The sequence below is a fragment of the Variovorax boronicumulans genome (assembly GCF_029892485.1).
GTDB lineage: Bacteria > Pseudomonadota > Gammaproteobacteria > Burkholderiales > Burkholderiaceae_C > Variovorax > Variovorax boronicumulans_B.
In genome coordinates this window covers 114,866-228,825 of sequence record NZ_JARXVG010000005.1, presented here as the reverse complement: position 1 = coordinate 228,825, position 113,960 = coordinate 114,866, and the positions used below count along the sequence as shown (strand labels likewise).

The 113,960-nt window shown below is 66.5% G+C and carries 102 protein-coding genes, 1 other RNA gene and 2 pseudogenes (2 of these 105 running past the window's edge); 55 read left to right on the top strand and 50 right to left on the bottom strand.

The window, feature by feature from the left end; all coding sequences use genetic code 11:
- Both M2282_RS13995 and M2282_RS13990 read left to right on the top strand, forming a co-directional pair.
- A protein-coding gene (locus M2282_RS13995) for an RNA pseudouridine synthase (RefSeq protein WP_280809376.1) crosses the window boundary here: on the top strand, positions 1 to 412 show its 3' portion. The gene continues 311 nt to the left of window position 1, outside the view; the window shows 412 of its 723 coding nt (coding positions 312-723); its start codon lies off the left edge, out of view; its stop codon occupies positions 410 to 412.
- A 111-nt stretch (positions 413 to 523) separates the two neighbouring features.
- Positions 524 to 1,084, top strand: a complete 561-nt coding sequence (locus tag M2282_RS13990; RefSeq protein ID WP_280809375.1) for a hypothetical protein — start codon at positions 524 to 526, stop codon at positions 1,082 to 1,084.
- Between the two features lie 21 nt (positions 1,085 to 1,105).
- On the opposite strand, the gene M2282_RS13985 is transcribed toward M2282_RS13990, so the two are convergent.
- From M2282_RS13985 to rnpB, 6 genes are all read right to left on the bottom strand, one after another.
- Positions 1,106 to 2,551, bottom strand: a complete 1,446-nt coding sequence (locus M2282_RS13985) for a TolC family protein (protein ID WP_280809374.1) — start codon at positions 2,549 to 2,551, stop codon at positions 1,106 to 1,108.
- Between the two features lie 4 nt (positions 2,552 to 2,555).
- Positions 2,556 to 3,467 carry an efflux RND transporter periplasmic adaptor subunit gene (locus M2282_RS13980; RefSeq protein WP_280809373.1) on the bottom strand — a complete coding sequence of 304 codons (912 nt, stop codon included), beginning with the start codon at positions 3,465 to 3,467 and terminating at the stop codon, positions 2,556 to 2,558.
- A gap of 13 nt (positions 3,468 to 3,480) precedes the next feature.
- Positions 3,481 to 3,687, bottom strand: a complete 207-nt coding sequence (locus tag M2282_RS13975) for a DUF1656 domain-containing protein (protein ID WP_280809372.1) — start codon at positions 3,685 to 3,687, stop codon at positions 3,481 to 3,483.
- The gene (locus M2282_RS13970) at positions 3,684 to 5,798 is read right to left on the bottom strand and encodes an FUSC family protein (RefSeq protein ID WP_280809371.1); all 2,115 of its coding nucleotides are present in this window, start codon (positions 5,796 to 5,798) and stop codon (positions 3,684 to 3,686) included. The genes M2282_RS13975 and M2282_RS13970 overlap by 4 nt, the downstream gene beginning before the upstream one ends.
- Positions 5,799 to 6,242 carry a MarR family winged helix-turn-helix transcriptional regulator gene (locus M2282_RS13965; RefSeq protein ID WP_280809608.1) on the bottom strand — a complete coding sequence of 148 codons (444 nt, stop codon included), beginning with the start codon at positions 6,240 to 6,242 and terminating at the stop codon, positions 5,799 to 5,801.
- Positions 6,243 to 6,410: 168 nt separating this feature from the next.
- An RNA gene (gene rnpB / locus M2282_RS13960) (RNase P RNA component class A) lies at positions 6,411 to 6,768 on the bottom strand.
- An 85-nt stretch (positions 6,769 to 6,853) separates the two neighbouring features.
- On the opposite strand from rnpB, the gene cysK reads away from it, so the two are divergent.
- From cysK to M2282_RS13935, 5 genes are all read left to right on the top strand, one after another.
- Positions 6,854 to 7,774: a cysteine synthase A gene (gene cysK, locus M2282_RS13955; protein ID WP_280809370.1), complete on the top strand. Its 921-nt coding sequence runs from the start codon at positions 6,854 to 6,856 to the stop codon at positions 7,772 to 7,774.
- A gap of 71 nt (positions 7,775 to 7,845) precedes the next feature.
- Positions 7,846 to 9,492 carry an NAD(P)/FAD-dependent oxidoreductase gene (locus M2282_RS13950; protein ID WP_280809369.1) on the top strand — a complete coding sequence of 549 codons (1,647 nt, stop codon included), beginning with the start codon at positions 7,846 to 7,848 and terminating at the stop codon, positions 9,490 to 9,492.
- On the top strand, positions 9,492 to 10,049 hold the full coding sequence (locus M2282_RS13945) for a VUT family protein (protein ID WP_432422901.1): 558 nt from the start codon (positions 9,492 to 9,494) through the stop codon (positions 10,047 to 10,049). The genes M2282_RS13950 and M2282_RS13945 overlap by 1 nt, the downstream gene beginning before the upstream one ends.
- A 9-nt stretch (positions 10,050 to 10,058) precedes the next feature.
- Entirely contained in the window at positions 10,059 to 10,682 is a 624-nt protein-coding gene (locus M2282_RS13940) for a flavin reductase family protein (protein WP_280809368.1), read from the top strand.
- Between the two features lie 63 nt (positions 10,683 to 10,745).
- Positions 10,746 to 11,666, top strand: coding sequence for a ProQ/FinO family protein (locus tag M2282_RS13935; protein WP_280809367.1), 921 nt, complete (start codon positions 10,746 to 10,748; stop codon positions 11,664 to 11,666).
- Between the two features lie 95 nt (positions 11,667 to 11,761).
- On the opposite strand, the gene htpX is transcribed toward M2282_RS13935, so the two are convergent.
- The 6 genes from htpX to M2282_RS13905 all read right to left on the bottom strand — a co-directional run bounded on the left by htpX (position 11,762) and on the right by M2282_RS13905 (position 18,571).
- Positions 11,762 to 12,634 carry a protease HtpX gene (htpX, locus tag M2282_RS13930; protein WP_013539363.1) on the bottom strand — a complete coding sequence of 291 codons (873 nt, stop codon included), beginning with the start codon at positions 12,632 to 12,634 and terminating at the stop codon, positions 11,762 to 11,764.
- Between the two features lie 154 nt (positions 12,635 to 12,788).
- Complete coding sequence (locus tag M2282_RS13925; protein ID WP_280809366.1) at positions 12,789 to 15,110, bottom strand: IgaA/UmoB family intracellular growth attenuator; 2,322 nt, start codon at positions 15,108 to 15,110, stop codon at positions 12,789 to 12,791.
- Positions 15,111 to 15,203: 93 nt separating this feature from the next.
- Positions 15,204 to 15,959: a DUF3025 domain-containing protein gene (locus M2282_RS13920; RefSeq protein WP_280809365.1), complete on the bottom strand. Its 756-nt coding sequence runs from the start codon at positions 15,957 to 15,959 to the stop codon at positions 15,204 to 15,206.
- Positions 15,960 to 15,963: 4 nt separating this feature from the next.
- Complete coding sequence (locus tag M2282_RS13915) at positions 15,964 to 16,770, bottom strand: NYN domain-containing protein (RefSeq protein WP_280809364.1); 807 nt, start codon at positions 16,768 to 16,770, stop codon at positions 15,964 to 15,966.
- Positions 16,767 to 17,798: a dihydroorotase gene (pyrC, locus tag M2282_RS13910; protein ID WP_280809363.1), complete on the bottom strand. Its 1,032-nt coding sequence runs from the start codon at positions 17,796 to 17,798 to the stop codon at positions 16,767 to 16,769. Before pyrC ends, M2282_RS13915 begins: the two co-directional genes overlap by 4 nt.
- A 53-nt stretch (positions 17,799 to 17,851) precedes the next feature.
- The gene (locus M2282_RS13905; protein ID WP_280809362.1) at positions 17,852 to 18,571 is read right to left on the bottom strand and encodes a peptidoglycan-binding protein; all 720 of its coding nucleotides are present in this window, start codon (positions 18,569 to 18,571) and stop codon (positions 17,852 to 17,854) included.
- Between the two features lie 205 nt (positions 18,572 to 18,776).
- Between M2282_RS13905 and M2282_RS13900 the strand changes: the two genes are divergently transcribed.
- The 7 genes from M2282_RS13900 (at position 18,777) to M2282_RS13870 (ending at position 26,381) form a co-directional block, all read left to right on the top strand.
- Positions 18,777 to 20,438, top strand: a complete 1,662-nt coding sequence (locus tag M2282_RS13900; protein ID WP_280809361.1) for an ABC transporter substrate-binding protein — start codon at positions 18,777 to 18,779, stop codon at positions 20,436 to 20,438.
- 31 nt (positions 20,439 to 20,469) lie between these two features.
- On the top strand, positions 20,470 to 21,423 hold the full coding sequence (locus tag M2282_RS13895; protein ID WP_280809360.1) for an ABC transporter permease: 954 nt from the start codon (positions 20,470 to 20,472) through the stop codon (positions 21,421 to 21,423).
- A gap of 19 nt (positions 21,424 to 21,442) precedes the next feature.
- Positions 21,443 to 22,345 carry an ABC transporter permease gene (locus M2282_RS13890; protein WP_280809359.1) on the top strand — a complete coding sequence of 301 codons (903 nt, stop codon included), beginning with the start codon at positions 21,443 to 21,445 and terminating at the stop codon, positions 22,343 to 22,345.
- Positions 22,346 to 22,680: 335 nt separating this feature from the next.
- Complete coding sequence (locus tag M2282_RS13885) at positions 22,681 to 23,727, top strand: ABC transporter ATP-binding protein (RefSeq protein WP_280809358.1); 1,047 nt, start codon at positions 22,681 to 22,683, stop codon at positions 23,725 to 23,727.
- Positions 23,728 to 23,759: 32 nt separating this feature from the next.
- On the top strand, positions 23,760 to 24,749 hold the full coding sequence (locus M2282_RS13880; protein ID WP_280809606.1) for an ABC transporter ATP-binding protein: 990 nt from the start codon (positions 23,760 to 23,762) through the stop codon (positions 24,747 to 24,749).
- A gap of 25 nt (positions 24,750 to 24,774) precedes the next feature.
- Positions 24,775 to 25,953, top strand: coding sequence for an amidase (locus tag M2282_RS13875; RefSeq protein ID WP_280809357.1), 1,179 nt, complete (start codon positions 24,775 to 24,777; stop codon positions 25,951 to 25,953).
- 47 nt (positions 25,954 to 26,000) lie between these two features.
- On the top strand, positions 26,001 to 26,381 hold the full coding sequence (locus M2282_RS13870; RefSeq protein WP_280809356.1) for a cupin domain-containing protein: 381 nt from the start codon (positions 26,001 to 26,003) through the stop codon (positions 26,379 to 26,381).
- Here M2282_RS13870 and M2282_RS13865 read toward each other — a convergent pair.
- From M2282_RS13865 to M2282_RS13855, 3 genes are read right to left on the bottom strand one after another with little or no spacing between them, the layout of a single operon-like run.
- Positions 26,378 to 26,893, bottom strand: a complete 516-nt coding sequence (locus M2282_RS13865) for an ureidoglycolate lyase (RefSeq protein WP_280809355.1) — start codon at positions 26,891 to 26,893, stop codon at positions 26,378 to 26,380. The genes M2282_RS13870 and M2282_RS13865 overlap by 4 nt on opposite strands.
- The gene (locus M2282_RS13860) at positions 26,890 to 28,350 is read right to left on the bottom strand and encodes a UdgX family uracil-DNA binding protein (protein ID WP_280809354.1); all 1,461 of its coding nucleotides are present in this window, start codon (positions 28,348 to 28,350) and stop codon (positions 26,890 to 26,892) included. Before M2282_RS13860 ends, M2282_RS13865 begins: the two co-directional genes overlap by 4 nt.
- 11 nt (positions 28,351 to 28,361) lie before the next feature.
- Positions 28,362 to 29,615: a putative DNA modification/repair radical SAM protein gene (locus tag M2282_RS13855; RefSeq protein WP_280809353.1), complete on the bottom strand. Its 1,254-nt coding sequence runs from the start codon at positions 29,613 to 29,615 to the stop codon at positions 28,362 to 28,364.
- A gap of 125 nt (positions 29,616 to 29,740) precedes the next feature.
- Between M2282_RS13855 and M2282_RS13850 the strand changes: the two genes are divergently transcribed.
- Genes M2282_RS13850 through M2282_RS13840 form a run of 3 tightly spaced genes read left to right on the top strand, consistent with a single transcriptional unit; the run spans position 29,741 to position 30,979 of the window.
- A complete protein-coding gene (locus M2282_RS13850; RefSeq protein WP_280809352.1) occupies positions 29,741 to 30,094 on the top strand; it encodes a Rieske (2Fe-2S) protein in 354 nt (117 codons plus the stop codon).
- A gap of 25 nt (positions 30,095 to 30,119) precedes the next feature.
- Positions 30,120 to 30,689, top strand: a complete 570-nt coding sequence (locus M2282_RS13845) for a YbhB/YbcL family Raf kinase inhibitor-like protein (RefSeq protein WP_280809351.1) — start codon at positions 30,120 to 30,122, stop codon at positions 30,687 to 30,689.
- A gap of 50 nt (positions 30,690 to 30,739) precedes the next feature.
- A complete protein-coding gene (locus tag M2282_RS13840) occupies positions 30,740 to 30,979 on the top strand; it encodes a hypothetical protein (RefSeq protein ID WP_280809350.1) in 240 nt (79 codons plus the stop codon).
- Here the strand turns inward: M2282_RS13840 and M2282_RS13835 are convergent.
- A complete protein-coding gene (locus tag M2282_RS13835; protein ID WP_280809349.1) occupies positions 30,964 to 31,884 on the bottom strand; it encodes a LysR family transcriptional regulator in 921 nt (306 codons plus the stop codon). The two genes, M2282_RS13840 and M2282_RS13835, sit on opposite strands and share 16 nt — an antisense overlap.
- Before the next feature lie 166 nt (positions 31,885 to 32,050).
- Between M2282_RS13835 and M2282_RS13830 the strand changes: the two genes are divergently transcribed.
- The 12 genes and pseudogenes from M2282_RS13830 (at position 32,051) to M2282_RS13775 (ending at position 46,651) form a co-directional block, all read left to right on the top strand.
- Positions 32,051 to 34,195 carry a 3-hydroxyacyl-CoA dehydrogenase NAD-binding domain-containing protein gene (locus M2282_RS13830; protein WP_280809348.1) on the top strand — a complete coding sequence of 715 codons (2,145 nt, stop codon included), beginning with the start codon at positions 32,051 to 32,053 and terminating at the stop codon, positions 34,193 to 34,195.
- 14 nt (positions 34,196 to 34,209) lie between these two features.
- Positions 34,210 to 35,400 carry an acetyl-CoA C-acyltransferase gene (locus M2282_RS13825; protein WP_280809347.1) on the top strand — a complete coding sequence of 397 codons (1,191 nt, stop codon included), beginning with the start codon at positions 34,210 to 34,212 and terminating at the stop codon, positions 35,398 to 35,400.
- A gap of 10 nt (positions 35,401 to 35,410) precedes the next feature.
- Positions 35,411 to 36,619: an acyl-CoA dehydrogenase family protein gene (locus M2282_RS13820; protein ID WP_280809346.1), complete on the top strand. Its 1,209-nt coding sequence runs from the start codon at positions 35,411 to 35,413 to the stop codon at positions 36,617 to 36,619.
- A 10-nt stretch (positions 36,620 to 36,629) separates the two neighbouring features.
- Positions 36,630 to 37,772, top strand: coding sequence for an acyl-CoA dehydrogenase family protein (locus M2282_RS13815; RefSeq protein WP_280809345.1), 1,143 nt, complete (start codon positions 36,630 to 36,632; stop codon positions 37,770 to 37,772).
- Positions 37,769 to 38,584, top strand: coding sequence for an oxepin-CoA hydrolase, alternative type (locus M2282_RS13810; protein ID WP_280809344.1), 816 nt, complete (start codon positions 37,769 to 37,771; stop codon positions 38,582 to 38,584). The genes M2282_RS13815 and M2282_RS13810 overlap by 4 nt, the downstream gene beginning before the upstream one ends.
- A gap of 73 nt (positions 38,585 to 38,657) precedes the next feature.
- The gene (locus M2282_RS13805; protein ID WP_280809343.1) at positions 38,658 to 39,866 is read left to right on the top strand and encodes a CaiB/BaiF CoA transferase family protein; all 1,209 of its coding nucleotides are present in this window, start codon (positions 38,658 to 38,660) and stop codon (positions 39,864 to 39,866) included.
- A 51-nt stretch (positions 39,867 to 39,917) separates the two neighbouring features.
- Positions 39,918 to 40,901 carry a Bug family tripartite tricarboxylate transporter substrate binding protein gene (locus M2282_RS13800; RefSeq protein ID WP_280809342.1) on the top strand — a complete coding sequence of 328 codons (984 nt, stop codon included), beginning with the start codon at positions 39,918 to 39,920 and terminating at the stop codon, positions 40,899 to 40,901.
- Positions 40,902 to 40,952: 51 nt separating this feature from the next.
- Positions 40,953 to 42,908 carry an acyl-CoA synthetase gene (locus M2282_RS13795; RefSeq protein ID WP_280809341.1) on the top strand — a complete coding sequence of 652 codons (1,956 nt, stop codon included), beginning with the start codon at positions 40,953 to 40,955 and terminating at the stop codon, positions 42,906 to 42,908.
- Between the two features lie 40 nt (positions 42,909 to 42,948).
- On the top strand, positions 42,949 to 43,947 hold the full coding sequence (locus tag M2282_RS13790; RefSeq protein WP_280809340.1) for a Bug family tripartite tricarboxylate transporter substrate binding protein: 999 nt from the start codon (positions 42,949 to 42,951) through the stop codon (positions 43,945 to 43,947).
- A 33-nt stretch (positions 43,948 to 43,980) separates the two neighbouring features.
- Positions 43,981 to 44,730 (top strand): electron transfer flavoprotein subunit beta/FixA family protein, encoded by a 750-nt coding sequence (locus M2282_RS13785; RefSeq protein ID WP_280809339.1) that lies wholly within the window; start codon positions 43,981 to 43,983, stop codon positions 44,728 to 44,730.
- Between the two features lie 2 nt (positions 44,731 to 44,732).
- Positions 44,733 to 45,665, top strand: coding sequence for an electron transfer flavoprotein subunit alpha/FixB family protein (locus M2282_RS13780; protein WP_280809338.1), 933 nt, complete (start codon positions 44,733 to 44,735; stop codon positions 45,663 to 45,665).
- A gap of 15 nt (positions 45,666 to 45,680) precedes the next feature.
- A pseudogene (locus M2282_RS13775) lies at positions 45,681 to 46,651 on the top strand (NAD(P)H-dependent flavin oxidoreductase).
- A 685-nt stretch (positions 46,652 to 47,336) separates the two neighbouring features.
- On the opposite strand, the gene M2282_RS13770 reads toward M2282_RS13775, so the two are convergent.
- On the bottom strand, positions 47,337 to 47,819 hold the full coding sequence (locus M2282_RS13770; protein ID WP_280809337.1) for a GreA/GreB family elongation factor: 483 nt from the start codon (positions 47,817 to 47,819) through the stop codon (positions 47,337 to 47,339).
- 402 nt (positions 47,820 to 48,221) lie between these two features.
- Here M2282_RS13770 and M2282_RS13765 point away from each other — a divergent pair.
- The 6 genes and pseudogenes from M2282_RS13765 to M2282_RS13740 all read left to right on the top strand — a co-directional run bounded on the left by M2282_RS13765 (position 48,222) and on the right by M2282_RS13740 (position 58,202).
- Positions 48,222 to 48,730, top strand: a pseudogene (locus M2282_RS13765) (DUF1993 domain-containing protein).
- A gap of 532 nt (positions 48,731 to 49,262) precedes the next feature.
- A complete protein-coding gene (locus tag M2282_RS13760; protein ID WP_280809336.1) occupies positions 49,263 to 53,351 on the top strand; it encodes a PIN domain-containing protein in 4,089 nt (1,362 codons plus the stop codon).
- Between the two features lie 590 nt (positions 53,352 to 53,941).
- On the top strand, positions 53,942 to 54,517 hold the full coding sequence (locus M2282_RS13755) for a TRAP transporter small permease (RefSeq protein WP_280809335.1): 576 nt from the start codon (positions 53,942 to 53,944) through the stop codon (positions 54,515 to 54,517).
- Positions 54,514 to 55,812, top strand: coding sequence for a TRAP transporter large permease (locus M2282_RS13750; protein WP_280809334.1), 1,299 nt, complete (start codon positions 54,514 to 54,516; stop codon positions 55,810 to 55,812). The genes M2282_RS13755 and M2282_RS13750 overlap by 4 nt, the downstream gene beginning before the upstream one ends.
- A 48-nt stretch (positions 55,813 to 55,860) precedes the next feature.
- Positions 55,861 to 56,898 carry a DctP family TRAP transporter solute-binding subunit gene (locus tag M2282_RS13745; protein ID WP_280809333.1) on the top strand — a complete coding sequence of 346 codons (1,038 nt, stop codon included), beginning with the start codon at positions 55,861 to 55,863 and terminating at the stop codon, positions 56,896 to 56,898.
- A gap of 248 nt (positions 56,899 to 57,146) precedes the next feature.
- Complete coding sequence (locus M2282_RS13740; protein ID WP_280809332.1) at positions 57,147 to 58,202, top strand: nucleoside hydrolase; 1,056 nt, start codon at positions 57,147 to 57,149, stop codon at positions 58,200 to 58,202.
- Positions 58,203 to 58,274: 72 nt separating this feature from the next.
- Here the strand turns inward: M2282_RS13740 and M2282_RS13735 are convergent, their stop codons facing one another.
- From M2282_RS13735 to M2282_RS13710, 6 genes are all read right to left on the bottom strand, one after another.
- On the bottom strand, positions 58,275 to 59,012 hold the full coding sequence (locus M2282_RS13735) for an amino acid ABC transporter ATP-binding protein (RefSeq protein ID WP_206179340.1): 738 nt from the start codon (positions 59,010 to 59,012) through the stop codon (positions 58,275 to 58,277).
- Positions 59,013 to 59,047: 35 nt separating this feature from the next.
- Entirely contained in the window at positions 59,048 to 59,737 is a 690-nt protein-coding gene (locus M2282_RS13730) for an amino acid ABC transporter permease (RefSeq protein ID WP_280809331.1), read from the bottom strand.
- A 1-nt stretch (position 59,738) separates the two neighbouring features.
- A complete protein-coding gene (locus tag M2282_RS13725) occupies positions 59,739 to 60,470 on the bottom strand; it encodes an amino acid ABC transporter permease (RefSeq protein WP_280809330.1) in 732 nt (243 codons plus the stop codon).
- A 93-nt stretch (positions 60,471 to 60,563) separates the two neighbouring features.
- On the bottom strand, positions 60,564 to 61,463 hold the full coding sequence (locus tag M2282_RS13720; RefSeq protein ID WP_280809329.1) for an amino acid ABC transporter substrate-binding protein: 900 nt from the start codon (positions 61,461 to 61,463) through the stop codon (positions 60,564 to 60,566).
- A gap of 179 nt (positions 61,464 to 61,642) precedes the next feature.
- A complete protein-coding gene (locus M2282_RS13715; RefSeq protein WP_280809328.1) occupies positions 61,643 to 63,097 on the bottom strand; it encodes an aspartate ammonia-lyase in 1,455 nt (484 codons plus the stop codon).
- Positions 63,098 to 63,271: 174 nt separating this feature from the next.
- Positions 63,272 to 64,264, bottom strand: a complete 993-nt coding sequence (locus tag M2282_RS13710; RefSeq protein ID WP_280809327.1) for a LysR substrate-binding domain-containing protein — start codon at positions 64,262 to 64,264, stop codon at positions 63,272 to 63,274.
- 59 nt (positions 64,265 to 64,323) lie between these two features.
- On the opposite strand from M2282_RS13710, the gene M2282_RS13705 reads away from it, so the two are divergent.
- A complete protein-coding gene (locus tag M2282_RS13705) occupies positions 64,324 to 65,766 on the top strand; it encodes an amidase (RefSeq protein ID WP_280809326.1) in 1,443 nt (480 codons plus the stop codon).
- A 109-nt stretch (positions 65,767 to 65,875) separates the two neighbouring features.
- On the opposite strand, the gene M2282_RS13700 is transcribed toward M2282_RS13705, so the two are convergent.
- Both M2282_RS13700 and M2282_RS13695 read right to left on the bottom strand, forming a co-directional pair.
- Entirely contained in the window at positions 65,876 to 66,814 is a 939-nt protein-coding gene (locus M2282_RS13700; RefSeq protein ID WP_280809325.1) for a 2-hydroxyacid dehydrogenase, read from the bottom strand.
- A 43-nt stretch (positions 66,815 to 66,857) separates the two neighbouring features.
- Entirely contained in the window at positions 66,858 to 68,690 is a 1,833-nt protein-coding gene (locus M2282_RS13695) for an ABCB family ABC transporter ATP-binding protein/permease (protein WP_280809324.1), read from the bottom strand.
- Between the two features lie 41 nt (positions 68,691 to 68,731).
- Here M2282_RS13695 and M2282_RS13690 point away from each other — a divergent pair, with 41 nt between their 5' ends.
- Positions 68,732 to 69,157: an acyl-CoA thioesterase gene (locus tag M2282_RS13690; protein WP_007834091.1), complete on the top strand. Its 426-nt coding sequence runs from the start codon at positions 68,732 to 68,734 to the stop codon at positions 69,155 to 69,157.
- 15 nt (positions 69,158 to 69,172) lie between these two features.
- Here the strand turns inward: M2282_RS13690 and M2282_RS13685 are convergent, their stop codons facing one another.
- The 13 genes from M2282_RS13685 to M2282_RS13625 form a co-directional block, all read right to left on the bottom strand.
- On the bottom strand, positions 69,173 to 70,330 hold the full coding sequence (locus M2282_RS13685) for an ABC transporter substrate-binding protein (RefSeq protein ID WP_348541735.1): 1,158 nt from the start codon (positions 70,328 to 70,330) through the stop codon (positions 69,173 to 69,175).
- 146 nt (positions 70,331 to 70,476) lie between these two features.
- On the bottom strand, positions 70,477 to 71,241 hold the full coding sequence (locus M2282_RS13680) for an enoyl-CoA hydratase (RefSeq protein ID WP_280809322.1): 765 nt from the start codon (positions 71,239 to 71,241) through the stop codon (positions 70,477 to 70,479).
- 39 nt (positions 71,242 to 71,280) lie between these two features.
- Entirely contained in the window at positions 71,281 to 71,874 is a 594-nt protein-coding gene (locus tag M2282_RS13675; protein ID WP_280809321.1) for a 2-hydroxychromene-2-carboxylate isomerase, read from the bottom strand.
- 316 nt (positions 71,875 to 72,190) lie between these two features.
- Entirely contained in the window at positions 72,191 to 72,940 is a 750-nt protein-coding gene (locus tag M2282_RS13670; protein WP_280809320.1) for an SDR family oxidoreductase, read from the bottom strand.
- 2 nt (positions 72,941 to 72,942) lie between these two features.
- Positions 72,943 to 73,782, bottom strand: a complete 840-nt coding sequence (locus tag M2282_RS13665) for an acyl-CoA thioesterase (protein ID WP_280809319.1) — start codon at positions 73,780 to 73,782, stop codon at positions 72,943 to 72,945.
- 31 nt (positions 73,783 to 73,813) lie between these two features.
- Complete coding sequence (locus tag M2282_RS13660; protein ID WP_280809318.1) at positions 73,814 to 74,713, bottom strand: alpha/beta hydrolase family protein; 900 nt, start codon at positions 74,711 to 74,713, stop codon at positions 73,814 to 73,816.
- Between the two features lie 54 nt (positions 74,714 to 74,767).
- A complete protein-coding gene (locus tag M2282_RS13655; RefSeq protein WP_280809317.1) occupies positions 74,768 to 75,964 on the bottom strand; it encodes an acetyl-CoA C-acyltransferase in 1,197 nt (398 codons plus the stop codon).
- A complete protein-coding gene (locus M2282_RS13650) occupies positions 75,961 to 76,377 on the bottom strand; it encodes an endonuclease domain-containing protein (RefSeq protein WP_280809316.1) in 417 nt (138 codons plus the stop codon). The genes M2282_RS13655 and M2282_RS13650 overlap by 4 nt, the downstream gene beginning before the upstream one ends.
- 60 nt (positions 76,378 to 76,437) lie before the next feature.
- Entirely contained in the window at positions 76,438 to 78,837 is a 2,400-nt protein-coding gene (locus tag M2282_RS13645) for a 3-hydroxyacyl-CoA dehydrogenase/enoyl-CoA hydratase family protein (RefSeq protein WP_280809315.1), read from the bottom strand.
- A gap of 39 nt (positions 78,838 to 78,876) precedes the next feature.
- Positions 78,877 to 79,311: a DUF2147 domain-containing protein gene (locus tag M2282_RS13640; RefSeq protein ID WP_280809314.1), complete on the bottom strand. Its 435-nt coding sequence runs from the start codon at positions 79,309 to 79,311 to the stop codon at positions 78,877 to 78,879.
- 40 nt (positions 79,312 to 79,351) lie between these two features.
- Positions 79,352 to 81,148, bottom strand: a complete 1,797-nt coding sequence (locus M2282_RS13635) for an acyl-CoA dehydrogenase C-terminal domain-containing protein (protein WP_280809313.1) — start codon at positions 81,146 to 81,148, stop codon at positions 79,352 to 79,354.
- Positions 81,149 to 81,217: 69 nt separating this feature from the next.
- Complete coding sequence (locus M2282_RS13630; RefSeq protein WP_280809312.1) at positions 81,218 to 81,913, bottom strand: TetR/AcrR family transcriptional regulator; 696 nt, start codon at positions 81,911 to 81,913, stop codon at positions 81,218 to 81,220.
- Between the two features lie 128 nt (positions 81,914 to 82,041).
- Entirely contained in the window at positions 82,042 to 82,800 is a 759-nt protein-coding gene (locus M2282_RS13625) for an SDR family oxidoreductase (protein WP_280809311.1), read from the bottom strand.
- A 110-nt stretch (positions 82,801 to 82,910) separates the two neighbouring features.
- On the opposite strand from M2282_RS13625, the gene M2282_RS13620 reads away from it, so the two are divergent.
- On the top strand, positions 82,911 to 83,798 hold the full coding sequence (locus M2282_RS13620) for a LysR family transcriptional regulator (protein ID WP_280809310.1): 888 nt from the start codon (positions 82,911 to 82,913) through the stop codon (positions 83,796 to 83,798).
- 6 nt (positions 83,799 to 83,804) lie between these two features.
- Here the strand turns inward: M2282_RS13620 and M2282_RS13615 are convergent, their stop codons facing one another.
- Genes M2282_RS13615 through M2282_RS13600 form a run of 4 tightly spaced genes read right to left on the bottom strand, consistent with a single transcriptional unit; the run spans position 83,805 to position 87,038 of the window.
- The gene (locus tag M2282_RS13615) at positions 83,805 to 84,638 is read right to left on the bottom strand and encodes a helix-turn-helix domain-containing protein (protein ID WP_280809309.1); all 834 of its coding nucleotides are present in this window, start codon (positions 84,636 to 84,638) and stop codon (positions 83,805 to 83,807) included.
- Between the two features lie 21 nt (positions 84,639 to 84,659).
- A complete protein-coding gene (locus M2282_RS13610; protein WP_280809308.1) occupies positions 84,660 to 85,508 on the bottom strand; it encodes a fumarylacetoacetate hydrolase family protein in 849 nt (282 codons plus the stop codon).
- Between the two features lie 25 nt (positions 85,509 to 85,533).
- A complete protein-coding gene (locus M2282_RS13605) occupies positions 85,534 to 86,307 on the bottom strand; it encodes an SDR family NAD(P)-dependent oxidoreductase (RefSeq protein ID WP_280809307.1) in 774 nt (257 codons plus the stop codon).
- Entirely contained in the window at positions 86,304 to 87,038 is a 735-nt protein-coding gene (locus tag M2282_RS13600; RefSeq protein ID WP_280809306.1) for an SDR family oxidoreductase, read from the bottom strand. The genes M2282_RS13605 and M2282_RS13600 overlap by 4 nt, the downstream gene beginning before the upstream one ends.
- 124 nt (positions 87,039 to 87,162) lie before the next feature.
- Between M2282_RS13600 and M2282_RS13595 the strand changes: the two genes are divergently transcribed.
- From M2282_RS13595 to M2282_RS13545, 11 genes are all read left to right on the top strand, one after another.
- A complete protein-coding gene (locus M2282_RS13595; RefSeq protein WP_280809305.1) occupies positions 87,163 to 87,870 on the top strand; it encodes a FadR/GntR family transcriptional regulator in 708 nt (235 codons plus the stop codon).
- Positions 87,871 to 87,916: 46 nt separating this feature from the next.
- Positions 87,917 to 88,927: a sialic acid TRAP transporter substrate-binding protein SiaP gene (locus tag M2282_RS13590; protein WP_280809304.1), complete on the top strand. Its 1,011-nt coding sequence runs from the start codon at positions 87,917 to 87,919 to the stop codon at positions 88,925 to 88,927.
- A gap of 15 nt (positions 88,928 to 88,942) precedes the next feature.
- Positions 88,943 to 89,503 carry a TRAP transporter small permease gene (locus M2282_RS13585; protein ID WP_280809303.1) on the top strand — a complete coding sequence of 187 codons (561 nt, stop codon included), beginning with the start codon at positions 88,943 to 88,945 and terminating at the stop codon, positions 89,501 to 89,503.
- Between the two features lie 31 nt (positions 89,504 to 89,534).
- Positions 89,535 to 90,932 (top strand): TRAP transporter large permease, encoded by a 1,398-nt coding sequence (locus M2282_RS13580; protein ID WP_280809302.1) that lies wholly within the window; start codon positions 89,535 to 89,537, stop codon positions 90,930 to 90,932.
- Between the two features lie 2 nt (positions 90,933 to 90,934).
- Complete coding sequence (locus M2282_RS13575; RefSeq protein WP_280809301.1) at positions 90,935 to 92,461, top strand: UxaA family hydrolase; 1,527 nt, start codon at positions 90,935 to 90,937, stop codon at positions 92,459 to 92,461.
- 110 nt (positions 92,462 to 92,571) lie between these two features.
- Positions 92,572 to 93,600 (top strand): ABC transporter substrate-binding protein, encoded by a 1,029-nt coding sequence (locus M2282_RS13570; RefSeq protein ID WP_280809300.1) that lies wholly within the window; start codon positions 92,572 to 92,574, stop codon positions 93,598 to 93,600.
- 6 nt (positions 93,601 to 93,606) lie between these two features.
- Positions 93,607 to 95,115 carry a sugar ABC transporter ATP-binding protein gene (locus M2282_RS13565; protein WP_280809299.1) on the top strand — a complete coding sequence of 503 codons (1,509 nt, stop codon included), beginning with the start codon at positions 93,607 to 93,609 and terminating at the stop codon, positions 95,113 to 95,115.
- Entirely contained in the window at positions 95,112 to 96,077 is a 966-nt protein-coding gene (locus M2282_RS13560; RefSeq protein WP_280809298.1) for an ABC transporter permease, read from the top strand. Before M2282_RS13565 ends, M2282_RS13560 begins: the two co-directional genes overlap by 4 nt.
- On the top strand, positions 96,074 to 97,060 hold the full coding sequence (locus M2282_RS13555; protein WP_280809297.1) for an ABC transporter permease: 987 nt from the start codon (positions 96,074 to 96,076) through the stop codon (positions 97,058 to 97,060). The genes M2282_RS13560 and M2282_RS13555 overlap by 4 nt, the downstream gene beginning before the upstream one ends.
- Positions 97,061 to 97,101: 41 nt before the next feature.
- On the top strand, positions 97,102 to 98,034 hold the full coding sequence (locus M2282_RS13550) for an SMP-30/gluconolactonase/LRE family protein (protein WP_280809296.1): 933 nt from the start codon (positions 97,102 to 97,104) through the stop codon (positions 98,032 to 98,034).
- A 3-nt stretch (positions 98,035 to 98,037) separates the two neighbouring features.
- Positions 98,038 to 99,099: a malate/lactate/ureidoglycolate dehydrogenase gene (locus M2282_RS13545; RefSeq protein ID WP_280809295.1), complete on the top strand. Its 1,062-nt coding sequence runs from the start codon at positions 98,038 to 98,040 to the stop codon at positions 99,097 to 99,099.
- A 130-nt stretch (positions 99,100 to 99,229) separates the two neighbouring features.
- Here M2282_RS13545 and slmA read toward each other — a convergent pair whose 3' ends face one another.
- The 3 genes from slmA to M2282_RS13530 all read right to left on the bottom strand — a co-directional run bounded on the left by slmA (position 99,230) and on the right by M2282_RS13530 (position 101,983).
- Positions 99,230 to 99,877 carry a nucleoid occlusion factor SlmA gene (slmA, locus tag M2282_RS13540; RefSeq protein ID WP_280809294.1) on the bottom strand — a complete coding sequence of 216 codons (648 nt, stop codon included), beginning with the start codon at positions 99,875 to 99,877 and terminating at the stop codon, positions 99,230 to 99,232.
- A gap of 64 nt (positions 99,878 to 99,941) precedes the next feature.
- Entirely contained in the window at positions 99,942 to 100,835 is an 894-nt protein-coding gene (argB, locus tag M2282_RS13535; RefSeq protein WP_280809293.1) for an acetylglutamate kinase, read from the bottom strand.
- 50 nt (positions 100,836 to 100,885) lie between these two features.
- Complete coding sequence (locus M2282_RS13530) at positions 100,886 to 101,983, bottom strand: glycosyltransferase family 4 protein (protein ID WP_280809292.1); 1,098 nt, start codon at positions 101,981 to 101,983, stop codon at positions 100,886 to 100,888.
- A gap of 45 nt (positions 101,984 to 102,028) precedes the next feature.
- On the opposite strand from M2282_RS13530, the gene M2282_RS13525 reads away from it, so the two are divergent.
- The 3 genes from M2282_RS13525 to gmd all read left to right on the top strand — a co-directional run bounded on the left by M2282_RS13525 (position 102,029) and on the right by gmd (position 106,086).
- Positions 102,029 to 102,793, top strand: coding sequence for a galactosyltransferase-related protein (locus tag M2282_RS13525; RefSeq protein ID WP_348541734.1), 765 nt, complete (start codon positions 102,029 to 102,031; stop codon positions 102,791 to 102,793).
- Positions 102,794 to 102,860: 67 nt separating this feature from the next.
- Positions 102,861 to 104,897, top strand: a complete 2,037-nt coding sequence (locus tag M2282_RS13520; protein WP_280809290.1) for an acyltransferase family protein — start codon at positions 102,861 to 102,863, stop codon at positions 104,895 to 104,897.
- Between the two features lie 151 nt (positions 104,898 to 105,048).
- A complete protein-coding gene (gene gmd, locus M2282_RS13515) occupies positions 105,049 to 106,086 on the top strand; it encodes a GDP-mannose 4,6-dehydratase (RefSeq protein WP_280809289.1) in 1,038 nt (345 codons plus the stop codon).
- Positions 106,087 to 106,119: 33 nt separating this feature from the next.
- On the opposite strand, the gene M2282_RS13510 is transcribed toward gmd, so the two are convergent.
- Positions 106,120 to 107,175, bottom strand: a complete 1,056-nt coding sequence (locus tag M2282_RS13510; RefSeq protein WP_280809288.1) for a glycosyltransferase family 2 protein — start codon at positions 107,173 to 107,175, stop codon at positions 106,120 to 106,122.
- Between the two features lie 29 nt (positions 107,176 to 107,204).
- Complete coding sequence (locus M2282_RS13505) at positions 107,205 to 108,209, bottom strand: glycosyltransferase family 2 protein (protein WP_280809287.1); 1,005 nt, start codon at positions 108,207 to 108,209, stop codon at positions 107,205 to 107,207.
- Positions 108,210 to 108,526: 317 nt separating this feature from the next.
- Between M2282_RS13505 and M2282_RS13500 the strand changes: the two genes are divergently transcribed.
- From M2282_RS13500 to M2282_RS13490, 3 genes are all read left to right on the top strand, one after another.
- Positions 108,527 to 109,330, top strand: a complete 804-nt coding sequence (locus M2282_RS13500) for an ABC transporter permease (protein ID WP_280809286.1) — start codon at positions 108,527 to 108,529, stop codon at positions 109,328 to 109,330.
- A 3-nt stretch (positions 109,331 to 109,333) separates the two neighbouring features.
- The gene (locus tag M2282_RS13495) at positions 109,334 to 110,035 is read left to right on the top strand and encodes an ABC transporter ATP-binding protein (RefSeq protein WP_280809285.1); all 702 of its coding nucleotides are present in this window, start codon (positions 109,334 to 109,336) and stop codon (positions 110,033 to 110,035) included.
- Between the two features lie 210 nt (positions 110,036 to 110,245).
- Positions 110,246 to 111,364, top strand: coding sequence for a class I SAM-dependent methyltransferase (locus M2282_RS13490; RefSeq protein ID WP_280809284.1), 1,119 nt, complete (start codon positions 110,246 to 110,248; stop codon positions 111,362 to 111,364).
- 139 nt (positions 111,365 to 111,503) lie between these two features.
- Here M2282_RS13490 and M2282_RS13485 read toward each other — a convergent pair whose 3' ends face one another.
- The 3 genes from M2282_RS13485 to M2282_RS13475 all read right to left on the bottom strand — a co-directional run.
- Positions 111,504 to 112,571: an acyltransferase family protein gene (locus tag M2282_RS13485; protein WP_280809283.1), complete on the bottom strand. Its 1,068-nt coding sequence runs from the start codon at positions 112,569 to 112,571 to the stop codon at positions 111,504 to 111,506.
- A 14-nt stretch (positions 112,572 to 112,585) separates the two neighbouring features.
- Positions 112,586 to 113,740, bottom strand: coding sequence for an acyltransferase family protein (locus M2282_RS13480; RefSeq protein WP_280809282.1), 1,155 nt, complete (start codon positions 113,738 to 113,740; stop codon positions 112,586 to 112,588).
- A gap of 69 nt (positions 113,741 to 113,809) precedes the next feature.
- Positions 113,810 to 113,960, bottom strand: partial view of a glycosyltransferase gene (locus tag M2282_RS13475; RefSeq protein ID WP_280809281.1) — the 3' portion only. Its footprint extends 920 nt past the window's final position; the window shows 151 of its 1,071 coding nt (coding positions 921-1,071); the start codon falls outside the window, past its right edge; it ends in the stop codon at positions 113,810 to 113,812.

Genomic DNA, 113,960 nt, shown 5'->3' with positions numbered 1-113,960 from the left:
GTTCCTGCCGGCGCACCTCAAGGGACAGCACTGCATGACGCCGCTGGAAACCGGCGCGAGCGGCCTGGTGGCCTATACGCAGGAGTTCCGCATCGAACGCAAGCTGCAGGAAGACGCGGGCATCCTCGAGCACGAGGTGATGGTCGACGTGGCCGGCACGGTGGGCCCCGAGGTGCTCGCGCGCTTCGAGCGTTCGCCCGCGCGCGTGAGCATTGGCCGGCAGGCCGAGGACGGCAAGCAGACCGGCCTGCGCTTCGCGCTCAAGGGCGCGCGGCCCGGGCAGATCGCGCACCTGTGCGACCAGATGGGCCTGACCATCGTCGCGATGCGGCGCATCCGCATCGGCCGCGTGCCGCTGGCGGGGTTGCAGCCCGGCCAGTGGCGCTACCTGGCGCCGCACGAACGTTTCTGATCGACGAGGAAGAGAGAGAAAGAAAGAGAGAGAACGATGCGCTGCGTGCCTCGTGCGTGCGGCCTGTAATTTTCAGCAAGCGGCCCCCGCCGCCGACAGGGAGACCGAGCCATGAACTTCAAAAGAACCAGAACCACGGCCGCCGCATTGGCCTCGACCGTGCCCCTGGCACTGCTTGCGGGCTGCAGTTTCTTCGCATCGCTGCAGCCGGCGCCCGGGCCCGCCGCGGCGCCTGCACCGCCCGCGGTGGTGTCCAGGGAGGGGCTGGCGCCGATCACCGGCGAGCAGGTGGAGCGCATCCGCGAAGCGATCGGCGGCAAGACGCCCAGCCCGGCCGTGGCCAAGGTGGTGCGCGGCGCATCGCCGACCATCGAGTCGTTCGTGCGGACCGAGGGCTGCATCACGGAGCGCAACGGCGCGGTGCTCAACCCCTTTGCGGCACCGGGCCGGCTGTTCGACGGCACCGGCTTCCAGGGCGGACCGATGGCGCAGATGCAGTACCACGACAAGACGGCCTGCGTGACCGTCAAGCGCATCCAGAAATGGAAGATGGTGTCGCCGAAGCTGCTGCGCTTCGAGGTGGTCTACGTGGGCGACGACGGCGAGGAACACTCGATCCGCCGCCACGAGCTGATGCGCCAGCCCAAGGGCGGCTGGCTGTTCACGCGCTGAGCGCAGGCCGCTTCGGCCGCGTCATTGCTTGGCGACGGGCGCGGCTTCATCCGGCTCCCAGCCGCCGCCGAGCGCCATGAACAGCACCACCTGGTCGTCGGCCAGTTGCGCGTCGCTGGCCGCCAGGGACGCGTCGCTCGCCGCGAGCGAGCGCTCGGCATCGAGCGCATCGAGGTAGGCGGTGCGGCCGTTCCGGTAGAGCTGTCGGGCCTGCGCCGCGACCTTGGCGCTCTCGTCGCGCGAAGCCTGCAACGCGGCGCGGCGGTCGAGCTCGCGAGCGTAGGTGCCGAGCGCGGTCTCGGTTTCGCGCAGCGCGGTGAGCACGGTGCCGTCGAACTTCGCGAGCGCGCCACGGGTGCCGGCTTCGGCCTCGGCGATGCGGGCCTGCGCGATGCCGGTGTTGGGAATGGTCCAGGAGATCAGCGGGCCCATGCTGAAGCTCATCGTGTCCTTGCGGCCGAAGTCGGCGGCCGGGCCGGCCGATGAAGCCGAGAGGCCCAGCGTGACCTTCGGATAGAGATCGGCCGTGGCCACGCCGATGCGCGCGGTCGATGCGGCGAGGCTGCGTTCGGCCTGGCGGATGTCGGGGCGGCGGCGCAGCAGGGCCGCGCCATCGCCCACGGGCAGCGTGCCAGCCACGCGCGGGGGCACGGTGCAGTCGGCCACTTCGCGCGGAAAGTCCTGCGGCAGTGCGCCGGTCAGCGTGGCGAGGCGGTAGAGCGCGCCCTGGCGCTCGGCCTTCAGTGGAGGCACGGTGGCATTCAGCTGCTGCAGCTGCGCGCGTGCGCGGCCGGCGTCGATGGCACCTGCGCGGCCTGCGCGTTGCAGGCGGTCGGTGACGTTCACCGCGTCTTGCTGCAACGCAATCGATTTCTGCGCGATCTGGAGGCGCAAGCCCGTCGAGCAGGCCTCGGCGTAGGCGCGCGCGGTGCCTGCGGCGACATTCACGCGCACGAGGTCGAGCGCGGCCGCGGCGGCTTCGGTGCTGGCGCCTGCGGCTTCGATGCTGCGGCGGATCTGGCCGAACAGGTCGACCTGGTACGACAGCGATGCGCCCGCGCTGTAGTTGAAGCGGCTCGGCGGCTCGTAGCCCTTCTGCAGCATCGACAGGCCCGAGACATGGCCGAAGGACGGGCCGCCGCTCACGCCCAGCGTGGGACGTTCGGCGCCGGCCACTTCGGACTCGATGGCGCGCTCGCGTTCGAGGTTCGCGACGGCCTGGCGCAGGTCGGTGTTGTGCGCGAGGGCTTGCGTCACGAGCTTGTCGAGCAGCGGGTCTTGGTACAGGCGCCACCAGTGCGCAGGCAGCGGCGCGGCGTCGGCGGGCGCCTCGGCGAAGGGCTTTGCGGCGGCGGGCTGGCTGGCGAGCGCATCGGCGGGTTGCTTGTAGTCGGGGCCGACCGCCGCGCACGCGGCGAGGCCGGCGGCCACCGCGAGCGAAGCCATGCGAAATGCGAAGCGGGTCATGGCGTCATCCTTTCCTGGGTGCAGCTGCGTCACGCTCCAGCACCTGCACGGTGACCGTCTGGCCTGCGACGAGCCGCGCACCTTCAGGCAGCGGATCGAGCTTCACCCGCACCGGTATGCGCTGCGCGAGCCGCACCCAGTTGAAGGTCGGGTTCACGCTGGGCAGCAGGTTCGCGCTGGTGGAGCGGTCGCGGTCGGCGATGCCGGCGGCCACGCTGTCGACCGCGCCTTCGAGCACCGCGCCGCCGCCCATCGGCGTGACGCGCACGCGATCGCCCAGGTGGATGCGGGGCAGCTTCGTTTCCTCGAAATAGCCTTCGACGTAGAACGAGCGCGCATCGACCAGCGCGAGCACCGGCCGGCCCGCGGCCGCGTAGCTGCCCTGGCGCAGGTCCAAATTGGTGACGAGGCCATCGGCCGGCGCGCGCACTTGGGCGCGCTGCAGGTTCAGGCGTGCCGAATCCAGCGCCACCTCAGCCTGCGCGACGGCCGCCTGCATCTGCTCGACGCGCGAGCGGGTCTGTTCGCGCGCCTCCTTCGACACCAGCTCGTCGAGCCCCGTGTTGCGCGAGTTCTCGCGCCGGGCCTGGGCGCTCATGGCGCGTTGCGCGGAGAGCGCGGCCTGGGCTTGGCGCACGGCCAGGTCGTAGCGCGCCCGGTCCACCTCGAACAGCAGCGTGCCGGCGGCGACCGATTGGTTGTCCTGGATCGGCACTGCCGTGACCAGGCCCGACACGTCGGGCGCGATCTGGACCACGTTGGCGCGCACGCGGCCATCGCGTGTCCATGGCGCGAGCTCGTAGTGGTCCCAGAGCCGGAAGCCGGCCCAGACGGCGGCGGCCACCACGGCCATGGTGAGGAGCACGCGCACCAAGCGCTGTGCCCGGGGGTTGTCTGCGGATGAACTGGCTGTCATGGGAATCTCTTCGTCATTGAAAGTGTGAAGTGAGGCGGCTCAGCGCATAGAGCAGCAGCAGGTAGAGCGCCATGTCGAACAGCGCCGGGTGCCACACCCAGCGATAGAGGCCGGTGGCCGCGAGCAGGCGGCGCACGCCCCAGAGCGCGAGCAGCGCACCGGCAGCGAGCACCATGAGCCATGGCACGTAGAGGCCGTAGAAACTGGCTTCGCCGATCATGCGGAAGCTCCTTGGGGAAGGACGGCCGCCAATGTTGGCGGCGCGTCGGGGAACAGGTTGCGGCGCAGGCCCACCAGCGCAGTGACGGCGGAGCGCGATGCTGAAGATGTGTCACGCGCGGCGAGCGCCGCGTTGAGCGCCTCGTCGATCTGCGGCAAGAGGCCTTGCGGCCGCGGCGTCATGCGGCCCTCGCCACGCTGGCGGAAGAAGCGCGAGATGCCACCCAGCAGCGCAGCCGAGGTGGCCAGCGGCAACTGCGCGCGCACGCGCTGCAGCACGGCGATGTCGGCGCCCATGCGCAGGTCGCGCAACGCATCGTCGGCGGCCACGCCCTCGACGCTGCCGCCGGCCTGCGCGATGCGCGGCGCGAGCAGGCCGATGCGATCGAGCATGCGCACGGCATATGCATCGCTCTGCGCGTACTGCGGCTGCGATGAAGCAGCCATCTCGCCGAGCTCTCGCCACGTGGCGCGCTGGATGCGGCGCGCGCTCCAGTCTGCGCCCACCGAGCGCACGAGGCGCGTGACGCGGGCCGCGACCACCACGCCGACGATCTGGCCGATCATGCTGTTGATGAAGCTCACGAGGTCGGCGCTGGCGGTGTCGTGCATCGCGAGCGTGCCGGCCACGCCGAAGATCATCGCCATCGCGGGCATGAAGTAGGCCGGCCGCGGCAGGTAAAGGCCCAGCAGCAGGAAGAGCGGCGCGCAGATCGCGACCAGCATGCCGAAGTCCTGCACCGTGGGCATGAGCACCAGCACATAGACCGCGGAGATCGGGATCGACCACAGCGTCCACTTCAGAAAGCCATGGATCGCCGGCACCGGATCGTCCATGGTCGCGAAGAAGCAGCAGAAGACGGCGGCCATCATGGTGGCGGCCGAGCCCATGGTCCAGCCGGTGAGGATCCAGAACGCGCCGCACAAACAGATGGCGATGACGGCCGCGAGTGCGGAGAGCAGCGCCATGCCGTAGTCGCGGTGCAGCGCGCGGTTGCCGAGGGCAGCGGTGCGGCGCAGCGGGGCGGCGCCCTTGAGGCCTTCGTCGATGTCGAGGCGCAATTGGGCGCAGGCCTTCCAGCCGTCGATGAGTTCTTCGAGGCGGCCGGCGAGGCCGATGCGCAGGGCGCGGCCCCAGGCGGTGGGTTGGGCGCCGTTGTCGGCCTTCGGTGCGGCGCTCAATGCGTCGATCGCAACCCGCAGGGCTTGCAGGCGCTCGGCGCGGGCGGCGCTGTCGTTCGTGGGTTCGGCTTCTTCGCGCAGCCATTGCGCGGCCTGCGCGAGCACAGCGGCGACGTCGGGTGCGAGCGCGCCCTCGGCCTGTTCGAGCGCCCGCAATCTGTCTTCGACGGCCGAGAGCGCGGGCGTGAGCGCGGCGACGCGGTCCTGCATCGCGCGGATCGCGCCGGCGGTCCAGCGCAGGTGCGTGGTGTCGAAGGGAACGTGGGTGGAGAGCAGGCGCAATTGCGTGATGTCGCCCGCGAGGCGGCGGCGGTCGTCGTCCAGGCGCCTGGGGTCGGCATCGCCCTTGCGGCCGGTCGGCTGCAGCAGGTCGCCGAGCCATTTGCGCGCGTCCTGCAGCGTGCGGTCAAGCAGGCCCAGCACCGTGGGCGCGAGGCCGGCGGGCAGCACGAGGCTGTGGATCAGCGTCGCGCAGAAGATGCCGAGGCCGATCTCCTCGACCCGCGCCACGGCGGTGTCGAAGAGCACCAGTGGCGTCTGCACCGACGGGAAGCCGATCAGCGCGGCCGTGTAGCCCGCGAGCATGAAGACGTACGAGCGCGGCGTGCGGTCGAACAGCGAAATGCACAGGCACAGGCCCACCCACAGCGCGAGCACCAGCGTCAGCAGTTCGGGCGCATTGGAGAGCGCGGGCACGAGCAGCACCGTCGCCGTGCTGCCGATCAGCGTGCCGATGAAGCGGTACACCGCCTTCGAACGCACCGCGCCGGCCAGCGGATGGGCGACGACGTAGGTGGTCATGAGCGCCCAGAACGGGCGCGGCAGGCCCGCACGGCTGGCGAGATACATCGCGAGCATCGCGGCGGCGAAGCTCTTGCCGGAAAACAGAAGCTCCGCGCGGCTGAAGCGCGGCAGGCGGAGCACGGTCATCTACTTGCGCCCTTCCTGCGTGGCCACGGCGTTGCGGCCGAGCCGCGCTTCGAGCGTGCCGAAGACGCGCAGGCACGCGGCAATGTCTTCGTCGGCGATGCCTTCGAACAGCGTGCCGCGCATCTCGCTCAGCGCGGCCTCGATGGTCGCGCAGGCCGCCACCCCGGCGGGCGTGAGGTGCAGCGTCTTGGCGCGGCGGTCGGCCGGGTCTTCGAGGCGCCGCACGAAGCCCGCTTCGACCAGTTGGTCGACCGAGCGCACCAGCGAGGGCCCCTCGATGCCCAGCACCTCGGCCAGCACGCCCTGGCGCATGCCCTCGCCCATGCGGCCGATCATCACGATGGGCCAGGCCAGGGTCTGCGACACGCCGACGTGCGCCACGGCTTTGTCGGCCACTGCGCGGTAGGCGCGCTGCAGCGTGGACAGCGACATGCCAAGGTGCATGAGCGCGTGTTCGCGGGTCTGGGTAGGTTCGGTGGTGGTCACGTCGGATAGCAATTAGTTAGCTTGCTATCGATTATACGGGTAACTACCAATCCGTGCAGCGGCCACGCTGGCGCCCGCCTCGGGCGCCGGAAAACCGGGAAAAGAAAAACGGGGAAAAGAAGAAAAGTGTGAAGCCCGCCGATAAGCCGGATTCTGTGCACCGGATGCCTCTTGCGAAGCGCCCGGCGTGACCGCCATTACTCTGGGCCGTTTGTCGCCAAACGGCTCGATGCCACCTACCCGCCAGCTCAGCGGAACCACCTCGATACTGGCCTACTTGGTGTTGCTGCGCGCAGAGATTGCCCGTTTCACCCGAACTGAATCGGCTCGTCTCTGTTGCTCTGATCCTCACCTCACGGTGGAGAGTCGTTAACTCCTGCGCTGTCCTGTGCAGTCCGGACGTTCCTCCAGTGCGGTCTTTCGACGCGACGCCTTGCGGCGTTGCCCCTTTCGGGCTTGCACCAGCGGCGGTCTGGCGTGCTTCACGGCGCGATTATCGCCCGGCGCGCGAGCACGCTGGTCTCACAATGCGCGGTGTCCGTCGACAAACCGCATCCAAGGAGATTTCCATGAAGGCCCAGAACATCCTCCAGACCATCGGCAACACGCCGCACATCCGCATCAACCGCCTGTTCGGCAACGCCAAGCAACAGGTGTGGATCAAGTCCGAGCGCGCCAACCCCGGCGGCTCGATCAAGGACCGCATCGCGCTGTCGATGGTGGAAGACGCCGAGAAAAGCGGCGCGCTCAAGCCGGGCGGCACCATCGTCGAGCCCACCTCGGGCAACACCGGCATCGGCCTGGCGATGGTGGCGGCGGTCAAGGGCTACAAGCTGGTGCTGGTGATGCCCGACAGCATGTCGATCGAGCGCCGCCGCCTGATGCTGGCCTACGGCGCCACTTTCGACCTCACGCCGCGCGCCGGCGGCATGAAGGCCTCCATCGCGCGCGCCGAGGAAATCGTGGCCGGCACGCCCGGCGCTTGGATGCCGCAGCAGTTCAACAACCCAGCCAACGTCGAGGTGCACGTGCGCACCACGGCCGAGGAAATCGCCGCCGACTTTCCCGACGGCATCGACGTGATCATCACCGGCGTGGGCACGGGCGGCCACATCACCGGCGTGGCGAGGGTGCTCAAGAAGAAGTGGCCCAAGCTCCAGGTGTTCGCGGTGGAGCCGGTGGCTTCGCCCGTCATCTCGGGCGGCGCGCCGTCGCCGCACCCGATCCAGGGCATCGGCGCGGGCTTCATCCCGCAGAACCTCGATACATCGCTGCTCGACGGCGTGCTGCAGGTCGATGCCGAACCGGCGCGCGAAATGGCCCGCCGGTGCGCGCAGGAAGAAGGCATCCTGGTGGGCATTTCGTCAGGCGCCACGCTCGCGGCCATTGCACAGAAGCTGCCGTCGCTCGCACCCGATGCAGTGGTGCTCGGCTTCAACTACGACACTGGCGAGCGGTACCTGTCGGTAGAAGGCTTCCTGCCGGCCTGATCCAGCTATCCCTTTCATAGCGCCCCGGCGCGTAAAATGCGCGGTCTGCTTGATAACCACAAGCCACCGCCATGCTGAGAATCTCCGAACTCAAACTCCCGCTCGACCACGCCCCCGACGCGCTGGTCACCCTGATCGCCCGGACCCTCGACGTCCCGCTCGAAGCGATCGCCTCCCACACCGTCTTCAAGCGCAGCTTCGACGCGCGCAAGGTCGACCTGCTCACCGTCTACATCTGCGACGTGCAGCTGGCCGATGCGAAGCTCGAAGCCGCCCTGCTCGCCAAGCACGCAGGCCATCCGCACATCCAGCCCGCGCCGAACATGGTCTACGTGCCGCCGGCCGATGCGCCCGAAGGCACGAGCCGCCCCGTGGTGATCGGCTTCGGCCCCTGCGGCATCTTCGCGGCGCTGATGCTTGCGAAGATGGGCTTCAAGCCCATCGTGCTCGAACGCGGCAAGACCGTGCGCCAGCGCACCCGCGACACCTGGGGCCTGTGGCGCAAGAGCGTGCTCAACCCCGAGTCGAATGTGCAGTTCGGCGAAGGCGGTGCAGGCACCTTCTCCGACGGCAAGCTCTACAGCCAGATCAAGGACCCGCGCTTCCTCGGCCGCAAGGTGATGGAAGAGTTCGTGAAGGCCGGCGCGCCGCCCGAAATCCTTTATGTCGCGCATCCGCACATCGGCACCTTCAAGCTGGTGAAGGTGGTGGAGAACATCCGCGAGCAGATCGTCGCACTCGGCGGCGAGATCCGCTTCGAACAACGCGTGACCGATGTGCGCATCGAAGACGGACAACTGCGCGGCCTCACGGTGCTCGACCAGGCCACCGGCCAGTCGAATGAAATGCGCGCCGACCACGTCGTGATGGCCCTGGGCCACAGCTCGCGCGACACCTTCGCGATGCTGCACGAACGCGGCGTGTACATCGAGGCCAAGCCTTTTTCCATCGGCTTTCGCGTCGAACATCCGCAAGGCCTCATCGACCGCGCACGCTGGGGCCGCCATGCGGGCCATCCGCTGCTGGGCGCGGCCGACTACAAGCTGGTGCACCACGCAAGCAACGGCCGCTCGGTCTACAGCTTCTGCATGTGCCCGGGCGGCACGGTGGTCGCGGCCACCAGCGAACCGGGCCGCGTGGTCACCAACGGCATGAGCCAGTACTCGCGCAACGAGCGCAACGCCAATGCGGGCATCGTGGTGGGCATCGACCCGAAGGATTTCCCCGGCGATGCGCTCGCCGGCATCGCGCTGCAGCGCGAACTCGAATCGAACGCCTACGTGCTCGGCGGCAGCAACTACCATGCACCGGGGCAACTCGTCGGCGACTTCGTGGCCGGCAAGCCTTCGGCCGCGCTGGGCAGCGTGACGCCTTCTTACAAGCCTGGCGTGACGCCCACCGACCTGCGCGAGGCCCTGCCCGCCTATGCCATCGAGGCGATGCGCGAGGCCTTTCCCGCCTTCGGCCGCAAGATCAAGGGCTTCGACCTGCACGACGCGGTGCTCACCGGCGTCGAGACCCGCACCTCGTCGCCGATCCGCATCACGCGCGGCGACGACTTCCAGAGCCTCAACGTGCGGGGCCTCTACCCCGCCGGCGAAGGTGCGAGCTACGCTGGCGGCATCCTCTCGGCCGGCGTGGACGGCATCAAGGTGGCCGAGGCGGTGGCGCGCAATGTGCTCGCCGCGGCCGAACGCGAACGCACGGCGAACGTCTGATGCAGACCACGTCCTTCGCCCGTCCCACCGCCGGCCAGTTCGCCATTGCCACGCTGGCCATGGCCGCGGTGGTGCTGGCCTCCAACATCCTGGTGCAGTTCGCCCTCAACGACTGGCTCACCTGGGGCGCCTTCACCTACCCGGTGGCCTACCTCGTGAGCGATCTCGTCAACCGGCACTTCGGCCCCGGCATGGCGCGCCGCGTGGCGTGGGTCGGGTTCGCCGTGGCCATCGCCGCCTCGCTGGTGCTCGCACCGGTGCGCATTGCGCTTGCCTCGGGCCTGGCCTTCATCGCCTCGCAATTGCTCGACATCCGCGTGTTCGACCGCCTGCGCCGCGGCCTCTGGTGGCGCGCGCCGCTGGTGGCGACGGTGATCGCGGCGGTGCTCGACAGCATCGTGTTCTGGGGCATCGCCTTCGCGGGCACCGACGGCCCCTGGCTCACCTGGGCCGCGGGCGACCTCGCGGTGAAGCTGGGCGTCGGCGTGCTGATGCTGCTGCCGTTCCGCTTGCTCATCGGCCGGCAGGCCGTGCGTACCTCGGCCCTGAGCCACTGAAAGACGACGATGTCCAGCGACGACTTCCATTTCTACGAGCCCGCCAAGGGCCACGGCCTGCCGCACGATCCGTTCAACGCGATGGTCGGCCCGCGCCCCATCGGCTGGATCTCGTCGCAGGACGGGAACGGCTTGCTCAACCTCGCGCCCTACAGTTTTTTCAACGCCTTCAACTACACGCCGCCGATCGTCGGCTTCGCGAGCATCGGCGCGAAGGACAGCCTGCACAACATCCGCCAGACGCGCGAGTTCGGCTGGAACCTCGCCACGCGCCCGCTGGCCGAGCAAATGAACCAGTCGTGCGCAATGGTGCCGCCCGAGGTGAGCGAGTTCGAGCTCGCAGGCCTCACGCCCGTGGCTTCGCACCAGATCGCCGTGCCGCGCGTGGCCGAGAGCCCCGTGTCCTTCGAATGCCGGCTCACGCAGATCGTCCAGCTCGAGGGCGTGGACGGCGTGCCGGTCCAGACCTGGCTGGTCCTCGGCGAAGTGGTGGGCGTGCACATCGCGCGCCACCTGCTGAAAAACGGCATCTACGACACCGCGGCGGCGCAGCCCATCCTGCGCGGCGGCGGTCCGGCCGATTATTTCGAGATCAGCCCCGACAATATGTTCAGGATGTTCCGGCCGCGCTGAGCGCAAAACCGGTTTTCTGTTGTTCCCCTTTCATCCCATCGCGCCCACCGCCGAGCCCACCGTATGACCGACGCATCCACCGCAGCCCCGAACACGAACGCGCGCAACGCACGGCGCCAGCGCCCGGACCTGGCCGAGCAACTGCAACAGCTCAAGACCGGCGCAAGTGCCGACACAGGTGCAGGCGCTGAAACGCCCGCCGAGCAGCAGCCACGGCAGCAGCAAGAACAGCGCCCACCGCGCGAGAAGAAGCCGCGTCCGCAGGGCCAGGGGCAGCAGCAGGCCCGCAAGCCCCAGGCTCAAGCGCAGCAACAACCCCAGCGCGCGCCGCGCAAGGTCAACCCGGTGCTCGAGCGCCTGTTCGAGCTCTACCCGCAGCTCTTCGGTGCACGCTTCGTGCCGCTGAAGCTGGGCGTGTACGAGGAGCTGATCGCGCGCCATCCCGAAGACTTCAAGGCCGAAGACCTGAAGATCGCCATGGGCCAGCACGCACGCTCCACGCGCTATCTCGAAAGCGTGGCCGCGGGCCTTGCGCGCCATGACCTGGACGGCAACGCCCTCGATCCGGTCGCGCCGGAGCATGTGCACCACGCCATCCTCGAGCTGCACCGCCGCCGCACGCATCGCAACCCCGGCGAAGACCTGCGCCCGCAACTCGTGGCGCGCATCGCCAAGGCGATCGAGGCCTCGGGCCTCGATCGCGAGGCCTATGCCGTGCTCGTGCGCTCGCGCGACGCGAACAACAACGCAGTGGTCGACGAGGCGCTGGCCGAGCTCGCCCAGCAGGCCGCCAAGCGCGAAGCGCTGCTGCGCGCCTTCGAGGCCAGCGGCCGCACCGAGCAGGAGTTCGCCGAGATGTACGGCATGAAGCCGGGCGAGGTGGCGCGCACGCTGCAACACGCACGCGCAGAGCGACAGGCGCCGGCTCCTGCCGTTGCAGAATCGGCTGAACCGGTCGAACCCACCGAACCCGCCGCCGACTGACACGCCAAGCGCCCCCGGGCCGCAACGGCCCATAAAAAAAACCGCCACGCAAAGCTGGCGGTTTTTTTACGTCCGGCGGCAGCGCCGCGGCCGTGTCAGCGCGCGTTCTGCAGCGCAGCGATGCGCTCTTCGATCGGCGGGTGCGTCGCGAACAGCTTGCCGATGCTGCCGGTGATGCCCATGGCTTCCACGGCCTTGGGCAGTTCGCCGGCGGGCAGGCCGCCCAGGCGCGCGAGCGCGTTCATCATCGGCTGCTTCTGGCCCATGAGCGCGGCGGCGCCGGCGTCGGCGCGGAACTCGCGCTGGCGCGAGAACCAGGCCACCACCATCGCGGCGGCAAAGCCCAGCACGATGTCCAGCACGATGGTGCTCACGTAGTAGCCGATGCCGGGGCCCGACGAGCGGTCGTCGCCGCGGCGCAGGAAGCTGTCGACCGCATAGCCGATCACGCGCGAGAGGAACACGACAAAGGTGTTCATCACGCCCTGGATCAGCGTCATCGTGACCATGTCGCCGTTGGCGATGTGCGCCACCTCGTGGCCGATGACGGCCTCGACCTCTTCGCGCGTCATGTTCTGCAGCAGGCCGGTGGACACGGCCACGAGCGAGGAGTTCTTGAAGGCGCCGGTGGCGAAGGCATTGGGCTCGCCCTCGAAGATCGCGACCTCGGGCATGCCGACGCCGGCCTTGTCGGCGAACTTGCGCACGGTGGCGACGATCCAGGCCTCGTCGGGCGACTGGGGGTTGTCGATCATGCGCAGGCCGGCGGTCCACTTGGCCATGGGCTTGCTGATGAGCAGCGAGATGAACGCGCCGCCGAAGCCCATGATGAGCGCGAAGCCCAGCAGCGCCGTGAGGTTCAGGCCGTTGGCCGTGAGGAAGCGGTTGACGCCGAGCAGGCTCGCGACGATGCCGAGCACTGCGACGACCATCACATTGGTCAAGACGAACAGAAGGATACGTTTCAAGTTGAATTCTCCGTGGGGGAACTGCCCCTAGATAAGGGCCCGGGGCGCCTCTTCAAGCCACGCGCGGCGGGGAGGCCCTTGGTGGCATCCGGTGGAGCCATGATAGGAGCAAAAGTTCTGGCGCCCCGGTAATCCCCGCCGGAGTCAAGGCCTGTCAGACGAGGCCGCTGGTGCCCGGTGCCGGGCGGGTGGCGATGTCGTCCTCGAGCCGGCCGCGACGGCGACTGTCCTGCGTCCAGCGCAGCGCGAACAGCACGCCGTTGACCAGCACCAGTCCCGCGGCGAACAGCCACCAGAGCACGTGCGCGCCCGCCGCGGTCATGCGCGAGGCATCGAGCGTCGGGTCGATGCGCACCCGCGGCGTGCCGCCGCCGTCCTTGCCGCTGGCGGTGACGAGGCCTTCGAGCGTGAAGTGCTTCAGGCCTTCCGCCGTGGCGTTGCGCTGCAGGCGGGTCCAGCGGCCGAGCAGGGAACTGTCGGTATCGCTGTCGTCTTCGGCGACGTCGGCCGCGCTCGCAGTCGCACCTGGCACATCGTCATTGCCCTCACCCGGCTGCGGCACCCGCGCATCGCCGATGCGCATGGAAGACGCCAGCAGCACGCCGCCCTGGGCGGGCACGATGGCAGGACGCGCGGCCTCGATCTTCGCGGCCACCACGCTGTCGACCGCTTGCGCCAGCGCACGCTGCACGGACGCCAGCTGCTGGCGCGACAGGATGAGGTCGGCGTTCTCCTGGCCTGCTGCCGCGCTCGTGGCCAGCGCCTGCCAGGTGTTCACCGGCGTGTCGACGCCGTCCTTGTCGACCGTGGCGTCGATGGCGCGCACGAGCTCGTGCTGCAGGCGCTCGCAGGCGGCGGGCGGCAGGCCGGCGGCGTCCTTGCAGGCGGCGTCGATCATCGCCACCGAGCGGTCGAAGTTGCGCACGGTCAACGGCACGCTCTCGCGCGCACGGTAGGCCGCGAGCGGGTCGGCGGCCTGCCCGCCCAACTGCTGCATGCGCAGTATCGCGATCAGGCTGGCCATCGCGTGGTTCTCGGTGGCACGAAGGAAGCCGGGCTCGGCGAGCGCCAGCACGCTGGGCGGGATGTCGAGCGCGGGGACGACGGGTGCGGTGCCGTTCCAGCGCACGGACGTGCAATCGATGACCGGCACGCCGCTGGCGGTGTGCGCTTCGCCACGGCCGCTCATGTCGATCTCGCACCGGCCCTGGCCTTGCATGCGCGCTCGGCTGCCCCATCGCGGCAGCGTGTCGGCGAGTTGCCCGGCATCGCCATAGGTGGTTGTGGCGCCGCCGTTCGTGAGCCATTGCGCAGCGAGTGCGGCCTCGCCGCGCGGGTCGGGTGTCGACAGCGCGACCGCGCCGATGGCGAGCAGGCCGATGACCAGGTGCAGCAGGTGCCGGCCCCAGTACGCGGGTCGGAAACGCCGCCACTCATCGGCCACCGACCACTTGGAACCGAAACTCACGGCGCTGTAGTCGCTGGTGCGCAACTCGGCTTCGATCACCTCGCCGTAAGGGACCGACGCTGTCTTGCGCCAATGCGAAGGCAGCACCAGGCTCAGCTTGTCGCCGATGAACAGCCCCACGTTCTGCACCGACGCGTTGCCGGCGTTGACCACCGCGATCTGGTTGAGCATGCCGCGCACGCGGTTCACCGGCTGCGGTTGCCGCGCAGGCGCCGTCGCCGGCGGCGTGCGCACGAACAGCCACGCAGCCCACAGGCCGGCGAGCAGGCCCGCGCTCATCAGATAGACGCTCACCGCTTGCGTGGCGTCCCAGGTGGCGGCCCATAACAGCACGAAGGCGAGCAGCCAGGCGAAGGCCGAAGCCCAGCCGCCGCGCCCCAGGCGGCTCTCGACCTCTTCGGGCGTTTCGGTGCGCTGACTCAGGATGTCGACTTCGCCGCGCTGATAGCGCGCGTTCGGGTCGGTCGCGATCGAGGCCGCAACGGCTTCGGGCAAGGCCGCGCCGGTGTCTGGTCCGACTTCATCCAGCGACGGAAGCGCACCGATCTCGCCGCGCTTCCATTGCTGGTCCTGCGCCTGCTGGCGCTGCGCGCGCTGCCGGCCTTCGAACAGATCGAAGCCGTTCAGGCGGATCACCACGGCGCACTTTCCGGCCAGCACCACCAGCGCCTGGTTGTGCGGCTCGATGTAGTCGATGGCGTCGTAGGGCAGCAGCACATCGACGTCGCCGATGGTGTCGTGCTCGGTCGACGAGCCCTGTGTCGACAGGCCGTGGCGCAGGAACGCACCGCTGAGTTCGCGCACGTTGTCGTCGACCGTGAGCTTCTGCCCCATCAGGAAGGGTTGCAGCGCTGATTTTTCTTCGTCGGTGATGCGGCGCAGCACCGGTGCATTGCGGAAGTCCTTCAGGGCACTCCGGTTGTCGGAGCGGCGCGACATGTAGACGATGAAGCTGTAGATCCCGTAAAGAATCAGCCCGACCTTGAGCACGATGATGATGGTGTCCATCTTTTTGACCTCTCCCCCGGCATGTGAACGTAGGACGCGCACGTGGCGCGCACTGCAAGCGCCTGGCGAAGGGCCCTCCCGAGCCCGTGAACGCTAGTGCGGCTTCGGCTCTGACAACGCGCCCGGCAAGGGTCGAAAGACCTGCGGGTCGGCATAGAACGAAGCCGATGTATTGTCGACGCACCAGCCGGGCACGCCGAGCACCGGAATAGGAACCAAAGGCTTCGCTTCGAGCTGTTTCGCGTCGATATTTCGCGCCATCGCCGCATCGTCGAGGGCTGCGGAGCCAGTCGCGCGGTGCGTCAGCAGCACATGCGCGGTGATCGGCTTGCGCGGTGTCACCAGTTTTTCGAGCAGCGCATGGCCGAAGAGCAGCAGGCGTGCGTCCTGCCACAGGCTGCGCCGCGTAACGAACAACGCGTTCCAATCGCGCGCCACCAGCGCCTCCCACAGCGCGGGCGGCGCATCGAGCACCGCGCCGTTCTCGTCGAACAGCGTGAGCGCGTCGCGCAGCGGACCGCGCGTGGCGCCGATGCCGGTGCGGGCGATCTCGGCGGCCTGCAGTTCGTTAAGGCGCCGCTTGGTTTGTGGAAAGGCGAGCCAGACCAGCCCGTTGAAGAAGTCGTGCAGGTTGTCGCGGGTCGGCACGGTGCGGGTCTGGAAGATGTGCGCTTCATAGGCCTGGCCGGCAGGCAGGTTGTCCTGATGCACGAAGTCGGGCGTCGAGGGCGGCTTGATGGCCTGCAGCGCCGAGGCGACCGATATGTCGCTCGCAGTCCGCGCCGCCGCTTCGCCGTGGGCGCGATAGGGCGCGAGCCAGGGCTGCGCCCAGTCGACCGCCGGCAGCATCGAATCAGGAGGCGGACGCGCCTGTCCAGCGGATGCGGTCCGGGTGCTGCAGCACGGCGAATTCCGCGGTGAGCTTGTCGAACAGCTTAAGCGAACTGCCGTGCTTGCCGAGCAGCCCGGCCGCGCGCAGGGCCTGCGCCACGTCGTTGAGCGGCACGTCGGCACCGCTGCGCAGGGCCGGCGCCGCCTGCAGGATGAATTCGGCGGCTTCCGAGGTGGGCCGCGGCGCAGGCTTGGCAGCGGCCGCGCGGGTCGTCTTGCGCGCGGCGGTCTTCGTCGCCGTCTTCTTGGCAGGCGCCGTCGCGCTCTTCGTGCGCGCGGTCTTCGCAGCGGGCACCTTCGCCGTGACCTTCTTTGCGGCCGCGGTGCGGGCCGCGGGCTTCACGCTGTGGTGCGCAAGGTCGATGAAGCTGTCGTACACGCCGACCGTCTCGTCGCCCGTCTTGCCCTGCTGGCCGATGCCGCACACGCGGCAGCCCTTTTCGCGCAGCCGGCTCACGAGCGGCGCGAAGTCGGAGTCGGAAGACACCAGCACCACCACATCAGGCCGCTCGGCGATCACGAGGTCGATCGCATCGACCGCAAGCGCGATGTCGGTGCTGTTCTTGCCTGCCGAGAGATTCACCATCGGCCGCACCGAGAACTGCTTGAACAGCGCCTGCCGGTTGACCGCCATCTCGGCATTGCAGTACGCGCGACGCACATGGATGGCGCCGTACTCGTCCATCGTGCGCTGCACGGCCTGCTCGATCACGTCGGCCGAGACGTTGTCGGCATCGATCAGGAGCATCACGCGCGGCGTGGGTGTCATACGAGTTTCCAATTGATGGTTTCACCGCCGCGCAAGGGCTTGAGCGTGGCTTCACCGTAGGGCACGGTCTCGGGCACGGTCCAGGTCTCGCGCTTGAGCGTGACGGTGTCGGTATGGCGTGGCAGGCCGTAGAAGTCGGGGCCATGGAAGCTCGCGAAGCCCTCGAGCTTGTCGAGCGCATTGACGCTGTCGAAAGCCTCGGCGTAAAGCTCGATGGCGGTCAGCGCGGTGTAGCAGCCGGCGCAGCCGAGCGCGTGCTCCTTCAGGTGCGCGGGGTGCGGCGCGCTGTCGGTGCCGAGGAAGAAACGGTCGCTGCCGCTGGTGGCCGCCTCGACCAGCGCGACGCGGTGCGTCTCGCGCTTGAGGACCGGCAGGCAGTAGTAGTGCGGGCGAATGCCGCCGGTGAAGATGGCGTTGCGGTTGTAGAGCAGGTGGTGCGCGGTGATGGTGGCGGCCGTGAAGCGGTCGGCATCGCGCACGTAGTGGGCGCCCTCTTTGGTGGTGAGGTGCTCGAACACCACCTTGAGTTCGGGGAAGTCGCGGCGCAGCGGAATCATCACCCGGTCGACGAAGACGGCCTCGCGGTCGAACAGGTCGATGGCCGGATCGGTCACTTCGCCGTGCACCAGCAGCAGGAGGCCGTGCTTCTGCATGGCCTCGAGCGTCTTGTAGGTCTTGCGGATGTCGGTCACGCCGGCATCGCTGTTGGTGGTGGCACCGGCCGGGTAGAGCTTGAGCGCGCGCACGCCGGCTTCGGCGGCGAGGGCAATTTCCTCGGGCGGCAGCTTGTCGGTGAGGTAGAGCGACATCACCGGTTCGAAGGTGCTGCCTTCGGGCACTGCGGCGAGGATGCGGTCGCGGTAGGCCACGGCCTGGGCGGCGGTGGTCACGGGGGGACGCAGGTTCGGCATGATCAGCGCGCGGCCGAACTGGCGCGCGCTGTGCGGTACGACGGCTTCGAGCGCGGCGCCATCGCGCACATGCAGGTGCCAGTCGTCGGGGCGGGTGATCGTGAGGGTGTCTGTCATGGCGCGGGGATTGTCGCACCGCCTCTGCGGCGCACCCCGCATCCTTCGCCAGGCTACGGGTGCAGGAACACGCGGCAGGTGTTGCCGTCCACCTGCCGGCTCCACCGGGCGTGGTTGAGCGAGCACCGCGCGCCCTTGCCCGGCGGCCACGGATCGAGGATGCGCAGCGTGGTGCCCGCATCGCCGTCGCCGCGGATGCCGGCCACCACCACCATGTGCCCCGGGCTGCCGGCACCGGCCGCATAGCCCTTGGGGCCCCAGCGCAGGTCGAACATCAGCAGCCCGCCCTGCAGCGCGGTGCGCAGGGTGCAGACCGTCCAGGACGCCGCCGGCTGCAGCGCCATGCCGTGCGCGGATGCGAACAGCGCATCGGCCGTCATCGCGTCGTCGGCGTCCGCGAAGGTGCGCAGGCCGCCGTCCCCGGCAATCAGCTCGGCGGGCGTGCGCGTGACCACGGCCTGCACGGTGGAGCGGGTGATCATGGCCGTGGCGGCAGCCCAGCACAGGGCGGGCGCGGGCTGCGGGATCAGCGCGACGGGATGCAGGATCGGCGTGCGGCCCTCGTTGCCGAACACGAGGTTCTGCGTGCAGGGGCCGGCCTCGCCGTCTTCGACGAGCCAGTTCGCAGCCTGCAGCCGGCGCACGGCCATCCGGGTGAACGGGCCGTAGTCGCCGTCGATCACGAGCGCCGGTCCCGGCTGCAACTTCCTGTTCAGGGCCTCCTGCAGCCTGCGGACATCGGCCCCGCGCGAGCCTTGCCTCAGTGTTGTCATCGATTCTTGCCCCCGCCCGCGGACTTTGGACGCGAGCGGCTGCATTGTGGAAAACGCAGCGCCGCCGCGTCTATCGGTCGGACGGCATAGCCGGGATGGCAACGCGCCAATGACCGGCGCGCGCCTGGGGGCTCTATATCGGTTGGCACATGTCGTGCTTGAGCGTTTGCTTCAGCCTTTCCGCCATCCCACACCGGAGTTCCATGTGAAGCGTGCCGCCCCCGCCCTGTCCCTGAAACCCCTGGCCGCCTGCGCGGCGCTCGCCGTGCTGGTGCTCGCATCACCCGCCGCGCTGGCCCAGGAAAAGACGCTGCGCATCGCAATGACCGCGGCCGACATTCCGCGCACCCTCGGCCAGCCCGACCAGGGCTTCGAAGGCAACCGCTTCACCGGCATCCCGATCTACGACGCGCTCACGCAGTGGGACCTGTCCAAGGCCGACGCGCCCAGCGTGCTGATCCCCGGCGTCGCCACCACGTGGGCGGTCGACGCGAAGGACAAGACCAGGTGGGTCTTCAAGCTGCGCCCCGGCGTCAAGTTCCACGACGGCTCGGCCTTCAATGCCGATGCGGTGGTGTGGAACGTGCAGAAGGTGCTCGACAAGGACGCCCCGCAGTTCGATCCGAGCCAGGTCGGCGTGACCGCCTCGCGCATGCCCACGCTCAGGTCCGCACGCAAGATCGACGACATGACGGTCGAGCTCACCACCAGCGAGCCCGATGCGTTCCTGCCGATCAACCTGTCGAACCTGTTCATGGCCTCGCCCGCGCACTGGCAGAAGAAGTTCGATGCCGCTGCCGGCGCCACGCCTGCCGACAAGGCCAAGGCCGCCTGGACCGCCTTCGCCGCCGACCCTTCGGGCTCAGGCCCGTTCAAGGTCACGCGCTTCGTGGCGCGCGAGCGGCTGGAGCTCGCCGCCAACAAAACGTATTGGGACGCCAAGCGCGTGCCCAAGTTCGACAAGGTCGTGATGATCCCCATGCCCGAGGCCAACGCGCGCACCGCTGCGCTGCTGGGCGGGCAGGTCGACTGGATCGAGGCGCCCTCGCCCGACGCCATGGCGCAGATCACGCAGCGCGGCTTCAAGATCTATTCGAACGCGCAGCCGCATGTGTGGCCGTGGCAGCTGTCGTTCGCCGAAGGCTCGCCCTGGCTCGACAAGCGCGTGCGGCAGGCAGCCAACCTCTGCATCGATCGCGGCGGCATGAAGCAGTTGCTGGGCGGCATGATGGCCGAGCCCAAGGGCACGGTGCCGCCGGGCCACCCGTGGTTCGGCAAGCCGACCTTCGACATCCGCTACGACGTGAAGGCCGCGCAGGCGCTGATGACGCAGGCCGGCTACTCGGCGGCCAAGCCGATCAAGGTGAAGGTGCAGATCTCGGCCTCGGGCTCGGGCCAGATGCAGCCGCTGCCGATGAACGAGTTTGCGCAGCAGTCGCTCAAGCAATGCTTCTTCGACGTGCAGTTCGACGTGATCGAATGGAACACGCTCTTCACCAACTGGCGCAAGGGCGCGAAGGACCCGTCGGCCAACGGCGCCAACGCGGTCAACATCAGCTTCGCGGCGATGGACCCCTTCTTCGCGATGGTGCGCTTCGTGAGCACCAAGGCCTTCCCGCCGGTGTCGAACAACTGGGGCTACTACGGCAACGCCGAGGTCGACAAGCTGGTGGCCGATGCGCGCACCAGCTTCGACGACAAGGCGCGCGATGCCGCGCTCGCGAAGCTGCACACCCACATCGTGGACGACGCGCCCTTCGTGTGGATTGCGCACGACGTGGGCCCGCGCGCCATGTCGGCCAAGGTGAAGAACGTGGTGCAGCCCAAGAGCTGGTTCATCGACATCGCGACGATGACGATGGACTGACCGCCTCCTCCAGCCAGCTACCCAGCCAGCCATGCTCGCCTACCTCCTGCGCCGCGTGATCTACGCCGTGCCGATCATGATCGGCGTGGCCCTCGTGTGTTTCCTGCTCGTGCACATCGCGCCCGGCGATCCGCTGGTGTCGATCCTGCCGCCCGACGCCTCGGCGGACCTGCAGGCGCAGCTGCGCGAGCTCTACGGCTTCAACCGCTCGCTGCCCGAGCAGTTCGCCATGTGGGTCTGGCGCGCAGTGCATGGCGACCTGGGCGTGTCCATCGCGAGCAACCGCGCGGTGGCCGGCGAGGTGTTCACCGCCGTGGGCAACACGCTGCGCCTGGCGGTGGTGGCCACCTTCATCGGCTTCGTGCTGGGCTGCCTGTTCGGCTTCGTGGCCGGTTACTTCCGCAACTCGTGGATCGACCGACTCGCCTCGATGTTCTCGGTGCTCGGCGTGAGCGTGCCGCACTACTGGCTGGGCATGGTGATGGTGATCGTGTTCTCGTCGCAGCTCATGTGGCTGCCGGCCACGGGCGCGGGTCCGAGCGGCTCGGACGACTGGGCCTGGAACTGGGAGCACCTGCAGTTCCTGCTCTTGCCGGCGCTCACGATGTCGGTGATCCCGATGGGCATCATCGCGCGCACGGTGCGCGCGCTGGTGGCCGACATCCTCGACCAGGAGTTCATCGTCGGCCTGCGCGCCAAGGGTCTCACGCACTTCGGCGTGTTCCGCCACATGGTGAAGAACGCGGCGCCCACGGCCCTGGCCGTGATGGGCCTGCAGCTGGGCTACCTGCTGGGCGGCTCGATCCTGATCGAGACCGTGTTCTCGTGGCCCGGCACCGGCTTTCTGCTCAACTCCGCCATCTTCCAGCGCGACCTGCCGCTGCTGCAGGGAACGATCCTGGTGCTGGCGATGTTCTTCGTGGTGCTGAACCTGCTGGTGGACGTGCTGCAGACGCTGCTCGATCCGCGCATTGCGCGAGCCTGAAGAAGGAAGCCGACAAGCCATGTCCACCGTGCTCGCTTCTTCCCCCACCGCCGCAGCGGTGGAACCGTTGCCGGTCCAACGCTCGCGCGGCTACTGGGCCTCGGTGTGGCTGCGCTTTCGCAGCGACCCCGTGGCCATCGGCGCTGCCGTGGTCGTGCTGGTCCTGATCGCGCTCGCGGTGTTTGGCCCCTGGCTCGCGCCGTCCGACCCGTACCAGTCGTCGATGCTCAAGCGGCTCAAGCCCATCGGCACCGAGGGCCTGCCCTTCGGCAGCGACGAGCTGGGCCGCGACATGCTCTCGCGGCTGATCGTCGGCGCGCGGCTGTCGCTCTTCATCGGCATCACGCCGGTGCTCTGCGCCTTCATGCTGGGCACGGTGATCGGCATCGTCGCGGGCTATGCGGGCGGCATCACCAACACACTGATCATGCGCACCATCGACGTGTTCTACGCGTTCCCGTCGGTGCTGCTGGCCATTGCGCTCTCGGGCACGCTGGGCGCGGGGGTGGTCAATTCGCTGATCTCGCTGACCATCGTGTTCATTCCGCAGATCGCGCGCGTGGCCGAGAGCGTGACCACGCAGGTGCGCACCCGCGACTACGTGGAAGCAGCGCGCGCCTCGGGCGCGAGCCCCTTCACCATCGTGCGGGTGCATGTGCTGGGCAACGTGCTCGGGCCGATCTTCGTCTACGCCACGAGCCTGATCGCGGTGTCGATGATCCTGGCCTCGGGGCTGTCGTTCCTGGGCCTCGGCGTGAAGCCACCGGAGCCCGAGTGGGGCCTGATGCTCAACACGCTGCGCACCGCGATCTATGTGCAGCCCTGGGTGGCTGCGCTGCCGGGCGTGATGATCTTCATCACTTCGATTTCGTTCAACCTTCTGTCCGATGGGTTGCGGGCGGCGATGGACAACAAGGGGTGAACCATGGCGCCTTCTGCTCGTCGCTTTGTGTTTGATCTTCGTTGTTCGGGGCGCGATCACGCCGACGGGGTACCTTGCTCCGCGAATGTCCTCCGCCCTTCGGGCTCCCCCTTGATTTCGCTGCGCAAGGCACCCCATCGGCGTGACCGTTATTCGGAGCAGTCGTTGATCGGCCGCACACCGGCAGCGTGCCCACGTGCACAGGGCATCGGGTGCTCCCCGCAGCGAAATCAAGGAGGAGGGCGAAGCCCGGGGGACATTCGCGGAGGGGAGTACCCGATGGCCTGCGCACCCGCCCCGAAACAGCAGCGCCAACAACGCACAGACAAACAGCCATGGAACCACTGAAAGACATCGGCGGCCCCGCACAACCGCTGCTCACCATAACCGGCTTGGTCAAGCACTTTCCGCTCAAGAAAGACCCGCTGGGCCGGGGCGGCGGTGTGGTGCGCGCCGTCGACGGCGTGGACTTCGAAGTGATGAAGGGCGAGACGCTGGGCGTGGTCGGCGAATCGGGCTGTGGCAAATCGACCACCGCGCGGCTGCTGATGCAACTGATCGAGCCGACACGCGGCGAGGTGATCTTCGATGGCCGCGAAGTCGGCAGCCGCGACCTGCCGCTCAAGGAATTCAGACGCCAGGTGCAGATGGTGTTCCAGGACAGCTACGCCTCGCTCAATCCGCGTCTCACGATCGAGGATTCGGTCGCCTTCGGTCCGCAGGTGCACGGCGTGTCGCGGCGCGAATCGGTGGCGCGGGCGCGCGACCTGCTGGCGCGCGTGGGCCTCGCGCCGCAGCGCTTTGCCGAACGGTATCCGCATGAGTTGTCGGGCGGCCAGCGACAGCGCGTGAACATTGCGCGGGCGCTCGCATTGCAGCCGCGCATGGTGATCCTCGACGAGGCGGTGTCGGCGCTCGACAAGTCGGTGGAGGCGCAGGTCATCAACCTGCTGCTCGACCTGAAGACCGAGTTCGGCCTCACCTACGTCTTCATCAGCCACGACCTCAACGTGGTGCGCTACGTGAGCGATCGCGTGATGGTGATGTACCTGGGGCAAGTGGCCGAGATCGGCCCGGCCGATGCGCTGTACGAGACGCCCGCGCATCCCTACACGCGTGCGCTGCTCTCCTCGATGCCTTCGATGGACCCCGACAACCGCACTGAAGTCGCGGCACTAGCGGGTGATCCGCCGAATCCGATCAACCCGCCCACGGGTTGCCGCTTTCATCCGCGCTGCTCCATCGCGGCCCCCCTGTGCAGCAGGGTAGCTCCCGAGCGCATCGAGACCGGCTCGCAGCATGCGGTGAGCTGCCTGGTGCATGAGCCCGGAAGCGGGCATCCGATGGCACAGCCGCAACCCTTCCAGAAGCAGGCAGCATGAGCACAGCAACAGAAACCGGCACCGCGAGCCCCATGGTCCGGCTGCGCGACCTCAGCGTCACCTTCAGCGGCGGCCGCAAGCCCGTGCATGCGGTCAGCGGCGTGAGCCTGGAGGTGCAGCGCGGCGAAGTGGTCGCGCTGATCGGCGAATCGGGCTCGGGCAAGAGCGTGACCATGCGCACGCTGCTGCGCCTGCACCCCGAGCGCCGCACGCGCATGGGCGGGCTGGTCGAAGTGGCGGGGCGCGATGTGCTCGCGATGTCGCAGCGCGAACTTGCGGACTTTCGCGGCAAGGTCGCGTCGATGATCTTCCAGGAGCCGCTGCTGGCGCTGGACCCGGTGTATTCGGTGGGCGCGCAGATCGTCGAGTCGATCCGCCGCCATGAATCCGTCAGCGCGGCCGAGGCGCAGCAGCGGGCGCTGGCGCTGTTCGAGCGCGTGCGCATTCCGAGCCCCGAACGGCGGCTCCAGGCCTATCCGCACGAGATGTCGGGCGGCATGCGCCAGCGCGCCATGATCGCCCTCGCCCTCGCGTGCAAGCCGCAGCTGCTGCTGGCCGACGAGCCGACCACCGCGCTCGATGCCACGGTGCAGATCCAGATCCTGCTGCTGCTGCGCGAACTGCAGCGCGACCTTGGGCTCTCGGTGATCTTCGTCACGCACGACATCGGCGCGGCCGTCGAGGTGGCCGACCGCATCGCGGTGATGTATGCGGGGCGCATCGTCGAGGAAGGCACGGCGCGCGAGTTGATCCGCTCGCCGCGGCATCCGTACACCATCGCGCTGCTCAAGAGCCGGGCGCACGGGGCGCTGGCGCGTGGCACGCGGCTGGAGACCATCGGCGGTGCGCCGCCCGATCTTTCGGCATTGCCGCCCGGCTGCTCTTTTGCCGAACGATGCGCGCTCGCGAGCGATGCCTGCCGTGCCGCGCAGCCACCGGTGATCGAGCTGGCACCGAATCACCGTGTACGCTGTATCCACACGGAGGCCGCCGCCGCCATTGCGCCCGTGCTGGTTGCCTGAATCTTCCTTTTTCACGTCCATCGCCATGCCATTGCACGACCCCGCCCACGCCTTCGTTCCGTACCCCGATGCGCCGGTGGCGCGCGCCAGCACCGGCCCCTTGTCGGACCTGAGCTTTGCGGCCAAGGACCTGTTCGATGTGGCTGGCTACCCGACCAGCGGCGGCAACCCCATCGTGCTCGCGATGTCAGGCATCAAGACCCGCACCGCGCCCACGGTGCAGAAGCTGCTCGATGCGGGCGCGCGCTTTGCCGGCAAGACCGTGACCGACGAACTCGCGTTCTCGATGAACGGCAACAACGCGCACTTCGGCGCACCGGTCAACGGCGGCGCGCCGCTGCGCATCACGGGCGGATCGTCGTCGGGGTCGGCCTCGGCCGTGTCATCGAATCTGTGCGACTTCGCGCTCGGCACCGACACCGGCGGCTCGGTGCGCGCGCCGGCGAACCACTGCGGCCTGTACGGCCTGCGCCCGACGCATGGCCGCGTGAGCCTGGAAGGCGCGCTCGACCTTGCGCCCAGCTTCGACACCTGCGGCTGGTTCGCGCGCGATGTCGGCACCTTCGCGCGCGTGGCCGATGTGCTGCTGGGTGCCGACGCAACCGCCCTGCCCGAGCGCGTGCGGCTGCTGCGGCCCGACGACGTCTGGGCGCTGGCCGTGCCCGCCGCGGCCCAGGCGCTGCAAGGCGCGGCCGACCGCGTGCAGGGCCTCCTCGGCCCGGCGCAGGGCGCGACCGTCGCGATGGAATCGTTCGATGCGATGTACTGGCACTTCCGCTACCTGCAATCGCGCGAAGCATGGCTCACCGACGGCCCGCTGATCGAACGCTACGCGCCACCGCTGGGCCCGGGCGTGGCCGAGCGCTTTGCGTGGTCGCGCGAAGTGACCGATGCGCAAGTAGCGACCGCACGCGTCTTCCGCACCGCGTTCCGCGCGCACCTGACCGAACTGCTCGGCACCGACGGCGTGCTGCTCCTGCCGACCATGCCCGACATCGCGCCGCTGCGCAGCGACAGCGAAGCGTCGCTGGAGGACTACCGCAACCGCGCGATCCGCATGCTGTGCATCGCGGGGCTGGCGGGCTTTCCGCAACTGTCGATGCCGCTCGCCAAGCGTGACGGCGCGCCGCTGGGCATTTCGCTGCTCGGACCGGCGGGGTCGGACCGGTCGCTGGTGGCATTGGCCGAGCGCATCGCGGGATAACGCAGGCTGGGGTAGGCTGCGCCTCCCACGTTCCGTGCAGGAGTCCCATGTCGAACGACAGCCAAGTCACCACCCCGAAGGAAATCGCCGCCTCGCTCACCGAGTTCTGGTCGCCGCGCGTCGTCGCCGAAGTCGATGACGCCTACATCAAGGTCGCCAAGGTCCACGGCTCGCTCGCCTGGCACAGCCATGACGACGAGGACGAGCTGTTCATGGTGCTCAAGGGGCGTCTGCGCATCGAGATGGAAGCGGGGCCGGTCGAACTCGGCGAAGGCGAGATGTTCGTGGTGCCCAAGGGCGTGCGGCACAACCCCGTTGCCGACGAGGAATGCCATCTGATGCTCATCGAGCGCAAGACCACGCTGCACACCGGGAGCACGGTCACCGAGAAGACGCGCTCGCTCGCGGAGCAATTGCGTCCGGTCTAGGCCGGCGCGACGCGGGCCGGCGTCCGCAACGTGCAGACGTCGCAATCGACAGTGCCCGCAGCCCGCTCGATCACCACGAAGTCGCCCGCATCGACCGCCAGCAGCGCGTGATGCCAGGTGCCGGGTGCGAGCACCACGCCTTGATGGCCATTGGTGATGAAGGCCGCGAGATCATCGGCCGACGCAGGCGCGTCGCCCGCGCGCGCCACCACGATCACGAAACGGCGCTCGCCCAAGGGCACGAAGGTCTGGCTGCCCAGCGCATGCCGCTCCATCTCCGACACCTCGTGCGGAAAGCTTCGCGCCTGCGCGCGGAACAGCGCGAGCATCGGCCGGCCGCCGTCGGCGTCGAGCTGCAGATCGCCGACGAGGTCGAAGCGCCGCGCGTTGCCGCCGTTGATCGGTCGGCCCTCGCCGGCAGGCGCCTCGATCACCTTGCCGAAAGGCGCGAAGGCCGTGGTTGTCAGCGGTTGCGCAACGAGCGGCGCGGCAAGGGGCGATTCGGCATTCATGCCGCGATTGCAGCAGAAACCGTGCCGCGCGCACGCTCGAGGTCGCCCAGCCATTGGGCGTAGGCTGCGGCGCGCTCGCCGTCTGCAAGCCGCAGCAGCGCGGACGGATGCAGGGTCACGAACACCGGCTTGCCATCGGCGCGTTCATGCAGCCATTCGCCGCGCTCGGCCTGCACCGCCACCGGCCGCCCGAGCAACGCGCGCGCAGCCGTTGCGCCCAGCGCCACCAGCCCCTGCGGTCGGACCAGCGAAATCTCGCTCTCCAGCCAGTGCGCGCAGGCCAGCGCCTCGCGCTGCGCCGCGGTCTTGTGGATGCGCCGCTTGCCGCGCAGTTCGTACTTGAAATGCTTGACGGCGTTGGCCAGGTACACGCTGTCGCGCGCCCAACCCAGTTGCGCCATCGCACGGTCGAGCAACTGGCCGGCCGGCCCGACGAAGGGGCGGCCGGTCAGGTCCTCCTGGTCGCCGGGTTGCTCGCCGACGAGCATGTGCTGCGGCGCAAGCGGCCCTTCGCCGCAGACGGCCTGGGTGGCGAGCGCGCCGATGGGGCAATCGCGGCAGGCATGCGTTGCCGCGCGCAGCTCGGCCAGGTCAGCGGGGGCCACGCCATCGGCCGGCCGCACATGCAGTGCAATGGGCGCGCGGATGCGCCGTGCCTCGGTGGGCGGCGCATCGATCATCGACTGGCTGCGCGCCTCCGCCGCGTCCGTGAGCGGCTGGATCAGCGCGGCCTCGGGCAGGTTGTGCCAATAGCGGCGCGGCATCTCGCGCCGCATCATCGCGACCTTCAGGCGCGCCGGGTTGAAGATGTGTTCGTAGTAGGTGAGCCAGAGCTGCTCGCCCGCATCGGGCGGCGGCTTCTCGCGGCGATCGGCGCCTTCGCGGAAGGCCAGTGCTTCGCCGTTCCATTCGACGCACCGCTCGGGCGTGAGGATGGCCCAGCGCATCTGCGCGAAACGGCGCGCGAAGAACGGCGCGTTGGCCTCGACGATGTGGTGGTCGGGCTCGAACCACGCGACATGGCGCTCCAGCCCGTCGTCGCCCGCCACGCGGGTGAAGCGCACGAAGGCGCGCATCTTGTGGATGTCGCGGTGCACGGCCTTGGCCATCAGCTGGGCCTGCATCATGTCGGCGTCCAGCGGGTCGTGCCGCAGCGCGGGCTCGTGCGCGAGGCGCCAGAGCAGGCGGTACATGAGCGCGAAACGCTGCGGGGCACGGTGCAGGATCACGTCGCCGCACAGCGCGACGAAGGACGCGGGCACGGCATGCCGCGCGCCGGCAGCGGGCATTGCGGGCGGCGCCACGTCGTGCGGCGCGCCGAAGAGATCGGCCGGGCCGTCGCCGGCCTGTTCGCCGTTCCACTCGACGCGATCCGGCGGCACGCCCGTCGCGAGCAACTGCCGCGCGTGGCGGCGAAAGGCGTCCAGATCGATCGGGTCATCGAGCCGCACGTGCATCGCGGGCCCGCTCAGAACAACGCCGCTTGCGTGGGTTGGGCGGTGGGCGCCGCCGAAGCCATGGCACCCGCCGCCGGCCGGTGCCCGTCGGCCACCACGAACGGCAGCACCTTGCGCGCCGGCACATGCAGCCGCCGCAGGTCGTCGGCGCGCACCCGGCGCACGCGCCGCGCCTGCAGCAGCCGCTCGACCGCCTTCACGCCCAGGCCCGGCACGCGCAACAGCATCTCGCGCGGCGCCCGATTCAGGTCGACCGGAAAGCGCTCGGCATGCGCGAGAGCCCAGGCGAGCTTGGGATCCACATCGAGCCGCAGCAGGCCGTCGGGCGCGGCCACGATTTCCTGGTGCTCGAAGCCGTAGAAGCGCATGAGCCAGTCGGCCTGGTAGAGCCGGTGCTCGCGCATCAGCGGCGGCGCGACCAGCGGCAGCGCGCGGGCCGCATCGGGGATGGGGCTGAAGGCCGAGTAATAGACGCGCTTGAGCTTGTAGGCACCGTAGAGCGTGGCGCTGGAGGCGAGGATGCGGCGGTCGTCTGTGGCATCCGCGCCCACGATCATCTGCGTGCTCTGCCCCGCGGGCGCGAAAGGCGGCGGCTTGGCGGCGGTGGGCGCGGCGCCGGGCAGCGCGCGGATCGGCACCACGCGGCGCGCTTCTTCGCGCGTGTCGTCGATGCGCAACCGCAACCGCGCCATCGACCGCCGGATCGCGCTTTCGTCCTTCTCGGGCGCGAGCGCCTGCAGGCCTTCGGTGGTGGGCATCTCGACGTTGATGCTGAGCCGGTCGGCATAACGGCCGGCGCGCGCGATGAGTTCGTCGCTGGCGTCCGGAATGGTCTTGAGGTGGATGTAGCCGCGAAAGTCGTGGTCTTCGCGCAGCTGGCGCGCCACCTCGATCACCTGCTCCATCGTGTGGTCGGGCGACTTGATGATGCCGCTGGAGAGGAACAGGCCCTCGATGCAGTTGCGGCGGTAGAAGTCGAGCGTGAGCTGCACCACCTCTTCGACGCGGAAACGCGCGCGCGGCACGTTGCTCGATGCGCGGTTCACGCAGTAGAGGCAGTCGTACTGGCAGTGGTTGGTGAGCAGCACCTTCAGGAGCGAGATGCAGCGGCCATCGGGCGCGTAGCTGTGGCAGATGCCGGCGTCCTCGGTCGAGCCGATGCCGCGTCCGCCGAGCGAGTCGCGCTTTTGCGAGCCGCTGGACGCGCAGGAAGCGTCGTACTTGGCGGCGTCCGCAAGGATGGCGAGTTTGCGCTGGAGGTCCACGGGCGCCTTCGAGTTGAAAATACTGTATGAATATACAGTTTCGAAGAAGCCCTTGTCGGAGAAAGCCGCGAGCTTGCCGCGGCGAATTGCCCAGCGGCTGATCCCTGGGCTACGCTCGCCCGCAGATGACGTCCCCCTCTTTCTTGCGCGGCACCGCAGACCACCGCCTGATTTCCACCAGCCTCGCCGAGGGCGGCCTGGCCGCCACGTTCAACACGCCCGACGGCACGCCGGCCTTCGCCGTACGCTGGCACGGCAAGGTCCACGGCTACCTCAACCAGTGCCCGCACGCGGGCGGCCCGCTCGATTTCGAGGGAGAGGTGCTCGAAAGCTCGGGCCGCTTCCTGATGTGCGCCCGGCACGGCGCGATCTTCGAGCCGGACACGGGCAAGTGCGTGGGCGGCCCCTGCCGCGGCGCGCGGCTGACAGCGCTGGCGCTGCGCGAGGATGCGGACGGCAGCGTCTGGCTCACCGATTGACCACCCCAACCCACCCAGGAAACGCATGAACACACTTCGCCCCGGCACCCTTTCGATCTCGACCATCGCCTTCGCAGCCCTGCTCGCCGGCTGCGGCGCCATGACCCCCGCCACCGGTGGCAAGACGCCCACCGGCATGAAGGTCACCTCGACCGCCTTCGCCGACAACACCGTCATCCCGGCCGAGCATGCGGGCGTGGGCGACTGCGGCGGCAAGAACGTCTCGATGCCGGTGGCGTGGGCGCAATTGCCCGCCAAGGCGAAATCGGTCGCCGTGCTGCTGTCGGACCCGGACGGCGCGCTGGGCCTGGGCGTCTCGCACTGGGTGGCCTACAACATCCCGGCCGAACGCGGCCAGCTCAAGGCGAACGAGACAGGCGGCTTCACCGTGGGCACGAACGTGGCGGGCGCCACGGCCTACCGCGGCATGTGCCCGCCGGTGGGCGACCATCCGCATCACTACGTGCTGACCGTGGTCGCATCCGACCTGGCACCGGGCGCGCTGCCGGCCGGGCTTACGCGCGATGCGCTGCTTGCGGCGCTCAAGGGCCATGCGCTGGGCGGGCAGAGCGTGGTGGGGCTCTACAGCCGCTAAAGTCGCGAACTCCTTTTCTTCACCACGGTGCGCAGCGATGCGCGTTTCCGATGCGCCGCTTCGCCGCTCCTCTTGTTCTCGTCGCCACCGCACTGGCCGCAGGCTGCGTGTCTCGGCCCGCGCCCCGGGTCACTTTTCTCAACGACGGCGTGCTCAAGTCGCCCAGCGCCCAGGATGCGGAAAACTACTGCCGCAACTTCGGCGCACCCATGCGCTTCCTGAGCGCCGAGGGCTCGGAGGTGCCGGCCGCCCAAGTCCCCGCCGGGGAAGTGATCTACCGCTGCGACTGATCGGCCGGCTGCGCATCCGGCGCCCGCACCCGCTCGAGGATGAAGTCGATGAAGGTGCGGATCGCCCGCGTGTGCTGCCGGTTCGGCATGTAGAGCATGAACATCTGCGTGCCGAAGATGGAGAGGCGCCAGTCGTCCAGCGTGGTCAGCACCTCGCCCTTGCGCACGTCTTCCTGCACCACGTAGTCGGGCACCAGGCCGATACCCAGGCCGGCGAGAACGGCCTGACGCAGGAACAAAAAGTTTTCTGAAATCAGCGTCGGCTCCAGGATCACCTCGCGCCGCGTTTCCCCCTGGTAGGCCGACACGCGCAGTTGCCGGCCGATGACGGCGGCCGTGACCACGGGCGCGCCCTGCAGTTCGTCGAGCTGCACGGGCAGCGGATGTTTTTCCGCATAGGCGCGTGAAGCGCAGGCCACGTAGCGCACCGGTCCCAGGTCGCGCGCCACCAGGTTCTGCGGCGGCTCGGGAATCACGCGCACCGCGATGTCGACTTCGTCGCGCAGCAGATCCTCGATGCGGTTTTCGAACACCACGTCCAGCACGATGCCGGGGTACTGCCGCTTGAAGTCGATGAGCCAATCGGCCATCACCAACTGCCCGTAGCCGCTGGGCACGCTCAGCCGCACGCGGCCCTGCAGGCCCTCGCCCAGCGTGGTGACCGATTCGCGCGCGGCCAGCAGTTCGGTCTGGATGGCCACGCCGTGCTGGTAGAGCCGCAGGCCGATTTCGGTCGGCTCGGCGCGCCTGGTGGTGCGCCGCACCAGCTGCGCGCCGACCGAGCGCTCCAGCTGGTTCAGGTGGTAGCTGACGTTGGCGCGGCTCATCTTGAGCCGGCGTGCGGCGGCGCTCAGGTTGCCGGCGTCAAGGATTTCCACCAGCAGGGTGAGCGATTGCAGGTCCATGCGGCGATTGTGTCAAAAATTCTTTGACAGTCTGTCAACCGTCTATGCAATTGTCAAAGCGCCGGTGCGGGCCAAGAATGCGGGGTTCACCCCAGAGCCTCGGACCTCTCTTGCTTTGCGCATCTCGCACACGGCATCGGGGCCCGCCAACGCAAGAGACAAGCACATGGCCACCACCGCTTCGAGCACCCCCAGCCCCTCCACGTCTTCCGGTCCCGTCACCTTCGAGCGTCAAGGCGACGTGTTCGTGGTGGCCATCGACAACCCGCCCGTCAACGCCTTGGGCGTGGATGTGCGCCGCGGCCTCGTGGCCGCCATCGGCGCGGCGGAGGCCGACAGCGCGGCCAAGGCGGTGCTGATCGTCGGCGCGGGCCGCAACTTCATCGCGGGCGCGGACATCCGCGAGTTCGGCAAGACGCCGCAGCCGCCGTCGCTGCCCGAGGTGTGCCTTGCGATCGAGAACTGCTCGAAGCCGGTGATCGCCGCCATCCACGGCGCGGCCCTGGGCGGCGGGCTCGAAGTGGCGCTGTCGGCGCACTACCGCATCGCCTCGCCCACAGCCAACCTGGGCCTGCCTGAAGTGGCGCTGGGCCTCTTGCCCGGCTCTGGCGGCACGCAGCGCGCGCCGCGCCTCATCGGCGTGAAGCCTGCCCTCGAACTGATGCTCAGCGGCCGCCATGCGGGCGCGAAGGAAGCGCTCTCGCTCGGCCTCGTCGACCGCCTCGGCACCGAAGCCGACGCGCGCGCCGAAGGCCTCGCCTACGCGCAGGAACTGATTGCCGCCAAGGCCCCGGTGCGCCGCACACGTGAAGCCGGCGGCCTCGCCGACAAGGAAGCCAGCCGCGCCGCGCTCGAAGCCGCGCGTGCCGACACCGCCAAGAAGAGCCGCGGCCTGTTCTCGCCGATGAAGATCATCGAAGCCGTCGAGGGCGCGCTCGCGCTGCCCTTCGACGAAGGCATGGCGCTGGAGCGCAAGCTCTTCATGCAGTGCATCGACAGCCCGCAGCGCGCCGGCCTGATCCACGCCTTCTTCGCCGAGCGTGAAGTGCTCAAGGCGCCCGAGACCAAGTCCGCCAGCCCGCGCAACCTCGAATCGGCCGGCATCGTCGGCGGCGGCACCATGGGCGCGGGCATCGCGGTGGCGATGCTCGACGCGGGCCTGCCCGTGACCATGATCGAGCGCGACGAACCCAGCCTCGCGCGCGGCCGCGCACACGTTGAGAAGGTCTACGACGGGCTCATCAAGAAGGAACGCATGACGCCCGAAGCTAAGGCCGCCGTCATGGCCCGCTTCTCGGGCTCCACGAGCTACGACGCGCTCGCACAGGTCGACATCGTGGTCGAAGCCGTGTTCGAGGAAATGGGCGTGAAGAAGGCCGTGTTCGCCGAACTCGACCGCGTGTGCAAGCCCGGCGCCGTGCTCGCCACCAACACCTCGTACCTGGACATCGACGAGATCGCGGCGAGCATCTCTCGCCCGCAGGACGTGGTGGGCCTGCACTTCTTCTCGCCGGCCAACATCATGAAGCTGCTGGAGATCGTGGTGGCCGCCAAGGTGAGCGCCGACGTGGTGGCCACCGGCTTCGAGCTCGCCAAGAAACTGAAGAAGGTGCCGGTGCGCGCCGGCGTGTGCGACGGCTTCATCGGCAACCGCATCCTCGCGGTGTACCGCCAGGCGGCCGACCACATGATGGAAGACGGCGCCTCGCCCTACCAGATCGACGAGGCCGTGCGCGAGTTCGGCTACCCGATGGGCCCTTTCCAGGTGTCGGACCTCGCGGGCGGCGACATCGGCTGGGCCACGCGCAAGCGCAAGGCCGCCACGCGCGATCCGCAGGCGCGCTACGTGCAGATCGCCGACCGCATCTGCGAGCGCGGCTGGTTCGGCCAGAAGACGCAGCGCGGCTACTACCTGTACCCCGAGGGCGCGCGCACCGGCTCGCCCGACCCGGCGGTGCTCGCCATCATCGACGCCGAGCGCGAGCGCGCGGGCATCGTGCGGCGCAGCTTCACGAACGAGGAAATCATCCGCCGCTACATGGCCGCGATGGTCAACGAGGGCGCCAACGTCGTGCTCCAGCGCATCGCGCTGCGCCCGCTGGACGTGGACGTGACCTTCCTCTACGGCTACGGCTTCCCGCGCCACCGCGGCGGTCCGATGAAGTACGCGGACACCGTGGGCCTGCCCAAGGTGCTGGCCGACATCCGCGAGTTCGCCAAGGAAGACCCGATCTTCTGGAAGCCGTCGCCGCTGCTGGTCGAACTGGTCGAACGCGGTGCTGATTTCTCTAGCCTCAATAAATCCGAGTAAACAGGAGCATCCCCATGCGCGAAGCCGTCATCGTTTCCACCGCCCGCACCCCGCTCACCAAGGCGCACCGCGGCGAATTCAACATCACCCCCGGCGCCACGCTGGCGTCCTTCGCGGTGAAGGCCGCGGTCGAACGCTCGGGGCTGGACCCGGCATTGATCGAGGACGCGATCCTCGGCTGCGGCTACCCCGAGGGCACCACGGGCCGCAACATCGCGCGCCAGTCCATCATCCGTTCGGGCCTGCCGATCAGCATCGCCGGCACCACGGTGAACCGCTTCTGCGCCTCGGGCCTGCAGGCGATTGCCATGGCCGCGGGCCGCATCGTGGTGGACGGCGCGCCGGCCATGATCGCGGGCGGCGTCGAAAGCATCTCGCAGATCCGCGGCCGCAGCCCCGGCGATGGCGGCGACCTCACCCTGGACCCGTGGATCGTCGAACACAAGCCCGATCTCTACATGACGATGATCGACACGGCCGACATCGTCGCCAAGCGCTACAACATCAGCCGCGAGGCGCAGGACCGCTTCTCCGCCGAAAGCCAGCGCAAGACAGAAGAAGCGCAAATCGCCGGCCGCTACAAGGACGAGATCGTCGCCTGCACCACAACGATGGCGGTGACCGACAAGGAGACCAAGGAGGTCACCTACCGCGAAGTCACCGCCACCGAAGACAACTGCAACCGCCGCGGCACCACCTATGACGCGCTCGCCAAGCTCAAGCCGGTGATGGGCGAAGACAGGTTCATCACGGCCGGCAACGCCTCGCAGCTCTCGGACGGCGCCTCGGCCTGCGTGCTGATGGAAGCCAAGGACGCGGAGCGCGCCAACATCCAGCCGCTGGGCGCCTTCCGCGGCCTGGCGCTGGCCGGCTGCGAGCCCGACGAAATGGGCATCGGCCCCGTGTTCGCGGTGCCCAAGCTGCTCGCGCGCCACGGCCTGAAGGTCGAGGACATCGGCTTGTGGGAGCTCAACGAAGCCTTCGCCTCGCAGTCGATCTACTGCCAGGACAAGCTGGGTATTCCGTCGGAACTGCTCAACGTGAACGGCGGCGCGATCTCCATCGGCCACCCCTTCGGCATGACCGGCGCGCGCCTCACGGGCCATGTGCTCATCGAAGGCAAGCGCCGCGGTGCGAAGTACGCGGTGGTCACGATGTGCATCGCCGGCGGCATGGGCGCGGCCGGCCTGTTCGAAATCTACTGAGGAGCCAGCGATGGACCTGAACTTCACCCCCGAAGAAGAAGCCTTCCGCGCGGAAGTGCGCGCCTTCCTCGCCGACAAGCTGCCGGTGCGCCTCTCGGCGAAGGTCAGCGGTGGCCAGATTCTCAGCAAGGCCGACATGCAGGAATGGCACGCCATCCTGAATGCGCGCGGCTGGCTCGCCGACCACTGGCCCGAGCAGTACGGCGGCCCGGGCTGGACGGCGGTGGAGAAGTTCATCTTCGAACACGAATGCGCGCTGGCCTTCGCGCCGCGCATCGTGCCCTTTGGCGTGAACATGCTGGGGCCGGTGCTCATCAAGTACGGCAACGAGGCGCAAAAGCAGCGCTGGCTGCCGCGCATCCTGGACGGCTCCGACTGGTGGTGTCAGGGCTATTCGGAACCCGGCGCGGGCTCCGACCTTGCGGCCGTGAAGACCTCGGCCGTGCGCGGCATCGACGCGCAAGGCGACCACTACATCGTGAACGGCCAGAAGACCTGGACCACGCTGGGCCAGCACGCCAACATGATCTTCTGCCTGGTGCGCACCAACCGCGAGGCGAAGAAGCAGGAAGGCATCAGCTTCCTGCTGATCGACATGACCTCGCCCGGCGTGGAAGTGCGCCCGATCATCACGCTCGACGGCGAGCATGAAGTGAACGAAGTGTTCTTCTCCGACGTGCGCGTGCCCGCCGAGAACCTCGTGGGCGAAGAGAACAAGGGCTGGACCTGCGCCAAGTACCTGTTGACCTACGAGCGCACCAACATCGCGGGCGTGGGCTTCTCGGTGGCCGCGCTGGAACAGCTCAAGGGCATTGCGGCGAAGCAGGTGAAGAACGGCAAGCCGCTCGCCGAAGACCCGTCGTTCGCTGCGCGCATGGCGCGTGTGGAGATCGACCTGGAGAACATGAAGACGACGAACCTGCGCGTGATCGCGGCCGTGGCCGGCGGCGGCGTGCCGGGTGCGGAGAGCTCGATGCTGAAGATTCGCGGCACGGAAATCCGCCAGGAGATTTCGTCGCTGGCTCGCCGTGCGATGGGCGTCTACGGCCGGCCCTTCGTCGAGGAAGCGCTGCACGACGGCTTCGACGGCGAGACCTTCGGCCCTGCCTATGCGAAGGCCGCCGCCGCGCGCTACTTCAACAACCGCAAGCTGTCGATCTTCGGCGGCTCCAATGAAATCCAGAAGAACATCATCTCCAAGATGATCCTGGGCCTTTAAAGGAAACGCCATGAACTTCGAACACACCGAAGATCGGCGCATGCTCGCCGACAGCCTCAACCGCTTCATCGCCGAACAGTACGCCTTCGATGCGCGCGACCGCATTGCGAAGTCGGCGCACGGTTTCAGCAAGGAAACCTTCCAGCAGTTCGCCGAACTCGGCGTGATCGGCGCGCTGTTCAGCGAAGCCGATGGCGGCTTCGGCGGCGGCGGTTTCGACATTGCCGTGGTCTTCGAGGCACTGGGCCGCGGCCTCGTGGTCGAGCCGCTGCTGGGCGCGGCGATGGTCGGCGAGGCACTGGCCACCGCCGGCAGCGATGCGCAGAAGGAAAAGCTCGGCGACATCATCAATGGCGTGACCGTCGCAGCCTTCGCGCATGACGAAGCCGACACGCACTACGAGCGCACGCGCGTTTCGACCCGCGCCGAGCGCAGCGGCGATGGCTGGGTGCTGAACGGCGCCAAGGCCGTGGTGCCGCAGGGCGAGCAGGCCGACATGTTCCTCGTCTCCGCGCGCACCTCGGGCAATGTGGACGACGAAGCCGGCATCTCGCTGTTCCTCGTGCCCGCGAAAACCGCCGGCCTCACGGTGCGCGGCTGCCCCGCCATCGACGGTGGACGTGTCGCAGAACTCACGCTCGATGGCGTGAAGCTCGGCGCCGATGCATTGCTCGGCGCCGAAGGCCAGGGCTCTGCGACGCTCGAACGCGCCATCGGCCGCGGCGTGCTGGCGCTGTGCGCCGAAGCCGTGGGCGCCATGGAAGCCGCCAAGACCGCAACGCTGGAGTACCTGCGCACGCGCAAGCAGTTCGGCATCCTGATCGGCAGCTTCCAGGCGCTGCAGCACCGCATGGCCGACCTGCTGCTCGAAATCGAACAGGCCCGCTCGGCGGTGATCAACGCCGCAGCCGCCATCGACGGCACGGACCGCGTGGCGCGCGAGCGCGCGCTGTCGGCCGCCAAGTTCAGCATCGGCCGCATCGGCGCGCTGGTGGCCGAAGAAAGCATCCAGCTGCACGGTGGCATCGGCATGACGTGGGAGCTGCCGCTGCCGCACTACGCCAAGCGGCTCGTGATGATCGACCACCAGCTCGGCGATGAAGACCATCACCTGCAACGCTACATCGCGCTCGGCAAGGAGCTGGCGGCATGAGCGAGAACAAGACGGTCCTGATCTCCCAGCAGGGCGCGGTCCGCATCCTGACCAACAGCAACCCCGGTGCGCGCAACGCGATCACGCCGACGCTGTATGCCGAACTGTCGGCCGCCCTCACCGATGCGCAGAACGACCCCGAAGTGGGCGCCATCGTCTTCACCGGCGCAGGCGATTTCTTCTGCTCCGGCGGTGACCTCAACCTCTTGGCCAAGCGCCGCGAGTTGCCCGCTTCGGAGCGCCGCGAAAAGCTCGAAGGCCTGCACGACCTGATCCGCGCGATCCGCGATTGCGGCAAGCCGGTGATCGCCGCTGTCGAAGGCGGCGCGGCGGGCGCCGGCCTGTCGATGGCCATGGCCTGCGACATGCTCGTGTCGGCGCGCGATGCCTTCTACACGGTGGCCTACGTCAAGGTCGGCCTCACGCCGGATGGCGGCGCGACCGCCTTTCTTTCGGAGTTCGTCTCGCGCCAGGTGCTCACCGAGATGTGCCTCACCGGCGACCGCATGCCCGCCGAGCGCCTGCATGCGCTGGGCGCGATCAACCGCCTCACCGACAAGGGCGCCGCGCTGGCCGAAGCGATCGCGCTCGCGGCCAAGGTGGCCGATGGTCCGCAGCGCGCGAGCGCACGCATCAAGACGCTCTGCCGCCAGGCACACCGCGCGACGCTCGAAGAGCAGCTCGAAGCCGAGGCGGTGTACATGGTCGAATCGCAGGCCGACGCCGAAGCGGCCGAAGGCATCGGCGCGTTCCTCGGCAAGCGCAAGGCGGATTTCGTCACGCTGCGCCACAAGAAGCAGGACGCGTCCTGACGCCGCCCGCACTCACCCACCTTCCTGCCTCGCACCCCGTGCGGGGCTTTCTCGTTTCCAGGGAGTTGCCTTCATGCCATTGCTGAATTCATCGCTGCCGCTCGCCGGCGTGCGCGTCCTCGATCTGTCCCGCATCCTCGCGGGCCCCTGGTGCGGCATGGTGCTGGCCGACATGGGCGCCGAAGTCATCAAGGTGGAGCACCCGGGCCGCGGCGACGACACGCGCGACTGGGGCCTTCGCGTCGGCAAGACCGAGACCGCCTACTTCAACAGCGTCAACCGCAACAAGCGCTCGGTCACGCTCGATCTGCAGACGCCCGAGGGCCAGCAGATCGCGCGCGACCTTGCGAAGCAGTGCGACGTGGTGATCCAGAACTTCAAGTTCGGCGGCATCGACAAACTGGGTCTCGGCTACGAGCAGCTGAGCAAGGAACAGCCCGGCCTCATCTACTGTTCGATCTCGGGCTATGACCGCACCGGTCCCGAGGCCGCGCGGCCCGGCTACGACCTCGTGGTGCAGGGCGAGGCGGGCCTCATGGCGCTGAACGGCGAGGCGAACCAGCCGCCGCTGAAGTTCGGCGTTGCCGCCGTGGATCTGTTCACCGGCATGTACTCGGCGCAGGCCATCCTCGCCGCGCTCTACCAGCGCGAGAAGACCGGCAAAGGCCGGCATGTGGAGATGGCGCTCTTCGACTGCGGCCTGATGATCACCGCCTACTACGGCCTCGAGGCGCTGCTGATGGGCGAAGACCCGCCGCGCTACGGCAACTCGCATCCGTCGATCGTTCCCTATGGCGTGTTCGACGCGGCCGACGGTCCGCTGGTCATCACCGTGGGCAACAACGCGCAGTTCGCGCGCTTCTGCACCGAAGTGATCGAGCGGCCCGATCTCGCGGCCGATGAGCGCTTCAAAACCAACATCCTGCGTTCGGCGAACCGTGCAGTGTTGCTGCCGGAGCTGCACGCGGAACTGGCCAAGCGCCAACGCGCGGACCTGCTCGCCAAGCTCACCGCCTCAGGCATTCCGTGCGGCGAAGTGCTGGGCCTCCTCGAAGCGCTGCAGTCGAAGCGCGCGACCGACGCGGGCCTCGTGACCACGCAGCCGCATCCGGTGGCCGGCACGGTCAACGTGCTCGCACCGCCTTACCGTTTCGACGGCGAGCGCCTGCCGGTGCGCAGCGCGCCGCCCACGCTGGGCGAAGGCACGCACGACGTGCTCCAGTCCCTGCTCGGCCTGTCGGACGACAAGCTGGCCGCGCTCAAAACAAGTGGCGTCGTCTGAAGAAGACGCCTGTGCATTCCTGATCCCGATCTCCTGAAGCAATAGAAGTCCATGGCCTCCCTCCGTAATCCCTTTCGCCGCGCGCTCATCGCCCTGGCTCTTCCCCTCGTCACCGGCGCTGCCTTCGCGCAAGCCTGGCCCGCCAAGCCGATCACGCTGATCGTGCCCTTCCCGCCCGGCGGCCCGACCGATGTGGCCTCGCGCATCGTGGCGCAGAAGATGTCGGTCGCGCTCAAGCAGAACATCGTCATCGACAACCGCAGCGGCGCCTCGGGCACCGTGGGCGCCGCCGCCGCGGCACGCGCCGCACCCGACGGCTACACCTTCGTGATGCTGGCCACGCCGACGCTGCTGGCGGCGCACCTCTACGGCCCCACGGGCTACGACATCTTCAAGAACTTCACGCCCGTGGGCTCGGTGTACGACCTGCCGATCGTGCTGGTGGTGAACCCGAAATCGCTGCCCGACGTGACCACCCTGCAGGGCCTGATCGCCAAGGCCAAGGCCGAGGGCGGCAAGCTCAACTACACGACGGCCGGCGCCGGCAGCTTCGGCCACCTGACGACCGAGCAGCTCAAGACCATCGGCAAGTTCGACATGCAGCACGTGCCCTACCGCGGCAGCGCGCCGGCCGTGACCGACCTCATCGGCGGCCAGGTGCCCGCGATGTTCTCGGACCTCGTCGGCGTGCTGCCGCACGTCAAGGCCGGCAAGCTGCGCGCCATCGCGGTCGGCTCGGGCCAGCGCGTGAGTCTGCTGCCCGATGTGAAGACGGTGGCCGAGCAGGGCTTCCCCGGTTTCGACGCCACCTCGTGGGGCGGCCTGCTGGCGCCGGCCGGCACGCCCAAGGACGTGATCGACCGCATGAGCGCCGAGCTCAAGACCGCGCTGGCCGACAAGCAGGTGCAGGAGAAGCTCGAAAGCGTGGGCTCCTTTGCGGCCTACCGCACGCCCGAGCAGACCGGCGTGCGCATGCGGGAGGACTTCGAACGCTGGGGCAAGGTCATTCGCGACAACAAGATCACGAACCAGTAAAACTGCAGCCACCCGTCCGCAGCCGGCCAGACGACAAAGGAGACAGACAACATGACAACAGGCAACGACAAGAACAACAACACGGGAACGGCCGGTGCGCCGTTCCGCCCCCTGTTCCCGGTGCGCGGCCTCGCCGACATCCGGCGGCTGGAAGAAACGCCGCTCGAAGAAGCACTCACGGTGCGCAGCACCTACGAGCTGTTCCGAAACTCCGGCGCGGCCTTTGGCGACAAGACTGCACTCACCTTCTTGCGCTCCGGCAATCCGGCCGACGAACCGATCCGCTGGTCGTATGCCGAACTGCTCGCGGGCATCCACCAGACCGCGAACCTGCTGCACACGCTGGGCGTGGGACCCCAAGACGCGGTCGCGGTGTTGCTGCCCGGTTGCCTCGAATACCACCTCGCGCTCTGGGGCGGCGAAGCGGCCGGCATCGTGCAGCCGCTCAACCCGCTACTCACCGACGAGAAGCTGGTGGCGCTGATGACCGCAGCGCGCGCGAAGGTGTTGATCGCCTATGGCTCAGATGCCGAATCGGGCATGTGGTCGAAGGCGATGCGCCTGCACGGCCAGGTGCCCACGCTCACGACCGTGCTGCGCGTGGCGCCGCATGACGAGACGCCGGGCGCTGCGGGTACGTTGCCCGAAGGCGTGGCGGAGTTCGGTGCGCTGCGCGCCGCGCAACCGAGCGACCGCCTCCTCAGTGGCCGCGACATCGCCCCCTCCGACATCGCCGCCTACTTCCACACCGGCGGCACCACCGGCGCGCCCAAGCTCGCGCGCCACAGCCACGGCGCGCAGGTGTTCACCGCCTGGGCCAGCGTGCAACTGGCGGGCATGAACGAGAACGGCATCTCGATCAACGGCTATCCGCTGTTCCATGTGGCGGGCGTGCTGCCGGCTTCGCTGTCGGCGCTGTCGGCGGGCGTGGAGGTGATCATTCCGACGCCCTCGCTGCTGCGCAACAAGGAGGTGCTGGCCAACTACTGGAAGCTGGTCGCGAAGTACCGGCCGACCTCGCTCTCGGCCGTTCCCACGGTGCTCGCGGCACTGGCGAACGTGCCGCTGGACGGCGCGGACATTTCCTCGATCACCTACTGCCGCACCGGCGCTGCCGTGCTCGCGCCCGAGCTGGCCGCGCGCTTCGAGCGGCTCTTCGGCCTGCATGTACACGAGAGCCTGGGCATGACGGAGATGGCCGGCATCTCGACCATCACGCCGCCGGGTGTGAGCGGGCCTGCCGGTTGCGTGGGCTTTCGCCTGCCGTACTCGCAGATCCGCATCGTCGCGCTCGACGAGAACGGCAACGCGAGCGACCGCGACGTGGCGCCCGGCGAGCAGGGCATGGTGCTCTTCAAGTCGCCCAATGTGTTCTCGGGTTTCGTCGATCCTGCGGACAACGCCAAGGCCTTCACCGCCGACGGCTGGCTCGCCACCGGCGACCTGGGCTGGATGGACAGCGAGGAGCGGCTCAACCTCACCGGCCGCTCGAAGGACCTGATCATCCGCAGCGGCCACAACATCGATCCCAAGACGATCGAGGACGCGCTGGGCGCGCACCCGGCCGTGCAGCTGTGCGCGGCAGTCGGCGCACCCGATGCCTATGCGGGCGAGTTGCCGGTGATCTTCGCGACGCTGGTGCCCGGCGCCTCGGCGACCGAAGAAGAACTGCTCGCCTTCACCGCCGCGCGTGTGGACGAAGCGCCCGCCAAGCCCAAGTGGGTGTCGGTGATCGGCGCGATGCCGATGACCAACGTGGGAAAAATCTACAAGCCCGAGCTGCGCGCAATGGCCGCGCAGCAAGTGGTGCTCGCGACGGTCGGTGAGATTTGCGCCGAGCTGGGTGCGAGCGATGCGGCACGACCTGCGGTGACCACCGAAGGCGAAAACCTCGTGCATGTGCAGATCGACGCCGCCGCGGCAGGCGCACTGGCCGCAACGCTGCAGGAGCGGTTGCAGAAGGCGCTGGCCCCGCTGCCCTTCAAGACGCGCATCGCGCTGAAGTGAACGGCCTCAGGAATTCCAGAAACCGAACGAGAGACAAGCCATGACCCATCAAGCTTCCAACCGCCGTGCGCTGCTCTGTGCCGCCGCATCGACCGCCGCGCTGTTCGCAATGGCCCCCGCCCACGCACAGGCGCCCTACCCGAACAAGCCGATCCGCCTCGTCGTGCCTTTCCAGGCCGGTGGCGCCACCGACGTGCTCGCGCGCGTGCTCGGCCAGAAGATGTCGGCGGGCCTCGGCCAGCCCGTCGTCATCGACAACAAGCCGGGCGCGGCCGGCATCATCGGCACCGATGCGGTCGCCAAGTCGGCGCCCGATGGCTACACCATCGTCTTCTCGCTCAGCAACGCGCTGCTGACCAACGAGTTCCTCTACGACAAGCTGCCCTACGACACGCAGCGCGACCTCACGCTGGTCTACCAGGTGGCGATGGGTCCGCTGGTGCTGGTGGTGCATCCGAGCGTGCCGGCCAAGACCGCGCCGGAACTGCTGAAGTACGTTGCCGCGAACAAGGGCAAGGTGGCCTACGGTTCGTACGGCGTGGGCGCGTACCCGCACCTGGCCGGCGCGCACATGAGCCTCACGCAGCAGGCCGACATGAACCACGTCGCCTACAAGGGCGAGGCGCCGATGATGCAGGACCTCATCGGCGGGCAGATCCAGATGGCCTATGCAAGCGCGCTGGTGGCCAAGCCGCACATCGACGCGGGCAAGGTGCGGGCCATTGGCGTGAGCGGCGAGCGCCGCATGGCCGCGCTGCCCGATGTGCCCACGCTGGCCGAGCAGGGCCTGAAGGACGAGGCCTACCGCGTGAGCGGCTGGCTCGCCTTCGCGGTGCCTGCCAAGACGCCCAAGCCCATCGTGGACCGCATCGCCGACGAAGTGCGCAAGGCCTCGCAGCAGCCCGACGTGCGCGAGCGCATCGCGGCCATGGGCTTCGAGCTCAAGGACAGCTCGCCCGAACTCTTTGCCGCCGCGTGGAAGCAGGAGCGCCCGGTGTGGGAGCGGCTCATCAAGCAATCGGGCGCGAAGCTCGAGTGAACGAAGCTCATCTGATTTTTTGAAGGAACAACCATGAAGATTCTTGTGCCTGTCAAACGGGTCGTCGACTACAACGTGAAGGTGCGCGTCAAGAGCGACGGCACCGGGGTGGACATTGCCAACGTCAAGATGAGCATGAACCCCTTCGACGAGATCGCTGTCGAAGAAGCGGTTCGCCTGAAGGAGAAGGGCGTGGTCACTGAAGTGATCGCCGTCTCCTGCGGCGATGCGAAGTGCCAGGAAACGCTGCGCACCGCGATGGCCATCGGCGCGGATCGCGGCATCCTGGTCGAAACCACCGAAGAACTGCAGCCACTCGCTGTTGCCAAGCTGCTCAAGGCGCTGGTCGACAAGGAACAGCCCCAGCTCATCATCCTCGGCAAGCAAGCCATCGACGACGACGCCAACCAGACCGGCCAGATGCTGGCCGCACTCGCCGACCTGCCCCAGGCCACCTTCGCCTCCAAGGTCGACCTGGCCGCCGACAAGGTCACCGTTGCACGCGAAGTCGACGGTGGCATGGAAACGCTGACCCTCACGCTGCCCGCAGTCATCACGACCGACCTGCGCCTGAACGAGCCGCGCTACGTCACCTTGCCCAACATCATGAAGGCCAAGAAGAAGCAGCTCGATGTCTTCAAGCCCGAAGACCTGGGTGTCGATGTGAAGCCTCGCCTGAAGACCCTGAAGGTCAGCGAGCCCCCGAAGCGCGGTGCCGGCATCAAGGTGCCTGACGTTGCAACGCTGGTGGACAAACTGAAGAACGAAGCGAAGGTGATCTGAACATGACCGCACTTGTTATTGCCGAACACGACCACGCGACCGTCAAGCCCGCGACCCTCAACACTGTGACCGCAGCACTGGCTTGCGGTGGCGACGTCCACGTGCTCGTGGCCGGTGCCAATGCCGCCGAAGCCGGCAAGGCCGCAGCGCAGATCGCAGGCGTCGCCAAGGTCATCGTGGCCGACAGCCCGAGCCTGGCCGAGAACCTCGCTGAAAACGTCGCTGCTCAAGTCCTGGCCATCGCCAGCAACTACAGCCACATCCTGTTCCCCTCCACCGCCAACGGCAAGAACGTCGCCCCGCGCGTGGCCGCCAAGCTGGACGTGGCGCAGATCAGCGACATCACCCTGGTTGTCAGCCCCGACACCTTCGAGCGCCCGATCTACGCCGGCAACGCGATTGCCACCGTGCAGAGCAGCGATGCCACCAAGGTGATCACGGTCCGCACGACCGGGTTCGATGCAGCCGCAGCAACGGGCGGCAGCGCCACCGTCGAAACCGCTGAAGGCGTCGCAGACAGCGGCAAGAGCAGCTTCGTCGGCCGCGAAGTCACCAAGAGCGAACGCCCCGAACTGACCGCCGCCAAGATCATCGTGTCGGGCGGACGGGCTCTGGGCAGCGCCGAGAAGTTCACCGAAGTGATGGCTCCTCTGGCCGACAAGCTCAACGCGGGCCTGGGCGCCAGCCGCGCCGCCGTCGATGCGGGCTACGCCCCGAACGACTGGCAGGTAGGCCAGACCGGCAAGATCGTCGCGCCGCAGCTGTACATCGCAGCGGGCATCTCGGGTGCGATCCAGCATCTGGCCGGCATGAAGGACTCCAAGGTGATCGTGGCGATCAACAAGGACGAGGAAGCACCGATCTTCAGCGTCGCCGACTACGGCCTCGTGGCCGACCTGTTCGTGGCCGTGCCCGAACTCGTCAAGGCTCTGTAAGGCAGGCGGCGAAGGATGAAGACCCGCATCACCGAACTGCTCGGCATCCGCTATCCCATCGTGCAGGGCGGCATGCAATGGGTAGGCCGCGCCGAGCTGGCCGCGGCCGTGTCGAACGCCGGCGGCCTGGGCATCGTGACGGCGCTCACGCAGCCCACGCCCGACGATCTGCGCAATGAGATCGCGCGCACCCGCACGTTGACGACAAACCCTTCGGCGTGAACCTCACGATCCTGCCCGCGGTGAAGCCGCCGCCGTATGCGGAGTACGTGCAGGCCATCATCGACAGCGGCATCAAGATCGTCGAGACCGCGGGCAACAGCCCGAAGGATTTCATCGAAGCGCTCAAGCGCCACGACGTGAAGATAGTGCACAAGTGCACCTCGGTGCGCCATGCGCTTTCGGCAGAACGCAATGGCGTGGATGCGGTGTCGGTGGACGGCTTCGAGTGCGCGGGCCATCCGGGCGAGGACGACGTGCCCGGCCTCGTGCTGCTGCCGATTGCGGCGCGCAAGCTGCGCATTCCGATCATTGCCTCGGGCGGCATCGCCGACGGTCGCGGCATGGCGGCCGCGCTGGCGCTGGGCGCCGAGGGCGTGAACATGGGCACGCGCTTCTGCGTGACGCAGGAAGCGCCTATCCACGCGAACATCAAGCAGGCGCTGGTCGATGCGACCGAGCGCGACACCAAGCTGATGTTCCGCACCATGCGCAGTACCGCGCGGGTGTTCCGCAACGCCATCTCCGAAGAGGTGGTGGCGACGGAGAACCGCCCCGGCGGCTGCGAATTCGAGGAAGTGCGCCCGCTGGTGGCCGGCGCGCGTGGCCGCGCGGCGCTGGAGTCGGGCGAGGTGCAGAACGGCGTGGTCTCGGCCGGCCAGTGCATCGGGCTGATCGACGACGTGCCGACCTGCGCGGAGCTGATCGAGCGCATGGTGCGTGAATGCCGTGAGCATCTGGACCGGGCGCGGGGCTGGATGGACTGAGTCTTTCTGCTCGCATCCGGGGGCGCTCACGAGGTCTGCTTACGGCGCATTGCGGAAGCTGCATTTGTTGGCGGTTGCCGAGACTTCGTGCCGCATGGAACGGCGACTTGCCGTGTTCTTCTTTAGAGTGAATGCCCCTGTCACTCGATACCCCAACAAGGGGAGAAGAAAGGCGCAACACACCAAGCCACCACCGAGATGTTTGAAGGCTGCTTGCCTCGCAGCAGGTTGTCGGTGCGAAAGCAGCGATGCAAATGCGAGGTTTCAAAAGGCGACGGCCAGGGTGTTACGAGCACCCCAGCCGTCTAACCAAGTTCGTGCACACACCTTGAAAGGAAACGCACAAAAATGGCTACCAAGACTATAGCCCGGCCTCGCACGCCGGTAGCTTCCGAAGACAACGCCCAAGACCCGGCGGATCTTCTCGAAAACACACTCTCTCAACTCGAAGCTCTTCTGTGGGTTTGCCACGGGGAAGACATCGACTGGTGCAGCGGGGACGGGCCTCGACAACTGGACAACGTGCTTTGGCTTGCGGCTGAACTTGCTCGCAAGGCTGGGGAGCTGTTTCAGGTGAGCGAGATGGCGCGACGCGGAGCGCTTGAGACTGGCGGTTAGCGGCTGGTCTGCGGGCTGCGGGTTTCGCGGCCCGCCCTGGCGAAGGCGGCGTGAATTTTCTTGCGGCTTAATGAACCCGCAGCACCTCAAACTGCCGTCGGCTTAGAGCCACCTGTATCGACACCTCATCACCCTCGCATTTGCCCAGCATGGCCCTGCCCAAAGGTGCTTCGCTGCTGATGACCTGAACGAGCTGAGCGCCGCTGACCAACGTCATGCCGCCCCCATTCGGACCGAGGAAAAGCTGTTGCTGCTTGTCGTCGGAATCGACCAGGCAGACCAGCGCGCCGATCTCTATACCTTTGCTGGCGTCGTAGGGAGGCGGGCGGAATCGGCGCCAGTTGGCCATTGCCTGGCGGATCGCTTCGGCGCGCCGAGCTTGGCCAGTGGCCAGGTAGGCGGCTTCGAGTCCCAATGTGTCGTATTTGTTTTCGGCGACGTTCTCTTCGTGAGTCGCCGTTTCATGGGCCGCCCGCACTGCCTGCTCGGCTTGCAGCAGGTCTTCAGCGAGCCGTTCCAACACCTGTTGTTGAAGCAAGAATTTATCCATGACGAAAGGTCGGCATCTCGAGCAAGCGGGGGGTAGGTTTTGAATATGAAGGGATCCAGAACCCTTCGACGCTTATGTTGGCTGCAGGTTAACTTCATCTCAGCTATGGGCCCATCCGCGCCGTTTCGCTGCCTGGTGTGGAACGGCAGCAGACAGTCTGAAGCGTGCGTACGCGAAGGACTGCTGTGTAGCGATCGCGGTCTGTCGTGGGTCTGCAATTGACGTCCGCTTCTTGCTGGTGAATTGCCCTTCAACACGGCTGCTCCAGCTACCAGCGGGAAGAAAAGCTGGCCGCAAAAGCCGGGGCGATTCAGTTCGCCCTGTGCTGTTAGCCTTACATGGTCGGCAGCGCCTCTGCCACGCCAACTCCGGCCATCGTGCCCAATTTTAGAAGTGACCTCCATGACCAGCCCGCTGTACAACGCCTCCGTTCCCGTCATGCAGCAGATGCTGCGCGCCCTGTCCGACGTGCTCAAGAAGGCCGAAGATCACGCGACGCAAAAAAATATCGATCCCAATGCGCTGCTGCAGGCGCGGCTGTTCCCTGACATGTTTCCGCTGGTACGCCAAGTACAGATCGCCGCAGACTTCTCCAAGGGCATTGCCTCCCGCCTGGCTGGTGCCGAGGTGCCGTCCTGGCCCGACACTGAGGTCAGCTTCGCCGACCTGCAAGCGTTGATCGCCAAGCTTTGGCCCATATCGGCTCCTTCAAGTCGGAGCAATTCGATTCAAGCGAGAGCCGCGAGATCGTATTGCGCCCCGGCACCCCCAAGGAAAAGAAGCTGACCGCAGGCGCATATCTTCTGCACTATGGACTGCCGCAGTTTTTCTTCCACGTGACCACCACCTATGCCATCTTGCGCCACAACGGTATTGAGATCGGTAAGCGCGACTACATGGGTGCCTACTGACCCAAGACAGACAGGAGTTCAGCCACTCTGGCCACTGCGCTCGATAGCAACTAGAGCCTCCGTCGCTGCGCGATTTCAGCTAACTGTGGATGGAGGCTTTATCTACCCCAATTGGCTTGGCGCCTGGTCAAAGCTGACCAAATGTCTGCTGCGTTGGTCTGTGAATTACACGGTCGACCAGTTGCGAACGTTCGACGTTGGTCTGCTGATGGCGGCTATGCAGCGGTATCCGTCCGTCGAACACCTGTGCCCAACGGCGGCTTTGCTTCGTAACGCCGTCACTGAGCCGCACTCGCACGCTCAAGGTCGGCAGCGATAGCAGTCAATCATGCTCGGCATTGACGGCTTCCCTTCAAAGGGCAACCGCCCCCTGCCGGAACACACTTGTGGCCGCAGCCCGCAGTGATTACCAGCAGTCTCATTGGAATTCAGCTCCGGCGCCCTGGCATCGTGCGAACAAGTGGTCGGCCGCCATCTAAGCCATGGGGTCGCTCGCTAGACTGACGGTATCCCCCAAGGCACGAGGTTCATCTTGCACAGCATCCCGTTCGAAATCCCGCCGCCCAAGAACGAGGCTGACTTTGAGCGCATGTGCGCGCAGGTCTACGGTGTCGTATTCGACGACCGCATGCCGAAGATGAATGGGCGCCGTGGGCAGGTGCAAGGCGGCGTGGACGTGTTTGTCAAACAGGCTGGCATCGGCAGGGTTGGCATTCAGTGCAAGAAGTACACGATAAAGGCTGTCAAGTGGGCGGACGTGGAAGAAGAGGTCGGCAAGGCCGACGTCCACAAGACGCCCATCAAAAAGCTCATTCTTGCTACGACGGCACCCAACGACGCTCCCCTTCTGAAGAAGGTGCAGGCCTTGTCGGATGAACGAGAGGCTAAAGGCCTGTTCTCCGTTGAAGTCGAGTTTTGGGACGACATCTGCAACCACATTGACCGCTTCCCTGTTTTGCAGGATAGCTACGCGCCACAATCTCCCGGCGCCGCGTATCACCGCCAAGAAACTGTGCTGGGTACCCTTCAGGAACTTGCTATGGAGACTGGCGCCACATTGCGCAGCCTCGCGAGCCTCCCGACCGCACGTCCCGATTCGACCGACCGACTTATCTCAAACCAACTTGACCGGACCAACGAACTTCTGAAGGCCGGGAAGTACCGCGATGCCCTCGAGCATCTGGCAGTTGTCGGTAAGGACCTCGGACCGTTCGACGCTCACCAGAAAGCTCGCTGGCACCTACAGCGAGGCTTGAGTCTCTGGTTCGCACGCGACAACGACCAAGAATCGTCAGCCTTGTTCCTTAAGGCCTTCGAGCTATTCCCCGACGACGAACGCATGGCAGCCGCAAACATACGCGGCCTGATGATGCACACGAAGTTGGAGGAGGCGCTTGCCGCTGGTGAGGCAGCGGTCGAGCGGTTCCCCGGGTCCCAGCAGGTCTGGTTCGCGCTGGCAAACGTCAGGCTCCTGCAGGGCGAGGCGCTTCGCATGCAGGATGTTCCGGAAGATCTCCAGAAAGAGCCTGATGCGCTCCAATTCATCGCCCAAGCAGAGCTCAAGGCAGGGAACGTCGAGGAGGCGATCCGACTTAGCCAAGATGCGGCAAAGTCACCGGCTTCCGGCTTCTTCATCCGTGCGACTGCGCTACAGATCGCCGTCGAATGCGGGTCGCGGTTCCCCGTCGGCGCAATGGTAGACGCTCTACCCAAGCGCGAGGAGAGCGCGCTGCGGTTTGCTGTTGACTTGTTTGCGCCGTGGCACGAACGGCTCTGGTCCATCCAGTCCGAGTCAGTCAGCAAGGTGGTCACCCACCTTGGGTTCGCGCTACTCATGCTTCACAGGTTCTCTGAAGCGTTGGCGCTCGCGCAAGAAGCAGAAGCCCATGGGCACCACGGGACTGAAGTGGTGCGGATTCAGATTACAGCGCTCGCCGAACTCGGCAGAGACGATGAAGTCCTTAACCTAACCGCGAGCCGGTTGTCTGAGATGAACCCTTCGTGTCTCTCGGTAGTTGGCCCTGTTGCCGCCAAGATGGGCAACGTTGCTCTCCTTGAACGGGCATTGGCTGCCGCAAGAGCATGGGAGCCCGTCGACGACGAGACCGTTGAACTACTTGCTGCATTGCGCTGGGACGCTCTGTCCCGCATCTCTCAGCAGGAGCTCGCAGTCAAGGAAATCCTGGCTGCGAAGGTGGAACTTGGAGCGAGTCTGATCGCCGCATGCGTTGCTGCGCGCGTGCTGCGTCGGGCAAACCGCGCTCTCGAAGCCGAAGCTGTCGTTGAGCGAGCGAAGACCTTAGTGCCCCCCGGCAGCAGCGAAGGCCAGCGCTTGATGTTGGCCGAACTGCTATTCAACTTTGAGCAGTTTGCAGAAGCTGGTCGGCTGTTTGAACAGCTGGTCACGCCGGGCCGGCTGTCCGCCATTCACAACAGATTGCTCGCGTGTCACGTGAAGTCCCGCAGCAGGCGGAAGGCTAAGGAGCTTCTTGCTGGGTTCCCTGTCGAGTGGATTGAGAACGAAGAAACCAGAGCTCTCGCAATTGAGCTCGGCCAGGACGCCGGCGACTGGGCCTTCCTACGCCCCCTCGTTGAGGCGCACGTCAAGAAACACCCCGCCCATCCTGGCAGTTGGCTCTTTCGAGTTGGAGTGAGCTTGCACTCCTCCTCACCGGCCGAATTTCAGAACGACTTGCGTACAGTCCCTGAATTCCTCGACGGGCCGATTCGTGCAACCGCGCAGCTTGCGTCGCTTGAACTCCGCTACGGAGAACTTGAACGCGGTATGCGGCGGCTGTACCGGATGGTTCGACGCAATCTGGACGAGCCCGAAGCGCTGTCGGCCTACTTAATTTCTGTGGTTGCAGCTTCGGCAAACCTCCCTTACATGTCGGAAGTTCTGCCCGCGGTCGCAGCCGGTTGCTGCGTCAGTTTGCGTGACGAGTTCGGACATGTGACTCGGGTGGTTCTTGACCCATCGGACGTAGGCGACTTGCCCAAGCGCGAAGGCTACGCAGCCTCGGACTCGACCTACGCGGTGGCTCTTGCGGGCGCGGTGGTTGGCCAGGAAGTCAACCTACCCGCTCTGGCCTTCGGAGAGACGCCTCGGTATACGGTCGTGGCCATCGGGTCCGCGTACAGACAGATTCTTCAGGTAGTGCACGAGCGTGCTCATGCTCTGGGCGGCCTGCCCAACATGAAAATGATGCATCTCGGCAAGGATGGCGACGATCAGATAGACCTGACGCAGATGAAGGCCGAGGTGATGCGATCTTCGGAGGTTTCGCGCCGGCTTTTTGAAGCTTATGGCAAGGGGCACATGACGCTCTCAGGCTTTACCGAAGCTCGGGGCCGTAGCGCTGTTGAGGCCGTGCTCGGATGGCCCTCAGAAGGGCCGCCCATTTTCGTCGGGGCAGGAATGGCAGAAGAGCGCGAAATCGCATTGGAACTGCTAGCTCGGAAGGACGCGGTATACGTAGTCGACGCGCTCACGATTGCAGAGCTTGTCAGGCTAGAGGTTCAAGAGGTTCTGGGACATCTCCCGCGTGTCATCGTGTCTCCAGTCACGAAGGGAAAGCTGGAGGAACGGCTGCGCGAGGTGGAGGTAGACCGAAGCGTCGCCACCAGCACAGAAGTTGACGGGGAACTAGCAATCATCGAGCACGATGCCACCTTCCACAAGAGACGGCTCGAATTCTTCCAAGCAGCCGTCGCCGCTGTCGAGAAATACTGCGAGGTTGTACCGGCGTATGGGGAGCTAGAGACCGATGAGGAACTGCCTCGTCTTGCCGACGTGCTTCAAGATGAAGAGATGGAAGTACTGCTCCTCGCACGCGCAACCGATGCGACCTTGCTGACACTAGACGGTCGGCTTCGAATACTGCTTGAGGTCGCCGCCAAAGTTCGAGGAGTCTGGCCGCAGGCAGTTCTGATGCACTGCGGGAACAAGGGACTGCTTGACCGGGTGAAGGTCATGCAGGCGACGGTGCGACAGTTCTTATCTAACCGTAGCTTCGTCTCCTTGGGGGATGCGGACCTTACGTGGATGGTCCTGCAGGGAGGCGCCTACCTGCAGCTCGGGATGCGGCGCTTTAAGACTTACCTCGCATCTGACGCAATTGACTTTCCGTCCGCGACTTCGGTCGCCTTCAGTTTTCTTCGTCAGCTGGGCAAACTCCGAGTACATCTTGGTGCCTTCGGCGAAATCTTTGAACACGTGCTTGAAGCTGCATTGCGCCACAAGCAGTGCCCCAAGGACTTCGATGCCCAAGTGGCCGCCTTTGTAGTGGAGATGACGGACGAACTAAACCCTGGCGCATTTCACCTTTACGGAGGCGTCAATGCGATTCCGCTGCAGCGAGCCAAGTTGCATCAGCAGTATCTCGCTGGGCGTTACAAGAGGGCGAAACAGCGTACAAGCGAACCTGCCCTGGACCGCTCAATCGCCGTCCGCGTTCTTTTCTGCAGTGTCATTCCATGGGTGGTCGAAGACAAAGCAAAGCAGCAGGCCGAGGCAGCGGCAGAGGAATTGAACGCTTCGCGAGGTGAACAGGTGGCGGAAGCTAGATCGGACAAGGACGTCAACATTGATGGAGATTCGGGTTCAACTGAAGCCGTATGAAAATAGCTTCCAACAGCTTGTTCAAGTTCGTGCGCGATCAACGCTACACGCGTCGACACGACCCGATAACGTCAAGATGTCGCCATCAACGACTGCTCTTCGAGAAAGCGGTCAATGTGCAGCGCCTCCGAAAAGGTCGGCTTTCATTCTGAAGCGAACATTGAACGTAGTCATATCAAAGTCGACCGCGACCAACACCAACCCTTCGGACCTCTGCTTGTCCACCCCCCGTCTCTCATAAAGGCTGAGTGGTACGCCCCCGCACGTCCACCTGCAATCTGCCACAGCGGTCGAGCAGCCAACCTCACGCCCGCACTCATCGTGCGCAGGGCATCGGGCAATCCCGCAGCGAAATCAGGAGGAGCGAAGCGGGGGACATTCGCGGAGGGGAGTACCCGGCGGCCTGTGCACACGCCCCGGAAGCGCCTTGGCCAAGCCCCGAAAGGAAGAGCCCAGCTAAGGAAACCCCCGATGCATGAATGGTCATCGACCCTCTAGCATCGGCGGCTGCTCCCCCTTGTCGAGGTGTACGGACCGCGTCCCGGCGTCCGCCCGGTGACATGGCGCCTGCCTCACCTGCCCTTCCTGCGATGACAACTCCTCCCGAGCCCGGCCCCACGCTGGACGCCGCCAGCCCCCTCCCTCCCGACATCGAAGCCGCCGACGAACCGACCAAGGTTCCGCTCGCCATCGAAGACTGGCTCACCGTCATCATCATGGGCGCGCTGGCGCTCATCACCTTTGCCAACGTGCTGGTGCGCTACTTCACCAGCTCGTCCTTCGCGTGGACCGAGGAGTTCTCGGTGTTCCTCATGATCATGCTGGCGCTGGTGGCCGGCTCGGCCGCGGTGGCGCGCGACCGGCACATCCGCATCGAGTACTTCTCCGAAAGCGGCTCGATGGCGCGGCGGAAGCGCCTTGCGCAGTTCGGCGCGCTGATGATCGCCATCCTCTTCGGCCTGATCGGGGCGCTCAGCATCCGCATGGTGTGGGACGACTACCGCTTCGAGGAAACCACGCCGGGTATCGGACTGCCGGCCTGGTGGTATTCGATCTGGCTGCCGATCGTGTCGTATGCCATCGCGGGGCGCGCCGTCGGCCTCATGGTCCGCCGCGTCCGCAAGACCAACTACGCCTCCGACGCACCGAAGGGCGACAAGCCATGATCGCCACCCTGCTCTTCGTCGCCTTCGTCGCGATGATGCTGGTGGGCGTGCCCATCGGCGCCGCACTCGGCCTGGCAGGCGCCGCCTGCATCGCGCTGGCCAACAGCGATGCCCAGTGGTTCGGCCTGCTGGCCGTGCCGCAGAACTTCTATGCGGGCCTGGGCAAGTACCCGCTTCTGGCCATTCCGATGTTCGTGCTGGTGGGCTCCATCTTCGACCGCTCGGGCGTGGCGCTGCGGCTGGTGAACTTCGCGGTCGCCATCGTGGGCCGTGGCCCCGGCATGCTGCCGCTGGTGGCGATTGCGGTGGCGATGTTCCTCGGCGGTATCTCGGGCTCGGGCCCGGCCAACGCCGCCGCCGTAGGCGCGGTGATGATCGCGGCCATGTCGCGCGCCGGCTACCCGGCCGCGTTCTCGGCCAGCGTGGTGGGGGCCGCCGCGGCCACCGACATCCTGATTCCGCCGTCGGTCGCGTTCATCGTCTATTCGGTGCTGGTGCCCGGCGCCTCGGTGCCGGCGCTGTTCGCGGCCGGCATGATCCCCGGCATCATGGCCGGCCTCGCGCTGATGATTCCGGCGGTGTGGCTGGCCCGCAAGCACAAGATGGGCGCCCTCGAAGCGACGCTGCCGCGCCCGCCGTTCTGGAAGAGCTTTCGCGAAGCGATCTGGGGCCTTGCGGCGCCGGTGCTGATCCTCGGGGGCATGCGCGCGGGCTGGTTCACGCCGACCGAAGCGGCGGTGGTGGCGGTGTTCTACGGCCTCTTCGTTGGCATGTGCATCCACCGGACGATCAAGGTGCGCGACCTGTTCGTGATCCTGCGTGAATCGGGCGAACTCTCGGCGGTCATCCTGCTAGTGGTGTCGCTCGCGGGCATCTTCGCGTACTCGCTCTCGACGCTGGGCATCATCGATCCGGTCACGCGGGCCATCGTGAATTCGGGGCTGGGCGAATACGGCATCCTGGCGCTGCTGATCCTCTTGCTCATCACCGTCGGCATGTTTCTCGATGGCGTGTCGATCTTTTTGATCTTCGTGCCACTGCTGCTGCCCATCGTGCAGTACTACAAATGGGACCCGGTGTGGTTCGGCGTGATCCTCACGCTCAAGGTCGCGCTCGGCCAGTTCACGCCACCGCTTGCGGTCAACCTCATGGTCTCTTGCCGCATCGCCAAGGTGCGCATGGAAGAGACGGTGCGCTGGGTGGGCTGGATGCTGTTCTCGATGTTCGTGGTGATGGTGCTGGTCATCGCATTCCCCGAACTGGCGCTCTGGCTGCCGCGCAAGCTGGGCTACTGATTTTTTCGTTCCACATTTCGTTCCATCTACAAAAGAGGAGACCTTCCAATGAAATTCCGCCGCACCCTGCTGGGCCTTGCCGCTGTCGCCGCCACGCTCGGCCTCTTCTCGACCGGCGCGATGGCGCAGGCCGCCTACAAGCCCGAGTACAAGATGTCCCTGGTGCTGGGCCCGCCCACGCCGTGGGGCCAGGCCGGAAAGATCTGGGCCGACCTCGTGAAGGAACGCACCCAGGGCCGCATCAACATCAAGCTGTACCCGGGCGTGTCGCTCATTCAAGGCGACCAGACGCGCGAATTCAGCGCGCTGCGCCAGGGCGTGATCGACATGGCCGTGGGCTCGACCATCAACTGGTCGCCGCAGGTCAAGCAGCTCAACCTGTTCTCGATGCCCTTCCTGATGCCCGACTACGCGGCCATCGACGCGCTCACGCAGGGCGACGTGGGCAAGGAAATGTTCAAGACCCTCGACAAGGCCGGCGTGGTGCCGCTCGCCTGGGGCGAGAACGGCTACCGCGAAATCACCAACTCGAAGAAGCCGATCAAGTCGCCCGAGGACCTGAAGGGCATGAAGATCCGCGTGGTCGGCTCGCCGATCTATTCGGACATGTTCACCGCGCTCGGCGCCAACCCGACGCAGATGAGCTGGGCCGATGCGCAGCCCGCGCTCGCGAGCGGCGCGGTCGACGGGCAGGAGAACCCGCTCTTCCTGTTCACCGTGCTCAAGATGCACACCGTGGGCCAGAAGTTCGTGACCACCTGGGGCTATGTGGCCGATCCGCTGGTCTTCGTGGTGAACAAGGAAATCTGGGCCTCGTGGACGCCGGCGGACCAGGCCCTCGTGCGCCAGGCCGCCATCGATGCGGGCAAGCAGGAAATCGCGATCGCTCGCAAGGGCCTGGTGGAAGCCGACAAGCCAGTGCTCAAGGACATCGCCGCCATGGGCGTGACGGTGACCAGCCTCACGCCGGCCGAGCGCGAAGCCTTCGTGAAGGCGACGCGGCCGGTGTACGACAAGTGGAAGTCGACGGTGGGGGCCGACCTCGTCGCACAGGCTGAGAAGGCGATTGCCGCGCGCAAGAAGTAAGCGGCGTTTTCGCAACACTGCGGGGCCTTCGATGGCCTCGCCGAAGCCCCGCTTGCGGGGCTTTTCTTTTGCCGGTTGCGCACTTTCAACTGCAACGAAAATGGCGGGCGAAATCCTTGGTTTGCGGATCGCCCGATGCCCCGTGGCAGAGGCCCAAAACACGCCTTCGATTTCATGCCGCCGACGCGAAATGCTCTGGCAGACTGGTTTTCACCGCGCGTTTTCTCGCGCTTCAAGGAAGCCATTTCATGCCCCTCTCTTCGCGCTGGAAAGCCGATATCTTCTCGTTCCTTCTCGCGGGATTCGCCCTCTTGATGACCACCAGCATCGCCCCGACCGCAGCGCACGCCGCCGACGCCAACACGGTGCACACGCTGATCATCGACACCGACCCGGGTGCCGATGACGTGATCGCGCTGCTGTTCGCCATGGCATCGCCCGAGCGGTTGAAGATCCAGGCGCTGACCACGGTGGCCGGCAACGTGCCGCTCGCGAAGACCTCGCGCAACGCGCGCCTCGCACGCGAATGGGCCAGGCGCCCCGACATTCCGGTCTACGCCGGCGCGCCGCGCCCCTTGCTGCGCACGCCGATCTACGCGGCCGACGTGCACGGCAGCGAAGGCATCACGGGCGTGCAGGTGTTCGAGCCGAAGCAGCCGCTGGCCGAGGGCAACGCGGTCGACTACCTCGTCCGCACGCTGCGCGCCGCGCCCGAGAAAAGCGTGACGCTCGCGATGCTCGGGCCCGAGACCAACCTCGCGCTGGCGCTCACTCAAGCTCCCGATATCGTGCGCGGCCTGCGCGAGCTGGTGCTCATGGGTGGCGCGCATTTCAACGGCGGCAACATCACGCCGACGGCAGAGTTCAACGTGTTCGCCGATCCGCATGCGGCCGAGATCGTGCTCAAAAGCGGCGTGCCGATCACCATGCTGCCGCTGGACGTGACGCACAAGATCCTCACGAGCCCCGAGCGCATCGCGAAGCTGCGCGGCCTCGGCAACCAGGCAGGCAAGACGGTGGCCGACATCCTCGATGCCTATGTGCAGCACGACATGCAGTACTACGGCCTGCCCGGCGGGCCGGTGCACGACGCCACCGTCATCGCTTATCTGCTGCAGCCTTCGCTCTTCAAGGGCAAGAAGGTGAACGTGGAGGTCGACAGCCGCGAAGGCATCGGTTTCGGCCAGACGGTGACCGACTGGTACGGGGGCCTCAAGCGCCCGGCCAACGTGAACTGGATCGCCGAGGGCGATGCGCAGGGGTTCTTCGATCTGCTGACGCAGAGGATTTCGCGGTTGCCCTGAACCTGCGCGCCCCATGAAAAAAGCCACGCTGCACAACAGCGTGGCTTTTGTCTTTGCGCCGCAGCGGATCGATCAGTGCTGCAGGATCTTGTTCAAGAAGTCCTTGGTGCGCGGCTGACGGTTCTCGGGGTGGTTGAAGAACTCGTCCTTCGGGCAGTCTTCCAGGATCTTGCCGCCCACGTCGATGAAGATCACGCGGCTCGCGACCTTGCGGGCGAAGGCCATTTCGTGCGTGACCACCATCATGGTCATGCCTTCCTTGGCGAGGGCCACCATCACGTCGAGCACTTCGCCGACCATCTCGGGGTCCAGCGCCGAGGTGGGCTCGTCGAACAGCATCACGATCGGGTCCATCGACAGCGCGCGGGCGATCGCCACGCGCTGCTGCTGGCCGCCCGACAGCTGGCCCGGGAACTTGTCCTTGTGCGCCATCAGGCCCACGCGGTCGAGCATCTTCAGGCCACGGGTCTTGGCTTCGTCGGGTGAGCGGCCCAGCACCTTGATCTGCGCGATCGTGAGGTTCTCGGTCACCGACAGGTGCGGGAACAGCTCGAAGTGCTGGAACACCATGCCGACCTTGGAGCGCAGCTTGGGCAGGTTGGTCTTGGGGTCGTGCAGCGGGATGCCGTTGACGGTGATCTCGCCCTTCTGGAAGGGCTCGAGCGCGTTCACGGTCTTGATGAGCGTGGACTTGCCGGAACCCGACGGGCCGCACACCACCACCACGTCGCCCTTGGAGATGTTCACCGAGCAGTCGTTGAGCACCTGCACCGGGCCATACCACTTGGAGACGTTCTTGATTTCAATCATTTTTTCGGACATTTCTTTCTCTCCGGTTCAGCCACTCAGCGAATGATGGCGATCTTCTTGTGCAGGCGCTTGACCAGCCAAGAAAGGGCGTAACACATGACGAAGTACACGACGGCTGCGAGCAGGTAGGCCTCGATCGGACGGCCGAAGTTCTTGCCGGCGGTCTCGAAGCCCTTGAGCATGTCGTAGGCGCCGATGGCGTAGACCAGCGAGGTGTCCTGGAACAGGATGATGGTCTGCGTGAGCAGCACCGGCAGCATGTTGCGGAACGCCTGCGGCAGCACCACCAGGCGCATGTTCTGGCCGTAGGTCATGCCGACCGCCTGCCCCGCATTCACCTGGCCGCGCGGGATCGACTGGATGCCCGCGCGCATGATCTCGGAGAAGTACGCAGCCTCGAACGCGACGAAGGTGATCACGGCCGAGATTTCGGAGCGGTAGTTCGAACCGAGCGAGCCGAACAGCGAATAGAACGACGCCGGCACCAGCAGGAAGAACCACAGGATCACCATCACCAGCGGAATGCTGCGCATGCCGTTGACGTAGATGGCGGCGGGCGTGTCCAGCCACTTCTTGCCCGACAGCCGCATGAGCGCGAGAAGTGTGCCGAAGATCACGCCGCCGATCGTGGCCACCACCGTCAGCATGATGCTGAAGTAGAAGCCCTTGACGACGAAGTTGCTGATGACGTCCCAGTTGTAGAACGACAGGTCGAGATTCATCATGTCAGTGGCCTCCGCCGCCGGCGCTGGCCGAAACGATGAAGCCCGGCACGCGGGTCTTCTTCTCGATGAACGCCATGAGCCGGTTGATGGCCAGGGCCGACACCACGTAGCACGCCGTCACCGCGAGGTAGACCTCGATGCCGCGCGAGGTTTCTTCCTGCGCCTGCATGGCGAACATGGTGAGCTCGGTGACCGACACGGCGAACGCGACGGACGAGTTCTTGAAGATGTTCATCGTCTCGCTCGTGAGCGGCGGGATGATGATGCGGTAGGCCATCGGCAGGATCACGTAGCGGTAGTACTGCACCGTGGTGAAGCCCACCGCCATGCCCGCATAGCGCTGGCCCTTGGGCAGCGCCTGGATGCCCGAGCGCACCTGCTCGGCGATACGCGCGGAGGTGAAGAAGCCCAGAGCCAGCACCACCAGGATGAAGCTCGGCACGCCCTTCATCACCGGGACCATCGCCGGAATGACGTGGTACCAGAGGAAGATCTGCACCAGCAGCGGGATGTTGCGGAACAACTCCACCCATGCATTGCCGAATCGCACCAGCCACGGGCTGTCGGGCAGCGTGCGGATGATGCCGACCAGCGAGCCCAGCACGAGCGCCACGACCAGCGCCAGCAGTGCCACGGACACCGTCCAGCCCCAGGCCGAAAGCATCCACTGCCAGTAGGTCGGATAGTCCCCACCCGGGTCCTGCAGGAACACCTGCCAATCCCAGTTTCCCATTTCTTAACTCCTTCACCGTCTTCGAAAAAACCGTCTCTTGAAAAGAAACGCCCACCTTGAAAGGTGGGCGTCATTCACGCAGCGACGCGCCGATTATTCCTTGACGACGTACTCTTCAGCCGGCTTGTCGTTGGGGTTGGCCCAAGCGTTCTTGGTGGCTTCGCCCAGCGGCAGGTTGATGGTCACGTTGGCCGGGGGAATCGGCTTCAGGAACCACTTGTCGTACAGCTTGGCCAGCTCGCCCGACTTGGCCTGTGCCTTGATGCTGTCGTCCACGGCCTTCTTGAAGGCGGGGTCGTCCTTGCGGATCATGATGCCGATGGGCTCGACGGCCAGCACGTCGTTCAGGATCTTGTAGTCCTTGGGTGCCTTGGACTTGGCGGCCAGCGAAGCCAGGATCGAGCCGTCCATCACGAAGGCGTCGGCGCGGCCGGTTTCCAGCAGCAGGAAGCTGTCGGAGTGGTCCTTGCCGTAGACCTCCTTGAAGCTCAGGTTCTCGGCACGCTTTTGCTTGCGCACGGTCTGCAGCGGCGTGGTGCCGGTGGTGGTGGCGACCGTCTTGTCCTTCAGGTCGGCCAGCGAGTTGATACCCGAGTTGGCCTTGACGACGATCTTGGTTTCTTCGACGTAGGTGGTCACGCCGAAGGCCACGTCCTTCTGGCGGGTGGCGTTGTTGGTGGTGGAGCCGCACTCGATGTCCACGGTGCCGTTCTGCACGAGGGGGATGCGGTTCTGCGACGTCACGGGCTGGTACTTGACTTCGAGCTTCTTGCCAGCGGCCTTCTCGAGGTCCTTGATGATGTTGGCGCAGACGTCGTAGTGGAAGCCGGTGTACTGGCCGTTGCCCAGCGTGTACGACAGGCCTGAGGATTCACGCACGCCTTCGGTGATAACGCCCGAGGCCTTGATCTTGGCCAGGGTGTCATTGGCCTGAGCGAAGGCGCCGCTTGTGGCGAACGCCGCGATTGCCAATGCCATTGCTTGTTTTTTCATGCAGATAACTCCTGAGGGTGACTGAAACAGATACAACTAAATTTTAGACACTCATATTTTGCGTGATACCCGGACCAACCCGGTGCATCCGGGGGGCATCCCGCCGTGCCTTGCACCGGCCGTGCGCATTGCGGCGCCAGCCTGGTGCGATCCTGCCTCCTGGCATTGTCCGACTTTCACTAAGCAGCCTTTGTGCCCGAAGGCTCGGCAGCCGGAGGAACCGGGGCAGCGGACAGGCGCACCGGCTGGGTGAGGTTCTCGGGAATGAGCAGCGCCTCCATTTCGGCGCGCGTCATGATCCCCAGCGACTCGGCCACCAGGTCGATCGGCCCGCCGGTGGCGAGCGCCGTCTTGGCGATGAGCGCGGCCTTCTCGTAGCCGATGAGCGGGTTGAGCGCGGTGACCAGCGTGACCGACTCGCGCACACGCTTGGCCAGGAATTCGCGGTTGGCCTCGATGCCGTCCACGCAATTGAGCTGCAGCGTGTTGCAGGCGTTGCCCAGGTGCTTGATGCTCTTGAAGAGGCTCCAGCCCATGATCGGCTCGAAGGCGTTGAGCTGGAGCTGGCCCGCTTCGGACGCCATGGTCACGGTGATGTCGTTGCCGATGACCTCGAAGGCCACCTGGTTCATGACTTCCGGGATCACCGGATTGACCTTGCCCGGCATGATCGAGGAGCCCGCCTGCCGCGCGGGCAGCCGGATTTCGCCGAAGCCGGCCTGCGGGCCACTGGAGAGCAGGCGCAGGTCGTTGCAGGTCTTGCTGAGCTTGGTCGCCACGCGCTTGAGCACGCCCGACAGCTGCACGAAGGCACCCGTGTCCTGCGTGGCCTCGATGAGGTTGGCGGCCTGCTTGAGCGGCACGCCGGTCTGCTCGGCCAGGTACTGGCAGGCGAGGTTGGCATAGCCGTGCGGCGCGTTGATGCCGGTGCCGATGGCGGTGGCGCCGAGGTTGATTTCCTCGATCAGCGCGCGGGCCTCGCCCAGGCGGGCCTCGTCCTCGCCGATCATGATCGCGTAGGTCAGGAACTCCTGGCCCAGCGTCATCGGCACCGCGTCCTGCAGTTGGGTGCGGCCGATCTTGAGAATGTCCTTGAACTCGAGCGCCTTCGCCTCGAAGCTGCGGCGCAACGCGGCCATGGCTTCGAGCAGCTTGCCGATGGCAAACCACAGCGCCAGGCGCACTGCCGTGGGGTACACGTCGTTGGTGCTCTGCGAGGCGTTGACGTGGTCGTTGGGATGCAGCACGTCGTAGCGCGCCTTCTCATGGCCGAGCTTTTCGAGCGCGAGGTTGCAGATCACCTCGTTCGCGTTCATGTTGGTCGAGGTGCCGGCGCCGCCCTGGATCACATCGACCACGAACTCGTCGAGCAGCTTGCCTTCGATGATGTCCTCGCACGCCAGGATGATTGCGGCGGCGCGGTCGCGGTCGATGGCGCCCAGGTCGGCATTGGCGCGGGTGGCGGCCTTCTTCACGTAGGCCAGCGCGCGGACCAGGTCGGGCATGGCCGAAATGCGGGTGCCGGAGATCGCGAAGTTCTCGACGGCACGCGCCGTGTGCACGCCCCAGTAGGCGGCGGCGGGAATCTGCTTCTCGCCGAGGAAGTCGTGTTCAGTCCGGAAATTGGAGCTCATACGGGGTTCCTCGGCTTAAAAAAAAGCACGCGAGTGGGGCGTGCCGTAAAGGGATGCTGTGACAGCAGTGAAAAACTGCCGCGACTGTAGTACCGCCGTGCTCAGGGCGCCAATGCTGAATGCGGGGGGGCTTATGCGCGGCATTTATAGATTGTGCGGCGCACAAATCCGGAGTCAACGGGCCGCAGGCTGGGTGCCGACGAGGTAAGACCACAGCGCGTCGGCCGTGCGCTTGGGCTGTGTGCCCTCGGAAACGGCCGCGACCTTGGCGGACCGCCCGGTGCCGGTCTTCACCGGTGCCGGCGCGCTCGGCCGCTCGCGGTAGGCGCGGATTTCCATCGTCGCCTCCAGGCTGTCGATCTCCGGCGGCAGCGCGCTCACCAGCTTGCGGGCCTTGATCTCCTTGCGCACCGCGCTCTGCGGCAGGAAGGCGATGCCGTGGCCTTCGAGCGCCATGACCTTCAGGCCTTCGGCCATGTCGGTCTCGTAGACGCGATCCAGGTGAATGGCCGTGCCCGACTCCTTGAGCAACTGGTCGACCACGCGGCCCAGGTAGGCACCGGGCGCATAACCCAGGTAGGGCAACGGCTGGCCCGGGCGGCCCGGCAGCCGGTAGCGCGGCGCGCCGTCGGCATCGGCCTTGACCCAGGGGGCCACGGTTTCCTCGCCCAGGCTGACCATCTCGTACTTGTTGTTGTCCAGCTGCAGCGGCTGCGAGGGATGGTGGTAGGCGATCAGCAGGTCGCAACTGCCTTCGACCAGCCGCAGCACCGCGTCGTGCACATTGAGCGCGATGAGCCGGCTCTTGATCGGCCCGAAGTGCTCGCGCAGGCTGGTGACCCACGAGGGGAAGAAGGTGAAGGCCAGCGTGTGCGGCACGGCGATCTCGATCACGTCCTGCCCGGCGGCCGAGTGGCCGCGCAGCATCGCCCGGGTGCTCTGCAGCGACTGCAGCATCTCGATGGCCTGGCTGTAGAGCGTCTGGCCCGCGGGCGTAAGGCGCGTCGGGTACGAGCTGCGATCGACGAGGTCGGTGCCGGCCCAGCCTTCGAGCGCCTGGATGCGGCGGGAGAACGCGGGTTGCGTCACATGCCTCAACTGGGCCGAGCGGCTGAAGCTGCGGGTTTCCGCCAAACTGATGAAGTCTTCTAGCCACTTGGTTTCCATACGCGGCGATTATGCGAGCGCCGCGCCATACTGGGCGCCCCTCCTTTTCCCGCATCGCCATGTCTTCAGACGACCTGCTCGACCTCAGCGCCACCGCACTTTCGCGCCGCATCGCGGCCCGCGACGTTTCTTGCCGTGAACTGATGCAAGCCTCGCTGGCCCGCATCGACGCCCTGAACCCGCGCTTCAATGCCATCGTCTCGCTGCGCGAACCCGAGCAACTGCTGGCAGAAGCCGGCGAGCGCGACGCCGAGCTGGCACGCGGCGAGCGGCGCGGCTGGATGCACGGCTTTCCGCTTGCGGTGAAGGACCTGAGCCACGCCGCCGGGCTGCCGACCTCGATGGGCTCGCCCCTGTCGCCACGCTCGCCTTCGCGCATCGACAGCCTTCACGTCGCACGAGCGCGCGCGGCTGGTGCGCTCGTCATCGGCAAGACCAACACGCCCGAGTTCGGCCTCGGCTCGCACACGTACAACACCGTGTTCGGCATCACCCGCAACGCCTATGCGCCGGAGCGCAGCGCGGGCGGCAGCAGCGGCGGCGCGGCCGTGGCGCTGGCCCTGGGCATGCTGCCGGTGGCCGACGGCAGCGACATGATGGGATCGCTGCGCAACCCGGCTGCCTTCAACAACGTGATCGGCATGCGGCCCTCGCGCGGGCGCGTGCCCGGCGACCCGGAGCAGGAGCTGTTCTTCCAGCAACTGAGCACCGAAGGCCCGATGGCGCGCACGGTGGAAGACGCGGCGCGGTTGCTCGCGGTGCAGTCCGGTTTCGACGGGCGCGTGCCGCTGTCGTCGCCGCACGCCATGCCCTCGGCCGACGACATCGCGCTCGATGGCGACGGCAAGGGCCTTCGCATCGGCTGGCTCGGCAGCGTGTGGCCCGACCTGCCGCTCGCGGCCGGCATCCGCGAACTCGGCGAGAAGGCGCTCGACACCTTCCGCAGCATCGGCTGCGACGTCGAGCCCTGCACGCTCGACGTGCCGCGCGAGCACAACTGGAGCGCGTGGCTGCGGCTGCGGCAACTGCTGGTCGGCGGCAAGCTTGGCGCGTACCTAATCGATCCCAAGCTGTTCGCGCAGCTCAAGCCCGAGGCGCAGTGGGAAATCGAGCAGAGCCGGCACCTGGATGCGGCGTCGCTGTACCAGGCATCGCTCTATCGCTCGAACGTGTACCGCGCGTTCCTCAAGCTCTTCGAGCGCTTCGATTTCGTCGTGGCGCCGACCGCGCAGGTCTTTCCGTTCGATGCCGAACTGCACTGGCCCGATTCGGTGGCCGGCGTGAAGAGCGACACGTACCACCGCTGGATGGAGATCGTCACGCCGTTCACGCTGGCGGGGCTGCCGACGCTGAATGTGCGCGCCGGCTTCGGCGAAGGCGGTTTGCCGATGGGGCTGCAGCTGGCCGGGCCGATTCACTCGGACTTGGACGTGCTGCGGCTCGGGCATGCGTATGACCAAGCCTGTGGATGGGGCGCCCACCGCCCGCCTGCCTTGGCTTGACTCCCTCCCCCGCTGGGGGAGGGCGGGGGTTGGGGCAAGCGGCGCATCCATCGGGCGCTCTGCCTGCCCCCATCCCAACCTTCCCCCAAAGGGGGAAGGGGCAAGACCTTCAGATCGGCGTGAGGACGCCGCTCCCCGCGAAGTGCCCTTGGGCATTCGCAAGGAAATGGTCCACCGACTTCTGCGTCGCCTCGGGCGACCAGCCGGCCATGTGCGGGGTGAGCAGGACGTTGTCGAGGCCCACGAGCGGCTCGGGCCGCTTGGGTTCGCTCTCGTACACGTCGATGCCGGCGCCTGCGATACGGTGCTCGCGCAATGCGGCGCCCAGCGCCTCGGTATCGACCACGCTGCCGCGGCCGATGTTCACGAGGTAGCCCTGCGGCCCCAGCGCATCGAGCACTTCGGCGTTGACCAGGTGCTTGGTAGCGGGCCCGCCCGGCGCGGCAAGGATCAGGAAATCCGCCCAGCTCGCGAGCGACTTCAGGTCGTCGAAGTAGCGGTGCGTCGCGCCTTCGCGCGGCTTCCGGTTGTGATAGCCGATCTCCATGTCGAACGCGGCCGCCCGCTTGGCGACCTTCTGGCCGATGGTGCCGAGCCCCAGGATGCCGAGCTTCTTGCCCGACACGTTCGGCGGCTGCGGAATCACTTCGCGCCACACGCCTTCGCGGCACAGCCGGTCGAGCTTGCGGAACTCGCGCACGATGCCGATGAGCAGGCCGAAGGCATGGTCGGCCACGCAATCGTCGTTGGTGCCGGCGCCATTGGCGGTCACGATGCCGCGGGCGCGCGTCACTTCGAGCGGCACGCCTTCATAGCCCGCGCCCAGGCAGCAGATCAGCTCGACGGCCGGCATGGCCGCGATTTCCTCGGGGGTGATGCCGATCACGCCGATGGTCAGCACCGCGCGGAACGTCTTGCCGCGCTCGGCCACCGCGGCAGCCCGCGTGGCGGCATCGAAGGCGTAGGTCACGTCGTAGACCTCGGCAATCTGGGCCTGGTGGGCGCTCGAGAGGCTGTTGAGCACCAGCAGGGGAATCTTGGTCGACACGTCTGAACTCCTGGATCGATGGGGAAAGGGTTGAATGATCGCGCTAGAGCAAAGGCGCTGCTTCGCTCTTCTGCAAAGCCCACATCTGGGCGTAGCGGCCCTGCTTGGCGAGCAGCTCGGCATGCGTGCCGCGCTCGACGATCACGCCCGCTTCCAGCACCAGGATCTCGTGCGCATCGACCACGGTCGACAGGCGGTGCGCGATGACCAGAGTGGTCTTGTCCTGCGCGGCGCTCTTGAGCTCCGACTGGATGGCGCGCTCGTTGGCCGAATCGAGCGCCGAGGTGGCCTCGTCGAAGATCACGATCGGCGGGTTCTTCAGCAGCGTGCGCGCGATGGCCACGCGCTGCTTTTCGCCGCCCGAGAGCTTCAGGCCGCGCTCGCCCACAGTCGTCTCGTAGCCCTTGGGCGTGGCCGAGATGAAGTCGTGGATGCGCGCGGCGCGTGCGGCGCCTTCGACCTCTTCGCGCGTCGCGCCGGGGCGGCCATACGCGATGTTGTATTCGACCGTGTCGTTGAACAGCACCGTGTCCTGCGGCACGATGCCGATCGCACGGCGCACGCTGGACTGCTGCACGGCACGGATGTCTTCGCCACCGATGGTGATGCGCCCCTGCTGCACGTCGTAGAAGCGGTAGAGCAGCCGCGCAAGCGTGGATTTTCCAGAGCCCGAGGGGCCGACCACGGCCACCGTCTTGCCGGCCGGGATCTCGAAGCTCACATGCTTGAGGATCGGCCGATCGGGCTCATAGGCGAAGCTCACGTCCTCGAAGCGGATGGTGGAGTCGACGCCCGCGAGCGGCTGCGCCGTGGGCGCATCGCGCACCTCGCGCTCCTTCTCCATCAGCACGAACATCTTGTCCAGGTCGGTCAGGCTCTGCTTGATCTCGCGGTAGATCACGCCCAGGAAGTTGAGCGGAATGTAGAGCTGGATCATGAAGGCGTTGACCATCACCAGGTCGCCCAGCGTCATGCGCCCTTCGACCACGCCCGAGGTGGCGCGCCACAGCATCAGCACCAGGCTCACGGCAATCAGCAGCTGCTGCCCAGTGTTGAGCATGCTCAGCGTGCGCTGGCTCTTGATGGCGGCCTTGCGGTAGCGGTCCAGGCTCGCGTCGTAGCGCCTGGCCTCGAACTCCTCGTTGTTGAAGTACTTGACCGTTTCGTAGTTCAGCAGCGAATCGACCGCGCGGCTCTGGGCCATCGAGTCGAGCTCGTTCATGGTCTTGCGGAACTGGGTGCGCCACTCCGTCACCGTGACCGTGAAGGTGATGTAGAGCACCAGCGCCGCACCGGTGATCCACACGAACAGCGAATCGAACTTCACGCCCAGGATCGTGAGCACCAGCGCCAGCTCGATGATGGTCGGCACGATGCTGTAGAGCGACATCGAGATCAGCGAATGCACCCCGCGCGTGCCGCGCTCGATGTCGCGCGTCATGCCGCCGGTCTGGCGCTCCAGGTGGAAGCGCAGGCTCAGCGAATGCAGGTGGCCGAACACCTCCAGCGCGATCTGCCGGGCGGTGCCCTCGGTGGCCTTGGCGAAGATCAGCTCGCGCAGCTCGCCGAAGAGCGCGGTCGAGAAGCGCAGCAGCCCGTAGGCCAGCAGCAGCCCGATGGGCACGATGAGCAATGCCTGCGCCATGTCCGGCTTGGGCGTCATCGTGTCGATCAGGTTCTTCAGCAGCACCGGCACGCCCACGTTGGCCACCTTGGCGCCCACCATGAACGCGAGCGCGGCCATCACCCGCCACTTGTACTGCCAGAGGTAGGGAAAGAGGCGGCGAAGCGTCGCCCAGTCGGAACGGTCGCTTTTCTCGGGCGGGTGGCCGGAGACGGTGTGGGGGGTGGGAAGGGCTTCGCCGCTGCGGCGCATGAGGGACAATCGTGGTTGTTGTTTGTTGCCAGATTGTGCCCATGTCAGATACTTCCAGTGCTGCTGCCGCAGCAACCCTCAAAAGCCTGCCCACCGACATGGAGCTGGTGCTCAAGGTCATTCCGATGCCGGCCGATTGCAATGCCAACGGCGACATCTTCGGCGGCTGGGTCATGGCCCAGTGCGACCTGGCCGGCTCGGTGATTCCGGCGCGCTACGCCAAGGGCCGGCAGGCCACGGTGGCGGTCAACGAGTTCATCTTCAAGCAGCCGGTGCGGCTGGGCGACATTCTCTCGTTCTATTCGAAGCTGGTGCGCATCGGGCGTACGTCGGTGACGGTGACGGTCGAGGTGTTCGCCGAGCGCTTCCGGGCGCAGGGCGAATACATCAAGGTGACGCAGGCCACGTTCACCTACGTGGCGATCGACGACAACGGCCGGCCGCGCGTGATCGAACAACAGCCCTGAACGCAGACCCCGGGTCTAGACACCCGGGTCGCGCACGCGCTCGAAACGCTCGAACTCGCGGTTGACCCAGCGCCCGTCGCGCCGCTCGGTGCGGCGGATGTAGACGGTCTGCACGATGTCGCGGGTGTGGGCGTCGATCTCGATGGGGCCGCGCGGGCTTTCGAGCTTCAGGCCGCGGAAGGCGTCGACCAGACGTTCCCCGCTCGCATTGCCGCGCACGCCGGGCGAGCTCATCGCGGCATCGATGGCCGCGAGCGCATCGTGCGCCGCCACCGCGAAATAGCCGGGCCGCAGGTGGCCGCCGTATTCCGTCTCGAAGACGCCCGTGAAGCGGCGGTTGGCCGGCGACTCGTGGGCGAACGAGTAGTGGTGGCTGGTCACCAGCCCGTCGGCCAGCTCGCCGATGCCTTCGAGGTAGTGGTCGTCGGTGGCGTCCCCGGTCGCCAGCAGGCGGATGCCGGTGTCGGCCATGCCGCGGTCGCGCCAGAACTTCAGGAACGTCGCCGGCATCTGCCCCGAGGGCAGGAAGAAGAAGACCGCCTGCGGCTTGAGTTCGCGCAGCCGCAGCATGTAGGCCGAGTAGTCGAGCGTGTTGAGTGGCACCCGCAGCATCGCGCCGACCTGCCCGCCGCCGGCGGTGATGCCCGCGACAAAAGCGCTTTCGGCATCGACGCCCGAGGCGTAGTCGGCCACCACGGTGCAGACATCGCGCAGGCCCTGCTGCAGCGCCCAGCGCGCGAGCGGCAGCGTGACCTGCGCGATGGTGAACGACACCCGCACCGCGTAGGGACAGCGCGCCGTGATCCCCGAAGACGCCGCGTTCATTACCACCAGCGGCAGTTTTGCCTGCGCGGCGATGGTGCCCACGGCGTAGGCGTTGGAGCTGAAGTCCAGGCCCGCCAGCAGGTCGACACGCTCGTTCTCCACGAGGTCCTGTGCCTGGCGGCGCGCCTGCTCGGGCGCACTGCCCGGCACGTCACGGCGCAGCAGTTCCACCGGCCGCCCCGCGATCTGCTGGTTGTGCGCGGCCAGCCAGACCGACATGCCCGCATCGAACTGGCGCCCGCCGCCCGCATAGGGGCCGGACCAGGAACCGATGACGCCGATGCGCAGCGGACGAACCCGGGCAAGGACCACCGAAGGCGCCGCCAAGGCGCTCGCAAGCAGGCCCAAAGTACGCCTGCGCGCGGGGTCGATTGCTACTTTTTCAGTAGCATCGATCGCCCGCTGGACGGGCGTTTCGGGCGGTCTTGTCTCGAAAACTTGCACGGCAGACAGTGTAAGGGGCCACTGTCTGCCGGCCAACGCGGGAGGAACCCTCAGACCTTCGAGAAATCGGGCTTCCGCTTCTCCATGAAGGCGCCGAAAGCCTCCTTGGCAGCCGGCTCGCGCAGCATGCGGCCGAAGCTCGCGCCCTCTTCGCCCATGCGCTCGAGCACGGCCGGCAGTTGTCCCTTCTTCAGCAACCGCTTGGTCTCGACCAGCGCGCTCAGCGGCTTGGCCGCGAGCTTGCGGGCCTGCATTTGCGCGATGCCGTTGGCTTCCGTCGGCGGCACGACGCGGTTGACCAAGCCCACTTCGAGCGCGGCCTCGGCCATGAAGGGTTCGCCCAGCAGCAGCGCCTCGGCCGCGCGGTGGTAGCCGAGCATCTGCGGCACCAGCAGGCTCGATGCCGCCTCGGGACACAGGCCCAGGTTCACGAATGGCATCGAGAAGGCCGCGTTGTCGCCCGCATAGACGAGGTCGCAATGGAACAGCATCGTGGTGCCGATGCCCACGGCCGGGCCGCAGACCGACGCGACGATGGGCTTCGGAAAGGTCGCGATGCCGCGGAGGAACCGGAACACCGGCGATTCCTGCGTGGCGGGCGGCGCGTTGAGGAAATCGCCGATGTCGTTGCCGGCGCTGAAGATCGTCGGGTTGCCCTGGATCAGCACGCAGCGCACGGCCGCTTCGGTCTCGGCCGTGGCCAGCGCATCGGCCAGCTCGGCGTACATGCTGCTGGTGATCGAGTTCTTCTTGTCGACGCGGTTGAAGGTGATGGTCATCACACCGGCTTCGGTGTGGACGAGGATGTCGCTCATGGGAATGGTCCTTGGATAAAACGGTTGTTGGCGACGCGCTCAGGCGTCGAGGGCTTCGCGCACGAAATCGAGGCGGTCCTGCCCCCAGAACATCTGGTCGCCGACGAACATGGTGGGAGCGCCGAACACGCCGCGCTCCACCGCTTCCTGCGTGACGGCCTTGAGCCGGTCTTTCACTTCCTGCGCGCCGGCCAGCGCGAGCAATGCGGTGGCGTCGAAGCCCGCATTTTGAAGCACCGCACCGACGGTGGCGGGATCGCCGAGGTTCTGCGGCTCGACCCACATCGCGTGGTAGACCGCGTCGACGTACGCACCGAAGCGCGCCGGCTCCTTCATCTGGATGCCGGTGGCGCCGCGCATCAGCAGCAGCGTGTTGATCGGGAAGTGCGGGTTGTGTACGAACGGCACGCCATAGCGCCGGGCGAAGCGCTTGAGGTCGATGTTCATGTACGGGCCCTTGGGCTTGATCTCGGCCGGCGAATGATTGCCAGTGGCCTGGAACACGCCGCCTAGCAGCATGGGCTTCCACACCAGCTCGGCGCCGGTGTCTGCGCAGACGTGCGGCAGTTGGGTCGCGGCAAGATAGGCGGCGGGGCTGCCGAAGTCGAAATAGAACTCGACGGATTTGGTCATGGTGTCTCCTTGTCAGGTGTTTTTGTTCAGGGCGTGTGCGCAGGCCACCGGGTACTCCCCTCCGCGAATGTCCCCCGGGCTTCGCCCTCCTCCTTTATTTCGCTGCGGGGAGCACCCGATGGCCTGTGCACTGGGGCACGCTCGTCGTGTATCGCTGATCAACGACCGCTCTGAAAAACGGTCACGTCGATGGGGTGCCTTGCGCAGCGAAATCAAGGAGGAGCCCGAAGGGCGGGGGACATTCGCGGAGCAAGGTACCCCGTCGACGTGATCGCGCCCTGAATACCCCGCAGCCCGACAAGCAGAAAGCGTCATCTCAGAATTTCTCGGACCAGGGCCGCAGATCGAGTTCGTGCGTCCACGCATCGCGCGGCTGCGAATGCAGCATCCAGTAGCTGTCGGCGATGTGGTCCGGGTTCAGGATGCCGTCGCTCTCCTTGAGCGCATAGCGTTCGGGGAAGTTGCTGCGGATGAACTCGGTGTCGATGGCGCCATCGACCACCACGTGCGCGACGTGAATGCCCTGCGGCCCCAGCTCGCGCGCCATCGATTGGGCCAACGCGCGCAAGGCCATCTTCGCGCCCGAGAACGCGCCGAAGTTCGCGGCGCCGCGCAGCGATGCGGTGGCACCGGTGAAGATGATCGTGCCGCGATGCCCGCCCTTCGGCACCTCGCGCGCCACCATGCGCTTGGCCACTTCGCGCCCATTGAGAAAGCCCGAGAAGCAGGCCATCTCCCACACCTTGAAGTACTTGCGCGCGGTTTCGGTGAGGATGCTCTCGGGCACGTTGGCGCCGATGTTGAACACCATCACCTCGATGGGGCCGACCGTCGATTCGATCTGCTCGATGAGCGCGACCACTTCTTCTTCCTTGCGTGCATCGCAGGCGAAGGCATGGGCGCGGCCGCCATCGGCCTCGATCTGCGCGACCAGCGGTTGCAGCTTGTCGAGGCTGCGTCGCGTGACGCAGGCGGCATAGCCCTCGCGCGCGAAACGGCGAGCGATGGCGCCGCCGGTGGCATCGCCGGCACCGACGATGAGCGCGGATTTCTGAAGAGCGGCCATGGCTATTCCTTGTAATAGACGATCTGGTTGGAAGTCGCGAGCAGCACGCCCTTCTCGCTCCACAGATGCGCCGTCTGATCGAAGAATCCGTTGAAGAACTGCTGTCCCGCCGCGCGGCCCAGCAGGTAGCCCGTGCCCACCTCGGCCAGTTGCTCCGCCCCGGCATGGAAGTAGGTGGTGATCGACACCGTGCCCGCCGGCACGTGCTTCGCGCGGCGCAGCCAGACGCGGGGATAGAACATGTCGCTCATCGCGGCGAGCGAAGGAAAGTCGAGCGGCCGCGGCTGCGCGTCACGCAGCCAGATGCGGGTTTCGCTGTGCTGCAGATTGCCGTCCCACTTCGGGGGAATGCCGCCGCTGAACGGGCGCATCTCGTACTGGTTGATCCAGGCCACGCCCGAGGGGCCGATGCTCATGCGCTCCACTGTCTCGGGCCGGGGCGCCTCCTCGGGCATCGGCATGTCGCTCTCGCCCCAGGTGTCGCGGCGCGCGGCTGTCACGACGGTGGCGGTGGTGGTCATGTTTGGCGCGCCGCTGGCGCCGGCCTGCGTGATCTGCACGGTCCAGTGCTGCGTCGAGCGGTTCGTGCGCACGGCCGTGGCCTGGATGTCGAACGCGCCCGCTTCGAGCGCGGCCGCGTAGTTGACGGTCAGCGCGATCGGCGTGCCGAGCAGGTCGGGATGCAGCAGCACCGACTGCAGCACAAGCGCCGCGGTGGTGCCGCCGAACGGGCCGACCATGTTCCAGTAGTCGGGGCTGGTGCTGCCCGTGAAGTGGCCCACGCGGATGTCGCTGTGGTGCAGGGCCAGGGCTTTGTCGAAGGGGTGTTGCGTGCTGCTCATGGTGCTTGCAGTGTGCCTCCGGTGGATGGCGTCACGCAGTCGTGTGCGGGACGTTGGCGTGCTGCACCGCGGTAAGCGCCGCGAGCCGATGCAGCTTGTCGACCATGCTCGGCCAGAGGCTCTGGCTGAACTGTTCGCGAAAGAAGCCGAAGTGGCCGATGCGCCGCGCCTGCACGTCGGCCGGTGCGATGCGCTCGACCGCGCTAGGCGCGCCCGCGTAGAAGCTCACGAGGCTTTCGGTGCCCGCGAGCGTCATGAGTTCGTCGTCGGTGATCGACAGCGCCAGCACCGGGAAGCGCACGCGTCCGTAGCTTTGCAGCGCCGATTCGCCCTCGGCGCCGACGCTGTAGCGTGGGTGCAGGCACCAGCGCCGCCATTGCAGGATCACCCCGCGCGGCAGGTCGCCCACCTTCTTCAGCTTGCGGCCCGGGAAGTAGCCGCACAGCCGCGTGACCAGCGGCACGAGCACAAACCAGAAATAGAGGATGCTGCGGCGCAGCTTCGGTGCGTTCTCGCGCCAGTAGCCGCTGCCGGCCGCGATGCTGACAAGGCCCGCGACCTGCTCAGGTCGCTGCAGGAAGCCCGGCAGTTGCGCGCCGAGGCTGTGGCCCAGCAGGTAGAGCGGTTCATCGGGCAGCGCGGCCTTGGCGGTGTCGATCACCGCTTCGTAGTCGCGCGCCCAGTCGAACAGGTCGGCTTTGAAGCCGCGCAGCGGCGCATTGCCGCGCGAGTCGCCCGAGCCACGGTAGTCAAAGGTCCAGACGCGCAGGCCCTGGCCGGCGAGCCACTGCGCGAACGGTTCGTAGAACGACTGGCGCACGCCCATGGCGCCGCCGATCACGATGCTGGCGCGCGGTGCGCCAGCGGGCTCGTAGCGGCGAACCGCCAGTTGCTGTGCGCCGCCGTCGACCGGGAGCTGCTGCGTCTGCATGAAGTTGTCTCCTTCGTGTGCTGACACTCGTTGCGGTGCCTTGCGCGTTGTCGATCAGACGCGTTCAAAAATTCCTGCGGCGCCTTGTCCCATGCCCACGCACATCGTGACCATGCCGTACTTCAGGTTCTCGCGGCGCAGCGCGTGCACCACGGTGGCCGCGCGGATCGCGCCCGTCGCGCCCAGCGGATGGCCCAATGCAATCGCGCCGCCCATCGGGTTGACCTTCGACGGATCGAGGCCCAGGGTATTGATCACCGCGAGCGATTGCGCCGCGAAGGCTTCGTTGAGTTCGAACCAGTCGATGTCTTCGTGCTTCAGGCCCGCATAGCGCAGCGCGGCCGGAATCGCCTCGATCGGGCCGATGCCCATGATGTGCGGCGGCACGCCCTTGCTCGCGAAGCTCACGAAGCGCGCGAGCGGCGTGAGGCCGTATTGCTTGACCGCCTTCTCGCTCGCGAGGATCAGCGCGCCCGCGCCGTCCGAAGTCTGCGAGCTGTTGCCGGCCGTCACGGTGCCGCGCGCGGCGAACACCGTGCGCAGCTTGGCGAGACCTTCGATGCTCGTGTCGGGGCGTGCGCCTTCGTCGAGATTGACGGTACGGGTCTTCGCGATCGACTCGCCGGTCTCGAGATCAGGCGATCGATCCGTCACTTCGATGGGCGTGATCTCATCCGCGAACTTGCCGGCCTTCTGCGCGGCCAATGCCTTCTGATGCGAGGCGAGCGCGAACTCGTCCTGCGCCTCGCGGCTCACCTTCCACTGCTGCGCGACCTTCTCGGCCGTGAGGCCCATGCCGTAGGCGATGCCGACATCTCCTTCGCGCTCAAAGATCGAGGGCGACAGCGATGGCGAGTTGCCCATCATCGGCACCATGCTCATGCTCTCGACGCCGGCCGCGATCATCACGTCGGCTTCGCCGACACGAATGCGGTCCGCGGCCATCTGCACGGCCGACAGGCCCGAGGCGCAGAAGCGGTTGACGGTGATGCCGCCGATGCTGGTCGGAAGCCCCGCCAGCACCGCGCCGATGCGCGCGACGTTCAGGCCTTGCTGCGATTCGGGAATCGCGCAGCCGCAGATGATGTCTTCGATGACCTTGGGATCGAGGCCGGGCACGGCGGCGAGCGCCGCCTTCAGCGTGGTCGCGAGCAGGTCATCGGGACGGTAGTTGCGGAAGTAGCCGCGGTGGGACTTGCCGATGGGGGTGCGGGTGGCGGAGACGATGTAGGCGTCTTGGATTTGTTTCATGGATAGCTCCTGGATTTGGCTCCTTCCCCCTCTGGGGGAAGGTTGGGATGGGGGCAAGCGGCCTTCAACTCGTCCAATCGGTTGATGACGGCCTGGAGCACCCCTTCAAAATTGACAAATGGATCGTTCGATGCGAAACGCAGCACGTCGAATCCCTGTGCACGCAGAAAGGCGTCGCGTCGCGCGTCGTAGCCTTCTTGCGCCTGGTGTTGCGATCCGTCGAGTTCGACGATCAGCTTGGGGTCGAGGCATGCGAAGTCGGCGATGTAGTTTCCGATGGGATGCTGGCGACGAAACTTCACACCCAGTTGCTCGCTTCGAATCCCGCTCCAAAGCCTGCGCTCGGAGTCGGTCATCTCGTGTCGCAGAGCACGGGCGTTCTGCTGTGCCTTGGGAGTGGATTGGTTTTGCATAGGCTGCTTGCCCCCATCCCGGCCTTCCCCCAGAGGGGGAAGGAGGAAGAGGCAACCTCGTCAGTTGCGCACCGGCTTCCCCGTACTCAACATCCCCATGATCCGCTCCTGCGTCTTGGGATGCACGATCAGCGAGCAGAACGCCTTGCGTTCCAGCGTCATCAGGTATTCCTCGGTCACGAGCGATCCCGCGTCCACGTCGCCGCCGGTGACCACGTTCGCGATCAGGCTGGCGATGTGGAAGTCGTGCGCGCTGATGAAGCCGCCGTCGCGCATGTTCACCAGCTGCCCCTTGATCGTCGCGGCGCCGCTGCGGCCTGCCACGCGGAAGGTGCGGCGCAGCGGTGCGCGGTAGCCGACGTCGGCCATCGCCTTGGCCTGCTGCAGCGCGACGTAGAGCAGTTCGTCCTTGTTCGGCACGATCACGTCGCTGTCGAGCAGGTAGCCCAGCTTCTTCGAATCGAGCGCGCCCGTGCCGACCTTGGCCATTGCCGCGGCAGTGAAGCCTTCGGTGAGGAAAGGCAGCAGGTCGGTGCCCGTCGAGGCCGACGCGTTCTCGGCCGCACGGCGTGCGATGTAGGTCAGGCCGCCCGCTCCGGGAATCAGGCCCACGCCCACTTCGACCAGGCCGATGTAGCTTTCCATTGCAGCCACGCGCTTGGCCGAGTACACAGCCAGTTCGCAACCGCCGCCCAGTGCCATGCCACGCACGGCCGAGACGACCGGCACGCTCGCGTAACGGATCTTGAGCATCACGTTCTGCAGCTCTTCTTCCGCGCCTTCGACCGCACCGATGCCGGCGACCACGAAGGCCGGCAGCATCGCCTGCAGGTCGGCGCCAACCGAGAACATCTCGTCGGGCGACCAGATCACCAAGCCCTTGTATTCAGCCTCGGCCAGGTCGACCGCGGCGCCCAGCGCTTCGGCCACGTCGGGGCTGATGGCGTGCATCTTCGAATGGATGCTCGCGATGAGCACTTCGCCGTCGAGCGTCCACACGCGCACATCGCCTTCGTCGCTGATCGTCGTGCCGGCGGTGTTGGCATCGGGTGCGTTCGCGCCGAGCACGCTCTCGGGGAACAGCTGGCGGTCGTGCACCGGGAGCTTGCGTTGCGGAACGAACTGGCCTTGCGATGCGCTCCACGAACCTTCGGGCGTGTGCACGCCGCCGGCCTTGGCCACGGCGCCTTCGAACACCCATCGGGGCAGCGGCACGGTGCTCAGCGCCTTGCCGGCATCGATGTCTTCCTGGATCCACTTGGCCACCTGCGCCCAGCCCGCTTCCTGCCAGAGTTCGAACGGGCCCTGCTTCATGCCGAAGCCCCAGCGCATCGCGAAGTCGATGTCGCGCGCGCTCTCGGCAATGTCGGCCAGGTGCACGGCCGCGTAATGGAAGCCGTCGCGCAGGATCGCCCAGAGGAACTGGCCCTGCGGTCCTTCGCTCTCACGCAGCAGCTTCAGGCGTTCACCTGCGGGCTTCTTCAGCATGCGGCCGTACACCTCGTCGGCCTTCGCGCCGGCGGGCACGTACTCGCCGCTCTTCAGGTCGAAACGCAGGATGTCGCGGCCGACCTTCTTGAAGAAACCGGCCTTGGTCTTCTGGCCCAGATTGCCCAGCTCCAGCAGCTTGGCGAGCACCGGCGGCGTCGAGAAGTTGGCGTAGAACGGATCGCTCTCGGCGTTCAGGTTGTCCTGCAGCGTCTTCACGACGTGGGCCATCGTGTCCAGGCCCACCACGTCGGCGGTGCGGAAGGTGCCCGAGCTCGCGCGGCCCAGCTTCTTGCCGGTGAGGTCGTCCACCACGTCGGGCGTGAGGCCGAACTTCTCGACTTCCTTCAGCGTCGCCAGCATGCCGGCGATGCCGACGCGGTTGGCGATGAAGTTGGGCGTGTCGTGCGCGCGCACGACACCCTTGCCGAGCGTGCTGGTGACGAAGGCCTCGAGGTCGTCGAGCACCTGCGGCTGCGTGGTGGGCGTGTTGATCAGCTCCACCAGGAACATGTAGCGTGGCGGGTTGAAGAAGTGAATGCCGCAGAAGCGCGGCTTCAGTGCTTCAGGCAACGCCTCGCTCAGCTTGGTGATCGACAGGCCCGAGGTGTTCGAGGCCAGGATCGAATGCTTGGCCACGTGCGGCGCGATCTTCCTGTAGAGATCGAGCTTCCAGTCCATGCGCTCGGCAATCGCTTCGATGATGAGGTCGCACTCGCCGAGCTTGGCCAGGTCGTCGTCGTAGTTGGCCTGCTCGATCAGGCCCGCATCGGCCACGTCGCCGAGCGGCGCGGGCTTGAGCTTCTTGAGGTTGTCGATGGCGCGCGTGACGATGCCGTTCTTCGGGCCTTCCTTAGCGGCCAGATCGAACAGCACGACGGGCACGCGCACATTGACGAGGTGGGCGGCAATCTGCGCGCCCATCACGCCGGCGCCGAGCACGGCGACCTTCTTCACTTGAAATCGGGACATGTTGCTTGGTATTTCTTCGGTTGAAAACGCGCGGCAGGTTTACTGCGCGCGGGTCCAGGTTTGGGTGCGCCAGAACGGGCCCAAGTAGCCGCGCACTTCGAGCTTCTTGCCGCCATCGATCGGCGTGAAGCTCGCGCGGTATTCCTTGCCATTCTCGGGGTCGAGGATCTTGCCGCCTTCCCAGAGGTCCTTGCCCTCGGCCTTCTTGCCGCCGCGGATGATCTCCAGGCCCGTGATCGGCTTGCCCTTGCGGTCGTCGCTGCATTCGTCGCAGGTCGCATCGGGCTTGGTGTCTTTCTTCAAAGACTTTTCGATACGTCCCCGGAGCGCGCCGTCGGACTCGACTATGCGGATCTCGGCCTTGACCTCGCCGGTCTTGTCGTCGGCGTTGCGCCAAAGACCCACCGGGGTGCTTTGGGCCATGGCCGTGACGGCAGTGGCGGCAAGGACGATGGCTGCAAGTGTCGATTTCATGAGCGGCTCCCGGTTTGGACGATGAGAAAAGGCAGTGACCTCAGGCCAGCGCTGCGTCGGTGTCCATCAGCACCTTGCTGCCGGCGCGCGCGGTACGCATCAGCGTCGCGGTCTCGGGGAAGAGCTTGGCGAAGTAGAAGCGCGCGGTCTGCAGCTTGGCGACGTAGAACGGGTCGGTGTTGCCGGCGGCGATTTCGCGCAGCGCCACTTGCGCCATGCGGGCGAACAGGTAGCCGAACACGAAGTGGCCGGCCACGCGCAGGTAGTCCACCGCGGCGGCGCCCACTTCGTCGGGGTTCTGAAAGCCCTTGAAGCCGATCTCGGTCGTGAACTTGGTCAGCTGGTCGCCCAGCACCGCGATCGGGTTGATGAACTCGGCCATCTTCTCGTTCACGCCTTCTTCTTCCACCAGCTTCGCAACCAGCTTGCCGAACTTCTTGAGCGATGCGCCGTTGTTGCCCAGCACCTTGCGGCCCAGCAAGTCCAGCGACTGGATCGTGTTGGTGCCTTCGTAGATCATGTTGATGCGGTTGTCGCGCACGAACTGCTCCATGCCCCATTCCTTGATGAAGCCATGGCCGCCGAAGACCTGCATGCACGAGTTGGTCGCGATGTGGCCGTTGTCGGTGATGAACGCCTTGACGATGGGCGTGAGCAGCGCGACCAGTTCGCCCGAGTCCTTGCGCACCTTCTCGTCAGGGTGGTTGTGTTCCTTGTCGAGCAGCAGCGTGCAGAAGATCTGCAACGCGCGGCCGCCTTCGGCATACGCCTTGGCCGTGAGCAGCATCTTGCGCACGTCGGGGTGCACGATGATGGGGTCGGCGTCCTTGTCCTTGGCCTTCACGCCCGAGAGCGAGCGCATCTGCGTGCGGTCCTTGGCGTAGGCCAGCGCATTCTGGTAGGCCACTTCGGTCAGGCCCAGCGACTGGTTGCCCACGCCCAAGCGCGCGGCATTCATCATCACGAACATCGCGGCCAGGCCCTTGTTGGGCTCGCCGACCAGCGTGCCGGTGGCGCCTTCGATCACGATCTGAGCGGTGGCGTTGCCGTGGATGCCCATCTTGTGCTCCAGGCCGGCGCAGAAGATCGGGTTGCGCTCGCCGAGCGAGCCGTCGGCCTTCACCTTGAACTTCGGCACCACGAACAGGCTGATGCCCTTGCTGCCCTTGGGCGCGTCCGGCAGGCGGGCCAGCACCAGGTGAATGATGTTGTCCGTCATGTCGTGCTCGCCGGCCGAGATGAAGATCTTGCTGCCGGTAATGCGGTACGTGCCGTCGGCTTGCGGTTCGGCCTTGGTGCGCAGGAGGCCCAAGTCGGTGCCGCAGTGCGGTTCGGTCAGGCACATGGTGCCGGTCCATTCGCCGCTCGTGAGCTTGGGCAGGTAGGTCTTCTTCTGTTCTTCCGTGCCGTGCGCCTTGAGCGCTTCGTATGCGCCGTGCGAGAGGCCGGGGTACATGGTCCAGGCCTGGTTGGCGCTGTTGAGCATTTCGTACAGGCACTGGTTCACCACGAACGGCAAGCCCTGGCCGCCGAAGGCCGGGTCGCACGAGAGCGCGGGCCAGCCGCCTTCGACGTACTTGGCGTAGGCGTCCTTAAAGCCCGTGGGCGTCTTGACTTCGTGCGTGGCCTTGTCGAGCACGCAGCCTTCTTCGTCGCCGCCGATGTTCAGCGGAAAAGTCACTTCGGCGGCGAACTTGCCGGCCTCTTCGATCACCGCATTGATGGTGTCGGCATCGGTTTCGGCATGGGCCGGGAGCGCCTTGAGTTCTTCGGTGACGTTGAGCATTTCGTGCAGCACGAACTGCATGTCACGCACGGGTGGGTTGTAGGTAGGCATCCGGGACTCTCCTGGTCGAAGCTAGATAGAAAAAGAAAAAAGGGGGAAAGCGAAAACGGTGCCGCGCGCTCAGCGCACGGGCTTCAGGCGCCGGCCGGCGGGTGCGGGTGCGGCTGCGTCGGGGTCCGCTGGCGCATCGGGCGTCGCGCTGCGTGCAAGGATGTTGTTGAAGCCGACGGTCGCGCGGCCGATGGAGCCGGGCACCTGCAGGAAGCGGGCTTCGTAGTGCAGCGCGAGGATGAGGCCGTGGATCTCAAAAGCGACCTGGCGTTCGTCGGCGTCGGCGCGCAGGTGCCCTTCGGTCTGCGATTGCACGATGGCGCGCAGCACCGCCGCCTGCCAGATGCTGACCGACTCGACCAGCGCATCGCGCACCGGGCCCGGACGGTCGTCGAATTCGCTAGCGCCGCTGATATAGATGCAGCCCGAGTCGATTTCGGTCGAGGTGCGCTTCATCCAGTTGGCGAACATGGCGCGAAGGCGCGGGAGGCCGCGCGGCGCCGAGAGCGCAGGGAAAAACACTTCCTGCTCGAAACGTGCGTGATACTCGCGAACCACCGAGATCTGCAGTTCCTCGCGCGAACCGAAGTGGGCGAAGACGCCCGACTTGCTCATCTTGGTGATCTCGGCCACGGCGCCGATCGACAGGCCTTCGAGCCCGATCTGCGCAGCCAACGCCAGCGCGGCATCGACGATCACGGCCTTGGTCTGCTGGCCTTTCTGGGCGGCGCGGGCCGGCTTGGCGGGAACGGCATTGACAGACATCGTGAAGCTCCGAATAAAACGAACGGTCGTTCTATTTTGCGGGAGCTTTGCACTTTTGATCGCCTATGACCTTCTATTCCAGAAGGTTAATTGATCCGGAGCGGGGCCGCCACGGGCCCCACCCCCGATCAGAAGTCTTGCGACACCGGCCGCACGACCACTTCGTTGATGTCCACGTTCGCCGGTTGCTCCACCGCGTAGACGACGGCGCGCGCCACCGCATCGGCGGGAATCTGGTTGGCGTCATAGAACGCCTTCAGACCCGCTGCGGCATCGGCATCGGTGCTGCCGAACTTCAGTTCCGACTCGACCGCGCCAGGCGACACGACCGTCACGCGCACGCCGCTGTTGCCCACCTCGACGCGCAAGCCCTCGGAGATGGCGCGCACCGCATGCTTGGTGGCGCTGTACACCGTGCCGATGGGCGTGAACACCTTGATGCCGGCGATCGACGCGACGTTCAGGATGTGCCCGCTGCCCTGCGCCTGCATGCGCGGCAGCACCGCGGCGATGCCGTAGAGCACGCCCTTGATGTTGACGTCGATGGTGCGGTCCCACTCGTCGACCTTGAGCTTCTCGAGCGGCGACAGCGGCATCACGCCCGCGTTGTTGACCAGCACGTCGATGCGTCCGAAGGCTTCGACCGTCGCGGCGGCGAGCTTTTCCAGATCGGCACGCTTTGACACGTCGGTGGCCACGGCGATGGCTTCGCCGCCGGCCTCGCGGATCTCGGCGACCACCTTGTCGAGCCGGTCGGTGCGGCGTGCCGCGAGCACCACCTTGGCGCCGCGTGCGGCCAGATGGCGCGCCATGGATTCGCCGATGCCGCTGCTCGCGCCGGTGACGATGGCGACCTTGCCCTTGATGTTGTCTTGAACGGATGTCATGGAGAAATTCCTTTAGCGTGTGTTGAAGAAGTGAATGCAGTGTGGAAAATCCACGCGTTCCAGTAAATGAAACTCTGGCGACTTCAGAATTCCTCAACAAGGAACACTTCATGTCCAACCGCCTCGAAGCCCTGCGCGTCTTCTTTACCGCCGCCGATGCCGTCAATTTCCGCGAGGCGGCCGTGCGCCTCTCTGTGTCGCCGCAGGTCGTGACGCGCGCGGTGCGCGAACTCGAAGAAGAACTGGGCGAGCCGCTGTTTCACCGCAGCACACGCGGCGTGCAGCTCACCGAGTTCGGTCGGCAACTCGCACAGCGCGCGCGTGTCGCGGTGGGTGGCGTCGACGCGCTGTTCCACCGCACCGACCGGCGCGCACTGTCCCAGCATGCGGGCACGGTGCGCGTCACCGCTCCCAACGTGTTCGGCCGCCGGCTGATCCCGCAGGTGCTGGCGCCGATGCTGGTCGAACATCCCGGCCTCGTGCTTGACCTGCGGCTGTCGGAGAGCCACGCCGACGTGGTTGACGAGCAGATCGACATCGGGGTGCGCGCGGGCCCCATACGCGATGCGCGCTTCGTCGCGCGCACCGTCGGCAAGATGCGCCTCTACGTCGTGGCGACGCCGGCGTTGATCGAGCGCACCGGCATGCCGAAGAGCCTCGATGCGCTGCCCGGCTTTCCGCTTACCGCGCTGATGGATCGCAGCTCGGGCCGCCCCTGGTCGTGGTTCTTCAGCAAGGGGCGACAGATGCCGATCACTGCACCAGCCTTCGTCACCGACGACGTCGATGCCGAATGCGCCGCGGTGCGCGCGGGCCTGGGCTTCGGCCAGCTCGTGGGTCCGCTGGCCGAGCCGCTGCTGCAATCTGGCGAACTGGTGGCGGTGCTCGAGGCCGAGGCGCCCGAGCCCTGGCCGATCCATGTCTACCGCTCGCAGCGCGCGCCGGTGCCGGCGCGGGTGCGGCTGGTGTACGACGCGCTGGTGGGCGCGCTGAAATGAAAGCTGCTAGGCGCTGCGCTCCGCGCGCTGCCAGGCGCCGGGTGTGAAGCCGAACTGGCGCGTGAAGATGCGCGTCATGTGGCTTTGGTCGGAGAAGCCGCTCGCGGCCGCGGCCTCTGCGAGGTCGGCGCCGTGGCGGATCAGGTGGCGCGCGCGTTCGGTGCGCTGCAGCACGAGCCAGGCATGCGGCGGCACGCCGTAGGTCTTCTCGAAACGGCGCAGCACCTGGTAGGTGCTCAGGCCGGTCATCGCCGCGAGTTCGGCAAGCGTGGGTGGCGCGAGCAGTTCATCGGCGAGGCGGTCGCGCACCTGCTTCATGTCGGCAGCAGCTTCGCGCGAAGGTGTGGCGGTGGAGTGGCTGTCGCGCAGCAGGCCACAGACTTCGGCCAGCGATTCTTCGCACGCGAGCAGTTCGATGCGGCGCGCATCCGGTGACGCGGTGCGCCAATCGTCGAGACGGGTGAACAGGCGGCACAGCATGTCGCCGAGCCTTGCATCCTGGATGACGGGGCGCGTCAGCGCCACATCGGCGGCGACATCGCCATTCATGGCGGCCATCACATCGGCATCGAAATACACCATGCGCCAACGACGCGACGGCCCGCCGAGCGGCATGCCGTCGTGCACTTCACCGGGGTTGGTGGCGATCAGGTCGCCGGCATACGCATCGACCTTGCCGCGCCCGCTGGCCGAGCGCTGCGCGCCCTGCTCGAGGAGGCCGAGTCCATAGGTGGAATGCCAGTGCCGGCCGTAGTGGCGGGCACTCTCGATCGCGGTGCCGTGCACGCCCTCCCAGGGCGTGCCGAACACCTGCGATCGATGGTCCGGCGGCGCTTTCATCCGCCGGATGATCGCAGAGGATCAGAGCTTGAAGGGGACGACTTCCTGACGCTGCTCGCCGAGACCTTCGATACCGAGCGTCATGACATCGCCCTTCTTGAGGTACAGCGGCGGCTTCATGCCCATGCCGACGCCCGGGGGCGTGCCGGTGGTGATCACGTCGCCGGGCATCAGCGTCATGAACTGGCTCACGTAGCTCACGATCTTGGCCACGGTGAAGATCATGGTCTTGGTGCTGCCGGTCTGCACGCGCTGGCCGTTCAGGTCCAGCCACATCGAGAGCTTCTGCGGGTTCTCGATTTCATCGCGCGTCACCAGCCAGGGGCCGAGCGGGCCGAAGGTGTCGCAACCCTTGCCCTTGTCCCAGGTGCCGCCGCGCTCGATCTGGTACTCGCGTTCGCTCACGTCGTTGATGGTGCAGTAGCCGGCCACGTAGTCGAGCGCGCTCTTCTGCGAAACGTAGCGCGCCTTGGTGCCGATGACCACGCCGAGTTCGACCTCCCAGTCGGTCTTGACCGAACCCTTGGGCAGCATCACCGGGTCGTTGGGGCCCTGGACGCAGCTGTTGGCCTTCATGAAGACCACGGGCTCCTTGGGCACCGGCAGGCCCGATTCGGCCGCATGGTCCGCGTAGTTCAGGCCGATGGCGATGAACTTGCCGACGTTGGCCACCGGGCTGCCGAAACGCGGCTTGCCCTTGACCAGCGGCAGCTTGTCGAGCTTCAACTTGCGCAGCTTGGCAATGGCGGCATCGCCGAGCTGGTCGGGACCGATGTCCTTGACGACGGCGCTCAGGTCGCGCAGCTTGCCGTCTGCGTCGATGAGGCCGGGCTTTTCCTTGCCGGGGTTGCCATAACGGACGAGTTTCATGCTTTCCTTTCAGTGCATTGAATGATCAATAGGTGGAGCGGCCGCCGGAGAGGTCGAAGACCGCGCCGGTGGAGAACGAACAATCTTCGGTGCAGAGCCAGCCGACCATGGCGGCCACCTCTTCCACCGTGCCGAATCGGCCCATGGGTATTTTCGACAACATGAACGCGATGTGCTCGGGCGTCATCTGATCGAAGATCGCGGTCTTCACCGCGGCGGGCGTCACGCAGTTCACGCGGATGCCGGTGTCGGCCAGTTCCTTGCCCAGCGACTTGGTGATGCCGATGACCGCCGCCTTGCTCGCGCTGTAGGCGCTGGCGTTGGGGTTGCCTTCCTTGCCTGCGACCGAGGCGATGTTGACGATGCGGCCATAACCGCGGGTATCGCGGTTATTCGGATTCTCTTGTTTGCGCATCTGCCCGACCACTTCGCGGCAGCACAGGAACACACCATTGATGTTGACCTCCATCACCTGGCGCCACTCGTCCACCGGGTAGTCCCACAGCTTGACGTTGGGGCCGGTGATGCCGGCGCTGTTGACCAACGCATCGATGCGCGGCGCATGCGCCAGCGTGGCGGCCACGGCCTTGGCGACGGAGGGCTGCTGCGACACGTCGACCTTCAGCGCAAAGGCCCTGTCGCCGAGCGCCTCTGCGGCCTGGTTCGCCGCGGCCTCGTCGCGGTCCCACAGCGTGACGCTGCCGCCCGACGCAATCAGCCGCTGCGCGATGCCGAAGCCCAGGCCCGTCGCGCCGCCGGTGATGACCGCATGCCGGCCGGCGAAGTCGAGCTGGTTCATATCGTGATGCCGCCGTCCACCGTGAAGAACTGGCCGGTGGCGAAAATCGATTCATCGCTCGCGAGGAACACCACGACCGGTGCGATTTCTTCCGCCTTCGCGAGCCGGCCCATCGGCTGGCGCGCGATGAAGGCCTTGCGGGCTTCCTCGGGATCGGCGTTGGCGTTGATGCGGTCGCCCAGCGATGGCGTATCGACCGTGCCCGGGCACACCGCATTGCAGCGGATGCCCTTGGTCACGTAGTCGGCCGCCACGCTCTTGGTGAGGCCGAGCACCGCCGCCTTGGTGGTGCCGTAGACGAAACGGTTGGGCAGGCCCTTCATGCTGGAGCACACGCTCGCCATGTTGATGATGCTGCCGCGGCCCGCCTTCAGCATGGCGGGCAGCGCGGCCTGGATGGTCCACATCTGCGCGCGCACATTGAGCCGGAAGGCGAAGTCCAGGTCGTCGTCGCCCGCCTGCTCGATGGCGCCGTTGTGCACCACGCCCGCGCAGTTGAAGAGCACGTCGAGCGCGGGCAGCTTCGCGAACAGCGCGCCGATGGCGGCCTTGTCGAGCACGTCGAGCTTCACGGCGGTGACGTTCGCAACGCCCGCATAGCGCTCCAGCAGCTTCTCGTTGACGTCGGTGGCCCAGACTTGGGCGCCCTCGGCGGCCAGCGCCAGCACGCTGGCGTGGCCGATGCCCTGGCCGGCTGCGGTCACGAGCGCGGTCTTTCCCTTCAATCGCATGGTGTCTGTCTCCAATTCGGGTTTGGCCCGATGGGTGGCACGGGCGACACATCGTATTCTGAATTGGCCTTACCACTTGTCCAATTCAGGACAACCCTTAAACCCCGTTCGTTCATTCGCCCTCGTGCCCCTCCAGACCGTCGAACCCCAGCGCCTCTATCGCCAGATCGCCGACCAGCTGCGCGCGCTGATCGCCAAGGGCGAATTCGCCGTGGGCGCCCGGTTGTCCGCCGAGCGGGACCTCGCCAAGCAGCTCGGCGTGAGCCGCCCTTCGGTGCGAGAGGCGCTGATCGCGCTGGAGGTCGAGGGCTGGGTCGAGGTGCGCACCGGCTCCGGCGTGTACGTGCTGGACCGCTCGCACCGCGCCGCCGCACCGGTCGCGCCCACTGAGTGGGGCCCACTGGAGTTGATCCGCGCGCGTCGCGTGATCGAGGGCGAGACGGCCGCCATCGCCGCCGCAGCGGGCAAGCGCAAGGACGTCGATGCGATGACGCGCGCCATCGAGGTCATGCGCGAGATGGCCGACCGCAAGGTGATGCCGCTGGAGGGCGACCGCGCCTTCCACCTCGCCATCGTCAACGCCAGCGGCAACGCGGTGCTGGCGGAGACGGTGCAGAACTTCTGGGACTCGCGCAGGGGCCCGATCTTCACGCGCCTGGGCGGCTACTTCGAGAACGTGTCTTCCTGGCGCTCGGCCATCGCCGAGCACGAGGCCATCCGCGATGCGGTGGCCGCGCGCGACGCCGAGGGCGCGCGCGCCGCGATGCATGCGCACATGGACAAGTCGCACCAGCGATTCAGCGCGAGCTGGCGACGCGCGAAGCCTTCCTGATTTCTCGCCAGCATTCCTGCCAATTACTACAACGGAGACAAGCCACATGATCAGAGACAGCCAGAACAGCAAACGCATCGCCCTCAAGGCTCTGGCCGCCTGCGCGCTCGCAGCCGGCGTTGTGGGCATCCCGGGCATCGCCTCGGCCCAGACCAAGCTCAAGTGGGCCCACGTCTACGAGACCTCGGAGCCCTTCCACAAGTACTCGGTGTGGGCGGCCGAGGAGATCAAGAAGCGCACCAACGGAAAGTACGACATCCAGGTGTTCCCGGCCTCCACGCTCGGCAAGGAAGCCGACATCAACCAGGGCCTGACGCTGGGCACGGTCGACATCGTCCTGTCGGGCGCGAGCTTCGCGGGGCGCACCTACACGCCGCTGGCGATCTCGTACTTTCCCTTCATCTTCCGCGACGCCGAGCACCAGCTGAAGTACGCCAAGAGCGACGTTTTCAACGAGCTCGCCAAGGGCTACGACGAAAAGAGCGGCAACCACATCACCGCGCTCAGCTACTACGGCGCACGCCACGTGACATCGAGCGCGGCGCGGCCGGTGAGCAAGCCCGAGGACATGAAGGGCCTGAAGATCCGCGTGCCCGATGCGCCGGCCTACCTCGCCTTCCCGAAGGCGCTGGGCGCCAACCCGACGCCCATCGCGTTCGCCGAGGTGTACCTGGCCCTGCAGAACAACACGGTCGATGCGCAGGAGAACCCGCTGCCCACCATCGAGGCCAAGAAATTCTTCGAGGTGCAGAAGAACATTTCGCTCACCGGCCACATCGTCGACTCGCTGCTCACGATCTGCTCGGGCCAGCTGTGGACCAAGCTCTCGGCGGACGAAAAGAAGATCTTCACCGACGTGATGCAGGAGGCCGCCGAGAAGACCGGCCGCGAAATCATCGCCTCCGAAGCGCGGCTGGTCGAGGAGTTCAAGAAGAAGGGCAACAACGTGATCACGGTCGACAAGAACGCGTTCCGCGAGGCGGTGCTCAAGGCGACCAAGCCGACCGACCAGGGCTACCGCCAGCAAGACTACGACCGCATCCTGGCCATCAAGTAGATGCGCGATCCAGCCATGAGCGAACCTCAGAAAATCATCGACGACGAAGGCCACTTCCACGCAGAGGACGAGGTGGTCGACCTGTCGGACACCATCGCCGAAGGCTGGATCTCGCTGGCCGTCTTCTGGCTCCTGGGCCTCACGGTCTTCTACCAGTTCGTCACGCGCTACGTGATGAACGACTCTGCCGCCTGGACCGAGGAGGTGGCGCGCTACATGCTCATCGGCGTGGTCTTCATCGGCGCGGCGGTGGGGGTGGCGAAGAACAACCAGATTCAGGTCGACTTCTTCTACCGCCACATGCCGCGCGCCATGGGCCGCGTGCTCTCGATGGTGGTCGACGTGCTGCGCACCGCCTTCTTCGTGGCGGCCGTGGTGATGACCATCCAGATGATGATGAAGATCGGCAACCAGACGCGCATGACCATCGTCGACCTGCCGATGAACGTGGTGTACGCGCTGTGCGTGTTCGGCTTCGCGGCCATGGCGTGGCGCTCGCTGCAGGTGCTGCGCACCCACTGGAAGCGCGGCTACAGCGTGCTGGAGCGCCCCGAGTCAACGCTCTCCGACCGCTGACCGCGGACTGCAACGCCCGAGAAAAAGACCCATGCTGAAAATCATTTTCCTGTTCTTCATGTCCGGCGGCATCCCCGTGGCCATTGCCATGGCCGGGGCCTCGCTGGTCTACATCCTGGTGAGCGACAGCACGCTGCCGCCCTTCGTGGTGATCCACCGGATGGTGAGCGGCATCGACAGCTTTCCGTTGCTCGCCGTGCCCTTCTTCATCCTGGCCGGCAACCTGATGAACAACGCGGGCATCACCACCCGCATCTACAACTTCGCGCTTGCGCTGGTGGGCTGGCTCAAGGGCGGCCTCGGCCATGTGAACGTGCTGGGCTCGGTGATCTTCGCGGGCATGAGCGGCACCGCCATCGCGGACGCCGCGGGCCTGGGCACCATCGAGATCAAGGCGATGAAGGAGCACGGCTACTCGACCGAGTTCGCCGTGGGCGTGACCGCCGCATCGGCCACGCTGGGCCCGATCATTCCGCCGAGCCTGCCCTTCGTGATCTACGGGATGATGGCCAACGTGTCGGTCGGCGCACTGTTCCTGGCGGGCATCCTGCCCGGCGCGCTGATGGCCATCCTGATGATGCTCACGGTGGCGTACTACGCGCACAAGAACAAGTGGGGCGCGGACGTGAAGTTCTCGCGCACGCGGCTCTTCAAGGCGCTGATGGAACTGGCCGTGGTGATCGGCTGGCCGCTGCTGCTGTGGCTGCTGGTGGTCAAGCTCGGCACGCCGCCGCAGCTCACGGTGTTCGCGGGGCTGGCCTCGCTCTTCGTGCTCGACAAGATCTTCAGCTTCGAGGCGCTGCTGCCCATCATGACGCCGGTGCTGCTGATCGGCGGCATGACGACCGGGCTCTTCACGCCCACCGAGGGCGCCATCGCAGCCTGCGTGTGGGCCATGATCCTGGGCTTCGCGTGGTATCGCACGCTGTCGTGGAAGATGTTCATCAAGGTCTGCCTGGACACCGTCGAGACCACCAGCACGGTGCTCTTCATCGTGGCCGCGGCATCGATCTTCGGCTGGATGCTCACGGCCACGGGCGTGACCACCGACATCGCCGCCTGGGTGCTGGGCTTCACCAAGGAGGCGTGGGTGTTCCTGCTGCTGGCCAACCTGCTGATGCTCTTTGTCGGTTGCTTCCTGGAGCCGACCGCCGCCATCACCATCCTCGTGCCCATCCTGCTGCCGATTGCCACGCAATTGGGCGTGGACCCGATTCACTTCGGCCTGGTGATGGTGCTCAACCTCATGATCGGCCTGCTGCATCCGCCCATGGGCATGGTGCTGTTCGTGCTGGCGCGCGTGGCGGGCCTGAGCTTCGAGCGCACGACGATGGCAATTCTTCCGTGGCTGGTTCCGCTCTTGCTGAGCCTGGGCGTGATCACGTACATGCCCAAGCTCGTGCTGTGGGTTCCCAAGATGTTCTATTGACCATGACTCCCTATATCCGACTCCATCCCGCCGACGACGTCGTCATCGCGCGCTCGCAACTGCTCGGTGGCATCGTCGTCGAGAACGTGGCCGTGCGCGGCCTGATTCCGCCGGGCCACAAGGTCGCGATGCGCGCCATCGCGCAGGGCGAACCGGTGCGGCGCTACAACCAGATCATCGGTTTCGCGAGCAAGGCCATCGCGCCCGGCGAGCATGTGCACACGCAGAACCTCGACATGGGGCCCGACAAGGGCGACTTCGAGCGCGACTACGCCTTCGGCGCCGACGTGAAGCCCGCGCCTGCCAAGCGCGAGGCCACCTTCATGGGCATCAAGCGCGCCGACGGCCGCGTGGCCACGCGCAACTACATCGGCGTGCTGACCAGCGTGAACTGCTCGGCCACGGCCGCGCGCGCCATCGCCGATCACTTCTCGCGCCGGACCAACCCTTCCGCGCTCGCAGCATTCCCCAACGTGGACGGCATCGTCGCGCTGACGCACGGCACAGGCTGCGGCATGGACACCGAGGGCATGGGCATGCAGATCCTCTCGCGCACGCTCACGGGCTACGCCACGCACCCGAACTTCGCGGGCGTGCTGGTGGTCGGGCTCGGCTGCGAGGCCAACCAGATCAACGCCTGGCTCGCGACCGGCCACCTGGCCGAAGGCGAGAACTTCCGCACCTTCAACATCCAGGACACGGGCGGCACGCGCAAGACAGTCGAGAAAGGCGTCGCGCTCATCAACGAGATGCTGCCGCGCGCCAACGCGGTGAAGCGCGAGCCCTGCAGCGCGGCGCACATCACCATCGGGCTGCAGTGCGGCGGCTCGGACGGGTATTCGGGCATCAGCGCCAACCCTGCGCTGGGTGCGGCAGTCGACCTGCTGGTGGCGCACGGCGGCACGGCCATCCTCAGCGAAACGCCAGAGGTCTACGGCGCCGAGCATCTGCTGACGCGCCGCGCGGTCAGGCGCGAGGTGGGCCAGAAGCTGGTCGACCGCATCAAGTGGTGGGAGCACTACACCGAAATCAACGAGGGCGAGATGAACAACAACCCCTCGCCCGGCAACAAGGCGGGCGGGCTCACCACCATCCTGGAAAAGTCGCTAGGCGCGGTCGCCAAGGGCGGCACCAGCAACCTCGAAGCCGTGTACGAATACGCGGAGCCGGTGACGTCGCACGGCTTCGTCTACATGGACACGCCGGGCTACGACCCGGTGAGCGCCACGGGCCAGGTGGCCGGCGGCGCGAACCTGATCTGCTTCACCACCGGGCGTGGCTCGGCCTACGGCTGCGCGCCCTCGCCCTCTCTCAAGCTCGCGACCAACTCGGCGCTGTGGCAGCGGCAGGAAGAAGACATGGACATCAACTGCGGCGAGATCGTCGACGGCACCGCCTCCATTCAGGAGATGGGGCAGCGCATCTTCGAACTGGTGCTGGCCACCGCGTCGGGCGCGCAATCGAAGAGCGAGCAGCACGGCTACGGGCAGAACGAGTTCGTGCCCTGGCAGGTCGGCGCCGTGATGTAACCCGACACCGCCCGGGTGCCGCGCTCTGGCCGGCGCGGCATCGCACCACGGGCATTCGCAGGAGACAGCTGGATCCGGGACAGCGGCTTCAGACATCAAGGACATCCAACATGAAGAAGATCCGACTCTCATCCACCGCCCTGGCCGCCGCGCTCGTCCTGGGTGCCGCCGTACTGCACCTTCCCGCCAGCGCGGCCGACACCAAGGCCAGGAAGATCGCACTGTCGAACAATTTCGCGGGCAACTCGTGGCGACAGGCCATGCTCAAGAGCTGGGACAAGGTGACCAAGGACGCGGTCGCCAAGGGCGTGGTGGCGCAGGCGCCCAGCTTCACGACCTCGGAGAACCAGGCCACCGAGCAGGCCGCGCAGATCCAGAACATGATCCTGCAGGGCTTCGACGCCATCGTGATCAATGCGGCTTCGCCCACTGCCCTCAACGGCGCGGTCAAGCAGGCCTGCGACGCGGGCATCGTGGTGGTGTCCTTCGACGGCATCGTGACCGAGCCCTGTGCCTACCGCATCGCGGTGGACTTCAAGCAGCTGGGCGCGATGCAGATCGACTACTTCGCCAGCCGCGGCATCAAGGGCAACCTGCTCGAAGTGCGCGGCCTGGCCGGTGTGTTCGTCGACGACGAGATCCACCAGGGCATCACCGCGGCAGTGGCCAAGCGGCCCGAGTACAAGATCGTCGGCTCGGTGCACGGCAACTGGACGCAGACCGTGGCGCAGAAGGAGGTGTCGGCCATCCTCTCGACGCTGCCGCAGGTGACGGCGGTCGCCACGCAGGGCGGCGACGGCTACGGCGTGGCACAGGCCTTCAAGGCCGCGGGCCGGCCGACGCCGGTGATCTTCATGGGCAACCGGCAGGACGAGCTCGCCTGGTGGAAAGAGCAGCGCGACGCCAACAAGTACCAGACCATGTCGGCCAGCATCGCGCCGGGCGCCTCGACCTTCGCGTTCTGGGTGGCGCAGCAGATCCTTTCGGGCGCCAAGGTGCCCAAGGACATGAAGCTGCCGATCAGCGTGGTGACGCAGGAGACGCTCGACGATGCGGTGAAGAAGACCGAGGTCGGCAGCGTGGTGAACGTGGAGTACTCGCAGAAGGAAGTCATCGACTTCATCGCCAAGGCCAAGTAAGCGGCGATGCAAGTCTCATCGCAAGCTCTGGCCGGTGATGTGCTGGTCGAGGCCCGCGGCGCGGCGCGCTCCTTCGGTGCCGTGAAGGCGCTGCGCGGCGTCGATCTGCAACTGCGCCGCGGCGAGTGCGTGGGCCTGGTCGGGCACAACGGCGCGGGCAAGTCGACGTTGGTCAACGTGCTGTGCGGCGCGCTCGCGCCCGATGGCGGCGAGTTGCGCTTTGCCGGGCGGCACGCGGATGCGGCGGCGTGGAGCCTGCGCGAGGCGCGGCGCTGGGGCCTGCGCTGCGTGTTCCAGGAACTGTCGCTGTGCGACAACCTCACGCTCGCGGAGAACATGCGCATCGCGCAGCCGCAGTCGGCCGAGTGGGCCTGGCGCAAGCGCGCCGGTGCGCAGCTGATGGCCTCGCTGGACCGCATCTTTCCGGGCCACGGCCTGCGGCCCGACGACGTGGTGGGCGAGCTGCCGATCGGCAAGCGCCAGATCGTCGAGGTGGCGCGCGCGTTCACGCCGGGCGCACAGCCGCTCGAATTGATGATCCTCGACGAGCCGACCTCCTCGCTCGACGGGCAGGCGGCCGCGCAACTGCTGGCCTACATCCGCAACTTCGTGGCCGAGGGCAAGACCTGCGTGCTGATCACGCACAAGCTGCGCGAGATCTTCGCGGTGACCGACCGGCTGGTCGTGATGCGCGACGGGCAGGTGGTGCAGGCCACGCCGACCGCGGAGACCGATCGCGATCGGCTGGTCGCAGCGATGGGGCAGGCCGTTCTCAACGACGTACCGCAGGCCGGAGCCGCAGGGGTCACGCCGCGTGTCAACGGGGACAGCACGCAAGCCGTGGTGCAGGTGCAGGCCTCCGCGCAGCGCGGCATCGCCATGCACGCGGCGCGCGGCGAGGTGATCGGCCTCGCAGGGCTGGCCGGGCACGGGCAGACCGCGATGCTGCTCGCGCTGCAGGAAGCCTCGCAGCACAAGGGCAAGGACGCGATGCGCGTCGAGGGCGGCACCGCCTTCGTGGCCGGCGACCGACAGACCGACGGCGTGTTCGCGCTCTGGTCCATCGCGCGCAACATGACGGTAGGCTGGCTCGCGCAACTGCGCGCACGCAGCCCGCTGATCGACCTGAAACAGGAGCAGCAGCAGGCGCAGCAATGGCGCCAGCGCCTGGGCCTGGTCACGCCCGACATGGACCTGCCCATTGGCTCGCTTTCGGGCGGCAACCAGCAGAAGGTGCTGTTCGCGCGGGCGCTGGGCTCGTCGGCGCCCGTCATCCTCATGGACGACCCGATGCGCGGCGTCGATGTCGGCACCAAGCGCGATGTGTACGCGCTCATCCGCGAAGAGGCGCGCGGCGGCCGCACCTTCGTCTGGTACACGACCGAGTTTGACGAGCTGCACCACTGCGACCGCGTCTATGTATTCAGCAACGGGCGCGTGGTCGGCGAGCTGGCTGGCGACGACATCAGCGAGGAGCGCGTGGTGGCACTTTCATTCGAGGAGGCCGCGGCATGAGCGGCGCCGTTGTGTCGAGCAAGCGCAGCCCCGCGCGCCGCGTGGCGATGCTGCATGCGCTGCTGCCCGCCGTGGCGCTCGCGCTGCTGCTCGCGGCGGTGTTCCTGAAGCAGCCACGTGCGATGTCGTACTTCGGCATCAACCTGCTGCTGAACCTCGCAATCCCGGTGATGTTCGCGACCCTCGCGCAGATGATGATCCTCGCGGTGAGCGACCTGGATCTTTCCATCGGCCCCTTCGTGTCGCTGGTGGCCTGCATCGGCGCCACGCTGATGCCGGAGCAGCCCGCGCTCGCGGTGCTGGCGTTGGTCGCGGCGGTGGGTGTCTATGCGCTCGCGGGCGCGGTGATCGAAGCGCGGCAACTGCCGTCCATCGTGGTCACGCTCGGGCTCTCTTTCGTTTGGCTGGGCTGCGCGGTGCTCTTGCTCCCCACGCCCGGCGGCACCGCGCCCGAGTGGCTGCGCGCCGCGATGAGCTGGCGCACGCCGCTGCTGCCGATGCCGATCTGGATGGCGATTGCCACGGCCATCGTGGGCCACCTGCTGATCACGCGCAGCGCCTTCGGCACGCTGGTGCGCGGGCTGGGCGGCAACCCCGGCGCCATCGCGCGCGCGGGCTGGAACATGGTTCGCGTGCGCGCCGGCGTGTATGCGATTGCCGGCGTGTTCGGCGTCTGCTCGGGGCTGATGCTGGTGGGCCAGGCCACTTCGGCCGATGCCAACATCGCTTCGCGCTACACGCTGGTGGCGATCGCGGCGGCGATCCTCGGCGGCGCGGAGTTCGCGGGCGGCAAGGTGGCACCGGTGGGCGCGGTCATCGGCGCGCTCACGGTGACGCTGGCCGCCTCGTTCCTCACCTTCCTGAACATCGCGCCGGACTGGCAGGTGGGCATGCAGGGGCTGATCCTCGTGGCGGTGCTTGCGCTGCGCGCCGCCATCGATCTCTTCGGAGGCAAGCGATGAGCGCGGCGGACGAACGCATCACGGCACCGGCGACGGCGCCGCGCTGGAAGCGCCTGACCGGCAACCGCCCGTGGCTGGGCTCGTGCGTGGCCGCGGTGCTGGCGTGGGCCGCCACGGTGTGGAGCGGACATGGCCAAGGGTCGGGCGACCTGCTGACCGCCGCGCTCGCGTTCTCGGCCTTCACGGTGCTGGTGTCGCTCGGGCAGATGCTGGTGATCAGCGTCGGGCCGGGCAATGCGGACCTCTCGATTCCGTCGACCATCGCCCTTTCGGGCGCGGCCGCGATGATCGTGATGGACGGCAGCAACGCGATGCTGATGCCGGGCCTGCTGGCCGCGACCGCGGTGGGCGTCGGCGTGGGCCTGTTCAACTTCGGGCTGATCCGGCTGCTGCGCATTCCGCCGATCATCGCCACGCTCGCGGCTTCACTGATCGTGATGTCGGTGGCCATCAACGTGGGGCGCGGTCTCAAGGTCAAGCCGCCGGTGCTGTTCTCGGACCTGATGGCGCAGCGCGTGCTGGGCATTCCGCTGGTGGCGATCATGGCGCTGGTGGTCACGGTGCTCGTGGCGGTGATGCTGGAGCGCACGGTGCTCGGCCGCTCGATCGCAGCGGTGGGCCAGAACCGCCGGGCCGCACAGCTGGCGGGCCTCAGGGTGGAACGGACACGGCTCATGGCATACGTGATCTGCGCCGGCCTTGCGGGCCTCACCGGCGCGCTGATCGCGGGCTTCTCGGGCGGCAACTCGCTGGACCAGGGTCAGGAGTACCTGCTCATGACCATCGCCGTCGTCGTGATCGGCGGCACGGCCGTGGCGGGCGGGCGGCCCAGCGTGCCCGGCATCTGGGGCGCGGCCATGTTCATGTTCCTGCTGGTGGCGCTGCTCAACGCCGTCGGCGCCGGGCCGGGGCTGCGCATGCTGCTGACCGGCGTCATCATCATCGCGGTCATCGTTGTGGCGAGCGCTCGCCCCGGACGTTGAAGCCACCGCACATCCCCCGAACAAGGAAAGACACGACACCCATGGACACCCTCCCCTTCGGCTTCCTGGAAGGCACCGGCTTCGAACGGCTGGACCCTCGTTTCAACACCTGCATCCCCGGCCCCGAGCGCGTCGAGCGGCTGTGGACCGGCGCGCGCTGGTGCGAAGGCCCGGTGTGGTTCGGCGCGCACCGCACGCTCCTGTGGTCGGACATTCCGAACAACCGCATGCTGCGCTACGACGAGGTGAACGGCACAGTCGGCGTCTTCCGCGAGCCATCGAACAACACGAACGGCCACACGGTGGACCGCGAAGGCCGGCTCGTGAGCTGCGAGCACCTCACGCGACGCGTGACACGCACCGAGCACGACGGATCGATCACCGTGCTGGCCTCGCACTGGCAGGGCAAGCGGCTCAATTCGCCCAATGACGTGGTGGTGCATTCGGACGGCGGCGTGTGGTTCACCGATCCGAGCTACGGCATCCTCTCGGACTACGAAGGCCTGCGCGCCGAGAGCGAGATCGGCGCCTGCTACGTCTACCGCATCGATCCTGCGAGCGGCGCCGTCGAACGCATGGCCGACGACTTCGTGAAGCCCAACGGTCTCGCGTTCTCGCCCGACGAATCGCTGCTCTACATCGCCGACACCGGCGCGAGTCACCTGAAGGACGGGCCGCGCCACATGCGCCGCTTCAAGGTGGGCGCTGACGGCCGCAGCTTGAGCGGCGGCGAGGTGTTCGCCGAATGCACCAGCGGCATGTTCGACGGCTTTCGCCTCGATACCGAAGGCCGCATCTGGACCAGCGCCCTGGACGGCGTGCACGCCTACCACCCCGACGGCACGCTGCTCGGCAAGATCCTCTTGCCCGAGCGCGTGGCGAATGTCTGCTTCGGCGGGCCCAAGCGCAACCGGCTTTTCATCTGCGCGACGACGTCGCTTTATGCCATCACACTGAACGCGAAGGGAATCTGATCCATGTCACGAACACTGCCGGCCGACGGCCTGCAAACAACAGTCGCCCGCATCCTCGAAGCCGCGGGCAGCAGCGCTGCCGAGGCGCAACAGGTCGCCGCCAACCTCGTGCTGGCCAACCTGAGCGGGCACGACTCGCACGGCGTGGGCATGCTGCCTCGCTACATCGATGCGGTGGCCGAGGGTGGGCTGAAGCCCAATGCGTCGATCCAGGTCAACCTCGACATCGGCACGCTCATGGGCCTGGATGGCCAGCGCGGCTACGGGCAGATCGTCGGCGTGCAGGCGATGGACCTGGGCATCGCGCGGGCGAAGCAGCACGGCAGCTGCATCTTCACGCTCTCGCATGCGCACCACCTGGGCCGCATCGGGCACTTCGCCGAGATGGCGACGGCACAGGGGCTGGTGGCGATGCACTTCGTCAACGTGCTGTCGCGGCCCGTGGTCGCGCCATGGGGCGGCGGCGACGGGCGCTTCGGCACCAACCCGTGCTGCATCGGCGTGCCGCTCGCGGGCGCCGAGCCCTTCGTGCTCGACTACGCGACCAGCCGCGTGGCACAGGGAAAGATGCGCGTGGCCCACAACAAGGGCGAGCGCGTGCCCGACGGCTACCTGATCGACGAGACAGGCGCACCGACCAACGACCCCGGCGTGGTGGTCGTTCCGCAGGGCAACGGGCTCTTCGGCGCGCTCATGACCTTCGGCGAGCACAAGGGCTACGGCATGGCGGTGGCGTGCGAGCTGCTGGGCGGCGCGCTCACGGGCGGCGGCACCTGGCACCGGCCGGCGGACACCGCGCGTTCGGTGCTCAACGGGATGCTGACGGTGCTGATCGACCCGGCAAAGCTGGGCACGCAGAAGGCCTTCGACGAGGAGGCGCGCGAGTTCATCGACTGGCTGCGGCAGAGCCCGCCCGGGCAAGGCTTCGACGAGGTGCAGATCGCGGGCGAGCCGGAGCGCAAGGCGCGCGCGGCGCGGCGGCGGGAGGGGATCTGGGTGGACGATGCGACGTGGGGAGAGATCGTCGCGGCGGGGGCCAAGGTGGGCGTGCCGGTCACGGCCTGAGTGTCTTGCTCCTTCCCCTTCCGGGGGAAGGTTGGGATGGGGGCAAACGGCGATTGTTCGGCGCAGTGCCTCGTCCGAAGGCCGCTTGCCCCCACCCCTGCCCTCCCCCGGAAGGGGAGGGAGAAATGCCTCAGACGATCAAGGCGATCGTGGCTTCGAGGTGTTCAGAAGGCGCACGTCGGAAACCCGATCGCGCAAAGCGCTGGAGTTGTCCGACCACGAAGGCCGTGAGCGCTGCGGCACGCACCTGCGCATCGACGGTGGGCGTGGACGAGCCTTCCACACTGGCCGCGCCGCGCAGCACCTGGCGCAGCGTGGCTTCGATCTTGTCGAAGAACTGGTTCATGCGTTGTTGCAGGCGCTCGTTCTCGTAGACCAGCGCATCGCCCACCATGACGCGCGTCATGCCCGGGTTGCGCTCGGCAAACTGGACCAGCAGCGTGAGGATGCGAGCGGCCTGCTGGGCGCCGGTGCCGCCCTCGCGCTCGAGGATCTGGTTCACCAGCGTGAAGACGCTCTGCTCGATGAAATCGATCAGGCCCTCGAACATCTGGGCCTTGCTCGCGAAATGGCGATAGAGCGCAGCCTCGCTCACTTCGAGCCGCGCGGCCAGCGCCGCGGTGGTGACCCGTTCGGCACCGGGCTGTTCGAGCATGGCGGCCAGCGCCTGCAGGATCTGCACGCGCCGCTCCCCCGGCTTCGGACGCTTGCGCGTGGCGGCGGCTGGCGTTTCCGCTGGGGTCTCTACGCCGGGAGCAGCTGTCTCTTCGTTCTGCATGGGAGCGCGTGCAAAGATGTAATCAATTGATTCTCGCACAGCGCAACAAGCGCCCCCGTCCCGGTCAACGGGCCCGGATCATCGTCCCGTAAGCCTGGTCGGTCAGGATCTCGAGCAGCATCGCGTGCGGCACGCGGCCGTCGATGATGTGCACCGCGTTCACGCCGCTCTTGGCCGCATCGAGCGCGCCTTCGATCTTGGGCAGCATGCCGCCCGAGATGGTGCCGTCGGCGAACAGTTCGTCGATCTCGCGCGCGCTCAGGTTGGTGAGCAGCTTGCCGTTCTTGTCGAGCACGCCGGGCGTGTTGGTCAGGAGCATGAGCTTCTCGGCCTTGAGCACGGTGGCGAGCTTGCCGGCAACGACGTCGGCGTTGATGTTGTAGCTCTCGTTCTCCTCGCCGAAGCCGATCGGGCTGACGACGGGAATGAACGCATCGTCCTGCAGCGCCTTGACCACGCTGGGGTCGATGGAGACGATGTCGCCGACCTGGCCCACGTCGTGGTGCACGTTGGGGTCGTTGCGGTCGGCCAGCTTGAGCTTTTGCGCGCGGATCAGGCCACCGTCGCGCCCGGTCAGGCCCACGGCCTTGCCGCCGGCCTGGTTGATCAGGCCCACGATGTCCTGCTGCACCTCGCCGGCCAGCACCCATTCGACGACTTCCATGGTCTCGGCGTCGGTCACGCGCATGCCCTGGATGAAGCTACCCTTCTTGCCCAGGCGGTTGAGCGCCGCCTCGATCTGCGGGCCGCCGCCATGCACCACCACCGGATTCATGCCGACCAGCTTGAGCAGCACCACGTCTTCGGCAAAGTCGGCCTGCAGGGCCGGGTCGGTCATGGCGTTGCCGCCGTACTTGATGACGATGGTCTTGCCGTGGAACTTGCGGATGTACGGCAGCGCCTGGGCCAGGATCTCGGCCTTGTCGCGCGGGGGAATATTGAGGACGGGGTCGGTCATGGGCGGTCAGGCTCCAAAGCGAAGGACGATGGGAACGGAACGGGATTCTCTCAAGGCCTGAGCCAGCGCGGCACCTTGAATCTGACGATCATCAGGTACGCACCCACGTACGTTGTGACGAACAGCAGACAGAACAGCATCAGCACGATGGTGTTGTTCCAGAACAGCACCGCGGGCACCACCGACAGCGCGGCGAACATCCAGAGGTAGGGCGACGTGCGGTTGTTGCGCGCCAGCAGTTGCCGCGCCTCGTCGTCCGCCAGCGCCACGCGCACGATGCGGCGGAAGATCAACTGGTGAAAGTGAAGCGCATCGGCCGTGCCGGGCGACTGGCCGCGCGCAAGCTTGCGGTAGATGGAGAACAGCGTCTCCCACACCGGGTAGATCAGCAGCAGCATCGGGAACCACGGCGACACCACGCGGTGCCGCTGCACCAGCGTCACGCAGGCCACGGCGATCACCATGCCCCAGACGTAGGCGCCGCCGTCGCCGGCGAAGATCTTGCCGCGCGGGTAGTTCCAGACCAGGAAGCCGACGGTCGCGCCCACCAGGCAGACCACCATGGCGGCCAGTTGCCGGTCGCCCACCTGCAGCGCGACGTGCGAGATCGCGAGGCACACCAGCACCGCGACCGTGCCGGCCAGGCCGTTGTAGCCGTCGATGATGTTGAACGCATGCGGCAGTCCGCCGATGGCGAGCGCTGCGAACAGCACGGTGGCATAGGGCAGCATGCCCAGCCAGCCATCGACCATGGGAATACCGGTGCGCGAAACGCCCAGCCCCAGCAGCCAGCACACCAGCAGGGCCGAGCCGATGGTGAGGCCCAGCCGGTAGCGCACCTTCACCTTCTGGGTCATGTCCTCGACGATGCCGCCCAGCACCGCGGGGGCGATGCACATCAGCGTCAGCATCGAGGTCTTGACCGGCCATGACACGTTGAAGGGGTCGGTGCCGGTGACGCCCGCGGCCAGCCAGGCGGCCCCCATGCCCAGCAGGATGCCCGCACCGCCCAGGCGCGGCACATGGCCCTTGTGAAAGCGCTGCGGCATGTCGGCGCCGTAGAGGCGGGCATGCCTGCGCGCGCGCCGCATGAAGAGCTGGACCGCGAAGGCGGCCACGAAGAAACTGATGACGATCAGGGCAATCATGTGTGGGAGTTCGGGAACCCTAGAATTCCCGAGCGAAATTAGACCATGCCAACGCCCCTTCCCCCCGCCCTCCCCCCCTCCCCGGTCACCATTTCAATCGTGAGCCACGGCCAGCTTGCCCTGGTGCAGCCGCTGCTCGACCAGTTGGAGCGGCACAGCCGCGCGTCGATTGCCAAGGTGGTGCTCACGGTGAACATTCCGGAGCCTGATGTGCTCGCAGGGCAAAGTTGGGGGTTCGAGGTCGAGAGGATCGAGAACGCGAGCCCCAAGGGCTTCGGCGCCAATCACAACCAGGCGTTCGGACGTTGCGGCACGCCGTGGTTCCTGGTGCTCAATCCGGACATCCGCTTCGACAGCGACGTGCTCGCGCCGCTGATCGTGCAGGCCGCACCTGACGCCGGCCTGATGACCCCGCGCATCCTCGAGCCCGGCAAGTCAACGCCCGAACCGCACCGGGCCCTGCTCACGCCCTTCGAGATCCTCGGGCGCAACAAGCCGGGCTACGTGCCACCCACCGTGCCCGCCTGGATTCCCGGCCTGTTCATGCTGTTCCGCAGCAATGCCTACCGCCAGATCGGGGGCTTCGACGAGCGCTTCTTCATGTACGGCGAAGACTTCGACATCTGCGCACGCATCCGACTTGCGGGCTGGAAGCTGCAGGTCGGCGAAGACCTGCTCGCGCGGCACGACGCCCAGCGCGCCAGCCACCGCAGCAAGCGCTATCTGTACTGGCATGTCACCAGCCTGCTGAAGGTGTGGCGGTCGGGCGCCTTCTGGCGCTACCGGCGGACGCAGCCGCCCGGCGCCTGAGCGGGGCAAAAAGCGTTTGCGCGGACAATCGGGAACCAAAAAAGCAAGCGCGCTTTCAACACCGACGATGACGACGACAACGAGCAGCCCGACGTTCCACAACGAACACGCCCACCTGGTTCACCCCAAATACCGCCCGGACATCGACGGGCTGCGCGCCGTGGCGGTGCTCTCGGTCCTGGGCTACCACGCGTTCCCGCAGTGGATCAAGGGCGGCTTCATCGGGGTCGACATCTTCTTCGTCATCTCGGGTTTCCTGATCACCACGATCATCTTGGCCAGCTTCGAGGGCGAAGGCTTCAGCTACCGCGAGTTCTATGCGCGGCGCGTGAAGCGGATCTTCCCCGCACTGGCGCTGGTGCTGGCGGCCACGTTTGCCTTCGGCTGGTATGCGCTCTTGCCCAACGAATGGGTGCAACTGGGCAAGCACGTGGCTTCGGGCGCCGGGTTCGTCTCCAACTTCGCGTTCTGGACCGAGGCCGGCTACTTCGACAATGCAGCCGAGACCAAGCCGCTGCTGCACCTGTGGTCGCTGGCCATCGAAGAGCAGTTCTACATCTTCTGGCCCGTGCTGCTGGGCCTCGCGTGGAAGCGCAAGTGGCGCGTGCTCTGGGTTGTGGGCATCGTGGCGGCGGCGTCGTTCCTGCTGAACGTGACCACCATCCACAGCCACCGCACGGCCGCGTTCTATTCGCCGCTCTCACGCTTCTGGGAGCTGATGATCGGCGGCATGCTCGCGTACATGCGGCTGCACCGGCCGTTGCCCAAGCCGGGCTGGGGGCGCCATGCGCAGTCCATTGCCGGGCTGGCGCTGATCGTGCTGGGCCTGTGCTTCATTCGCGGCGGCAAGGCCTTTCCGGGCTTCTGGGCGATCCTGCCGGCGCTGGGCGCGTTCTTCTGCATCGCCGCCGGGCCGACCGGCGTGCTGAACCGCTACGTGCTCGCATCCAGGCCGATGGTGTGGGTCGGGCTCATCAGCTATCCGCTGTATCTGTGGCACTGGCCGCTGCTGGCGTATGCACGCATCCTCGAAGGCAAGCTGCCTTCCGATGGCATCCGCGCGCTGATGCTGGTTGCCGCATTCGTGCTCGCCTGGCTGACCTACCGTTTCGTCGAACGCTACACGCGCAAGACCGAGAACCCCACGGTGACCTCGGGCCTCGTGGCCGCGATGGTGGGTTTCGTCGTGCTGGGCCTGCTGGCCACCACGGGCTACTACGTCGGGCGCCACAGCGATCCGTACTTCAACAAGACGGCGGCCGCGGCCAAGGATTGGGGCTACCCCGATGGCCTGAGCCCGATCAAGGTCGATGGCGAGGTGCTGCAGCAGATCGGCCACGGCAAGCGCCGCGTGCTGTTCTTCGGCGACAGCCACATCGAGCAGTACGGCCCGCGCGCGGTGGAACTGAGCAAGATCGCGCCCGACACGCTCGATTCGCTCTCCTTCGTAACCTGGGGCGCCTGCCCGCCGATTCCCAACGTGGTCGACGAGCAGAACAACCTCTGCGCGGAACGGCGCGACGGCGGCATGCGCCTGGCGGTGAGCGACAGGTTCGACGCGGTGGTCTTCGGCGGCTGCTGGAACTGCTACTTCTCTGAAACCGGCAAGCCCGATGCCGACAACGCCGCGGCAGACCGCTACTACTACCTCGACGGCAAGAACAAGCGCCGCTTCATGGGCGGCGGCGGCGCGGACTTCGCGCTCAACACGCTCGAGACCGTGATGACGGCGCTGTCCAAGCACAAGCAGGTGTATCTGCTGCTGGACAACCCGGTCGGGGAAGGCTTCGGTCCCGAGGAATTCGTGAAGGGCGGGCGCCTTGGCAACATGACCGTCGGGCGCATGTCGCCTACCGCGCCCTGGGTCTCGCAGCAGAAGGCGCTGCACGAGCGCATGCGCCAGATCGCACAACGCAGCGGGGCCATCGTGATCGACCCGATCCCGACGCTGTGCGAGAAAGACTGGTGCACGCGAGCGGACGCCGATGCGACGCCGATCTACAAGGATGCCGGGCATCTGCGCGCGCAATACGTGAGCAAGTTTGCTACATGGATCGACCCGGCGATGACCTCGAGGCCGCCCGCCTCCGCCCCTGCCCGCTGAACGCGTACCGCGCGGTGTCTTCAGCGCCTCGCAGGGCTGGCGTGCACTTTCATACAGGCCGGGAAGCGTTTTGGCAAAATGGCTCCGAGCGGCGCCTGTCACGCTTCTTGCAGTGAAATGGGGCTACCTTTTCTCCAACCGCGAGGTTTTCATGAAGAAACGTGCCGTTGTCACGGGCATTACGGGTCAGGACGGCGCCTATCTGGCGGAGCTGCTTCTTTCCAAGGGGTACGAAGTCCACGGCGCCTACCGCCGCACCAGTTCGGTCAATTTCTGGCGCATCGAGCAACTGGGCATCCAGAACCATCCCGGCCTTCACCTCGTCGAGTACGACCTGACCGACCTCGGCAGTTCGATCACGCTGCTGCGCGATACGCAACCTGACGAGGTGTACAACCTCGCGGCCCAGAGTTTCGTGGGCGTGAGCTTCAACCAGCCCACCGCCACGGCACACATCACCGGCATCGGCGCATTGAATGTGCTGGAGGCGGTCCGCCTCGTGAACCCGAAGATCCGCTTCTATCAGGCCTCGACTTCGGAGATGTTCGGCAAGGTGCAGGCCGTTCCGCAGACCGAAGACACCCCCTTCTACCCGCGCAGCCCCTACGGCGTTGCCAAGCTCTACGCCCACTGGATGACCGTCAACTACCGCGAGAGCTACGACATCTTCGGCTGTAGCGGCATTCTCTTCAACCATGAGAGCCCGCTGCGCGGCCGCGAGTTCGTCACGCGCAAGATCACCGACGCCGTGGCCAAGATCAAGCTCGGCCTGCTCGATGTGCTCGAGCTGGGCAACCTCGACGCCAAGCGCGACTGGGGTTTTGCGAAGGAATACGTCGAGGGCATGTGGCGCATGCTCCAGGCCGACGAACCCGACACCTACGTGCTGGCCACCAACCGCACGGAAACCGTGCGCGACTTCGTGCGCATGGCATTCAAGGGCGTGGGCGTGAACGTCGAGTTCAGGGGCAGCGGCGAAGCCGAAAGCGCGGTCGACATGGCCTCGGGCAAGACCGTGATGCGCATCAACCCCAAGTTCTACCGGCCGGCCGAAGTCGAACTGCTGATCGGCAGCGCCGCCAAGGCGAAGGCCAAGCTGGGCTGGGAACCCGCCACCACGCTGGAGCAGCTGTGCCAGATGATGGTGGACGCCGACCTGCAGCGCAATGCGCGCGGCGCGTCGTTCTGACAGAGGCGAAACGGAAGCAACCCGCCTGCGCGCTCAGTTCTTGTAGATGCGCCTCAGGCTGCGAATGACCGGCAGCCTGGTCAGCGCGCCCACGAAGCGCACCATGCCAGGCGGGCTGTGCCGCAGCAGGAACAGCGTGATCCGCAGGCGCAGCTTCTTCTTGCGGCCCACATACGGATTGGCCAGCACCATCGCGCCGTACTCGTTGAGGATCGCGCTCATTTCCTCGCGGTACTGGTCGTCGTTCTTGATCGACTCGATCGCATGGTTGACGAAGTACGGCTGGAACCGGGGCACCAGGCAATCGCGGAAGTAGTAGCGCCCGCGCAGGTGTTCGTCGGGGAACATCCGGGTGAGCTTCTTGAAGTACTTGAAGCGGCTGCGGATCATCCGGATGCCGAACGAAGTACTCGCCGTGTGGATGCACCAGACGGTGACGGCCTTGTCCACGAAGTAGTTGCTGAACCCCTTGCGGAAGATACGCAGGAACAGGTCGTCGTCCTCGAAGCCCATGAACTGCGAATCGAAACCGTCGACGGCCTCGAAGGCCTTGCGGCTCACCAGCGTGGCCGACGGCAGCACGAACATGTCGTTGCGCAGCAGGTCGTTGATGTTGCGCTTGGGGTGCGTCGCGTGCTCCTTGATGACGCCGGTGCGGATCACGTTGCCGTCGGCATCGGCCTCGTACAGGTCGGCATAGACATAGCCGAACAGCCGGTCGCCGGCAGGGATCGATGCTGCCAGCGTCTCGATGTGGTTGGGCAGGTAGAAATCGTCCTGATCGAGAAAGCAGATGAAGTCCGAAGTGGAGGCTTTCACGCCGGCATTACGGGCCGAGCCTTGCCCGCCGTTTTCCTTGTCGATGATGCGGAAAGGAAAGCGCACGGCCAGCGCATCGAGCGAAGCGCGCTCCTCGGGGCGCGAGCCGTCGTTGACCACGATCACCTCGGCCGCGGGCACCGATTGCTCGAAGACGCTCTTCACGGAACGCTCGATGAAATCGGCGCCGTTGTAGAACGGGATGATCACCACGACGCTCGGCCAGGCGGTCGGCTGCGCTGCGATGGTGGAATCTGGGAAGGCGTTCATTGGGTTCATGGTTCTTCTGGGGGCGGAGCCTACACAGATTCGAAAAGGTCGCGGACCACGCCGCGCACGCCGCGGCCGAACTTGTCGTAGCGGCCGGTCATGGCTTCGCGGGCGATCGGCACGATGCGCGCGAGCCGCGACGCCGGCAAGACGGCGCGAAAACGCTGGTGCACGATCTTGCTGCGCACCTTGGCGATGATCTCGGGCGGGACCCTGTCTCCCAGTTGCAGCAGCCTCGCAAGCAGCAGCTCGGCCTTGATCGCCCGCTCGACGTGCGTGTTGCCCCGGGAAGCCAGCGCCTTGCGCACCTTCTCCGCAAAGGTGTCGCGCCGCGCGCCGATCTGGTTGGACTCGTGCTGGCGGTATTCGATGAGAGGCTGTTCCAGCAGATCCACCCGCGCCGTGCTCGACGCGACGATGCTCAACCATTCGTCGTGCACCCACTCGACCGGCAGCGGCAGGGCGTCGGCCAGCAGCGTGCGGCGAAAGACGGTGGTTGCACCGGTGACCAGATTGCGGCGAAGCAGCGCGTCGAAGGCCTTGCCGCCATGCACACGCGCCAGTTCCAAGGGCGTGACCTCGAGTGCATGGAACAGCGTCTGGTTCAGGTCGCGGCGCTCGGAATCGACCAGTCGCGCATCGGTGTGCAGCAGCAGCAGGTTGGCGTCCTGCTCGAAGTGCGACACCATCAGCGCGAGCCGGTCGGGCATCCACACGTCGTCCTGGTCGCTCAGCGCGATCAACTCGCTCGAACAGGCGCTGATGGCCTGCTCGAAGTTCTTGACCACGCGCAAGGCAACCGGGTTCTCGAAGACCCGCAGGGCGATCGACGGGCCAGGGCGCTCGGCCGCGCACTCGGCAACCGTGGCGCGCACCACCTCGACCGAGCCGTCGCGCGAGGCATCGTCGGACAGCACGATCTCGACCGGCGGCCGGGTCTGCAGGCAGATGCTGCGCACCTGCTCGCGCAGGAAGCGGGCGCCGTTGTGGGTGCAGAGGGCAACGGAGACTTCGAGGGGACGCGGAATGCTCATGGATGGATCGAATTCTTGTGGGGCATGCTGCCTGCGGGCAGTCGCGGCCCTTCCGATCGGGGGGGCAGTGGACTCTCCAGGGTTACGAATTGCAGCGGAACCGGAGCCGGTAAAATTATCTCTCAGTTGATTACTCATGAATAAAATGAGCGCGCCCTTGCAGGCACCGCCCCGGCCGGCCCGGCCATAGTCCCGAAGAAATCCCGCTTGACCTACTTCGGCAACGAAGCGCATTTGCTTACCGCCGTTTCATGCCACGGCGACCTGACCCAGGACAGCACCGTCCGCATGGCAGACAAAAACACTGACGAACACGCATGAGCCAAGTCCATTCCAATCTGCATCGAAGCGCGCTGGCTGACTGGTGGGAGGGCACCCGCCGCACCGACATCTGGTGGACCCTCGCCTGGTTCGACATCGTGCTGCGCTACCGCCGCTCCATGCTGGGGCCGCTGTGGCTCACGTTGAGCATGGGCATCATGATCGGCGGCATGGGTCCGCTGTATGCGTCGCTGTTCGGCACCCATCTGGACAAGTTCTTCCCGCATCTGGCGCTCGGCGTGATCTTCTGGGGCCTGTTCTCCGCGGTGGTCAGCGATGCCTGCAACGCCTTCGTCGGTTCGTCCAACTACCTGAAGCAGGGTTACTTTCCGATCAGCATGTTCGTCTGGCGAGGCCTGTCGCGCAACCTGATCCAGTTCGCCCACCAGATCGTGCTGTACATCCCCGTCGCGATCTGGGCCGGCGTCTCGCTGTCGTGGTCGGTGCTCCTGGTCATTCCGGCCTTCCTGATCCTCATCGTCAACGCGCATGCACTCGGCCTGGTACTGGGCCTCATCTGCACCCGCTACCGCGACGTGACCCAGATCGTCACCAGCATCATGCAGATGCTGATGTTCCTCACGCCGGTGTTCTGGCTGCCCGAGAACCTCCCGGGCCGGGCCAAGTACGTGTTGTGGAATCCGTTCGCGCAAATGCTCGACCTGCTGCGCACGCCGCTCATGGGCGGAGAGGCACACCTGCACAGCTGGATCGGCATCGGCGTGTGGACCGTGCTGTGCGTTTCCTTCGCGAGTGCGCTGTTCGTCAAATACCGCCGTCGCGTCGTCTACTGGCTCTGATCCATGGCATCCATCTCACTCAAAAACGTCTCGGTCAGTTTTCCCATCTACGGGGCGGGCTCGGCATCGCTCAAGAAGACCCTTGCGGCCTCGGTCACAGGCGGGCGCTTCGGCAAGGAAACCGGCGTCACCGTGGTGCAGGCCCTCAGCGGCCTGAACCTCGAACTCAAGAGCGGCGACCGGCTGGGGTTGATCGGCCACAACGGTGCGGGCAAGTCCACGCTGCTGCGCACGCTGGCGGGCGTCTACGAGCCCTCGTCCGGCGAATTCGCGCGCCAGGGCTCGGTGGCCAGCCTGATCGATCCCGCACTCGGCATCGAGATGGACGCGACCGGCATCGAGAACATCATGCTGCGCGGCCTCGTGATGGGCATGAGCATGAAGGAGATCGAACGGCTCACGCCCGACATCTGCGATTTCAGCGGACTGGGCGAGTACGTCAACATGCCTGTGCGCACCTACTCGACCGGCATGATGATGCGGCTCGCGTTCTCGATCTCGACCAGCGTCCAAGCCGACATCCTGCTGATGGACGAATGGCTATCGGTGGGCGATGCGGCGTTCACCGAGAAGGCCGAGCAGCGGATGCGCGATGTGGTGTCGAAGTCAGGCATCCTGGTGCTGGCTTCGCACTCGCCCGAACTGATCGCCAAGGAATGCAATCGGGTGATCCATCTGGAGCATGGGCGGATCGTCGAGCGCTGACGGTCCGGCCGCCGGGGCCAGAATTCCATGACTGCACTGCATGCGATTCCGGCTCCTTGCACGAGCCATGGTCACCCGGCACTACCCCCGATGGTTCGAAGTCGAGTCCTGCATCGGGGCACGGTTTGAACCAATGAGTTTTCACGAATCCCGCAGCGGTTCGACGACTATGATGACCATCCGCGTGTCGCGGCCTCAAGGATCAATCAAATGCATTTCAAATGCAATGTCTGCACCGCTCTCGATGTTGGCCGCACACTGACACGGGGCGACGGGCGCAATGTCCTGTTCTGCGAGAACTGCGACATGGGCGTCATCGAACTGATTCCCGAAGATACGAGCGTTTTCTATGAAGACACGTACTACGGCGCTGCCAATGCAGATGAGATGGGCTACCACGACTACGAGTTCACAGCAGATCACAGTCTGCTGTGGGTCAAGCTCATGCTGGAGACGATCTCCCCCACTGGCCGGATCCTGGACATCGGTTGTGCCAATGGCCATTTGCTCCGAAGCCTGAACGGGACCTACGAACGCTTCGGCATCGAGGTCAATGCCGCCGCAGCTGAGGTGGCACGCAAGAGAGGCGTGGCGATCATTGCTTCCGATGTCTTCGATCCTGCGGTCAGCAATCGAACGCACGGCAGTTTTGACTTCATCACATCGATAGCGACCTTCGAGCATGTGAACGATTTCAGAGGTGCATTCGATGTTTCCCTGAAATCCCTCCAGCACGACGGCGTGCTCATCTTCGAGGTTCCCCTGATGTCGTACACGAGGGACAACAAGGATTGGCTCGAATCATCGTACGAGCATGTCTACTACCCCACGGTCAAGGGGATGGAGACTTTGTTCAAGGAATTCCCGGACTACCAGTTCACTGGATTCGAGTCGGCCATCGCTGGATACAGTTCGACCTATATCGGCGTTGCCGCCCGTGACCCGCAGGTCTTCTCCCGCGTCGCTCAACTGTTCCAGGCCATGACGAAGCCGTCGCCCGCTGGACTTTCCGACGCAGAAATCAGCATCAATCTTGCGTACAACGTCGTCCATTCATTCAACGTGACTGCCGATCGCATTCTGGCTTTGCCGACGCTGATCAAACAGGCCAACAGCTTCAATCTGATGAAGCGGCTGACACAGCTCTGGCACGCAGATCGGGTCGTCGCGGAGAGCGCTGGCACCGCGCTGGAGAGCGCGCAGTGGCACGCGCAGCAAGCAAAGAACTGGCAGGGAGAGTGGGATCGCCTGCATCACGACACCGAGGAATTGAAAGCGACCAACGCTGCGATGTACAAGCAGCTGCAGGCTCTGTCCGAAGGGAATTGAAGACACGGTTGCCCAGGCGATCCCTTGATCTCCCAGCAAGATCGCAGCGCCGCAGCCGCAACTGGTATGGCGCATCTGGGTCATCGAGCAACGTGCCGACTACAACGGGTCGCGAATCGAAACCGAGGGCATGCGTAGATCAGGCGGCACGAAGAACCGCCTGTGAAAAGCGGCGGCCCAAAGCGATCCCCATTCTTTCCATCGGATGGAACAGGGCGGCGACGACAAGACAAAGGGCAACCGTTGCAACCAGCAGCATGATGGCGCCTGTGCTCGAGAGCTTCTCTCCACCTCCGAGTGCCAGATAGGCCCACGACGTGAAGCTGCAGAGCACCAGAACGTGCAACAGGTACAGCGAGAAGGAAAGCCGACCGAGCCACCTGGAGATCGGCAACGAAAGTGCCCGCTGAAATCCTCTGTTGAGCAACACGCCATAGAGCAGCCCGGAGCTGCAGAGCGTGAGCCACACCGGCCCGAAGTCATGCGGCCGCAGAGCGGCGAAGACGATCGCGCCGGTCAGCAACGACCACGACACCCAAGGCGCGGCTTTCGATTCGCCCAACTTCCGATGGATGTCGAGCTGCGTGAAGTTCGCAATCGCGGCTCCTGCGGCCATCGCCACGAATGGAGATGCGAGCCACCCGGCGATCCCGAGCAGCGCCACATGAATGACGCCTCGCAGCGCGGCCCGCTGCCCCATGACGAGCAACGCGGCAAAAACAAGGATCGAGCCTTGCATCTCCACAGGCATTGTCCAAAGTGGCGCATCGTAGGAGCTTGCCGGCGAGCCGTCGACATACACCCTCCAGAAGGAAAAGTGCAGCACATCCGCCATGGAGGGAGTGAAGGCATAGACGATCGGCAGCCAACCCTCGCCTCCTGTCACTTTGCTTGCCTGGATGTTCCGCATCAACCCGAGAGCCATCAACGCCATGGCCAGGCACGAGGCCGCGAAAATCGGCACCGTGAGCCGCGGATAACGTCGAAGCGCGAGATCGATCACTGCGCGTCGCTCACCGGTCCGGAAAAATCCCACGCTCAGCACATAGCCGGAGAGAACGAAAAAAATGAATACCGAGAATGAACCGTCGGTGAGAAGCGGATAGAAGCCGGGATGCCATTGGGGCCAGAACACCTCTCCCGCGTGGCACAGGACGACGACGAGCGCCGCCCATCCGCGCAGGCCATCAAGGTAGGTTTCTCTCATGCGTCGATGGCGCTCTACTTTGCCGCCGCCCGCTCGGTGATCGGCGGATGCAAAGTCTTGCCTTTGCTCCCGCCACGCAGCCACCGCTGCGCAGGCTTTTCGACGAGCAGATAGACCGCCGTGGCCAACACGAAGAGCACGCTGAAGTAGACAAACTCAGGAACGCCCGGCCATGCGAAGGTGGTAACGAATGCCTTGATCAGAATGAGATGCAGCATGTAGATGGAGAAGCTGATCTCGCCAAGAAATACGAACGGGCGCACTGACAACAATCGCCCAACGAGGCCGCGACCGGAGGCAAGGCACCCAATCGCCAATGCAAAGGCCCAGCACGATCCAGCCGGCTGAAAAAACAGGTTGAACCACGGGCTCGGGAATTGGCGGTGCACCACGTAGAAGCCTTTCAACATCCACCATGCGAGGACAGCGAGCGCGATCACTTCAACTGCCGTCCACCACCACAGCGACCTGGACTGATGGCGCAGGTACTTCCTCCACAGCACGTTGGTCGACATGCCGAGCACGAATTCGAACCCACGCATCAATGGACTCGGGTAGGTCGCATATGCCGCCGTGATTCGATTGAAATCACCGCTTTCGACAGGTACCGCTGCAATGCGAAGCGCTGCGATCAACATCACTGCCAACAGGGCGGCACCCAGGAGCTTCCAGTGCCAGGTGCGTTCGATGTTGACCAGCAGGAACGGAAATGCCAGATAGAAGAACATCTCCGTGGAAATGCTCCAGGACACGGAGTTCCAGGAGAACGTGTACGCCAGAAAGGGGAAAGCCGAGTGCACAAGGACGGCATTGAAACCGAGTACCACCCACTTGCTGAAAATCCCGGGACCGTCGAACGTGATCGAGCCCGGCGCCACGCTGACGACCAGCAAGACAATGGCGACCACATGCACCGGCCAAAGTCTTGCAACCCTTGCGCGCATGAACGCCAGAATCGATCCTGGCGGGCGCTCACCGTAGACATGCGTCAGGATAAAACCGGACAGCACGAAAAAGAAACTGACCCCTTGTGCGAGCGCCAACGGCGCACCGCGCAACCATGGCCAGGCAAGACTGTTGGACCCGTGCAGAACCACAATCATCATTGCGGCAAAAAAGCGCAGGCTGGTCAGCGCCCTGAGATTTTCAATTGTTGGTTGTCGCGACATCGTTTGGGCCAGTGCGCCAGCTGCCGCTCGCGCCACGGCGAAGCGCGCGATACCGGTCGTGAGCCTCCATCAAACCAGGGCTACTTTCGCGAAGGCGGCCGCGTATGCATCGATCATCTTTTCGCGGCTGAAATGCTGCAGCGCATGGGCGCGCGCCGCGGTCTTCAGTGCATGGAGTGCCTGTGGTTGCTCGTGCAGCCTGGACAGCAACGCGTGTATG

Coding starts and splice junctions, on each gene's coding strand:
- M2282_RS13990 (WP_280809375.1), top strand. CDS start 524: ATGAACTTCAAAAGAACCAGAACCACGGCCGCCGCATTGGCCTCGACC.
- M2282_RS13985 (WP_280809374.1), bottom strand. CDS start 2,551: ATGACCCGCTTCGCATTTCGCATGGCTTCGCTCGCGGTGGCCGCCGGC.
- M2282_RS13980 (WP_280809373.1), bottom strand. CDS start 3,467: ATGACAGCCAGTTCATCCGCAGACAACCCCCGGGCACAGCGCTTGGTG.
- M2282_RS13975 (WP_280809372.1), bottom strand. CDS start 3,687: ATGATCGGCGAAGCCAGTTTCTACGGCCTCTACGTGCCATGGCTCATG.
- M2282_RS13970 (WP_280809371.1), bottom strand. CDS start 5,798: ATGACCGTGCTCCGCCTGCCGCGCTTCAGCCGCGCGGAGCTTCTGTTT.
- M2282_RS13965 (WP_280809608.1), bottom strand. CDS start 6,242: ATGCACCTTGGCATGTCGCTGTCCACGCTGCAGCGCGCCTACCGCGCA.
- cysK (WP_280809370.1), top strand. CDS start 6,854: ATGAAGGCCCAGAACATCCTCCAGACCATCGGCAACACGCCGCACATC.
- M2282_RS13950 (WP_280809369.1), top strand. CDS start 7,846: ATGCTGAGAATCTCCGAACTCAAACTCCCGCTCGACCACGCCCCCGAC.
- M2282_RS13945 (WP_432422901.1), top strand. CDS start 9,492: ATGCAGACCACGTCCTTCGCCCGTCCCACCGCCGGCCAGTTCGCCATT.
- M2282_RS13940 (WP_280809368.1), top strand. CDS start 10,059: ATGTCCAGCGACGACTTCCATTTCTACGAGCCCGCCAAGGGCCACGGC.
- M2282_RS13935 (WP_280809367.1), top strand. CDS start 10,746: ATGACCGACGCATCCACCGCAGCCCCGAACACGAACGCGCGCAACGCA.
- M2282_RS13925 (WP_280809366.1), bottom strand. CDS start 15,110: ATGGACACCATCATCATCGTGCTCAAGGTCGGGCTGATTCTTTACGGG.
- M2282_RS13920 (WP_280809365.1), bottom strand. CDS start 15,959: ATGCTGCCGGCGGTCGACTGGGCGCAGCCCTGGCTCGCGCCCTATCGC.
- M2282_RS13915 (WP_280809364.1), bottom strand. CDS start 16,770: ATGACACCCACGCCGCGCGTGATGCTCCTGATCGATGCCGACAACGTC.
- pyrC (WP_280809363.1), bottom strand. CDS start 17,798: ATGACAGACACCCTCACGATCACCCGCCCCGACGACTGGCACCTGCAT.
- M2282_RS13905 (WP_280809362.1), bottom strand. CDS start 18,571: ATGACAACACTGAGGCAAGGCTCGCGCGGGGCCGATGTCCGCAGGCTG.
- M2282_RS13895 (WP_280809360.1), top strand. CDS start 20,470: ATGCTCGCCTACCTCCTGCGCCGCGTGATCTACGCCGTGCCGATCATG.
- M2282_RS13890 (WP_280809359.1), top strand. CDS start 21,443: ATGTCCACCGTGCTCGCTTCTTCCCCCACCGCCGCAGCGGTGGAACCG.
- M2282_RS13885 (WP_280809358.1), top strand. CDS start 22,681: ATGGAACCACTGAAAGACATCGGCGGCCCCGCACAACCGCTGCTCACC.
- M2282_RS13880 (WP_280809606.1), top strand. CDS start 23,760: ATGGTCCGGCTGCGCGACCTCAGCGTCACCTTCAGCGGCGGCCGCAAG.
- M2282_RS13875 (WP_280809357.1), top strand. CDS start 24,775: ATGCCATTGCACGACCCCGCCCACGCCTTCGTTCCGTACCCCGATGCG.
- M2282_RS13870 (WP_280809356.1), top strand. CDS start 26,001: ATGTCGAACGACAGCCAAGTCACCACCCCGAAGGAAATCGCCGCCTCG.
- M2282_RS13865 (WP_280809355.1), bottom strand. CDS start 26,893: ATGAATGCCGAATCGCCCCTTGCCGCGCCGCTCGTTGCGCAACCGCTG.
- M2282_RS13860 (WP_280809354.1), bottom strand. CDS start 28,350: ATGCACGTGCGGCTCGATGACCCGATCGATCTGGACGCCTTTCGCCGC.
- M2282_RS13850 (WP_280809352.1), top strand. CDS start 29,741: ATGACGTCCCCCTCTTTCTTGCGCGGCACCGCAGACCACCGCCTGATT.
- M2282_RS13845 (WP_280809351.1), top strand. CDS start 30,120: ATGAACACACTTCGCCCCGGCACCCTTTCGATCTCGACCATCGCCTTC.
- M2282_RS13840 (WP_280809350.1), top strand. CDS start 30,740: ATGCGCCGCTTCGCCGCTCCTCTTGTTCTCGTCGCCACCGCACTGGCC.
- M2282_RS13835 (WP_280809349.1), bottom strand. CDS start 31,884: ATGGACCTGCAATCGCTCACCCTGCTGGTGGAAATCCTTGACGCCGGC.
- M2282_RS13830 (WP_280809348.1), top strand. CDS start 32,051: ATGGCCACCACCGCTTCGAGCACCCCCAGCCCCTCCACGTCTTCCGGT.
- M2282_RS13825 (WP_280809347.1), top strand. CDS start 34,210: ATGCGCGAAGCCGTCATCGTTTCCACCGCCCGCACCCCGCTCACCAAG.
- M2282_RS13820 (WP_280809346.1), top strand. CDS start 35,411: ATGGACCTGAACTTCACCCCCGAAGAAGAAGCCTTCCGCGCGGAAGTG.
- M2282_RS13815 (WP_280809345.1), top strand. CDS start 36,630: ATGAACTTCGAACACACCGAAGATCGGCGCATGCTCGCCGACAGCCTC.
- M2282_RS13810 (WP_280809344.1), top strand. CDS start 37,769: ATGAGCGAGAACAAGACGGTCCTGATCTCCCAGCAGGGCGCGGTCCGC.
- M2282_RS13805 (WP_280809343.1), top strand. CDS start 38,658: ATGCCATTGCTGAATTCATCGCTGCCGCTCGCCGGCGTGCGCGTCCTC.
- M2282_RS13800 (WP_280809342.1), top strand. CDS start 39,918: ATGGCCTCCCTCCGTAATCCCTTTCGCCGCGCGCTCATCGCCCTGGCT.
- M2282_RS13795 (WP_280809341.1), top strand. CDS start 40,953: ATGACAACAGGCAACGACAAGAACAACAACACGGGAACGGCCGGTGCG.
- M2282_RS13790 (WP_280809340.1), top strand. CDS start 42,949: ATGACCCATCAAGCTTCCAACCGCCGTGCGCTGCTCTGTGCCGCCGCA.
- M2282_RS13785 (WP_280809339.1), top strand. CDS start 43,981: ATGAAGATTCTTGTGCCTGTCAAACGGGTCGTCGACTACAACGTGAAG.
- M2282_RS13780 (WP_280809338.1), top strand. CDS start 44,733: ATGACCGCACTTGTTATTGCCGAACACGACCACGCGACCGTCAAGCCC.
- M2282_RS13770 (WP_280809337.1), bottom strand. CDS start 47,819: ATGGATAAATTCTTGCTTCAACAACAGGTGTTGGAACGGCTCGCTGAA.
- M2282_RS13755 (WP_280809335.1), top strand. CDS start 53,942: ATGACAACTCCTCCCGAGCCCGGCCCCACGCTGGACGCCGCCAGCCCC.
- M2282_RS13750 (WP_280809334.1), top strand. CDS start 54,514: ATGATCGCCACCCTGCTCTTCGTCGCCTTCGTCGCGATGATGCTGGTG.
- M2282_RS13745 (WP_280809333.1), top strand. CDS start 55,861: ATGAAATTCCGCCGCACCCTGCTGGGCCTTGCCGCTGTCGCCGCCACG.
- M2282_RS13740 (WP_280809332.1), top strand. CDS start 57,147: ATGCCCCTCTCTTCGCGCTGGAAAGCCGATATCTTCTCGTTCCTTCTC.
- M2282_RS13735 (WP_206179340.1), bottom strand. CDS start 59,012: ATGATTGAAATCAAGAACGTCTCCAAGTGGTATGGCCCGGTGCAGGTG.
- M2282_RS13730 (WP_280809331.1), bottom strand. CDS start 59,737: ATGATGAATCTCGACCTGTCGTTCTACAACTGGGACGTCATCAGCAAC.
- M2282_RS13725 (WP_280809330.1), bottom strand. CDS start 60,470: ATGGGAAACTGGGATTGGCAGGTGTTCCTGCAGGACCCGGGTGGGGAC.
- M2282_RS13720 (WP_280809329.1), bottom strand. CDS start 61,463: ATGAAAAAACAAGCAATGGCATTGGCAATCGCGGCGTTCGCCACAAGC.
- M2282_RS13715 (WP_280809328.1), bottom strand. CDS start 63,097: ATGAGCTCCAATTTCCGGACTGAACACGACTTCCTCGGCGAGAAGCAG.
- M2282_RS13710 (WP_280809327.1), bottom strand. CDS start 64,264: ATGGAAACCAAGTGGCTAGAAGACTTCATCAGTTTGGCGGAAACCCGC.
- M2282_RS13705 (WP_280809326.1), top strand. CDS start 64,324: ATGTCTTCAGACGACCTGCTCGACCTCAGCGCCACCGCACTTTCGCGC.
- M2282_RS13695 (WP_280809324.1), bottom strand. CDS start 68,690: ATGCGCCGCAGCGGCGAAGCCCTTCCCACCCCCCACACCGTCTCCGGC.
- M2282_RS13690 (WP_007834091.1), top strand. CDS start 68,732: ATGTCAGATACTTCCAGTGCTGCTGCCGCAGCAACCCTCAAAAGCCTG.
- M2282_RS13680 (WP_280809322.1), bottom strand. CDS start 71,241: ATGAGCGACATCCTCGTCCACACCGAAGCCGGTGTGATGACCATCACC.
- M2282_RS13675 (WP_280809321.1), bottom strand. CDS start 71,874: ATGACCAAATCCGTCGAGTTCTATTTCGACTTCGGCAGCCCCGCCGCC.
- M2282_RS13670 (WP_280809320.1), bottom strand. CDS start 72,940: ATGGCCGCTCTTCAGAAATCCGCGCTCATCGTCGGTGCCGGCGATGCC.
- M2282_RS13665 (WP_280809319.1), bottom strand. CDS start 73,782: ATGAGCAGCACGCAACACCCCTTCGACAAAGCCCTGGCCCTGCACCAC.
- M2282_RS13660 (WP_280809318.1), bottom strand. CDS start 74,713: ATGCAGACGCAGCAGCTCCCGGTCGACGGCGGCGCACAGCAACTGGCG.
- M2282_RS13655 (WP_280809317.1), bottom strand. CDS start 75,964: ATGAAACAAATCCAAGACGCCTACATCGTCTCCGCCACCCGCACCCCC.
- M2282_RS13650 (WP_280809316.1), bottom strand. CDS start 76,377: ATGCAAAACCAATCCACTCCCAAGGCACAGCAGAACGCCCGTGCTCTG.
- M2282_RS13645 (WP_280809315.1), bottom strand. CDS start 78,837: ATGTCCCGATTTCAAGTGAAGAAGGTCGCCGTGCTCGGCGCCGGCGTG.
- M2282_RS13640 (WP_280809314.1), bottom strand. CDS start 79,311: ATGAAATCGACACTTGCAGCCATCGTCCTTGCCGCCACTGCCGTCACG.
- M2282_RS13635 (WP_280809313.1), bottom strand. CDS start 81,148: ATGCCTACCTACAACCCACCCGTGCGTGACATGCAGTTCGTGCTGCAC.
- M2282_RS13630 (WP_280809312.1), bottom strand. CDS start 81,913: ATGTCTGTCAATGCCGTTCCCGCCAAGCCGGCCCGCGCCGCCCAGAAA.
- M2282_RS13625 (WP_280809311.1), bottom strand. CDS start 82,800: ATGACATCCGTTCAAGACAACATCAAGGGCAAGGTCGCCATCGTCACC.
- M2282_RS13620 (WP_280809310.1), top strand. CDS start 82,911: ATGTCCAACCGCCTCGAAGCCCTGCGCGTCTTCTTTACCGCCGCCGAT.
- M2282_RS13615 (WP_280809309.1), bottom strand. CDS start 84,638: ATGAAAGCGCCGCCGGACCATCGATCGCAGGTGTTCGGCACGCCCTGG.
- M2282_RS13610 (WP_280809308.1), bottom strand. CDS start 85,508: ATGAAACTCGTCCGTTATGGCAACCCCGGCAAGGAAAAGCCCGGCCTC.
- M2282_RS13605 (WP_280809307.1), bottom strand. CDS start 86,307: ATGAACCAGCTCGACTTCGCCGGCCGGCATGCGGTCATCACCGGCGGC.
- M2282_RS13600 (WP_280809306.1), bottom strand. CDS start 87,038: ATGCGATTGAAGGGAAAGACCGCGCTCGTGACCGCAGCCGGCCAGGGC.
- M2282_RS13590 (WP_280809304.1), top strand. CDS start 87,917: ATGATCAGAGACAGCCAGAACAGCAAACGCATCGCCCTCAAGGCTCTG.
- M2282_RS13585 (WP_280809303.1), top strand. CDS start 88,943: ATGAGCGAACCTCAGAAAATCATCGACGACGAAGGCCACTTCCACGCA.
- M2282_RS13580 (WP_280809302.1), top strand. CDS start 89,535: ATGCTGAAAATCATTTTCCTGTTCTTCATGTCCGGCGGCATCCCCGTG.
- M2282_RS13575 (WP_280809301.1), top strand. CDS start 90,935: ATGACTCCCTATATCCGACTCCATCCCGCCGACGACGTCGTCATCGCG.
- M2282_RS13570 (WP_280809300.1), top strand. CDS start 92,572: ATGAAGAAGATCCGACTCTCATCCACCGCCCTGGCCGCCGCGCTCGTC.
- M2282_RS13565 (WP_280809299.1), top strand. CDS start 93,607: ATGCAAGTCTCATCGCAAGCTCTGGCCGGTGATGTGCTGGTCGAGGCC.
- M2282_RS13560 (WP_280809298.1), top strand. CDS start 95,112: ATGAGCGGCGCCGTTGTGTCGAGCAAGCGCAGCCCCGCGCGCCGCGTG.
- M2282_RS13555 (WP_280809297.1), top strand. CDS start 96,074: ATGAGCGCGGCGGACGAACGCATCACGGCACCGGCGACGGCGCCGCGC.
- M2282_RS13550 (WP_280809296.1), top strand. CDS start 97,102: ATGGACACCCTCCCCTTCGGCTTCCTGGAAGGCACCGGCTTCGAACGG.
- M2282_RS13545 (WP_280809295.1), top strand. CDS start 98,038: ATGTCACGAACACTGCCGGCCGACGGCCTGCAAACAACAGTCGCCCGC.
- slmA (WP_280809294.1), bottom strand. CDS start 99,877: ATGCAGAACGAAGAGACAGCTGCTCCCGGCGTAGAGACCCCAGCGGAA.
- argB (WP_280809293.1), bottom strand. CDS start 100,835: ATGACCGACCCCGTCCTCAATATTCCCCCGCGCGACAAGGCCGAGATC.
- M2282_RS13530 (WP_280809292.1), bottom strand. CDS start 101,983: ATGATTGCCCTGATCGTCATCAGTTTCTTCGTGGCCGCCTTCGCGGTC.
- M2282_RS13525 (WP_348541734.1), top strand. CDS start 102,029: ATGCCAACGCCCCTTCCCCCCGCCCTCCCCCCCTCCCCGGTCACCATT.
- M2282_RS13520 (WP_280809290.1), top strand. CDS start 102,861: ATGACGACGACAACGAGCAGCCCGACGTTCCACAACGAACACGCCCAC.
- gmd (WP_280809289.1), top strand. CDS start 105,049: ATGAAGAAACGTGCCGTTGTCACGGGCATTACGGGTCAGGACGGCGCC.
- M2282_RS13510 (WP_280809288.1), bottom strand. CDS start 107,175: ATGAACGCCTTCCCAGATTCCACCATCGCAGCGCAGCCGACCGCCTGG.
- M2282_RS13505 (WP_280809287.1), bottom strand. CDS start 108,209: ATGAGCATTCCGCGTCCCCTCGAAGTCTCCGTTGCCCTCTGCACCCAC.
- M2282_RS13500 (WP_280809286.1), top strand. CDS start 108,527: ATGAGCCAAGTCCATTCCAATCTGCATCGAAGCGCGCTGGCTGACTGG.
- M2282_RS13495 (WP_280809285.1), top strand. CDS start 109,334: ATGGCATCCATCTCACTCAAAAACGTCTCGGTCAGTTTTCCCATCTAC.
- M2282_RS13490 (WP_280809284.1), top strand. CDS start 110,246: ATGCATTTCAAATGCAATGTCTGCACCGCTCTCGATGTTGGCCGCACA.
- M2282_RS13485 (WP_280809283.1), bottom strand. CDS start 112,571: ATGAGAGAAACCTACCTTGATGGCCTGCGCGGATGGGCGGCGCTCGTC.
- M2282_RS13480 (WP_280809282.1), bottom strand. CDS start 113,740: ATGTCGCGACAACCAACAATTGAAAATCTCAGGGCGCTGACCAGCCTG.